This window comes from Staphylococcus sp. URHA0057, from assembly GCF_000620265.1.
GTDB classification, from domain to species: domain Bacteria; phylum Bacillota; class Bacilli; order Staphylococcales; family Staphylococcaceae; genus Staphylococcus; species Staphylococcus pasteuri.
In genome coordinates, this window is record NZ_JHVS01000006.1 from 173,014 (window position 1) to 272,370 (window position 99,357).

General features: G+C 31.1%; 98 protein-coding genes, 1 other RNA gene, 1 pseudogene and 1 riboswitch (1 of these 101 only partly in view). Of the genes and pseudogenes, 96 read left to right on the plus strand and 4 right to left on the minus strand.

All coding sequences use genetic code 11. The annotated features are described in order from the left end of the window. The 13 genes from queA to N524_RS0103895 form a co-directional block, all read left to right on the plus strand. On the plus strand, window positions 1-854 hold the 3' portion of the coding sequence (gene queA, locus N524_RS0103840; RefSeq protein ID WP_029055698.1) for a tRNA preQ1(34) S-adenosylmethionine ribosyltransferase-isomerase QueA. It extends 172 nt beyond the left edge of the window; only the last 854 of its 1,026 coding nucleotides appear in the window; the start codon falls outside the window, past its left edge; the stop codon is at window positions 852-854. Window positions 855-875: 21 nt separating this feature from the next. Next, the gene (tgt, locus tag N524_RS0103845; protein WP_029055699.1) at window positions 876-2,015 is read left to right on the plus strand and encodes a tRNA guanosine(34) transglycosylase Tgt; all 1,140 of its coding nucleotides are present in this window, start codon (window positions 876-878) and stop codon (window positions 2,013-2,015) included. A gap of 15 nt (window positions 2,016-2,030) precedes the next feature. After that, the gene (gene yajC / locus N524_RS0103850; RefSeq protein ID WP_017637062.1) at window positions 2,031-2,291 is read left to right on the plus strand and encodes a preprotein translocase subunit YajC; all 261 of its coding nucleotides are present in this window, start codon (window positions 2,031-2,033) and stop codon (window positions 2,289-2,291) included. A gap of 318 nt (window positions 2,292-2,609) precedes the next feature. Continuing rightward, on the plus strand, window positions 2,610-4,889 hold the full coding sequence (gene secDF / locus N524_RS0103855; RefSeq protein ID WP_029055700.1) for a protein translocase subunit SecDF: 2,280 nt from the start codon (window positions 2,610-2,612) through the stop codon (window positions 4,887-4,889). A gap of 123 nt (window positions 4,890-5,012) precedes the next feature. Further along, window positions 5,013-7,295 carry a single-stranded-DNA-specific exonuclease RecJ gene (gene recJ, locus N524_RS0103860; RefSeq protein WP_029055701.1) on the plus strand — a complete coding sequence of 761 codons (2,283 nt, stop codon included), beginning with the start codon at window positions 5,013-5,015 and terminating at the stop codon, window positions 7,293-7,295. A gap of 14 nt (window positions 7,296-7,309) precedes the next feature. Then, window positions 7,310-7,828: an adenine phosphoribosyltransferase gene (locus tag N524_RS0103865; protein ID WP_029055702.1), complete on the plus strand. Its 519-nt coding sequence runs from the start codon at window positions 7,310-7,312 to the stop codon at window positions 7,826-7,828. Window positions 7,829-8,366: 538 nt separating this feature from the next. Then, window positions 8,367-10,556, plus strand: a complete 2,190-nt coding sequence (locus N524_RS0103870) for a RelA/SpoT family protein (protein ID WP_037555535.1) — start codon at window positions 8,367-8,369, stop codon at window positions 10,554-10,556. Window positions 10,557-10,578: 22 nt separating this feature from the next. Further along, complete coding sequence (dtd, locus tag N524_RS0103875; RefSeq protein WP_029055704.1) at window positions 10,579-11,031, plus strand: D-aminoacyl-tRNA deacylase; 453 nt, start codon at window positions 10,579-10,581, stop codon at window positions 11,029-11,031. Continuing rightward, the gene (locus N524_RS0103880) at window positions 11,028-11,903 is read left to right on the plus strand and encodes an N-acetylmuramoyl-L-alanine amidase (protein ID WP_017637068.1); all 876 of its coding nucleotides are present in this window, start codon (window positions 11,028-11,030) and stop codon (window positions 11,901-11,903) included. The genes dtd and N524_RS0103880 overlap by 4 nt, the downstream gene beginning before the upstream one ends. 377 nt (window positions 11,904-12,280) lie before the next feature. Next, on the plus strand, window positions 12,281-13,543 hold the full coding sequence (hisS, locus tag N524_RS0103885; RefSeq protein ID WP_029055705.1) for a histidine--tRNA ligase: 1,263 nt from the start codon (window positions 12,281-12,283) through the stop codon (window positions 13,541-13,543). A 15-nt stretch (window positions 13,544-13,558) separates the two neighbouring features. Further along, window positions 13,559-15,325, plus strand: a complete 1,767-nt coding sequence (gene aspS / locus N524_RS0103890; RefSeq protein WP_017637070.1) for an aspartate--tRNA ligase — start codon at window positions 13,559-13,561, stop codon at window positions 15,323-15,325. A gap of 122 nt (window positions 15,326-15,447) precedes the next feature. Continuing rightward, a non-coding RNA gene (gene ssrS, locus N524_RS13155) (6S RNA) lies at window positions 15,448-15,638 on the plus strand. Between the two features lie 96 nt (window positions 15,639-15,734). After that, the gene (locus N524_RS0103895) at window positions 15,735-16,511 is read left to right on the plus strand and encodes a tRNA threonylcarbamoyladenosine dehydratase (RefSeq protein WP_017637071.1); all 777 of its coding nucleotides are present in this window, start codon (window positions 15,735-15,737) and stop codon (window positions 16,509-16,511) included. A 78-nt stretch (window positions 16,512-16,589) separates the two neighbouring features. Here N524_RS0103895 and N524_RS0103900 read toward each other — a convergent pair whose 3' ends face one another. After that, window positions 16,590-17,861 carry a replication-associated recombination protein A gene (locus N524_RS0103900; RefSeq protein WP_017637072.1) on the minus strand — a complete coding sequence of 424 codons (1,272 nt, stop codon included), beginning with the start codon at window positions 17,859-17,861 and terminating at the stop codon, window positions 16,590-16,592. An 83-nt stretch (window positions 17,862-17,944) separates the two neighbouring features. On the opposite strand from N524_RS0103900, the gene cymR reads away from it, so the two are divergent. Both cymR and N524_RS13365 read left to right on the plus strand, forming a co-directional pair. Further along, complete coding sequence (cymR, locus tag N524_RS0103905) at window positions 17,945-18,367, plus strand: cysteine metabolism transcriptional regulator CymR (RefSeq protein ID WP_017637073.1); 423 nt, start codon at window positions 17,945-17,947, stop codon at window positions 18,365-18,367. 435 nt (window positions 18,368-18,802) lie between these two features. After that, entirely contained in the window at window positions 18,803-18,952 is a 150-nt protein-coding gene (locus N524_RS13365) for an SAS049 family protein (protein ID WP_002451815.1), read from the plus strand. A gap of 103 nt (window positions 18,953-19,055) precedes the next feature. On the opposite strand, the gene N524_RS0103915 is transcribed toward N524_RS13365, so the two are convergent. Then, complete coding sequence (locus N524_RS0103915) at window positions 19,056-20,063, minus strand: LLM class flavin-dependent oxidoreductase (RefSeq protein WP_183998745.1); 1,008 nt, start codon at window positions 20,061-20,063, stop codon at window positions 19,056-19,058. A gap of 271 nt (window positions 20,064-20,334) precedes the next feature. Between N524_RS0103915 and N524_RS0103920 the strand changes: the two genes are divergently transcribed. From N524_RS0103920 to holA, 32 genes are all read left to right on the plus strand, one after another. After that, entirely contained in the window at window positions 20,335-21,474 is a 1,140-nt protein-coding gene (locus tag N524_RS0103920; RefSeq protein ID WP_017637075.1) for a cysteine desulfurase family protein, read from the plus strand. A 2-nt stretch (window positions 21,475-21,476) separates the two neighbouring features. Next, entirely contained in the window at window positions 21,477-22,595 is a 1,119-nt protein-coding gene (gene mnmA / locus N524_RS0103925; protein WP_029055707.1) for a tRNA 2-thiouridine(34) synthase MnmA, read from the plus strand. 218 nt (window positions 22,596-22,813) lie between these two features. Beyond that, complete coding sequence (locus N524_RS0103930) at window positions 22,814-23,485, plus strand: tetratricopeptide repeat protein (RefSeq protein WP_029055708.1); 672 nt, start codon at window positions 22,814-22,816, stop codon at window positions 23,483-23,485. Window position 23,486: 1 nt separating this feature from the next. Beyond that, on the plus strand, window positions 23,487-25,958 hold the full coding sequence (recD2, locus tag N524_RS0103935) for an SF1B family DNA helicase RecD2 (protein WP_029055709.1): 2,472 nt from the start codon (window positions 23,487-23,489) through the stop codon (window positions 25,956-25,958). Window positions 25,959-26,318: 360 nt separating this feature from the next. Next, window positions 26,319-28,949: an alanine--tRNA ligase gene (alaS, locus tag N524_RS0103940; RefSeq protein WP_029055710.1), complete on the plus strand. Its 2,631-nt coding sequence runs from the start codon at window positions 26,319-26,321 to the stop codon at window positions 28,947-28,949. A 61-nt stretch (window positions 28,950-29,010) separates the two neighbouring features. Further along, window positions 29,011-29,271 carry an IreB family regulatory phosphoprotein gene (locus tag N524_RS0103945; RefSeq protein WP_017637080.1) on the plus strand — a complete coding sequence of 87 codons (261 nt, stop codon included), beginning with the start codon at window positions 29,011-29,013 and terminating at the stop codon, window positions 29,269-29,271. Window positions 29,272-29,276: 5 nt separating this feature from the next. Then, the gene (ruvX, locus tag N524_RS0103950) at window positions 29,277-29,702 is read left to right on the plus strand and encodes a Holliday junction resolvase RuvX (protein WP_029055711.1); all 426 of its coding nucleotides are present in this window, start codon (window positions 29,277-29,279) and stop codon (window positions 29,700-29,702) included. 16 nt (window positions 29,703-29,718) lie between these two features. Further along, window positions 29,719-30,027: a DUF1292 domain-containing protein gene (locus N524_RS0103955; protein WP_017637082.1), complete on the plus strand. Its 309-nt coding sequence runs from the start codon at window positions 29,719-29,721 to the stop codon at window positions 30,025-30,027. Window positions 30,028-30,355: 328 nt separating this feature from the next. Beyond that, complete coding sequence (locus tag N524_RS0103960) at window positions 30,356-30,991, plus strand: O-methyltransferase (protein WP_029055712.1); 636 nt, start codon at window positions 30,356-30,358, stop codon at window positions 30,989-30,991. A gap of 2 nt (window positions 30,992-30,993) precedes the next feature. Next, window positions 30,994-31,917 (plus strand): peptidase U32 family protein, encoded by a 924-nt coding sequence (locus N524_RS0103965; protein WP_029055713.1) that lies wholly within the window; start codon window positions 30,994-30,996, stop codon window positions 31,915-31,917. A gap of 11 nt (window positions 31,918-31,928) precedes the next feature. Further along, window positions 31,929-33,197, plus strand: a complete 1,269-nt coding sequence (locus N524_RS0103970) for a peptidase U32 family protein (protein ID WP_017637085.1) — start codon at window positions 31,929-31,931, stop codon at window positions 33,195-33,197. Then, window positions 33,197-33,820: a uridine kinase gene (gene udk, locus N524_RS0103975; RefSeq protein ID WP_017637086.1), complete on the plus strand. Its 624-nt coding sequence runs from the start codon at window positions 33,197-33,199 to the stop codon at window positions 33,818-33,820. Before N524_RS0103970 ends, udk begins: the two co-directional genes overlap by 1 nt. Before the next feature lie 27 nt (window positions 33,821-33,847). Further along, entirely contained in the window at window positions 33,848-34,324 is a 477-nt protein-coding gene (gene greA / locus N524_RS0103980; protein WP_017637087.1) for a transcription elongation factor GreA, read from the plus strand. Between the two features lie 725 nt (window positions 34,325-35,049). Continuing rightward, window positions 35,050-35,781, plus strand: coding sequence for a 5-oxoprolinase subunit PxpB (gene pxpB, locus N524_RS0103985; protein WP_029055714.1), 732 nt, complete (start codon window positions 35,050-35,052; stop codon window positions 35,779-35,781). Continuing rightward, window positions 35,771-36,775, plus strand: coding sequence for a biotin-dependent carboxyltransferase family protein (locus N524_RS0103990; RefSeq protein WP_029055715.1), 1,005 nt, complete (start codon window positions 35,771-35,773; stop codon window positions 36,773-36,775). The genes pxpB and N524_RS0103990 overlap by 11 nt, the downstream gene beginning before the upstream one ends. 3 nt (window positions 36,776-36,778) lie before the next feature. Further along, window positions 36,779-37,228: an acetyl-CoA carboxylase biotin carboxyl carrier protein gene (locus N524_RS0103995; RefSeq protein ID WP_029055716.1), complete on the plus strand. Its 450-nt coding sequence runs from the start codon at window positions 36,779-36,781 to the stop codon at window positions 37,226-37,228. A gap of 14 nt (window positions 37,229-37,242) precedes the next feature. Continuing rightward, complete coding sequence (locus tag N524_RS0104000) at window positions 37,243-38,604, plus strand: acetyl-CoA carboxylase biotin carboxylase subunit (protein ID WP_017637091.1); 1,362 nt, start codon at window positions 37,243-37,245, stop codon at window positions 38,602-38,604. Next, window positions 38,604-39,356: a 5-oxoprolinase subunit PxpA gene (gene pxpA / locus N524_RS0104005; RefSeq protein ID WP_029055717.1), complete on the plus strand. Its 753-nt coding sequence runs from the start codon at window positions 38,604-38,606 to the stop codon at window positions 39,354-39,356. The genes N524_RS0104000 and pxpA overlap by 1 nt, the downstream gene beginning before the upstream one ends. A gap of 11 nt (window positions 39,357-39,367) precedes the next feature. Beyond that, window positions 39,368-40,603 (plus strand): NRAMP family divalent metal transporter, encoded by a 1,236-nt coding sequence (locus tag N524_RS0104010; RefSeq protein WP_029055718.1) that lies wholly within the window; start codon window positions 39,368-39,370, stop codon window positions 40,601-40,603. Between the two features lie 196 nt (window positions 40,604-40,799). After that, complete coding sequence (locus N524_RS0104015) at window positions 40,800-41,486, plus strand: 5'-methylthioadenosine/adenosylhomocysteine nucleosidase (RefSeq protein ID WP_017637094.1); 687 nt, start codon at window positions 40,800-40,802, stop codon at window positions 41,484-41,486. Between the two features lie 24 nt (window positions 41,487-41,510). Next, window positions 41,511-42,038 (plus strand): YqeG family HAD IIIA-type phosphatase, encoded by a 528-nt coding sequence (locus tag N524_RS0104020; RefSeq protein ID WP_029055719.1) that lies wholly within the window; start codon window positions 41,511-41,513, stop codon window positions 42,036-42,038. Beyond that, window positions 42,039-43,139 carry a ribosome biogenesis GTPase YqeH gene (gene yqeH, locus N524_RS0104025; protein WP_029055720.1) on the plus strand — a complete coding sequence of 367 codons (1,101 nt, stop codon included), beginning with the start codon at window positions 42,039-42,041 and terminating at the stop codon, window positions 43,137-43,139. A 12-nt stretch (window positions 43,140-43,151) separates the two neighbouring features. Continuing rightward, window positions 43,152-43,958 (plus strand): shikimate dehydrogenase, encoded by an 807-nt coding sequence (aroE, locus tag N524_RS0104030; protein WP_029055721.1) that lies wholly within the window; start codon window positions 43,152-43,154, stop codon window positions 43,956-43,958. Between the two features lie 2 nt (window positions 43,959-43,960). Next, on the plus strand, window positions 43,961-44,251 hold the full coding sequence (yhbY, locus tag N524_RS0104035) for a ribosome assembly RNA-binding protein YhbY (RefSeq protein WP_017637098.1): 291 nt from the start codon (window positions 43,961-43,963) through the stop codon (window positions 44,249-44,251). After that, entirely contained in the window at window positions 44,251-44,823 is a 573-nt protein-coding gene (locus tag N524_RS0104040; protein ID WP_029055722.1) for a nicotinate-nucleotide adenylyltransferase, read from the plus strand. Before yhbY ends, N524_RS0104040 begins: the two co-directional genes overlap by 1 nt. Next, window positions 44,813-45,397 (plus strand): bis(5'-nucleosyl)-tetraphosphatase (symmetrical) YqeK, encoded by a 585-nt coding sequence (gene yqeK, locus N524_RS0104045; protein WP_017637100.1) that lies wholly within the window; start codon window positions 44,813-44,815, stop codon window positions 45,395-45,397. The genes N524_RS0104040 and yqeK overlap by 11 nt, the downstream gene beginning before the upstream one ends. After that, on the plus strand, window positions 45,398-45,751 hold the full coding sequence (gene rsfS, locus N524_RS0104050) for a ribosome silencing factor (RefSeq protein WP_029055723.1): 354 nt from the start codon (window positions 45,398-45,400) through the stop codon (window positions 45,749-45,751). Window positions 45,752-45,753: 2 nt separating this feature from the next. Then, a complete protein-coding gene (locus N524_RS0104055) occupies window positions 45,754-46,473 on the plus strand; it encodes a class I SAM-dependent DNA methyltransferase (protein ID WP_017637102.1) in 720 nt (239 codons plus the stop codon). A 53-nt stretch (window positions 46,474-46,526) separates the two neighbouring features. Next, the gene (locus N524_RS0104060) at window positions 46,527-47,204 is read left to right on the plus strand and encodes a helix-hairpin-helix domain-containing protein (protein ID WP_029055724.1); all 678 of its coding nucleotides are present in this window, start codon (window positions 46,527-46,529) and stop codon (window positions 47,202-47,204) included. An 84-nt stretch (window positions 47,205-47,288) separates the two neighbouring features. Beyond that, window positions 47,289-47,750 carry a ComE operon protein 2 gene (locus N524_RS0104065; protein WP_029055725.1) on the plus strand — a complete coding sequence of 154 codons (462 nt, stop codon included), beginning with the start codon at window positions 47,289-47,291 and terminating at the stop codon, window positions 47,748-47,750. 350 nt (window positions 47,751-48,100) lie between these two features. Next, entirely contained in the window at window positions 48,101-49,942 is a 1,842-nt protein-coding gene (locus N524_RS0104070; RefSeq protein WP_231460184.1) for a DNA internalization-related competence protein ComEC/Rec2, read from the plus strand. Between the two features lie 70 nt (window positions 49,943-50,012). Beyond that, the gene (gene holA, locus N524_RS0104075) at window positions 50,013-50,987 is read left to right on the plus strand and encodes a DNA polymerase III subunit delta (RefSeq protein ID WP_029055727.1); all 975 of its coding nucleotides are present in this window, start codon (window positions 50,013-50,015) and stop codon (window positions 50,985-50,987) included. A 71-nt stretch (window positions 50,988-51,058) separates the two neighbouring features. Here holA and rpsT read toward each other — a convergent pair whose 3' ends face one another. Continuing rightward, a complete protein-coding gene (rpsT, locus tag N524_RS0104080; RefSeq protein WP_002451849.1) occupies window positions 51,059-51,310 on the minus strand; it encodes a 30S ribosomal protein S20 in 252 nt (83 codons plus the stop codon). A gap of 331 nt (window positions 51,311-51,641) precedes the next feature. Here rpsT and lepA point away from each other — a divergent pair, with 331 nt between their 5' ends. The 19 genes from lepA to recO all read left to right on the plus strand — a co-directional run bounded on the left by lepA (window position 51,642) and on the right by recO (window position 69,890). Continuing rightward, a complete protein-coding gene (gene lepA / locus N524_RS0104085; protein ID WP_029055728.1) occupies window positions 51,642-53,465 on the plus strand; it encodes a translation elongation factor 4 in 1,824 nt (607 codons plus the stop codon). Window positions 53,466-53,629: 164 nt separating this feature from the next. Next, the gene (gene hemW / locus N524_RS0104090) at window positions 53,630-54,763 is read left to right on the plus strand and encodes a radical SAM family heme chaperone HemW (protein WP_029055729.1); all 1,134 of its coding nucleotides are present in this window, start codon (window positions 53,630-53,632) and stop codon (window positions 54,761-54,763) included. A 101-nt stretch (window positions 54,764-54,864) separates the two neighbouring features. After that, window positions 54,865-55,842, plus strand: coding sequence for a heat-inducible transcriptional repressor HrcA (gene hrcA / locus N524_RS0104095; protein WP_029055730.1), 978 nt, complete (start codon window positions 54,865-54,867; stop codon window positions 55,840-55,842). A 30-nt stretch (window positions 55,843-55,872) separates the two neighbouring features. After that, window positions 55,873-56,523: a nucleotide exchange factor GrpE gene (gene grpE / locus N524_RS0104100; RefSeq protein WP_017636288.1), complete on the plus strand. Its 651-nt coding sequence runs from the start codon at window positions 55,873-55,875 to the stop codon at window positions 56,521-56,523. A gap of 53 nt (window positions 56,524-56,576) precedes the next feature. Further along, on the plus strand, window positions 56,577-58,412 hold the full coding sequence (gene dnaK, locus N524_RS0104105; protein WP_017636287.1) for a molecular chaperone DnaK: 1,836 nt from the start codon (window positions 56,577-56,579) through the stop codon (window positions 58,410-58,412). 141 nt (window positions 58,413-58,553) lie between these two features. Next, window positions 58,554-59,690 (plus strand): molecular chaperone DnaJ, encoded by a 1,137-nt coding sequence (gene dnaJ / locus N524_RS0104110; protein ID WP_029055731.1) that lies wholly within the window; start codon window positions 58,554-58,556, stop codon window positions 59,688-59,690. Window positions 59,691-59,695: 5 nt separating this feature from the next. Continuing rightward, the gene (prmA, locus tag N524_RS0104115) at window positions 59,696-60,634 is read left to right on the plus strand and encodes a 50S ribosomal protein L11 methyltransferase (RefSeq protein ID WP_017636285.1); all 939 of its coding nucleotides are present in this window, start codon (window positions 59,696-59,698) and stop codon (window positions 60,632-60,634) included. A gap of 1 nt (window position 60,635) precedes the next feature. Beyond that, complete coding sequence (locus N524_RS0104120) at window positions 60,636-61,388, plus strand: 16S rRNA (uracil(1498)-N(3))-methyltransferase (protein ID WP_029055732.1); 753 nt, start codon at window positions 60,636-60,638, stop codon at window positions 61,386-61,388. Window positions 61,389-61,393: 5 nt separating this feature from the next. After that, a complete protein-coding gene (gene mtaB, locus N524_RS0104125; RefSeq protein ID WP_017636283.1) occupies window positions 61,394-62,740 on the plus strand; it encodes a tRNA (N(6)-L-threonylcarbamoyladenosine(37)-C(2))-methylthiotransferase MtaB in 1,347 nt (448 codons plus the stop codon). A gap of 126 nt (window positions 62,741-62,866) precedes the next feature. Next, window positions 62,867-63,043, plus strand: a complete 177-nt coding sequence (rpsU, locus tag N524_RS0104130; RefSeq protein WP_000048060.1) for a 30S ribosomal protein S21 — start codon at window positions 62,867-62,869, stop codon at window positions 63,041-63,043. A 242-nt stretch (window positions 63,044-63,285) separates the two neighbouring features. After that, window positions 63,286-63,963 carry an NfeD family protein gene (locus N524_RS0104135; RefSeq protein ID WP_249663683.1) on the plus strand — a complete coding sequence of 226 codons (678 nt, stop codon included), beginning with the start codon at window positions 63,286-63,288 and terminating at the stop codon, window positions 63,961-63,963. Window positions 63,964-63,981: 18 nt separating this feature from the next. Beyond that, on the plus strand, window positions 63,982-64,971 hold the full coding sequence (gene floA, locus N524_RS0104140) for a flotillin-like protein FloA (protein WP_017636281.1): 990 nt from the start codon (window positions 63,982-63,984) through the stop codon (window positions 64,969-64,971). A 15-nt stretch (window positions 64,972-64,986) separates the two neighbouring features. Then, window positions 64,987-65,682 (plus strand): hypothetical protein, encoded by a 696-nt coding sequence (locus tag N524_RS0104145; protein ID WP_017636280.1) that lies wholly within the window; start codon window positions 64,987-64,989, stop codon window positions 65,680-65,682. A 343-nt stretch (window positions 65,683-66,025) separates the two neighbouring features. After that, window positions 66,026-66,973, plus strand: coding sequence for a PhoH family protein (locus N524_RS0104150; RefSeq protein ID WP_017636279.1), 948 nt, complete (start codon window positions 66,026-66,028; stop codon window positions 66,971-66,973). Next, the gene (ybeY, locus tag N524_RS0104155) at window positions 66,974-67,441 is read left to right on the plus strand and encodes an rRNA maturation RNase YbeY (protein WP_017636278.1); all 468 of its coding nucleotides are present in this window, start codon (window positions 66,974-66,976) and stop codon (window positions 67,439-67,441) included. A 2-nt stretch (window positions 67,442-67,443) separates the two neighbouring features. Further along, window positions 67,444-67,788 (plus strand): diacylglycerol kinase family protein, encoded by a 345-nt coding sequence (locus tag N524_RS0104160; RefSeq protein WP_017636277.1) that lies wholly within the window; start codon window positions 67,444-67,446, stop codon window positions 67,786-67,788. 9 nt (window positions 67,789-67,797) lie between these two features. Further along, complete coding sequence (gene cdd, locus N524_RS0104165; protein WP_029055734.1) at window positions 67,798-68,205, plus strand: cytidine deaminase; 408 nt, start codon at window positions 67,798-67,800, stop codon at window positions 68,203-68,205. Beyond that, complete coding sequence (era, locus tag N524_RS0104170; protein ID WP_029055735.1) at window positions 68,202-69,101, plus strand: GTPase Era; 900 nt, start codon at window positions 68,202-68,204, stop codon at window positions 69,099-69,101. Before cdd ends, era begins: the two co-directional genes overlap by 4 nt. A 27-nt stretch (window positions 69,102-69,128) precedes the next feature. Continuing rightward, window positions 69,129-69,890 (plus strand): DNA repair protein RecO, encoded by a 762-nt coding sequence (gene recO, locus N524_RS0104175; protein ID WP_029055736.1) that lies wholly within the window; start codon window positions 69,129-69,131, stop codon window positions 69,888-69,890. 91 nt (window positions 69,891-69,981) lie between these two features. On the opposite strand, the gene N524_RS0104180 is transcribed toward recO, so the two are convergent. After that, a complete protein-coding gene (locus N524_RS0104180) occupies window positions 69,982-71,373 on the minus strand; it encodes a glycine--tRNA ligase (RefSeq protein ID WP_029055737.1) in 1,392 nt (463 codons plus the stop codon). A 334-nt stretch (window positions 71,374-71,707) separates the two neighbouring features. On the opposite strand from N524_RS0104180, the gene N524_RS0104185 reads away from it, so the two are divergent. The 30 genes and pseudogenes from N524_RS0104185 to N524_RS13545 form a co-directional block, all read left to right on the plus strand. Further along, on the plus strand, window positions 71,708-72,331 hold the full coding sequence (locus N524_RS0104185; RefSeq protein WP_081581202.1) for a helix-turn-helix transcriptional regulator: 624 nt from the start codon (window positions 71,708-71,710) through the stop codon (window positions 72,329-72,331). Between the two features lie 11 nt (window positions 72,332-72,342). After that, window positions 72,343-73,161 carry a pyruvate, water dikinase regulatory protein gene (locus N524_RS0104190; protein WP_017636271.1) on the plus strand — a complete coding sequence of 273 codons (819 nt, stop codon included), beginning with the start codon at window positions 72,343-72,345 and terminating at the stop codon, window positions 73,159-73,161. A 60-nt stretch (window positions 73,162-73,221) separates the two neighbouring features. Continuing rightward, a complete protein-coding gene (gene dnaG, locus N524_RS0104195) occupies window positions 73,222-75,030 on the plus strand; it encodes a DNA primase (RefSeq protein ID WP_029055738.1) in 1,809 nt (602 codons plus the stop codon). Window positions 75,031-75,372: 342 nt separating this feature from the next. Continuing rightward, window positions 75,373-76,476 carry an RNA polymerase sigma factor RpoD gene (rpoD, locus tag N524_RS0104200; RefSeq protein WP_029055739.1) on the plus strand — a complete coding sequence of 368 codons (1,104 nt, stop codon included), beginning with the start codon at window positions 75,373-75,375 and terminating at the stop codon, window positions 76,474-76,476. A gap of 120 nt (window positions 76,477-76,596) precedes the next feature. After that, window positions 76,597-77,286 carry a tRNA (adenine(22)-N(1))-methyltransferase gene (locus N524_RS0104205; RefSeq protein WP_029055740.1) on the plus strand — a complete coding sequence of 230 codons (690 nt, stop codon included), beginning with the start codon at window positions 76,597-76,599 and terminating at the stop codon, window positions 77,284-77,286. After that, a complete protein-coding gene (locus N524_RS0104210; RefSeq protein WP_029055741.1) occupies window positions 77,276-78,379 on the plus strand; it encodes a Nif3-like dinuclear metal center hexameric protein in 1,104 nt (367 codons plus the stop codon). Before N524_RS0104205 ends, N524_RS0104210 begins: the two co-directional genes overlap by 11 nt. 55 nt (window positions 78,380-78,434) lie before the next feature. Continuing rightward, complete coding sequence (locus tag N524_RS0104215) at window positions 78,435-79,778, plus strand: DEAD/DEAH box helicase (protein WP_029055742.1); 1,344 nt, start codon at window positions 78,435-78,437, stop codon at window positions 79,776-79,778. 9 nt (window positions 79,779-79,787) lie between these two features. Continuing rightward, the gene (locus tag N524_RS0104220) at window positions 79,788-80,675 is read left to right on the plus strand and encodes a deoxyribonuclease IV (RefSeq protein ID WP_029055743.1); all 888 of its coding nucleotides are present in this window, start codon (window positions 79,788-79,790) and stop codon (window positions 80,673-80,675) included. A gap of 111 nt (window positions 80,676-80,786) precedes the next feature. Continuing rightward, window positions 80,787-81,557: a metal ABC transporter ATP-binding protein gene (locus N524_RS0104225; RefSeq protein WP_017636264.1), complete on the plus strand. Its 771-nt coding sequence runs from the start codon at window positions 80,787-80,789 to the stop codon at window positions 81,555-81,557. Window positions 81,558-81,599: 42 nt separating this feature from the next. Then, window positions 81,600-82,460 (plus strand): metal ABC transporter permease, encoded by an 861-nt coding sequence (locus N524_RS0104230; RefSeq protein ID WP_017636263.1) that lies wholly within the window; start codon window positions 81,600-81,602, stop codon window positions 82,458-82,460. Continuing rightward, a complete protein-coding gene (locus tag N524_RS0104235) occupies window positions 82,450-82,869 on the plus strand; it encodes a Fur family transcriptional regulator (protein ID WP_017636262.1) in 420 nt (139 codons plus the stop codon). Before N524_RS0104230 ends, N524_RS0104235 begins: the two co-directional genes overlap by 11 nt. A 260-nt stretch (window positions 82,870-83,129) precedes the next feature. After that, the gene (locus N524_RS0104240; protein ID WP_017636261.1) at window positions 83,130-83,729 is read left to right on the plus strand and encodes a superoxide dismutase; all 600 of its coding nucleotides are present in this window, start codon (window positions 83,130-83,132) and stop codon (window positions 83,727-83,729) included. 261 nt (window positions 83,730-83,990) lie between these two features. Beyond that, on the plus strand, window positions 83,991-86,072 hold the full coding sequence (locus N524_RS0104245; protein WP_029055744.1) for a peptidoglycan D,D-transpeptidase FtsI family protein: 2,082 nt from the start codon (window positions 83,991-83,993) through the stop codon (window positions 86,070-86,072). Window positions 86,073-86,189: 117 nt separating this feature from the next. Continuing rightward, entirely contained in the window at window positions 86,190-86,339 is a 150-nt protein-coding gene (gene rpmG / locus N524_RS0104250; protein WP_017636259.1) for a 50S ribosomal protein L33, read from the plus strand. A 238-nt stretch (window positions 86,340-86,577) separates the two neighbouring features. After that, complete coding sequence (locus N524_RS0104255; RefSeq protein ID WP_029055745.1) at window positions 86,578-87,132, plus strand: 5-formyltetrahydrofolate cyclo-ligase; 555 nt, start codon at window positions 86,578-86,580, stop codon at window positions 87,130-87,132. Further along, entirely contained in the window at window positions 87,129-88,583 is a 1,455-nt protein-coding gene (locus tag N524_RS0104260) for a rhomboid family protein (RefSeq protein WP_029055746.1), read from the plus strand. The genes N524_RS0104255 and N524_RS0104260 overlap by 4 nt, the downstream gene beginning before the upstream one ends. Continuing rightward, window positions 88,573-88,776: a YqgQ family protein gene (locus N524_RS0104265; RefSeq protein ID WP_017636256.1), complete on the plus strand. Its 204-nt coding sequence runs from the start codon at window positions 88,573-88,575 to the stop codon at window positions 88,774-88,776. Before N524_RS0104260 ends, N524_RS0104265 begins: the two co-directional genes overlap by 11 nt. Further along, window positions 88,773-89,759: an ROK family glucokinase gene (locus N524_RS0104270; RefSeq protein ID WP_017636255.1), complete on the plus strand. Its 987-nt coding sequence runs from the start codon at window positions 88,773-88,775 to the stop codon at window positions 89,757-89,759. The genes N524_RS0104265 and N524_RS0104270 overlap by 4 nt, the downstream gene beginning before the upstream one ends. Beyond that, window positions 89,759-90,082: an MTH1187 family thiamine-binding protein gene (locus N524_RS0104275; RefSeq protein ID WP_017636254.1), complete on the plus strand. Its 324-nt coding sequence runs from the start codon at window positions 89,759-89,761 to the stop codon at window positions 90,080-90,082. The genes N524_RS0104270 and N524_RS0104275 overlap by 1 nt, the downstream gene beginning before the upstream one ends. Before the next feature lie 3 nt (window positions 90,083-90,085). Then, window positions 90,086-90,709 (plus strand): MBL fold metallo-hydrolase, encoded by a 624-nt coding sequence (locus N524_RS0104280; RefSeq protein WP_029055747.1) that lies wholly within the window; start codon window positions 90,086-90,088, stop codon window positions 90,707-90,709. A gap of 46 nt (window positions 90,710-90,755) precedes the next feature. Next, window positions 90,756-91,722: pseudogene (gene comGA, locus N524_RS12735) on the plus strand (competence type IV pilus ATPase ComGA). Next, window positions 91,694-92,761: a competence type IV pilus assembly protein ComGB gene (comGB, locus tag N524_RS0104290; RefSeq protein WP_029055748.1), complete on the plus strand. Its 1,068-nt coding sequence runs from the start codon at window positions 91,694-91,696 to the stop codon at window positions 92,759-92,761. The pseudogene comGA and the gene comGB overlap by 29 nt, the downstream one beginning before the upstream one ends. A gap of 23 nt (window positions 92,762-92,784) precedes the next feature. Next, window positions 92,785-93,096 (plus strand): competence type IV pilus major pilin ComGC, encoded by a 312-nt coding sequence (gene comGC / locus N524_RS0104295; protein ID WP_029055749.1) that lies wholly within the window; start codon window positions 92,785-92,787, stop codon window positions 93,094-93,096. Then, the gene (comGD, locus tag N524_RS13540; RefSeq protein ID WP_183998746.1) at window positions 93,074-93,523 is read left to right on the plus strand and encodes a competence type IV pilus minor pilin ComGD; all 450 of its coding nucleotides are present in this window, start codon (window positions 93,074-93,076) and stop codon (window positions 93,521-93,523) included. The genes comGC and comGD overlap by 23 nt, the downstream gene beginning before the upstream one ends. Window positions 93,524-93,569: 46 nt before the next feature. Next, window positions 93,570-93,803, plus strand: a complete 234-nt coding sequence (locus N524_RS13370; RefSeq protein ID WP_155979880.1) for a hypothetical protein — start codon at window positions 93,570-93,572, stop codon at window positions 93,801-93,803. 573 nt (window positions 93,804-94,376) lie between these two features. Then, window positions 94,377-94,895 carry a shikimate kinase gene (locus N524_RS0104320; RefSeq protein WP_183998747.1) on the plus strand — a complete coding sequence of 173 codons (519 nt, stop codon included), beginning with the start codon at window positions 94,377-94,379 and terminating at the stop codon, window positions 94,893-94,895. Beyond that, a riboswitch (glycine riboswitch) is annotated at window positions 94,892-94,988 on the plus strand. (Overlaps the previous gene by 4 nt.) 78 nt (window positions 94,989-95,066) lie before the next feature. Beyond that, window positions 95,067-96,158, plus strand: a complete 1,092-nt coding sequence (gcvT, locus tag N524_RS0104325; RefSeq protein WP_017636954.1) for a glycine cleavage system aminomethyltransferase GcvT — start codon at window positions 95,067-95,069, stop codon at window positions 96,156-96,158. A gap of 18 nt (window positions 96,159-96,176) precedes the next feature. Then, window positions 96,177-97,526, plus strand: a complete 1,350-nt coding sequence (gene gcvPA / locus N524_RS0104330) for an aminomethyl-transferring glycine dehydrogenase subunit GcvPA (protein WP_029055753.1) — start codon at window positions 96,177-96,179, stop codon at window positions 97,524-97,526. Next, the gene (gene gcvPB / locus N524_RS0104335; RefSeq protein WP_017636956.1) at window positions 97,516-98,988 is read left to right on the plus strand and encodes an aminomethyl-transferring glycine dehydrogenase subunit GcvPB; all 1,473 of its coding nucleotides are present in this window, start codon (window positions 97,516-97,518) and stop codon (window positions 98,986-98,988) included. Before gcvPA ends, gcvPB begins: the two co-directional genes overlap by 11 nt. Before the next feature lie 87 nt (window positions 98,989-99,075). Then, on the plus strand, window positions 99,076-99,357 hold a 282-nt coding region (locus N524_RS13545; RefSeq protein ID WP_029055754.1), incomplete at its 3' end, for a helix-turn-helix domain-containing protein.

Below are 99,357 nucleotides of genomic sequence, written 5' to 3' on the forward strand. Positions count from 1 at the left end.
TAAACGATACTAGAGTAATGCCAGCTAGACTTTTTGGTTTGAAAGAAGAAACAGGTGCCAAAGTTGAAATGCTTATGTTAACGCAAATTGAAGGCAATGATTGGGAAGTTCTATTAAAACCAGCTAAGCGTATCAAAGTTGGTAATAAACTTAACTTTGGAGAAGGCAAAATTATAGCTGAGTGTATTGAAGAGTTAGAACAAGGTGGCAGAATTATGCGCTTGCATTATGATGGCATTTTACAAGAACGATTGGATGAACTAGGTGAGATGCCTTTACCACCTTATATTAAGGAACGCTTAGATGATCCAAACAGATATCAAACTGTTTATGCTAAAGAAAGCGGTTCTGCTGCAGCGCCAACTGCCGGGTTACACTTTACTGATAGTTTATTAGAAGCTATCAAAGAAAAAGGTGTGAATATAGCATTTATCACTTTGCATGTTGGACTTGGAACATTTAGACCAGTTAGTGTAGATAATATCGATGATCACGAAATGCATAGTGAATATTATCAAATGACACAGCAAACTGCAGATTTATTAAATGAGACAAAAGCAAAAGGTCATCGAATCATTTCTGTTGGAACGACTTCAACCAGAACACTAGAAACAATACGTAGAGATCACTCTGAATTTGTAGAAAAAAGTGGTTGGACAGATATCTTTATCTATCCTGGATTTGAATACAAAGCTATAGATGGTCTGATCACTAACTTCCATTTACCAAAATCAACGCTAGTCATGTTAGTGTCAGCGTTTAGTAGTAGACAGTACATTTTGAATGCATACAAAAAAGCAGTAGAAATGGAATATAGATTCTTTAGTTTTGGAGATGCAATGTTAATTATATAAAAGAATGTGAGGATATATTTTATGCCTGCAGTAACATATGAACATATTAAAACTTGTAAACAATCAGGTGCAAGATTAGGTATTGTACATACGCCACATGGCTCATTTGAAACACCTATGTTTATGCCAGTTGGTACTAAAGCTACCGTTAAAACTATGAGTCCAGAAGAATTGCGTCAAATAGAGGCTCAGATTATTTTAGGAAATACGTATCATTTGTGGTTGCAACCTGGAAATGATATCATCAAACACGCTGGGGGGCTCCATAAATTCATGAATTGGAATGGTCCTATTTTAACTGATTCTGGAGGATTCCAAGTTTTTAGTTTAAGTAATTTACGTAAAATTTCAGAAGAAGGCGTTGAATTTAGACATCATACAAATGGTTCTAAATTATTTTTAAGTCCTGAAAAATCAATGCAAATTCAAAATGATTTAGGTTCAGACATCATGATGGCGTTTGATGAATGTCCACCTATGCCTTCTGAATATGAATATGTAAAAAATTCTATTGAAAGAACTACACGTTGGGCAGAAAGATGTTTAAAAGCACATGCTCGTCCTGAAGAACAATCACTTTTTGGAATTATCCAAGGTGGTGAATATAAGAATTTACGTGAACAAAGCGCTAAAGAGCTTGTCGAATTAGATTTTCCTGGATATGCAATTGGTGGCCTTTCAGTAGGAGAACCTAAGCCAGTTATGTACGAGATGGTTGAACATACAGAACAATTCATGCCTAAAGATAAACCTAGATATTTAATGGGTGTGGGATCACCAGACGCATTGATTGAATGTAGTATTCGTGGAATGGATATGTTTGACAGCGTACTACCAACTCGTATAGCTAGAAATGGTACATGTATGACTTCAAATGGACGTTTAGTTATTAAGAATGCTAAATTTGCAGATGATTTAAGACCATTAGATGAAAATTGTGATTGTTATACATGTAAAAATTATTCTAGAGCATATATAAGACACTTAATCAAAGCAGAAGAAACCTTTGGTATACGTCTTACTACTATTCATAATTTACATTTTCTGCTAAAATTAATGGAAGATATTAGACAAGCCATTCGAGAAGATAGACTTTTAGATTTTAAAGCAGAATTCTTCGAACAGTATGGATTAAATGTAGATAACCCTAAAAACTTTTAAAGAGGAGAATGTAACATGCAATTTACATCATTGATATTACCGATCTTATTATTGGCTCTAATGTATTTCTTCTTAATTAGACCACAACAAAAACGTGCTAAAGAGCATCGTGAAATGATCAGTCGTGTTGAAGCTGGCCAAAGAATTACTACAATCGGTGGAATTAAAGGTACAGTTAAAGCAGTTGACGAAACAACAGTAGTCGTAACAGTAAATGGACACGGTACTGAAATGACTTTTGAAAAACCAGCTATTAAACAAGTTGATCCTTCATAAAGTAAAATAAAAAATGTTAGTTTAATTGTTATTAATTATAAATACTGATGCTATCAATTTAGGTAGTATCGGTATTTTTATTTTTATCCAAAATTATATATATTTTAATTCATTAAGCGAATTTTATAGTGAACTAAATAGCTTACTTTCTTTAAGTTTACAAATCAATTCCTAATAAGAAAGTATCCAATAATTTCGCTCTAAAGTGTAGTATGTTAATATGAATAGGTCGTAAAAAGTTAATCTTTTGATTCCGACTTGCAAATATTAGGATTTTTCGAGTATTCTAGTATCATAAGTAAATAATGAGGTGTTCATGTGAAGAAAAGTAGTAGACTGATTGCATTCTTACTACTGGTAGTCCTTCTGTTCGCAGGTATGGGTCTTACATACAAGAATGTAATTAAGAATGTTAACTTAGGCCTTGATTTACAAGGTGGCTTCGAGGTACTTTATCAAGTTGATCCATTACATAAGGGTGATAAAATTGATAAAAATGCGTTGCAATCAACAGCGCAAACCCTAGAAAACCGTGTTAACGTATTAGGTGTTTCTGAACCTAAAATCCAAGTTGAAGATCCTAATAGGATAAGAGTACAACTTGCAGGGGTTAAAGATCAGAAAGAAGCAAGAAAGATTTTATCATCTCAAGCTAATTTAACGATTCGTGATGCAGATGATAAAGTTAAATTAAGCGGTGCATATATTAAACAAGGGTCTGCTAAGCAAGAATTTAAACAAAATACAAATGACCCAACAGTTACTTTTAAAGTCAAAGATAAAAATAAATTTAAAAAAGTAACTGAAGAAATATCTAAAAAGCAAAATAATGTGATGGTTGTTTGGTTAGACTTCAAAAAAGGCGATAGCTATAAAAAAGAAGCTAACAAAAAAGATCCTAAATTCGTATCAGCTGCAAATGTTGATCAACCAATTAATTCCGACAGTGTAGAAATTTCTGGTGGATTCCATGGTCAAGAAGGCGTTAAAAAGGCTAAGCAAATTTCAGAGCTATTAAATGCCGGATCTTTACCAGTTGATCTTAAAGAAATTTATTCTAACTCAGTAGGAGCAGAATTTGGTCAAGACGCTTTAGATAAAACAATCTTTGCTTCAGTAGTTGGGGTAGCACTAATTTACCTATTTATGTTAGGTTTCTATAGATTACCAGGTTTAGTGGCAATTATTGCATTAACAACATATATTTATCTAACTCTAGTAGCATTTAACTTTATATCAGGTGTCCTTACATTACCTGGTCTAGCAGCGTTAGTATTAGGTGTCGGAATGGCAGTAGATGCTAATATCATCATGTACGAGCGGATTAAAGATGAGTTGAGAATAGGTAGGACGCTTAAACAAGCATATTCCAAAGCAAATAAAAGTTCATTCTTAACTATCTTCGATTCAAACTTAACAACTGTAATTGCCGCAGCAGTATTATTCTTCTTCGGTGAAAGCTCAGTTAAAGGTTTCGCGACAATGCTGTTACTTGGTATATTGATGATCTTCGTAACTGCAGTATTCTTATCTAGATTACTATTATCATTACTTGTTTATTCAAATCTATTTAAGAAAAAATTCTGGTTATTCGGTGTTAAGAAACAAGATAGACATGATATTAGTGAAGGTAAAGATGTGCATGATTTAAAAACTTCATTTGAAAAATGGAATTTTGTTAAATTAGCTAAACCACTCATTAGTTTAAGTATTTTAATCGTTGTTGTAGGTTTGGTTATTCTGTACATTTTCAAATTGAACTTAGGAATTGATTTCTCTGCAGGTACGCGTGTTGATTTACAATCAAAAGAACCGCTAACACAATCGAAAGTTGAAAAAGTAGTGAAAGAAGTTGGATTAGAAGCAGACCAAATTCAAATTAATGGATCTGGTAGTAAAAATGCGACAATTCAGTTCAAACAAGATTTATCTCAAGCAAAAGATAATCAGTTAAGTGACAAGATGAAATCTGAATTTGGTGATACACCACAAATCAATACAGTTTCACCACTGATTGGACAAGAATTAGCCAAAAATGCAATGCTTGCATTAGTTTATGCTGCATTAGGTATTATTATCTATGTGTCACTGCGATTTGAATGGAGAATGGGATTATCTTCTGTTTTAGCATTATTACATGACGTATTTATCATAGTTGCTGTATTTAGTTTATTACGTTTAGAAGTTGACTTAACGTTTATCGCAGCAATTTTAACGATAGTTGGTTATTCAATTAACGATACAATTGTTACGTTTGACCGTGTACGTGAAAACCTTCATAAAATTAAGGTCATCACTACATCAGAACAAATCGATGATATTGTTAATAGATCAATTAGACAAACAATGACACGTTCAATTAATACCGTATTAACAGTAGTCGTTGTTGTTGTGGCAATCCTTTTATTAGGAGCACCAACAATATTTAATTTCTCATTAGCATTATTAATTGGATTAATTTCAGGTGTATTCTCATCTGTATTCATTGCTGTTCCTCTATGGGGAATTATGAAAAAACGTCAATTGAAAAAATCATCTAATCATAAACTAGTTGTTTATAAAGAGAAAAAATCAAATGATGAAAAAATAGTAGTATAATTAACTAAAGGTTGAGCATAAATGTTGGATATAATCTGCAATAGATTTTCCCAACAAAGGCTCAACCTTTTTATTTTCTTCAATTTTAGATATAATGACATTTGGAAATGAGGAAGGTTACTTATGATTAAATCTAAATATAATTGGAATTTAAATAACCCAACTGAATATATAACTGATGATATTGTTAAACGATTAAAACTATCACCTATTATTAAGAAAATTTTAGAAAGTAAACATATTGTTGACGAAGAAGGCATTCAACAAACACTAAATGGTGTGGAAATAGATCATGAAACCTCTCTTTTAAGTGATATCGACAAAACAGTTGAACGAATTAATCAAGCCATCGATAAAAATGAACGCATTCTTGTGTATGGAGATTATGATGCTGATGGCGTTACTTCTACAACAATATTAGTACATACACTTCAAAAGTTAGGAGCTCAAGTAGGATGGTATATTCCAAACCGTTTTACAGAAGGATATGGACCTAATGAAATGGCCTTCCAAAATGCCTATGATGAAGGCGTATCACTAATTATTACAGTGGATAATGGTATACAAGGTCATAATGAAATTAAAATGGTACAAGATTTAGGTGTAGATGTGATTGTGACCGATCATCATGAAATAGGTCGTACCTTACCTGAAGCATATGCTATCGTACACCCAATGCATCCAGAATTTGATTATCCATTTAAATATTTATGTGGTGCAGGAGTAGCATACAAACTAGCACAAACATTGTTAGATAATGTACCAAATTATTTTAAAGTGTACGCTGCGATTGGAACAATTGCGGATTTAGTATCTTTAACAGATGAGAATCGTTCGATTGTTCAAAATGGATTGCGAGTGATGAATGAAAGTTGTCCTATAGCAATAAAAGCGTTATTGAATCAAGCAAGTTTCAATGATGAAATTTCAGAAGAAACAATAGGGTTTATTATTGGTCCAAGATTAAACGCAGTAGGAAGATTGGAGGATGCATCTTTAGCTGCTGAGCTATTGATGTCAGATAGTCCAGAAGAAGCGGAATTCTTGGCAGAACAAGTAGAGCATTTTAATCAAGAACGTAAAGATATTGTCGTTTCTATAACAGAAGAAGCACTTGCAATGGCAGAAGACTATGTTAAGCAAGGTCACCAATTTCTATTGTTAGCTAAAGAAGATTGGCACGAAGGTGTATTAGGTATCGTTGCTTCTAAAATTGTAGAGACATATAGTTTGCCAACGTTAATATTAAATATTGATTATGAACAAAATCATGCTAAAGGGTCAGCAAGATCAATTGAACAAGTATCAATGTTCGAAATATTAAGTGCGCACCAAGATTTAATTAGCAAGTTTGGTGGCCATCATATGGCTGCAGGAATGACGATGGACATTGATAATATAGATGAGTTACGCACTGGCTTAAATGATTGGATGGCGCGTTTAAGTGAAACAACATCGCTAGAGCCAAGTAAGAATGTTGATGTATTACTAGATGAATCTGATATTACAATTAAAAATATTAGAGATATTCAAAAATTAAGACCTTTTGGTACGGATTTCACTTCTCCGTTATTTGAAATAAGAGATATTGCTATTAAATCTCTTAAAGCAATAGGAAAAGAACAGAATCACTTAAAAATGACATTAGGTGAATCAAATTTAGTTTCATTGTTTTGGCAAAATGGCGCATATGCATCTCAATTAGAAATAGGTCAACCTGTAAATTTAATTGGTAATCTTCAAATTAATGAGTGGAACGGTAATCAAACACCTCAATTTATGGTTCAAGATATTGCTATGGATACATTGCAAATATTAGACTACCGAAGTAAAAGTAAAAATACAGATTTCTTAAATAATGATGAAACTACTGCTTTTATGATTCAATCAAAAGCCCAAAAATTAAATGAAAATGAATTTTATTATGGTGAAACTGTACCTGATCATTTTGATAAAATGGTATTAAGAGATTTACCCATGACGCTTGATGAGCTAAAACTTACTTTACAACAAACACAAATCTCTCAGGTTTATATCGTATTCCAACATAAAGCTTCAATTTATTTTGAAGGTATGCCTAGCAAAGAATTATTTAAAAAATGTTATAAAGCTTTAATTAATAAAAAAGAAATGAATTTAGCAACTGAAGGTATGATGTTATGCGAATTTCTCAATATTAAAGCAAATATACTAAAATTTATGTTAAAAGTATTTTTAGAATTAGGATTTATTAACGAAGATGATGGTATAATAACGATTGCGACTCAACCTAGTAAACAGGACATAGAATCAAGTCAGATGTATCAAAGTAGGTTGTCTAGAATAGAAGTTGAAAAATTATTATTATACGATGATTTTACGCATTTAAATCAATGGATAAAATCACATTTGGGAGATAATTATTAGGAGGAAATTTTAAAATGGATTTAAAACAATATGTATCTGAAGTTCCAGATTGGCCGAAACCGGGAGTTAGTTTTAAAGATATTACAACAATTATGGATAATGGTAAAGCTTATGGTTATGCCACAGACCAAATTGTAGAGTATGCAAGAGAAAAAGACGTGGACGTAGTAGTTGGACCAGAGGCTCGCGGATTTATTATTGGTTGTCCTGTAGCATATTCTATGGGTATTGGATTTGCACCAGTTCGTAAAGAAGGAAAGTTACCTCGCGAAGTTATCAAATATGAGTATAACTTAGAATATGGAACAAATGTCTTAACAATGCATAAAGATGCTATTAGACCAGGACAAAGAGTATTAATCACTGACGATTTATTAGCCACTGGTGGTACTATCGAAGCTGCTATTAAACTTGTTGAAAAATTAGGCGGCATCGTAGTTGGCATTGCATTCATTATAGAATTAAAATATTTAAACGGTATTGAAAAAATTAAAGATTATGATGTAATGAGTTTAATTTCTTACGATGAATAGTATTAATTTAAAACTTGTAAACTAAAGAATATAAGCTAGTTCTCACACTTATTAACATATTATCGTTAATAATATGATATATGAGAACTAGTTTTTTGCATTTAAGGAATTAACGGACCAGTCAAATGTATTTATATAAACAGTGAAGATAAAATTAAGGTAGGGTTGCTTTACAATATAATTGAGATTCATTTATTTATTCAAAAAATTGTAGTATCATATAGCTAATATTATATTTTAATTCATGATAGATAGCTTATCAGTGCCTCTAAATTTTGATAAAATGAAAACAATTCAAAGTTGTTGAGTCACATGGCTATTTTGTTTTCTTTTTAAATTTAAGCCATTAGTTACATTTAATGATTATTTATTATATAAAGTCATTTTAATGTTTTTTAGATAAGCCTTTACTAAATGAGTTAGTTAAAAATTAATTTGCATAAATTCTTATCATCATTTTTAATTTTAGGGCATAATACATAACAATCGATAATAAAGTTCAGAGATAGAAATATAATCAATAAGTGGGGTGTCTATATTGAATAACGAGTATCCTTATAGTGCTGACGAAGTGCTTTACAAGGCAAAGTCCTATTTAAGTGAAAGTGAATATCAATATGTTTTAAAAAGTTATCATATTGCTTATGAAGCACATCAAGGGCAATTCAGAAAAAATGGCCTGCCATATATCATGCATCCTATACAAGTAGCGGGAATTCTTACTGAAATGAGATTAGACGGACCCACGATAGTTGCAGGTTTCTTACATGATGTCATTGAAGATACGCCGTATACATTTGATGACGTCAAAAATATGTTTAATGAAGAAGTTGCAAGAATTGTAGACGGTGTTACAAAATTAAAAAAAGTAAAATATCGTTCTAAGGAAGAACAACAAGCAGAAAATCACCGTAAATTGTTTATAGCCATTGCCAAAGATGTGCGTGTTATTCTAGTTAAATTAGCAGATAGATTACATAATATGAGAACGCTTAAAGCAATGCCTAGAGAAAAACAAATTAGAATTTCTAAAGAAACCCTAGAAATTTATGCCCCATTAGCTCATAGACTAGGTATTAATACAATTAAATGGGAATTAGAAGATACTGCCTTAAGATACATTGATAGCGTGCAATATTTCCGCATCGTTAATTTAATGAAGAAAAAACGTAGTGAACGTGAAGCATATATTGAAAATGCTATTGGTCAAATTCAAGGTGAAATGGATAAAATGAGTATTTTTGGTGAAATCAACGGTCGACCAAAGCATATATATAGCATTTATAGAAAAATGATGAAACAGAAAAAGCAATTCGATCAAATATTTGATCTACTTGCTGTACGAATCATTGTTAATACTATTAATGATTGTTATGCAATTTTAGGTCTTGTACATACGTTATGGAAACCTATGCCAGGACGTTTTAAAGATTATATAGCAATGCCTAAACAAAATATGTACCAATCATTACATACAACTGTAGTTGGTCCTAATGGCGATCCGCTAGAAATACAAATTCGTACTTACGAAATGCATGAAATTGCTGAACATGGTGTAGCAGCACATTGGGCATACAAAGAAGGTAAAACTGTAAATGAGAAAACACAGGATTTCCAAAATAAATTAAATTGGTTAAAAGACTTAGCTGAAACAGACCATACGTCATCTGACGCACAAGAATTTATGGAATCTTTAAAATACGATTTACAAAGTGATAAAGTCTATGCATTTACACCTGCAAGTGATGTTATAGAATTGCCATATGGTGCGGTACCAATTGATTTTGCATATGCGATTCATAGTGAAGTAGGAAATAAAATGATTGGTGCTAAAGTAAATGGAAAAATCGTACCAATTGATTATATTCTTCAAACTGGTGATATCATTGAAATTAGAACCAGTAAACATTCTTATGGACCAAGTAGAGACTGGCTAAAAATTGTTAAATCATCAAGCGCTAAGAGTAAAATTAAAAGTTTCTTTAAAAAGCAAGACCGTTCTTCAAATATTGAAAAGGGCAAATTCATGGTTGAAGCGGAAATTAAAGAACAAGGATTTAGAGTTGATGATATTCTTACTGAAAAAAATATAGAAGTAGTAAATGAAAAATATCATTTTGCAAATGAAGATGACTTGTATGCTGCAGTTGGTTTTGGTGGTGTAACTGCAGTTCAAATTGTTAATAAATTGACTGAACGTCAAAGAATATTAGATAAACAAAAAGCACTAAACGAAGCACAAGAGGTAACTAAATCTGTACCAATAAAAGAAGATATTATCACTGATAGTGGTGTTTATGTTGAAGGACTAGAAAATGTTCTAATTAAACTATCAAAATGTTGTAATCCTATACCAGGTGATGATATTGTAGGTTATATCACCAAAGGTCACGGTATTAAAGTGCATAGAACAGATTGTCCTAATATAAAAAATGAAACAGAAAGATTAATTTCGGTTGAATGGGTTAAATCAAAAGATTCGACCCAACGTTATCAAGTTGATCTTGAAGTTACTGCATATGATCGTAATGGTCTATTAAATGAAGTGTTACAAGCAGTCAATTCAACTGCAGGTAGTTTAATAAAGGTTTCTGGCCGTTCCGATATTGATAAAAATGCAGTTATTAATATTAGTGTCATGGTTAAAAATGTAAATGATGTTTACCGTGTAGTTGAAAAGATTAAACAGTTAGGTGATGTATATACTGTTACAAGAGTATGGAACTAGAACTTAAGAGGTGCAAAGAAAAATGAGAGTAGTTGTACAAAGAGTTTCAGAAGCTTCTGTATCAAATGACAACATTCACAATTCTATTAAAAAGGGTTATTGCTTATTAGTAGGTGTTGGTAAATCATCAACAGAAGCTGATGTGCAAGCAGTTGCCAAGAAGATTGCGAATGCTAGATTATTTGAAGATGAAAATGACAAACTGAATTTTAATATTCAACAAATTGAAGGAGAAATATTATCTATTTCACAATTCACTTTATATGCTGATGTGAAAAAAGGTAATCGACCTGGCTTTTCAAATTCTAAATCACCTGATGAAGCAAATGAATTATATGAATCGTTCAATGAGGCATTAAGATCATATGGATTAAATGTGAAAACAGGTGAATTTGGAACACATATGAATGTAGAAATATATAATGATGGTCCTGTTACAATCATTTATGAGAGTCAGGATGGCAAAGTAATATGAACAACTTGAGTAAATGGTTAACTAAAAGTTGGCAAAATAATCGCCTTACATTTATTGTTGTCATTTGTTTTGTGTTGTTTCTAATATTATTATTTATGTTCTTAAATTATAATGATGAAGATAATGGCACAATATCTATTACTGAAAGCGCAGAGTTGAGAACAGGACCAAATGCTGCTTATCCTGTTATCTATAAAATTGAAAAAGGCGATACCTTTGAAAAGATAGGTAAATCTGGGAAATGGATTGAAGTGAAGAATAAAGCTGGAGACAAAAAAGGTTGGGTTGCTGGTTGGCATACTAACTTAAATATCCATGCCGATAATTCTAAAAAATCTAATCCATTAAAAGGGAAAACGATTGTACTTGACCCTGGTCACGGTGGACGTGATCAGGGAGCTTCAAGTAATACTTCCTCAAAAAGTTTAGAAAAAGTATATACATTAAAAACTGCAAAAGAGTTAAAAGCATTACTTGAAAAAGAAGGTGCTCATGTAAAAATGACACGTTCTGATGATACATATGTGTCTTTGGATGATAGGAATATCAAAGGAGACGCTTTTATAAGCATACATAATGACTCGCTAGATTCCCCAAACGCTAACGGTGTAACTGTATATTGGTTACAAGATAACCAAGAATCACTAGCCCAAACACTTAGTAGTAGCATCCAAAAGAAATCCCTCCTTACAAATAAAGAAGCAAGGCAACAAAACTATCAAGTATTAAGACAAACGAATATTCCTGCAGTATTGTTAGAATTAGGTTATATTAGCAATCCAACAGATGAAGTTATGGTTAGAGATAAGTTACATAGACAAATTGTTGAAGAAGCAGTTGTTGACGGTCTAAAACAATATTTCTCATCATAGAACTTGCAAATCATTAGAAAACTCGTTATCATAATAATTGAATTATAAATAATAAACCGATTGTATTCTTGAAAGAATAAACAAAAGAGGTAGTATATAAATATATACGTAGAAATGTAACCCATAAGGCTGAAAGGTTACACTGAGTAGTTTATGACTTTGAACACAAGAAGAGGTGCTTTATTCCAAAGTAAAGCCGGGTAACGTACGTTAAACGTTTTGAGTGGATTTGAGACAATTATGTCTAAATCAATTAGGGTGGCAACACGGATATTCGTCCCTTGTGTAGTATTAAATACTATGCAAGGGCTTTTTTATTTAATTTTTTAAATTTATAACGAAATAAACGTGCTCAGTATTAGTAAAGGAGATAAAATATGATTAAAATTCCAAGAGGAACACAAGATATATTACCTGAAGATTCAATCAAATGGCGTTATATTGAGAACAAACTTGATCAATTAATGGAACTATACAACTATCAAGAAATTAGAACGCCTATTTTTGAAAGCACTGAACTTTTTGCTAGAGGTGTGGGAGATTCTACTGACGTCGTTCAAAAAGAAATGTACACATTTAAAGATAAAGGTGACCGTAGCATTACATTAAGACCTGAAGGGACAGCTGGTGTAGTTCGTTCTTATATTGAACATAAAATGCAAGGTAACCCAAATCAACCTGTGAAGTTATATTATAATGGTCCAATGTTCCGATATGAACGTAAACAAAAAGGTCGTTATCGTCAATTTAACCAATTTGGTGTTGAGGCAATTGGTTCAGAAAATCCAAGTATTGATGCTGAAGTATTAGCGATGGTTATGCATATATATGAATCTTTTGGTTTAAAACATTTGAAGTTAGCGATTAATAGTATTGGTGATAGTGATTCTCGTAAAGAATATAACGAAGCGTTAGTAAAACATTTCGAACCAGTTATCGGTGACTTTTGTCAAGATTGTCAATCACGATTACACTCTAATCCAATGAGAATATTGGATTGTAAAGTTGATAGAGACAAAGAGGCAGTTAAAAATGCTCCACGTATTACTGATTTTTTAAACGAGGATTCTAAAGCATATTATGAGCAAGTAAAAAAACATTTAGATGATTTAGGTATTCCTTACGTAGAAGATCCTAATTTAGTACGTGGATTAGATTATTATACTCATACAGCATTTGAATTGATGATGGATAACCCTAATTATGACGGTGCAATTACAACGCTTTGTGGTGGCGGACGTTATAATGGTCTTCTTGAATTATTAGGTGGACCAAGTCAAACAGGTATTGGCTTTGCATTAAGTATTGAAAGATTACTTCTAGCATTGGAAGAAGAAGGCATTGAACTAGATGTTGAAAATGAATTTGATTTATTTGTAGTAACTATGGGAGAAGCTGCAGATCGATATGCAGTTAAGTTACTTAATCAGCTACGTAAAAATGGTGTTAAAGCAGATAAAGATTATATGAACAGAAAAATTAAAGGACAAATGAAACAAGCTGACCGATTAAATGCGAAATATACTATTGTAATTGGTGATCAAGAATTAGAAAACAATCAAATTGATATTAAAAATATGGAAACCGGTGAATCTGAATCAATACAATTAGATCAAATTGTTGATTATTTTCATAAATAGAAAGGGAGTTTTAAAATGAGTAAGCGAACAACATATTGTGGATTAGTTACAGAGAACTTATTAAACGAAAAAGTAACTTTAAAGGGATGGGTTCATAACAGACGTGACTTAGGTGGATTAATTTTTATTGATTTAAGAGATAGAGAAGGTATAGTACAAATTGTGTTTAATCCAGACTTTTCTCAAGAAGCATTAAATATTGCAGAAACTGTTAGATCAGAATATATCGTAGAAGTACAAGGTGTAGTTACTAAACGTGATGCTGAAACAGTAAACCCTAAAATAAAAACAGGTCAAGTGGAAGTGCAGGTTGAAAATATTGAAATTATCAATAAATCTGAAACACCACCATTTTCAATTAATGAAGAAAATACAAATGTAGATGAAAATATAAGATTAAAATATAGATATTTAGATTTACGTCGACAAGAACTAGCACAAACTTTTAAAATGAGACATCAAACAACACGTTCAATTCGTCAATACCTAGATGAAAGTGGATTCTATGATATTGAAACACCAGTTTTAACAAAATCAACGCCAGAAGGTGCAAGAGACTATTTAGTACCTTCTCGTGTACATGATGGTGAATTTTATGCATTACCACAATCACCACAGCTATTTAAACAATTATTAATGATTAGTGGTTTTGACAAATATTATCAAATCGTAAAATGTTTCCGTGATGAAGATTTACGTGCTGACCGTCAACCTGAGTTCACTCAAGTCGATATAGAAATGAGTTTTGTTGATCAAGAAGATGTTATGGCTATGGGTGAAGAAATGTTACGTAAAGTCGTAAAAGATGTTAAAGGTATTGATGTTGAAGGCCCATTCCCACGCATGACTTATGAAGAAGCGATGAATCGTTATGGATCAGATAAACCTGATACACGTTTTGATATGGAATTAATTAATGTTTCACAATTAGGTCATGAAATGGACTTTAAAGTATTTAAAGATACAGTTGAAAACAATGGAGAAATAAAATCTATTGTAGCTAAAGGTGCTGCAGAACAATATACTCGTAAAGATATGGATGCATTAACAGAGTTTGTTAACATATACGGTGCTAAAGGATTAGCTTGGGTTAAAGTAACGGAAGAAGGTTTAACAGGACCTATTGCACGTTTCTTTGAAGACAAAGATGCTGAATTATTAAAATCACTTACTGATGCAGAAGCTGGAGACCTAGTTATGTTTGTAGCTGACAAACCTGAAGTGGTAGCACAAAGTTTAGGTGCATTACGTATTAAACTTGCAAAAGAATTAGGCTTGATTGATGAAACGAAATTAAACTTCTTATGGGTAACTGATTGGCCATTATTAGAATATGATGATGAAAGCAAACGTTATGTAGCAGCGCATCATCCATTCACATCACCTAAGAAAGAAGATATTGATAAATTAGATTCTGAACCTGAAAATGCCCAAGCTAATGCATATGATATTGTATTAAATGGATATGAATTAGGCGGAGGTTCTATTAGAATTCACAACGGTGAATTACAAGAAAAAATGTTTGAAGTATTAGGATTTACCAAAGAACAAGCGCAAGAACAATTTGGTTTCTTACTTGATGCATTCAAATATGGTGCACCACCACATGGCGGTATTGCGTTAGGTTTAGATAGATTAGTTATGCTATTAACTAATAGAACTAATCTTAGAGATACAATTGCTTTCCCTAAAACAGCGTCAGCTACTTGTTTATTAACAGATGCTCCGGGAGAAGTGTCAGATAAACAATTAGAAGAATTATCACTACGTATTAGACATTAATTGATAAACTATTAAGATTTATCGTTTATGTCTAATTATTGACTTAACAAAAATGATTAAAAAAATACGAAGTTGATTAATTCCTTTATCATGAGATTTGTGGTAATATAATGACATAAGATAGTCATCTGTGATGTTCGTAAGTTTGCTTTTTATTTGGGCCTAACACTCTTTGATCAGGGAGCCCAATAGGTTTTCATGCAGCGCACATGCCTCATTTGGAGGACTTGCAAAACATGAAACAGGGCACCCACCTGTATAAAACAGGCCGAATGATCAAGCTATTTATAACTACGGCATCTACGGACTCTATCGGTACGCAAGACTTAGGTCTTGCGTATTTTTATTTTTAAATTAAAATAATATATACATAACATAAAAGTAGATTGTTTAGTTAAAGGAGATTAAAATGAAACATCAATTTTCTAGAAATGAATTAGCTGTAGGACAAGAAGGACTTGAATTATTAAAAAGTAAAACAGTAGCCGTATTAGGCGTTGGTGGAGTAGGGTCTTTCGCTGCTGAAGCATTAGCCAGAACAAATATTGGTCATATCATTTTAATTGATAAAGATGATGTTGATATTACAAATGTCAATCGTCAAATTCATGCACTTACATCTACAATTGGACAAAGTAAAGTAACACTTATGGAAGAACGAATTAAGCAAATTAATCCAGACTGTAAGGTAACTTCACTACATATGTTCTACACTGAAGAAACTTATGAAGAGATTTTTAATAATTATGATATAGATTACTTTATTGATGCGAGTGATACAATTATTTATAAAGTACATTTAATGAAAGAGTGCCTTGAAAGAGGTATCGACATGATTTCCAGCATGGGTGCGGCTAATAAAATTGATCCAACTCGTTTCCAAATAGCAGATATTTCTAAGACACATACTGATCCAATGGCAAAGGTAATTAGAAATAGATTAAAACGACTTGGGATTCGTAGTGGAATTAAAGTCGTCTTTTCAGATGAAAGTCCGATAGTTATACGTGAAGATGTAAAAGAAACAGTTGGCGATAAAAATGCAATTAATAGAAAAGGGCAAATGCCACCATCATCAAATGCATATGTACCTAGTGTCGTTGGGTTAATATGTTCAAGCTACGTTATTAACGATATTTTAAAAGATATTCCATTGAGACGTATTAAAGATAAAGGACAATACTAATAATCGTATTAGGTATAAAATAAAAAGATAGCTCATTCATACGTAATTAATACGTTGAAGAAGAGCTATCTTTTTTGTTTATTTTGACTGATTCAATAAATTTTCATAAATGGCTTTAAATTGTTGTTCGCTTTTAGAGGTAGTTTTAGGTTCATAATAAATTCGATTTTTAAGTATATCAGGTAAATACTGTTGTACAACATGACCGTTTTCATAATTGTGCGGATATTTGTATCCAGTTGCACGTCCTAATTCTTTTGCACCAGCATAATGACCATCTTTTAAGTAATCGGGGATTTGACCTACTTTACCTTGTCTAATATCACTTAATGCTTTATCAATTGCAGATATACCTGAGTTAGATTTAGGTGATAAACATAATTCAATCACAGCTTGGCTTAATGGTATTCTTGCTTCAGGAAAACCTAAACGTTCAGCTGATTGAATTGCAGCTAATGTTCGGTGACCCGCATTAGGTGAAGCAAGTCCTACATCTTCATAACTTATAACTAAAAGTCGTCTTACAATTGTTGGTAAATCACCAGCTTCAATAAGACGTGCTAGATAATGTAATGCCGCATTGACATCACTACCCCGAATAGATTTTTGAAATGCACTCATAACATCATAGTGCATATCGCCATCTTTATCACTTACAAATGCACCTTTTTGTAAACAATCTTTAGCATCTTGCAAAGTTATATGACGTGATCCGTCTTTTTCAGAAGCACTTAAAACCGCTAATTCTAATGCATTTAATGCACTTCTAACATCGCCTTGACTCTGAGTTGAAAAGTATGTCATTGCATCCTCATCTACAATAGGAGAATAAGACTTAAGGCCTCTCTCTTTATCTTCTAACGCTCTATTCAAAGCGATATGAACATCATCATCGTTCAATGGATAAAGTTCAAAAATTTGAGCTCTAGAACGTATTGCTGGATTGATGGCATGATATGGATTTGAAGTTGTAGCACCAATCAAGACAATTTTCCCATTTTCTAAATGAGGTAATAGAAAATCTTGTTTTGCTTTATCTAAACGATGGATTTCATCTAATAACAAAATCACTTGTCCAGACATTTTTGCTTCATCAACAACCATTTGCATATCTTTTTTAGTGTTTGTTACAGCATTTAATTGTCTAAATTTATATTGAGTACTACCGGCAATAGCTTTAGCAATACTTGTTTTTCCTATTCCAGGAGGACCATAAAAAATCATTGAAGAAAGTCGTTTAGTATCAACCATCCTTCTTATGATACCTGTTGGTCCAACTAAATGTTGTTGTGATATAATTTCATCTATATTAGTAGGTCTCATCCTAGACGCTAAAGGTTCAGTATTCACATTTGTCACACCTTTCTAATATAATCTTAACGTAAAAAATGGTAAAATGGGAATAAATAATTCGAATTAAGTGAGGTTATACAATGAAAATATCAACAAAAGGGAGATATGGTTTAACTTTAATGATTTCTCTTGCTAAAAGAGAAGGACAAGGGTGTGTATCATTAAAAACCATTGCGGAAGAAAATAATTTAAGTGATTTATATTTAGAACAACTTGTGGGACCCTTAAGAAATGCTGGATTAATTCGAAGCGTTCGTGGTGCTAAAGGTGGTTATCAATTAAGACTACCATCAGAAGAAATTACAGCTGGTGATATAATCAGATTGCTAGAAGGGCCTATTACTTTTGTGGAAAGTATTGAATCAGAACCACCAGCACAAAAACAATTATGGATCAGAATGAGAGATGCAGTTCGTGACGTATTAGATAATACAACACTTCAATACCTAGCGGAATACAAAGAAACCGACCAAAACCTCGACGGTTATATGTTTTATATATAGGGACCCAGCAGAGAGAAACTGACGTGTCAGTTTCAACAAGCAAAGCCAGCTGGGCAAGGGACCCTTCACAAAGAAATTGGTAAAACCAATTTCAACGAGCAAAGCAAGAAGGGCAAGGGACCCACCAAAGAATTTTTCAAAAACATACATGAAACAGTGATTACCTATACTCTATAATCCGAATGTTACTTATAAGAAACAAAATGTATAATCTGAGTTTCTTATATAATAAGTCTTATCTTTCGAACCAAAATCTAAAAAAATATAAATTTTTTGGTTTTATATGTTTAGTTCTATAAACAAGTGGTATTTATGGAATATACATCACATAAGTTGTTGAATTAATTAAATTAACAACATATAAGATGTATTTAAGTTAAAATTAAACTTTTAACAAAATACAAATTTGTTCAAAATCGAAAGGAGCTTTTATTTATGGGATTCATGGATAAAGCAAAAGACGCAGCAGAAAAATTCAAAAACAGTGATAATGAGCAAGTAAACAAAGCGAAAGACACTATTAACGAGTATACTGATACTGGTAAAGGTGACAAAGATAAAAAAGAAGACAAAGACGATAAATAATCGTTTAAAATATTTTTTAGAGATAGCATTCAATGCTATCTCTTTTTTTATAGAAAAAAGGAGTAAGGCAAATCTAAAATGCCTTACTCCTTATGAATTTATATTACATTGCATCAATAATATGTTTGAATTTTTGATATGAATCATATTGTTTTTGTTGATCGTAAATATAACTTACACCCATAATTTCATCAATATCTTCATAGTAATCAATGAAATCTTTAAGTTTTTGTTTAACTGTGCTTTCAGACCCAATTAAAGAGGATTTAATTCTTTGTTTGGCCATTTCTAATTCTCTTGGTGTTAAAATTTGATCTAATTCATTTGTTGGTGGTTGAACAGGTTGCATTTTACCTCTCGTAATACTAACCATAACCTGAGCCATTGAAGTAGCTAGATACTCAGCTTCTTCATCAGTATCACCTATAATTACGTTTAATCCTATAATGACATAAGGTTCACTTAATACATCAGATGGTTCAAACAATTCTTTATAAATTTCAATAGCTTCTTTCATCTGTTGTGGTGCAAAATGACCTGCAAATACATAAGGTAATCCTCTTCTAGCTGCAACATGTGCAGAATCAGTAGATGATCCAAGTATATAAAGAGGGACATTTTTATTAACTGCTGGATAAGCACGTACATATGCTTGTTGATTTGCTGGACCAAAATATGTTTGTAATTGATCGACTTCTTCTGGAAATTGATATACGCCATTATGTTGGTCTCGACGTAGCGCACTTGCTGTCATCATATCAGTACCCGGCGCTCTACCTAAACCTAAATCAACTCGATTTGGAAATAAAGTAGCCATCGTACCAAATTGTTCTGCGACTATGAGTGGTGCATGGTTAGGTAACATAATGCCACCAGAACCAACTTTTATAGATTGAGTATGCTCTAAAGTATGTTGGATTAATAATGCTGTGGCAGAACTTACTAAATTTGGTGCGTTATGATGTTCTGCTATCCAATAGCGTTCATAACCAAAATCTTCCAATTGTTGTGCCAATGAAATCATATCATTTAAAGCTTCTCTATCTTCTTGTCCTTCTCTGATAGGGACAAGGTTTAATGCGGAAACCTTTAAGTTATTCAAATTGATCATGCCTCCATAGTAAAAATAGTATATGAAGTATAACAATGTTTATTTGATTAAAATAATAAACTGCTCATATGTATTTTAGTCTCTTGATTTTGATTGAAAAATAGAATATTAATGATTCATAAATATCATGGGTAGTATACGTAATAATAATTTCAACTAATTATGGATAATGTTAAAATTAAAGTAACTATTAATCAAACAGATAGGTAGAAAAATAGTTTTCTAGGTGCTATTATAGGAACATTGATAATTTTGTGAGGAGTGTCAAAACATGGAAGTATATGCAGATTATGCTGCAACAACCCCAGTTAAACCTGAAGTAGTAGATTCTATGATGAACATATATCAAACTCATTATGGGAATCCATCTTCTATTCATTCAATTGGTAGAGATGCCCGTAAATATTTAGATGAGTCTCGCCGAACAGTAGCACAATGTTTAGGTGCAAAAGCTAACGAAGTGATTTTTACTAGTGGTGCAACGGAATCTAATAATACTGCAATAAAAGGGCTAGTAAAAGCTAATGAGCACATTGGTAATCATTTAATTACAACAAAAATTGAGCATCACTCCGTACTAAATGTATTTGAACAATTAGAACGAGAAGGATATGACGTAACATATTTAGACGTTGATGATACTGGTGCAATAGATTTAGATCAATTAGAAGAAGTGATTACAGATAAGACAATTCTAGTGTCTATCATGTTTGTTAACAACGAAGTAGGTACTGTTCAACAAATGTATGATATAGAAGATATTGTTACAGCTACAAATGCATTATTCCATGTAGATGCAGTTCAAGCAATCGGTCATTTAGATATTAATTTTGACGATTTTAAATTTGATACAATGAGTGTCACTGGTCATAAATTTGGTGGACCTAAAGGTGTTGGTGCGCTATTAGTTAGAGAGAATACTCCGATACAGTATAGTCAACTTGGAGGAGAACAAGAAACTAAACGTCGTGCTGGTACAGAAAACTTAGCGCAAATTGTCGGCTTTGCAAAAGCAATTGAACTTGCTGAACAACATAGAGATGAAAATAATATTCATTTAATGAATTTAAAAGAATTATTTTTAGTTAGCTTACAAGAACGTGCTATTCCATTTGAACTTAATGGTTCAATGGTAGATACAACGGGTCATATTATAAATTTATATTTTCCATTTATTGATGTTGAAACAATGTTAACTTTATTAGACTTAAGTCAGATTTATGTATCATCTGGCTCAGCTTGTACAGCAGGTTCAACTACTCCGTCACATGTATTAGCTGCAATGTACGAAGATGAAGAACGTGCTAAACATTCTGTAAGATTTAGCTTTAACGAAATGACTACCGAACAAGAAGTCAAATATATAGTTGCAGAAATTCATAAAATATACCATAAATTTAAGGAGGAATAGTAGTGACAAATAAAGATACTCGCGTAGTCGTTGGTATGTCTGGTGGCGTAGATAGTTCAGTAACAGCATCTCTGTTAAAAGAACAAGGCTATGATGTTATAGGTATTTTCATGAAAAATTGGGACGATACCGATGAAAATGGTGTATGTACTGCAACAGAAGATTATAATGATGTCATTGAAGTTTGTAACCAAATTGGCATTCCATATTATGCAGTTAACTTTGAACAAGAGTATTGGGATAAAGTGTTCACCTACTTTTTAGATGAATATAAAAAAGGGCGTACACCAAATCCTGACGTTATGTGTAATAAAGAAATTAAATTCAAAGCCTTTCTAGAACATGCACTGAAATTAGGTGCAGATTATGTAGCAACAGGTCATTATGCAAGAATAAGAAGACATGACGATGGACATGTTGAAATGTTAAGAGGCGTTGATAATAATAAAGATCAAACTTATTTCTTAAATCAACTTTCACAGCAACAGCTTTCAAAAGTAATGTTCCCAATAGGTGATATTGAGAAAAAACGTGTGCGTGAAATTGCTGAAGAACAAAACTTAGCAACAGCTAAAAAGAAAGATTCTACAGGAATTTGTTTTATAGGTGAAAGAAACTTCAAAACATTCTTATCACAATATTTGCCAGCTCAATCAGGTGATATGGTGACATTAGATGGTAAAAAAATGGGTACACATAGTGGATTAATGTACTACACTATCGGTCAACGACATGGTTTGGGTATCGGTGGAGACGGTGATCCTTGGTTTGTAGTCGGTAAAAATTTAGAAGATAATGTCCTTTATGTAGAGCAAGGATTCCATCATGAGGCATTATACAGTGACTATTTAATTGCTTCAGATGTTTCATTTGTTAATGAAAATGAAATTGATTTAGAACAAGGATTTTACTGTACTGCTAAATTTAGATACCGTCAAAAAGATACAAAAGTATTTGTACAACGTGAAAATGACGAAGCTATTAGAGTAACTTTCAATGAACCAGTTAGAGCTATCACACCTGGTCAAGCGGTTGTATTTTATAATGAAGAGGTTTGTCTTGGTGGTGCAACAATTGATGATGTGTATAAAACATCAGGTCAATTAAGTTATGTTGTGTAAAAAATCAGCCATTAATTCATAGAAATGTTTCTTTGAATTAATGGCTTTTTAATATGAATGATTGTGGTAGTATCCAACCATTGGAGAACATGACAAATTCATTTTAAATAAAAATACATAAAGTGGTAAAATATGATTAAAATAAAAGTTTGAACTTGAAATGAAATCATATAATACCTATATCATTATTTAAGAATTAAGGAGATGTAATTTTAAATATGATAGATCAAAAAACGATATATCAATTTATCAAAGAAGGCCAATTAGAAGAAGCTTTAAAAGCTTTGTTTGATAATATAGAAGAAGATCCATCAATTACTGAAAATTATATTAATGCTGGTATTGTATTGGCAGATGTTGGTGAAATTGAGAAATCTGAGCGATTTTTTCAAAAAGCAATAACGATTGATTCAGAAAATGGAGCAATATATTATAATTTAGGAAACTTATATTACAATCAAGGTAGATATAATGAAGCGATAAAGTTATACCAACAAGCTATGAAATATGATGTGGAACCTGTAGATTGTAACTATATGATTGGAATGGCTTTTAATCAATTAAATGCGCATAAAGAAGCATTACCATTTTTAATGACAGCAGCTGAAAAAGATCAACAACATGATATAGAAGTACAGTTTCAATATGGTTTAGTATTGTGTCAGCTAGAAATGTTTGATGCTGCAATAACACAATTAAACTATGTGTTGTCATTGGATTCATCACATGTAGATGCGATTTACAATCTTGGACTGGCTGCTTACATGAAGAATGAAGATATAAATGAAGCGATAGCATATTTTAAGCAAGCAGTTGAGATTGATCCAGAACATTTACTAAGTCAACATGCTTTAAAAACATTTTCAACTATGCAAGAAGAGGAGGAGTAATATGACTGACCCTACACTATTTGATTATTCAATGATAAAAGGCACTGTAGAAGCGATTTTGTTTCAAAATAGTGATAATTACTATACAGTTTTAAAAGTGGATACCATTGAGACAAACGAATCATTTGATACAATGCCAACAGTGGTAGGGTTTCTTCCTAATGTTGTTGAAGGTGATGTATATACATTTAAAGGACAAACTGTTGAGCATCCAAGATATGGTAAACAATTAAAAGCCGAAACATTTGAAAAAGAATTACCACAAACTAAAGATGCAATCATCAGTTATTTATCAAGTGATTTATTTAAAGGAATAGGTAAAAAAACAGCACAAAACATCGTAAATACTTTAGGAGAAAATGCGATTAATGATATTTTAAACGACGCTAGTGTTCTCGAAAAAGTACCTAGCTTGCCTAAGAAAAAACAAAAGCAAATTGCAGAACAAATTGCTTCTAATCAAGAATCTGAAAAAGTCATGATTAGATTACATGATTTAGGTTTTGGTCCAAAATTAGCTAGTTCTATTTATCAATATTACGGTGCAGAAACGTTAAGTGTATTAGATAAAAATCCATATCAACTTGTCTATGATATTAAAGGTATTGGCTTTAGTAAAGCTGATCAATTAGCACAAAAAATAGGAATTAAATTTGATGACCCTGAACGTTTAAAAGCAGGTTTATTATTTACGTTAGAGGAAGAATGTATTAAACAAGGACATACTTATATACCTAATGATCAAATTATTGCAGCAACTTTTAATGTTTTAACACAAAATAATAATAATGATGATAACCAAATTAATCATGAGCATTTACAAACAATGTTATTACAACTGAATGAAGAAAAAAGATTAATTGTAGATAAAGAAAAAATATCGATTCCAAGTCTTTACTATTCAGAATTAAAAAGTGTTCAAAACTTATATAGAATTAAAACTCATACTACAAAATTAAAAGAAATAGAACAATCTGATTTACAATTACATATAGGTGATATCGAAACAAATAATGAAGTGAGCTATGCTGCTTCACAAAAAGATGCATTACAAACGGCTATAAATTCTAAAATTATGTTACTAACTGGTGGACCGGGAACAGGGAAGACAACAGTTATAAAAGGAATAGTGGAATTATATGCAGAGGTGCACGGAATATCTTTAGACTACGATGACTATCAAGAAGATGATTATCCAGTTGTACTAGCAGCACCAACAGGTAGAGCTTCAAAAAGATTACAAGAATCTACTGGATTAGAAGCCATGACGATTCATAGATTGATTGGATGGAATCAAGATACCCAACCTGAAGATATTTTGGAAAATGAAATTAATGCGCGTTTGATTATAATTGATGAAATGTCAATGGTTGATACTTGGCTATTCCATCAATTTTTAAGTGCAGTGCCATTAGATGCTCAAATTATTCTTGTAGGAGATGAAGACCAACTTCCTTCTGTTGGACCTGGACAAGTCTTTAAAGATTTAATAGACTCAAATACGATTCCAAGGGTTAATTTAACTGAGGTATATAGACAACAAGATGGATCTAGTATTATAGAATTGGCACATCGCATGAAGTTAGGACAACCAATTGATATTACACAACGATTCCATGACAGAAGTTTTATTAATTGTGGTACAGAACAAATACCTAATGTAGTTGAGAAAGTCGTAAACAGTGCGGTAAATAAAGGATATGACATGAGTGATATTCAAGTACTAGCACCAATGTATAAAGGTAATGCAGGTATTAAAAGGTTAAATCAAATATTACAATCTATTCTAAATCCAAAAGAAAAAGATACTAGAGAAATCGAATTTGGCGATGTTGTCTTTAGAAAAGGAGATAAAGTTCTACAATTAGTTAATCGTCCCAATGATAATATCTTTAACGGGGACATTGGCGTAATTGTTGGTATTTTCTGGGCAAAAGAAAATGCTTTAAACAAGGATGTACTAGTCGTAGACTTTGAAGGAAATGAAATTACTTTTACAAGACAGGATATGCTCGAATTAACCCATGCATACTGTACATCTATCCATAAATCTCAAGGTTCAGAATTTCCAATCGTGATTATGCCTATAGTTAAACAATATTTTAGAATGCTACAAAGACCTATTTTATATACTGGTTTAACAAGAGCGAAACAATCATTAGTATTACTAGGGGATCCCCAAGCGTTTGATATCGGTCTTAACACAAACGGTCAGAAAAGATTAACGCAATTATTTACTTTATTAAAACAATACTTTACTGAAGAAAAATCCTATGATTTATCTTTAACTGAAGAGAATAATGAGTCAAATGATTCACAAGGTATACATTATGAAGATGATGTTTCAGATGAAAATGATGAAAATGATTCAGACAAGGCTATGACTATAGAATTAACTGAAGAAACAATATATCAAATTGATCCTATGATTAATATGGGAGAAACTTCACCGTATGATTTCGCTAATCGTTGACATTTGAAAACAATAAAATTAAAATAAACTTAAGTTCGCATAAAGACGAGTAAACAATTTTGAATTTTAAGAGATGTGCTGGTTGGTGGAAAGCACAATTAAAATTGTTGAACGCTACTTTGTGTCAATTTAAATATGTGACTAAAGTGATAAGTAAAGGTTAGCATGGAATAATTGATTAAAATTCATATTCTAATAAATGCAGTATTAATCCTAACCGTAATAACTTATAACTAGGGTGGTACCGCGACAACGTTCGTCCCTTTTGTGGATGAACGTTTTTTGTTTACCTTATAACACTAGTGTCCAATATAAACTTAATAAAAATGTGTATGAACTAAATATAGGGAGTGTACGTGGATGAAAAATTTAAAAGCAAGCGAAATTAGACAAAAATATTTAGACTTCTTTGTTGAAAAAGGTCATATGGTTGAACCATCTGCACCATTAGTACCTATCGATGATGATAGTTTACTTTGGATTAACTCTGGAGTTGCAACTTTAAAAAAATATTTCGATGGTCGAGAAACACCTAAGAAACCAAGAATTGTTAACTCACAAAAGGCTATTCGTACGAATGATATTGAAAATGTAGGTTTCACAGCAAGACACCATACTTTCTTTGAAATGCTAGGTAATTTCTCAATTGGTGACTATTTTAAGAAAGAAGCTATAGAATTTGCATGGGAATTTTTAACAAGCGATAAATGGATGGGTATGGAGCCAGAAAAATTATACGTCACAATACATCCAGAAGATACAGAAGCTTATAAAATTTGGAACGAACAAATTGGCTTAGAAGAAAGTCGAATTATTCGTATAGAAGGTAACTTTTGGGATATTGGTGAAGGACCTTCTGGACCTAATACTGAAATTTTCTATGATCGCGGTAATGATTTTGGCCAAGATGATCCAGAAGAGGAAATGTATCCAGGTGGAGAAAACGAACGCTATTTAGAAGTGTGGAATTTAGTGTTTAGTGAATTTAATCATAATAAAGATCATACTTATACACCACTTCCAAATAAAAATATTGATACCGGCATGGGATTAGAACGTATGACTTCTATCTCACAAAATGTACGTACAAATTATGAAACAGATTTATTTATGCCAATAATTAATGAAGTCGAAGAAGTGTCAGGTAAAAAATACCTTCAAAAAGATGAGCAAGATGTAGCGTTTAAAGTTATAGCTGACCATATTAGAACTATTTCATTTGCAATTGCTGATGGTGCTTTACCAGCAAATGAAGGACGTGGCTATGTATTACGTAGATTATTGCGTAGAGCAGTAAGATTTAGCCAAACATTAGATATCAATGAGCCATTTATGTATAAATTAGTTGATATTGTTGCGGATATCATGGAACCTTATTATCCAAATGTCAAAGATAAAAGTGATTTTATTAAACGCGTTATCAAATCAGAAGAAGAAAGATTCCATGAAACACTTGAAGAAGGTCTTTCAATTTTAAATGGATTTATTAGTAAAGCCAAAGAAACTAATAATGAAATTAATGGTAAAGATGCTTTTAAATTATATGATACGTATGGCTTCCCAATTGAACTTACTGAAGAGTTAGCAATTCAAGAAGGTTTAACTGTTGATATGGCTACATTTGAAGCAGAAATGCAACAACAACGCGATAGAGCACGTCAAGCTCGCCAAAATTCACAATCTATGCAAGTTCAAAGTGAAGTATTAAAAAATATTACTACTGAAAGTCACTTTGTTGGTTATGATACTACAGATTATCAAACAGAATTGATTCACCTTATTGAAAATGGAGAAGAAGTTGAAAAAGCAGATGCTGGTGAAACAATTTACTTCATGTTAAAAGACACACCATTTTATGCAGTGAGTGGTGGACAAGTAGCTGATAATGGTACTGTTAGTAATGAGCATTTTGAAATTTTAGTGACTGAAGTTACTAAGGCACCTAATGGTCAAAATTTACACAAAGGTGAAATTCAATTTGGTCAAGTAACAAAAGGTGCACAAGTTGATGCTAGTGTGAACAAAGATGAACGTCGTTCTATCCAAAAAAACCATAGTGCCACACACTTATTGCACGCTGCTTTAAAAGAAGTTTTAGGTGACCATGTTAACCAAGCAGGTTCATTAGTAGCACCAGACCGTTTAAGATTCGACTTCTCTCATTTTGGACAAATGACTCAAGATGAAATTGATCAGGTTGAAAGACGTGTCAATGAAGAAATCTGGAGAGGTATTTCTGTTCATATTCAAGAAATGGGAATTAATGAAGCTAAAGAAATGGGTGCAATGGCACTGTTTGGTGAAAAATATGGTGATATTGTAAGAGTCGTTAATATGGCACCATTTTCAATAGAATTATGTGGTGGTATTCACGTAGACAATACTGCTGAAATTGGTTTATTCAAAATTGTTAGTGAATCTGGTACTGGTGCAGGTGTTAGACGTATCGAAGCATTAACAGGAAAATCAGCGTTCTTATATTTAGAACATATCCAAACTCAATTCAATATTATTAAAGATCAAGTTAAAGTGAAAACAGATGATCAAGTTGTAGACAAAATTACTCAATTACAAGAAGAAGAAAAGAACTTATTAAAACGTTTAGAACAACGTGATAAAGAAATTACAAATCTTAAAATGGGTAATATCGAAGATCAAGTAGAAACAATAAATGCTTTTAAAGTATTGGCAACAGAAGTTGAAGTACCTAATGCTAAAGCAATTCGCTCAACTATGGACGACTTTAAATCAAAATTACAAGACACTATTATCGTCTTAGCAAGTAATGTAGATGGTAAAGTTTCTATTATAGCTACAGTTCCTAAAACTCATACAGATCAAATTAAAGCAGGTGACATCATTAAAAATATGGCACCAATCGTTGGTGGTAAAGGTGGTGGCCGTCCAGATATGGCTCAAGGTGGCGGTACTCAACCTGAAAATATCACAGAATCATTACGCTTTATTAAAGATTACATTAAAAATATGTAATTTTAGTTACAGTTCGTGTAGAATAAAATGGAATCAATTTATGAATTGAAGGAGTGACGAAATGGAAAACTTTGATAAAACAATGAAATTTAAATATGAAGATATTCCAGAAGAAGATGTCAAATCAGTATTAGAGAATGTCCACCGAACACTAGAAGAACGCGGATACAATGCAGTAAATCAAATCGTAGGATATTTATTATCAGGTGATCCTGCTTATATTCCACGTCAAAATGAAGCTAGAAATCAAATTCGTCACATTGATAGAGATGTGATTATGGAAGAACTCGTATCTAATTATTTAGCTGAGTCTAAAGAATAGTATCAATGTTAAAGCATAAAATACTTGGTTTAGACGTAGGTAGTAAAACAGTAGGAATAGCGATTAGTGATTTAATGGGTTGGACTGCTCAAGGTTTAGACACAATCCATATCGATGAACAAAATAATGAATTAGGCATCGAACAATTAGTTGAAATCATCAAGAAAAATGATGTCGGTACAGTTGTAATCGGTTTGCCCAAAAACATGAACAATTCTATTGGATTTCGTGGAGAGGCTTCGTTACAATACAAAGAGAAACTTCAAGAAGCATTACCATCTATTGAGATTGTCACGTGGGATGAAAGACTTAGCACGATGGCAGCTGAAAAGTCATTACTAGAAGCAGATGTTTCAAGACAAAAAAGAAAAAAAGTAATAGATAAAATGGCAGCCGTATTTATATTACAAGGCTACCTAGACTCTATTTAATAAAAGGAGAAATAAAATGACTGAACATAATCACGATGCAGAATTAAAAATTAACAATGAAGAAGAATTATTGACATTATATGATGAAGATGGAAATGAAGTTCTTTATCGTAAAATGCTTGAATTCTATCATCCTGAATTCAAAAAAGAATATGTAGTACTTGCTGAAGAAGGCGCACAATCTGATGAAGACGACATGATTGAATTAGTACCAATGATAAATGAACCTGATGAATCAGGTGACGGTGGTAAATTAGTCCCAATCGAAACAGATGAAGAATGGGATATGATTGAAGAAGTAGTTAATACTGAAATTGATGAATAATCTTAGAATAAATATTTAAATTTTACTCCTTATGTAACGATATCTATTGAATATCTGACATAAGGAGTTTTTCTATATATGATTTGTTCAAAGTTTGTTTACATACATGCTTATCATTTAGATTTATACTTATATTCACAAAGAATTTATGGTAAAATATTTGGAGTTAAATATTTTATATATCGTTATGTAACATAACGTTTAAAATACTTGTACGTAGTTACAATCAGTCAAAGCCATTGGTTATTTTACTAATCAATATTGTGACTGATTTATTTTATTGCCTTTTTAAATTGTAGTTATTTTACACAAAGGAAGTCGTTGTATAATGGATAATAATGAAAGTTATATTCTCAATTTACATAAAACTAATGATAATGACATTGAACTTTTAAGAGAATATGAAAATACAAATCAAGTGCCGATCGTGGATCGTAATACACTAGAAATAATCAAACAAATTATACGTATTCATCAAACTAAACGGATTTTAGAAATTGGTACGGCTATAGGATACAGTTCAATGCAATTTGCTTCAGTGTCTAATGATATACATGTAACTACAATGGAAAGAGACCCAGAAATGATAGACCAAGCGAAACATAATATCACTTCTAATCAATTTACTAATCAAATTGAGTTAATTGAAGGTGATGCATTAGAACAATTTGATAAAGTTAAATCTCAAACGTTTGACATGTTATTTATTGATGCTGCGAAAGCACAATCGAAGAAATTTTTTGAACTATATACGCCTTTACTTAAAAAGGGTGGCATTGTTGTGACAGATAACGTTTTATATCATGGTTTTGTCTCAAATATCGATATAGTTCGTTCACGTAACGTACGTCAAATGGTTAAAAAAGTACAACAATTTAATGAATGGTTAATGCAAAATGAACAATATACAACTAACTTTTTAAATATGGACGATGGTTTAGCAATATCTATTAAAGGAGAATGACTATGACAGAATTACTAGTTACTCCTAAGTCAATAACACATATGGAAACACTAATAGAAATAGGTGCAGATGCATTTGTTATTGGTGAGCAAAAATTTGGTTTACGACTTCCAGGAGAATTTAATCGAGAAGACATGGAAAAAGCAGTAACATTAGCCCATGAGAATGATAAGAAAGTGTATGCTGCAGTTAATGGTTTGTTTCATAATTATCATTTAGCAGCAGTAGAAGATTATATTCAATTTTTACATCAAATTGGTGTGGATAGAATTATTTTTGGTGACCCAGCTGTTGTGATGTATGTTAAACAACAAAATAATCCTATTCCATTACATTGGGATGCAGAAACACTTGTTACTAACTATTTTCAGTGTAACTATTGGGGACAAAAAGGTGCTACAAGAGCAGTATTAGCGAGAGAATTAAGTCTGGAAGAAATTATAAATATAAAAGAACATGCTGACGTGGAAATAGAAGTTCAAGTTCATGGCATGACATGTATGTTTCAATCTAAAAGAATGTTATTAGGCAACTATTATACATTCCAAGATAGACAAATGAAAATTCAACGTAATGAAAATCAAAATGATTTATTATTATATGATGAAGAACGCGAAAATAAATATCCTGTTTTTGAAGATTATAATGGTACACATATTATGTCACCAAATGATATGTGCCTTATAGAAGAATTAGAACCGTTTTTTGAAGCAGGTATCGATTCATTTAAAATTGACGGCATATTACAGACAGAAGAATATATCAATGTTGTTACACAACAATACAGAGAAGCAATAGATTTATATAATGAAGATCCTGAAACTTATGAAGATGAAAAATTTATGCTTGTAGATCCTATCGAAGACATTCAACCAGAACATCGACCATTTGATGAAGGTTTCTTATTTAAGCATACGGTATATTAGGAGGCTGAATCATGAAGACATTAGAAGAAGTTAAACAAACTTCAAATACTAAAATGAAGAAGCCAGAATTACTTGCTCCAGCTGGTAACTTAGAAAAGTTAAAAATTGCTGTACATTATGGCGCAGATGCAGTTTTTTTAGGCGGACAAGAATATGGTTTAAGATCAAATGCTGATAACTTCACAATGGAAGAAATTGCTGAAGGTGTTGAGTTTGCAAACCGTTATGGTGCAAAAATTTATGTTACGACTAATATTATTGCGCATGACGATAATATGGAAGGGTTAGACGATTATCTTATTAATCTTGAAGCGACAGGTGCAACAGGTATTATTGTTGCTGACCCCCTTATTATTGAAACTTGCAAAAAGGTAGCACCAAAATTAGAAATTCATTTATCCACACAACAATCTTTATCTAATTATAAAGCAGTTGAATTTTGGAAAGAAGAAGGATTAGATCGTGTAGTTCTAGCTCGAGAAACAGGAGCTATGGAAATGAAAGAAATGAAAGAAAAAGTTGATATTGAAATAGAAGCCTTCATTCATGGTGCTATGTGTATTGCTTATTCTGGTAGATGTACATTAAGTAACCACATGACAGCACGTGATTCCAATAGAGGTGGCTGTTGTCAAAGTTGTCGTTGGGATTATGATTTACTACAAGTAGATGAAGATGGTGAACTTGATTTATTTTATGAAGATGGACAAATCGTCCCATTTGCAATGAGTCCGAAAGACTTAAAATTAATCGAATCAATCCCACAAATGATGGATTTAGGTATTGATTCGTTAAAAATAGAAGGCAGAATGAAATCAATTCATTATATAGCTACTGTTGTGTCAGTATATCGTAAAGTAATTGATGCATATGCTGAAGACCCAGACAATTTTAAAATTCAACCTGAATGGTTAATGGAATTAGATAAATGTGCTAATAGAGATACAGCACCAGCATTCTTTGAAGGTACTCCAGGATATGAGGAACAAATGTTTGGAGAACAACAATCGAAGAAGTCTCCTTATGATTTTTGTGGCTTAGTTTTAGATTATGATCAGGATACAAAAATTGCTACAATTCAACAAAGAAATCACTTTAAACCTGGACAAGAAATTGAATTTTTTGGTCCGGAAATTGAAAGTTTTAAACAAGTTGTTGATACCATTTATGATGAAGAAGGTAATGAGCTTGATGCTGCGCGCCATCCATTACAAATTGTACAAATTAAAGTTGATCGTCCAATCTATGCAAACAACTTGATGAGAAAGGAAATCGGTTAATGACACAAACGACGATTATAGGAATTGCTGGAGGCTCTGGCTCTGGTAAAACGACAGTCACAAATGAAATTATGAAAAATCTTGAAGGTCATAGTATTGCATTATTAGCGCAAGACTATTATTATAAAGACCAATCACATTTAACTTTTGAAGAGCGTTTGGAGACAAACTATGATCATCCATTTGCATTTGATAACGATTTGTTAATTCAAAATCTAAGAGATTTACGAAATGGCAAAGCAGTTAAAGTACCAACATACGATTATGCTAATCATACAAGAAGCGATCAAACGATTGCATTTGAACCGAAAGATGTTATCATCGTAGAAGGTATCTTCGCTTTAGAGAATAAAACGTTACGTGATATGATGGATGTTAAAATATATGTCGACACTGATGCAGACTTAAGAATTTTACGTCGTCTTAAAAGAGACACTCATGAGCGAGGACGTTCTATGGATTCGGTTATCAATCAATACTTAAATGTGGTGCGTCCAATGCACGTGCAATTTATTGAACCAACTAAGAAACATGCTGACATCATCATCCCAGAAGGTGGTAGTAACAAAGTAGCCATAGACATTATGACTACTAAGATTCAATCTTTAGTTAGTAAACAATAGTATTTAAAAGTAAAGGAAGATGACATAATGGAAAATCAAAAACAATATCCAATGACTCAAGAAGGGTATGAAAAATTAGAACAAGAATTAGAAGAATTAAAAACAGTTAAAAGACCTGAAGTAGTTGAAAAAATTAAAGTTGCACGTTCTTTCGGCGATTTATCTGAGAACTCAGAGTATGATGCGGCTAAAGATGAACAAGGTTTTATTGAACAAGATATCCAACGTATTGAACATATGATTAGAAACGCTTTAATCATTGAAGATACAGGCGATAATAATACAGTACAAATTGGTAAAACTGTTACGTTTATCGAATTACCAGGAGACGAAGAAGAAAGTTACCAAATCGTAGGTTCAGCTGAAGCGGATGCATTTAAAGGTAAAATCTCAAACGAATCACCAATGGCGTCAGCATTAATTGGTAAAGAATTAGACGATGAAGTTCGTGTACCACTACCAAACGGTGGAGAAATCAACGTTAAAATTGTAGATATAAAATAATTAACTATTCTAAAAATAGTCGCAACAGCCTGGGACAAAAATCAGTGTCTCAGGCTACAATTATATATAGGCAGTAGTTGACTGATAAAGTAATTCTTTTTTCTTTAGAAATTAGAATTACTTATGCATGAGTGTTAACTCATGTAATCCTTAGTGGAACACATTAGCTAAAGCTAATGTGTAAGTATCACTAAACTATTAAAATAGTAGTGACACTTTATTTTTCAAATCTAGTCAACCTTGCCGGGGTGGGACAACGATAAAGAAATACTTTTTCTTTAGAAATTAGTATTTCTTAAGCATGAGTTCAACTCATGTGTTCCATTAATGTACACCTTAGCTAAAGCTAATGTGTAAGTACTACTAACCTAATAAAATTAGGAGTAGTGCTTTATATTTCTGTCCCACTCCCTTGCGCTTTTTTGGAATGTTTAATATTTAAGTGAGACATTTGAAAAATCTTTTAATTTAATGCAATCATTTTAATAAGGAAAACTTATTTGGTGATAACGATTACAGTGACAAATTAAACTTATTATGATTAAATATAATAAAGAATTTTTTGAATAGTTAGTAATTATTATTAGTAAACGTAAATCTTAGAATGAATTGAGAAATTGGTTATTACTAATAATTAGAATAATTTATTAAACAATCACGCAAATAAAATGATACAATAATATAGCACAACAAACTAGTCCTATAAAAGGGGAGGAATTGGTAAGTTGGAAACTAGATTGATAAATGAACAATCTTTAATGATTTATTTTGATAATGAAATTACTAAAGATACATATAATAAAGTAAATAAATTAGTTCAATATATTAAGGAACAAAATCATAAAGAAATCATAGATATAGTACCTTCATATAGAGCTATTTTGATTTCGTTTGATAACACAAGTATTGATGGCACTAAATTAATTGAAAATTTAGAACTTAATCAATTTAATGACTCAGAATCAAATCAATTACAACAACGAAAAGTAGTAACAATACCCGTAGTTTATGGTGAAGAATTTGGACCTGATTTGGAAGAAGTTGCCTCTAGTAATCAATTAACAACTGAGGAAGTAATCCAGATACATACACAACAACCCTACTTAATATATATGTTAGGTTTTATGCCAGGATTTCCATACTTAGGTGGTCTAGACGAACGTATACATACACCTCGTCGTTCAGAGCCAAGAGTAAAAATTGAAGCAGGATCAGTTGGTATTGCGAATAACCAAACTGGTTTATATCCTTTAGATTCACCAGGTGGTTGGCAAATTATTGGACGTACGCCGCTAAAAGTATTTGATTTAGATAGAGAGCCAATGACAATCTATGAAGCTGGTGACTATATTCAATTTAAAGCGATTACACAAGATGAATTTGAACAAATTCAAGCAGATATTAATGCTGGAAATTTTGAATTAGATAAGTGGGTGACTTACGACAATGAGTATTAAAATTATAAAGCCAGGCTTGTTCACAACCGTTCAAGATGAAGGAAGAAAAGGCTATATGAATTTAGGTTTTTCGGAAGCTGGCGCACTTGATAAATTTAGCTATTTGATTGCTAAGCATCTAATCGGTAATGAAGGCCCTTCACTTGAATATACAATTGTAGGCCCATCTATACAATTTTTAAGTGATAATTCATTTACCATTACTGGTGGACAGTTTAATGCAAAATTAAACGGGAACCCTATACAGACACAAGTCATCTATGAAGTTCATCAAGGTGATATTTTGGAAATCGGTAATGCTATTAAAGGCGCTCGAGGTTACATTACATTTGGTCAACCATTGGATATACTAAAAGTTGCAAATAGTTATGCAACGCATACTAGAAGTAAAATGGGTGGCTTTAAAGGTCGTGCATTAAAGAAAGATGATGTTATAGATACAGTATCATTACCTAAATATAAGAAATATGTAGGTCAAGCTGCAGAAATAAATTTAAACTATGAAGACAATGTGATTCATATTGTCGAAGGGCCACAAATTGAAGCTTTTTCAGAAGAGGCTAAAGCAAAATTAGTTGAAAATGAATTTATTATCTCAGATATGTCAGATAGAATGGGATTTCGCTTAAAAGGTGAAAGTATCCCACCCGAAGAATCTGCAGATATTATTTCTGAACCAGTAGCCTTAGGCAGTATCCAAGTTCCAAATGATGGAAACCCTATTGTATTATTAAATGATAAACAAACTGTTGGGGGCTATACAAAAATTGCAACAGTAACACAACTAGGATTAAATAAATTAGTTCAATTACAACCAGGAGAAGCTGTGCAATTTAAATGGATATCAATTGAAGATGCTATAAATGAATCTGCAACATTTAACGAGCAATTTGAAGACGAATTATCAAATATACAAAAACAACCGCTATACGAACTATCTATGTTAAGACAAACATCAAAAAAATTAGCGAATCTACTTAAAGGAGATATTTAATCAATGAATACTAAAAAAATAGAAGAAATCATTAAACTAGTCAAAGCTAATGATGTGAAAAAATTTAAATATAAAGATTTTGAAAGTGAAATTGAATTAGATTTTACAGAAGGACAAGTATTAGCACAGCCTACCAATGTACCTCAAGCTCAAAATGGTGCGACATCAAATGGTGTAAATCAACAAGATTCTCAAAAAACTGATGTTCAATCTGAAGAAAATGCGATCAAATCACCAATGGTCGGAACATTCTTTTTACAAGATAGTAAAGAATTAACAGAACCTCAAATTAAAGTCGGCGATAAAGTAGAAAAAGGCGATGTTATTGGTTACATTGAAGCTATGAAAGTAATGAATGAAGTTACTAGTGATATTGCTGGTGAAGTAGCTGAAATTGTTGTCGATCATGGAACTAATGTTGAATATGACCAAGTTTTAGTAACGTTGAAGTAAGGGGGTACAAGTAAATGTATCGATGTTTAATTGCAAACAGAGGGGAAATTGCTGTTAGAATTATTCGTGCCTGTAGAGAGATGGGCATTGAAACTGTAGCAGTATATGCTAAAGGAGATGAAGATAGCTTACATGTAGGATTAGCTGATCAAGCAGTTTGTATTGGTGAAGCAAATCCACTAGATAGTTATTTAAATATTCCTAGAATCATAGGTGCTGCAGAGGTAACTGGTGCGAATGCTATTCATCCGGGATATGGATTTTTATCTGAGTCAACAACATTCGCTAAAGCTGTAGAAGATAATAATATCAATTTTATCGGACCTAATAAAACAACTATGGAAATGATGGGAGATAAAATTACAGCTAGACAAACTGTTGATGGTGCTGGAGTTCCTGTTATACCTGGTTCAACAGATGAAGTTAAAACTGTAGAAGAAATAAAAACACTGGCAGAAGACATTGGTTATCCTGTTGTTTTAAAAGCTGCAAGTGGTGGCGGTGGTAAAGGAATACGTATTGTTAAAGAACCTGACCATCTTGAAAAAGCGTTAAAAGAAGCTAAAAGTGAAGGACAAAAATACTTTAATGATGACCGAGTATATGTAGAAGCCTTTATTCCTGTTGCTAAACATGTTGAGGTTCAAATTATTGGAGATGGAAAAGATAATTTTGTTCATTTAGGAGAACGTGATTGTTCAGTACAAAGAAAAAATCAAAAATTAATTGAAGAATCTCCATGTGCTGCACTAACTGAGGAAAGACGCCAACGTATTTGTGATGATGCAGTTAAAGTTGCTCAAGCTTCAAATTACAGAAGTGCAGGTACGATTGAGTTTTTAGTTACTGAAGATGCACATTATTTCATTGAAATGAATGCAAGAATTCAAGTAGAACATACTGTTACAGAAATGCGTGCTGACAGAGATTTATTACTTGCACAACTTTATCTACTACAACATGATGAGCTTCCTTTTAAACAAGAAGACATTAAGTTTAATGGTCATGTAATTGAGGCAAGAATCAATGCTGAAAATCCTGAAAAGCATTTCCAACCAACACCAGGTAAAGTAAATGCATTACACTTACCACAAGGTTTTAACGTTAGAGTAGATTCACTTCTATATCCAGGATATAAAGTATCTCCTTATTATGATTCTTTAGTAGCAAAAGTAATTGTAAAAGGTGCAGATAGAGCTAGCGCAATTCAAAAGTTAAAAGTAACTTTAGATGAAATGGTTATCGATGGTTTTACAACAACAGCAGATTTCCTTTATGCAGTATTAAACTATCCTGCATATTCAGATGGAGACGCAAAAGATGTTGATATTAAATTCCTTGAAAAACATCAAATAAGTAAAGGAGTGGAATTATAATGCAAATTGATTTAAATTGCGATTTAGGCGAAGCATTTGGTAATTATTCTTTTGGTGGAGATAAAGATATTCTTCCTCTAATTACATCAGCAAACATTGCTTGTGGTTTTCATGCTGGTGATGCGAATGTAATGAATGAAACAATTCAATTAGCTAAAAAAAATAACATTGGTATAGGTGCACATCCTGGTTTACCTGATTTACAAGGTTTTGGTAGACGTAAATTAGATATGACACCTGATGAAATATATAACATTGTAGTATACCAATTAGGCGCATTAAATGGCTTTTGTCAAATACACGACGTTAAAATGAATCATGTTAAGCCTCATGGAGCATTGTACCAAATGGGTGCTAAAGATGAAGCTATAGCAAATGCTATTGCTAAAGCAGTTTATGATTTTGACTCAAGTCTTGTATTTGTTGGTTTAGCTAATACATTACTTATTTCAGAAGCAGAAAAAGTTGGATTAAAGACAGCTTCAGAAGTATTTGCAGATCGTCGATACGAAGATGATGGTCAACTTGTAAGTCGTAAAGAAACGGATGCAGTGATTACTGATTCTGAAGAAGCATTGGAACAAGTTGTAAAAATGGTAACTGAGAATAAAGTCATTTCAAAAAATAATAAGGAAATCACTCTTCAAGCAGACACAATATGTGTTCATGGAGATGGCGCACATGCGCTTGAATTCGTAACAAAAATAAGAGAAAAATTAACGAAAGAAGGCATTGATATCCAAACTTTATAGGGGGTTTTTAGATGGGAGAAAAACTATCATCAAATCACAATGGGAAAGCTAAATTTACTAGAAATCATAAAAGGTTGTTATTAGGATCTGTATTTTTGATGGCTACATCAGCTATCGGTCCAGCATTTTTAACACAAACAGCAGTATTTACTGCACAATTTTATGCTAGTTTTGCATTTGCTATTCTCATTTCTATAATTATTGATATTGGAGCTCAAATAAATATTTGGCGTGTACTTGTTGTAACTGGTTTAAGAGGCCAAGAAGTATCTAATAGGATACTGCCTGGTCTTGGAACAGTAGTCTCGATTTTAATTGCATTTGGGGGCTTAGCATTTAATATAGGTAATATAGCCGGAGCAGGTCTTGGACTAAATGCGATGTTTGGTATAGATGTAAAATGGGGTGCTGCGATAACTGCTATTTTTGCTATCTTAATATTTGTTAGTAAAAGTGGTCAAAAAATTATGGATGTTGTGTCTATGATTTTAGGAGTTGTTATGATTCTTGTTGTAGCCTATGTCATGGTAGTGTCCAATCCACCTTATGGTGATGCACTAGTACATACATTTGCTCCTGAACATCCAATTAAGTTGATTTTACCAATTATCACACTTGTAGGTGGTACTGTTGGTGGTTACATAACTTTTGCTGGTGCCCATAGAATTTTAGATTCTGGCATAAAAGGTAAAGACTTTTTGCCGTTTGTGAATCATTCAGCTATTGCAGGTATTTTAACTACTGGTGTGATGCGTACTTTACTATTCTTGGCAGTTTTAGGTGTTGTTGTAACTGGTGTTACATTAAGTTCTGAGAATCCACCAGCTTCAGTGTTCGAACATGCGATTGGACCAATTGGTAAGAACATTTTTGGACTCGTTATTTTTGCAGCAGCAATGTCCTCTGTTATTGGATCAGCTTATACAAGCGCAACGTTCTTAAAGACAATGCATAAATCTTTGTTCAATAAAAATAATTTAATCGTTATTTCATTTATCGTTATTTCAACTTTAATCTTCTTGTTTATTGGTAAACCAGTTAGCTTATTAATCATAGCAGGCGTAATAAACGGTTGGATTTTACCGATTACATTAAGTGTAATTTTAATAGCGAGTAGAAAGAAATCGATTGTTGGTGATTATAAACACCCTACTTGGATGTTAGTGTTCGGAATTATTGCAGTATTAGTAACTATCTTAACTGGCATCTTCTCATTGCAAGATTTAGCTAGTTTGTGGAAAGGCTAAGATTGTAATATTAAATTAAGATAATAAATATGCGTTAATATTATTCATTTAGTTAATAAATGTGTAGTATTAACGCTTTTTTTATAACTTAAAACATACGATTATATATTAGTTAAATACTAACCTATTGTCGTTGAAAGCTATAAAATGTGATAGAATAACAAATGCTAGTATAATAAGATAAGGTGGGACAATAATGATAGGTATTATTGGTGCAATGGAAGAAGAAGTTGCCATTTTAAAAGATAAATTAGTGAATTTAAGCGAAATTAATGTAGCTCATGTTAAATTCTATAAAGGTGAACTTAATCAAAAAGAAGTAGTCATTACTCAAAGTGGTATTGGTAAAGTTAATGCAGCTATTTCTACAACATTACTAATCGAAAAATTCAATCCAAAATACATCCTAAATACAGGTTCAGCCGGAGCACTAGATGAAAACTTATCTATAGGAGACGTATTAATCAGTGATAATGTAGCTTACCATGATGCAGATGCTACAGCATTTGGCTATGCATTGGGTCAAATCCCACAAATGCCAGAAAAATATGAAGCAAATCAAAATTTAATAAATGAAACAAGTGAAGTTGTAAAACAACAAAATTTAAATGCTAAAGTTGGGCTTATTGTAAGTGGTGATAGTTTCATAGGAAGTGCAGAACAAAGAAAAACGATAAAAACTCAATTTAGCGACGCAATGGCTGTAGAAATGGAAGCAACTGCTATCGCTCAAACATGTTATCAATTTAAAGTTCCATTCATCATTACGAGAGCTGTCTCTGATTTAGCTAATGGCGAAGCAGATATGACATTCGAGGAATTTTTAGGAAAAGCAGCTGTTTCATCTAGTGAAATGGTAGAATTATTAGTCGGAAAATTATAATTAAAGAGTAAAGGTGACAATTCAATGGGTATTATTAAACATTATTTTATGCCTAATGCATATGTAAAGTCAGTATTCGAAATCAATGTTGATAAATTGGCTGAAACTGGTGTAAAAGGTATTATCACAGATTTAGATAACACACTTGTAGGTTGGGATGTTGTCGCGCCTACTGAACAAATTAAACAATGGTTTAAAGAAGCAAGAGAAAAAGGCATACAAATCACAATTGTTTCAAACAATAATGAACAACGTGTAGGTGAATTTTCAAAAGATTTAAATGTAGATTTCATTTGTAAAGCTAGAAAACCGATGGGTAAAGCATTTAAAAAAGCAATTAAACAAATGAGCATCAAACCTAGTGAAACAGTGGTAGTTGGTGACCAAATGTTAACAGATGTTTTTGGTGGTAATCGCAATGGTTTATATACGATTATGGTTGTACCTGTTAAACGTACTGACGGGTTTATTACCAAGTTTAATCGCTTAATTGAAAGAAGATTATTAAATCACTTCAGGAAAAAAGGTTATATTAAATGGGAGGAAAATTGATTGAGTGATGAATTGAAATGTATAGGTTGCGGCGCACCATTGCAATCAGAAGATAAAAACGCACCAGGTTATGTACCGGAACATAATATGTTTAGAGAAGATGTTATTTGTAGAAGATGTTTTCGATTAAAAAATTATAATGAAGTACAAGATGTAGGACTTGATAGCGAAGATTTTTTAAATTTACTTTCTGGATTATCAGATAAAAGCGGTATCGTTGTTAATGTCGTAGATGTATTTGATTTTGAAGGTTCATTTATTAATGCAGTTAAACGCATTGTTGGTAATAAAAAAGTTATTTTAGTAGCTAACAAGATGGACTTACTTCCAAAACAAATTAACAAACGTCGTGTAAAAGAATGGTTGAAACGTTCTGCTAAGAAATACGGTCTTGATTCTGAAGACGTTGTACTCATTTCAGCTGAAAAAGGACAGGGTATTGAAGATCTATTATATTCAATCAATAAACATCGTCAACAGGAAGATGTCTATATTGTAGGTACAACTAACGTAGGTAAATCAACATTAATTAATAAATTGATAGAGCTTAGTGTAGGTGAAAAAGATGTTGTCACAACGTCTAGATTCCCAGGAACTACATTAGATATGATAGATATTCCATTAGATGAAAAATCATTTATGTTTGATACACCTGGTATTATTCAATCACATCAAATGACTCACTTTGTCACAGAAAAAGAATTAAAATTAATTATGCCTAAAAAGGAAATCAAACAAAGAGTATATCAACTAAATGAAGGACAAACATTATTCTTTGGTGGTTTAGCTCGAATTGATTATGTTTCAGGTGGAAAAAGACCATTGATATGTTTCTTTTCAAATGAATTAAATATTCATAGAACTAAAACAGAAAAAGCCAATGATTTATGGAAAAATCATATTGGAGATTTGTTAACACCACCTCATGATCCTAATCAATTTAATATGAGTGAAATGAAAGCTGTTCGATTAGAAACAGGCAAAGAAAAACGAGACGTAATGATTTCTGGACTAGGATTTATTACAATTGATGCTGGTGCAAAAGTTATTGTTAGAGTACCTAAAAATGTAGATGTCATTTTAAGAAATTCGATATTATAAGGAGGGATAAACGTGAAATTTGCAGTAATTGGACATCCAATTTCACACTCTTTATCACCACTTATGCATACTGATAATTTTGCATCTTTGGGTTTGAATTATACTTATGAAGCAATTGATATACCTGAAGATCAATTTCATAACATTAAAGAAATAATTAAAGAAAGAAAATTAGATGGATTTAATGTTACGATCCCACATAAAGAACGTATTATTCCATTTTTAGATGAAATAGATTCACAATCTACAACTGTTGGTGCTGTTAATACAGTAATGGTACGTGACGGTAAATGGATTGGATACAATACAGATGGGATAGGTTATGTTACTGGCTTGCGTCAAGTTTATAATGATTTAGAAAATGCATATATATTAATTTTAGGCGCTGGTGGAGCTAGTAAGGGTATAGCAAATGAATTAACTAAATTTGTTCAACCGAAATTAACGATTGCTAACCGTTCGATGAAACGATTTGAGTCATGGCATTTAAATGTTAATCAGATAACTCTAGAACAGGCTGAATCCCACTTAGATGAGTTCGATATTATTATTAATACAACACCTGCTGGTATGGATAATAATCAAGAATTACCCATCAGTCTCAAGAATTTAAACACAGACACCTTAGTAAGTGATATCGTATATATTCCGTATAAAACACCAATTTTACTAGAAGCGGAAAATAAAGGTAATCCGATTTATAATGGATTAGACATGTTTGTATATCAAGGCGCTGAAAGTTTCAAAATATGGACTGGATACCAAGCCGATATTAAAATGATGAAACAATCAGTAATAGATAAATTAAAAGGAGTTTAATTATGTTAACTGGAAAACAAAAAAGATATTTACGTAGTTTAGCACATAATACTGATCCAACCTTCCAAATTGGTAAGGGTGGTATAAATGAAAATATGATTAACCAAATTGACGATACTTTAGAGAATCGCGAATTAATTAAGATACACGTATTACAAAATAATTTTGATGATAAATCAGAACTTGCTACTGCATTAAGTGATGCTACGAATAGTGAAGTTGTTCAAATCATAGGGTCTATGATTGTTTTATACAGAGAATCAAAGGATAATAAAGAAATTACGTTACCATAATGAAAAAGAAAATTATTTTATATGGTGGACAATTTAACCCGATTCATATCGCTCATATGATGGTAGCTAGTGAAGTGTATCATGTCATCAAGCCAGATGAATTTTATTTTTTACCAAGTTATATGTCTCCTTTAAAAGAACATTCTGATTTCCTAGAAGCACCACAACGCATTAAAATGATAGAGTTAGCAATTGCTACTTTAGGTTTTGGTAAAATTAGTGAAGAAGAAATAGAAAGAAAAGGGCAAAGCTATACTTATGATACGTTATCATCATTAATAAAGTCACATCCTAATAGTGAATTCTACTTCATTATAGGCACTGATCAATACGATCAATTAGATAAATGGTACAATGTTGATGAATTAAAGAAATTGATTACATTTATAGTGGTTAATAGAGAGAAAGATGTACAGTCTGTTGAAGAAGGTATGATATCTATCACTATTCCTAGAATGGATATTAGTTCTTCAATGATACGTGAACGTGTTAAAGCGAAACAGTCTATTCAAATATTAGTTCCTCAAAGCGTTGAACATTATATTCGAGAGGAAGGATTATATGAAAATTGAAAATGCTATAGAGTTAGTCAAAGAGAAATTGCCAGAAAAGCGATTTAAACATTCACTTAGAGTAGCAGAGACAGCTGTAAAATTAGCAGAAATCTATGATGGCGATAAAGATAAAGCTGAACTAGCTGGTGTACTTCATGATTATTGTAAATATGATGATTTAAGTACTATGTATCAAACAGTGAGACAGTATGATTTAGAATCTGATTTATTGAGTTATGGTGGAGAAATTTTGCATGGACCGGTTTGTTCAGCAATAATGGAAAATGACTTTGATGTCAAAGATGAAGAAGTTTTGTTAGCTATTAAATATCATACAACTGGTCGTCAACAAATGACAAAAACAGAAAAACTAGTATTTATAGCTGACTATATAGAGCCTGGTCGTAAGACTCCAGGAGTTGAAGAAATCAGAGATATGGCATACAATCAAGGTAGCTTAGATAAAACAATTTATGAAATTTCTAAGCGTACAGTACTATTTTTAATTCAAAAAGATATTACAGTTTACGGTGCTACGATTGCTTGTCTAAATTATTATAACTATAGTGATGAAAGAATAAAGGATGATTAAATGAATTCAGACAAATTGTTAAACATTGCTGTTGATGCAGCAGAGAACAAAAAAGCAGAAGATATTATTTCTCTTAATATGCAAGGTATCAGTGATATGACAGATTATTTTGTTGTATGTCATGGTAATAATGAACGTCAAGTTCAGTCAATTGCTAGAGCTGTAAAAGAAGCAGTTCATGAACATGATATCGATGTTAAACGAATGGAAGGTTATCAAGATGCAAGATGGGTTCTAATTGACCTTGCCAATGTAGTTGTTCATATCTTCCATAAAGATGAACGATCTTATTATAATATTGAGAAATTATATCAAGATGCTCCAATCGAATCATACGGACAGGTTGTTTACTAATTATGTCTCAATATGAAGAAATGAGTTTGGTTTATGATCAACTCACACAAGATCAACCTTATGAATCATGGTTTGATATAGTTCAATTTTATGCTAATCATCATGCCGATATCCTTGATATTGGATGTGGTACAGGTACATTAACATGTATGTTAAATGATTTAGGAAATGTTAGTGGCATGGATATTAGTCCGGATATGCTTTCCATTGCCTCTCAAAAATCTAATCAAATCAATTGGTTAGAAGGAGACATGACGAATTTTCAATTAGATCATCAATTTGATATTGTTACTATTTTTTGTGATTCATTAAACTATTTACCTACATTAGACAATGTTGAAGATACTTTTAAATGTGTTTATAACCATTTGAAAGATAACGGTTTGTTAATATTTGATGTACATACCGTTGCTAAAATGACTACATTATTTAGTGACCAAAGTTATATAGATGAAGCAGAACATTTATTTTTAGGATGGGATGCTCTAAAAGGCGCGGAACCATTAAGCGTTATTCATCAAATGTCATTTTTTATTGAAAGAGAAAATGGTTTATATCAAAGATTTGACGAAGAACATTATCAACGTACATTTGAAAAAGATGTATATACTCAATTATTGGAAAAATGTGGATTAACTTTAGTCAAAACGTTTACAGATTTCAATATGAATCAAGATGATGAACAGGCAGATCGATTATTTTTTGTAGCTCAAAAACATTAAATATAAAGTAAAATCACGCTGACATACGTTAATTAGTATGAAGGGGTGATTTTTTGCTTTCTAAATTAACACAATTAATAAAGATTTTGACACCGTATCAACTATATATTGGAATTGGAATAGCAATTATTTTTATAGCAGTTTTATCTTATTCTATGAATCATAATGAAGACAAAAGTCAACAAACATATGTTGAATCAAATACAGATAGTTATAGTAATAAAACAGATAAAAAAGAAACTTTATCTAAACGTCATCAAGGCGAAACTAAAGATTCTGATGCAAAAAAGGAAAATAAAGTTATATACGTTGACATAAAGGGGGCAGTAAAGCATCCCAATGTATATAAAATGAACAGTTCTGATAGAATCATTGACTTGTTAAAGAAAGTCCAATTAAGTAATAATGCTGATACTAAACAAATTAATTTATCAGAAAAATTAATAGACCAAAAGTTAATTTACATACCTGAAAAGGGAGAAAAGACTTCTCAAAATATACAAGAACAAATTACAAGTAATACGGTTGATAGTACACAATCAACTATTAATTTGAATGTAGCGACAGAAGAGCAATTATTGAAAGTTCCTGGTATAGGTCCTTCTAAAGCCAAAGAAATTATAGATTATAAAAATAAAAATGGTGCTTTTAATAGTATAGAAGATTTAAAAAACATAAAAGGATTTGGACCAAAAACATTTGAAAAATTAAAGGCTTATTTTACTGTGTAATAAGAGTTGCATTTGCATTATGATTTTAAAATGAGTAAGCTATAATTATTATTTTAATTAAGTACGATGGAGGCATAGATCATCATGGAAAGAATAAAATGGGAAGAATATTTTATGGCACAAAGCCACTTATTAGCATTAAGATCAACTTGTCAAAGATTATCAGTTGGCGCGACGATAGTTAAAGACAACCGTATTATTGCAGGCGGTTATAATGGATCCGTAGCTGGTGAAGTACATTGTATCGATGAGGGTTGTTTGATTGAAGATGGCCATTGTATAAGAACTATTCATGCTGAGATGAATGCGTTATTACAATGTGCAAAGCAAGGTGTATCGACTGAAGGTGCAACAATTTATGTCACACATTTCCCATGTCTTAATTGTACAAAATCAATCATTCAAGCAGGAATAAAGACGATTTATTACGCTGAAGATTACCATAATCACGAGTATGCCATGAAGTTACTGGATAAATCTGGAATAGAATACAAAAAAATTCCATTTTCACCAGATTATGTTGCAAAGTATTTAACTCAAGGTTAAGTTTATTGTTTTATATTGCAATATCATTTCTAGTAGGGATACTTTGGTTATTTAACAAAGTGCTCTCTACTTTTATACTTTGTATGCTAATGTTTCTATTAATAAGAAAAAATGTAATTAAGCAATATCTATTCTTGGTATGTATCTCAGTATTACTTAGTGTTTTAATGTTAAATTTAGCACTTACTAAACATAAACAAGAAATGCAAAATATTAAGAATAGTAAACATATTAATGAAGCAGTAACTTTTATTAAATTAAACAAAGAAAGTAATATCTATAAAGGACTCCTTGAATGGCATGACCACAATGTAAAGTTTTATTACAGACATCAAGGTGATTATAATCGATTGAATATTGATAATTATAGATGTGCTATAAATGGAGATTTACAGTTATTAAATTCGAATCAGCCTATAATATTTATTAAACAGATAGATTTAAATAGTTGTACACAAAATAAGAAAATTAATCCTATAGCCAAACATCAAAGTTATATTCAGAATCAAATGAGTAAAACAAAAAATGTTTATCACGATAGGTTACTAGCTTTGATTACTGGTGACACATCAACATTAAATCAATCATTTATTGACGATGTTAAAGAAATAGGAATTTATCATTTACTTGCAGTAAGTGGTTCACATGTTGCTGCAATTATTTATTTAGTACATTCCGCTTTTGTGAGATTGAACACACCATATTTATTAATTAAGCTTTTACTTCTACTTATATTACCTCTATATGCTTTTTATACTGATTTTGCTCCTAGCGCAGTTAGATCTATATTAGTCGGCATAATTTTACTCATTCTTCCTAGACAGTTTAAAAGTAAACCGTTAGATATACTCTCTTTTATTTTTATATTAATGTATTTTATCAATCCACTGATAGTTTTTGATATTGGTTTTCAGTTTAGCTTTTTTATTTCATTCTTCCTTATAATTTCTACACCATTATTAAAGGAACTTACTGGACTAAAATTATTAATGTCAGTGACAATTATAGCTCAATTAGGAGCGTCAGTAATTACTGTCTACTATTTTAATCAAATTCAATGGATAGGATTAGTTTCAAATTTAATTTTCGTTCCTTTATATAGCCTTATTATCTTTCCGCTAGCGATTATATTTTTCTTTCTTAGCCACTTCACAACCCACTTATTAATTTTAAATACAGTAATAAATTATAGTTACCGTATACATGATCTATTTCTTTCTTTATTTCTTTCATTAAAGTACATTAGAATTTTTGTTCCTGAGTTAAACACTTTCGCAATAGTGTTTTTAATAATTTCTGTGTTCATTTCATTATTTTTATTCGTTAAAAGAAATATTTTAACGTCTGTTTCGATAATTTTTCTTAGCATTATAATAATTATATATACATCGAGGCCTTCAGAAACAGAGTTAACAATGTTAGATGTTGGTCAGGGAGACAGCATTTTATTTCATACTGAGTACAATCTAAATATTATGATTGACACTGGTGGAAAACTAACTGACAGTCACACTAAATCTAATAATAATATAACCAAATATAAGATTTTACCAAGTTTAAAAGCCAAGGGGATATCTACAATTGATTATTTAATTATTACACATCCTCATTTAGACCACATGGGTGAATTATCATATTTAAGTAATCATATAAACATCAAAAATATTATTATAGAGCCATCAAGTTATCCTAAAAATGTCCTAAAAAATATTAAAAGTATTTGTCAGTTAAATGGTATCAATTTCATGGATATTACCTTACTCATTTCTTTATCTATTAAAGATGGGAAACTTGAATTTTTAGATACTTATATTCAAGAAAGCGACGATAAAAATGAACACTCAATTGTTACATTATTAAAATATAAAAATAAAACTATTTTACTTACTGGTGATATGACTATTAATAATGAGGAACTACTGTTAAATCGATATCAATTACCTAAAATAGATATTTTGAAAGTTGCGCATCATGGCAGTAAAACAAGTAATTCTGCAAATTTAATACAACACATAACTCCAAAAATCAGTCTTATATCAAGTGGTAAAGGTAATAAATATCATTTGCCAAATCAAGAAGTAATTATACGGTTACGTCAATCTGGAAGTAAAGTTTTAGATACCCAAATAAACGGGGAGATAACTGTTAAACTAGATTCAAATTTATCAATATCAACTAAGCAACAAAAATAAATTGGTAGAGGTTAGAGTTTATTACGTGATATAATTTCTTAATGTGAACTATATGGAAAGGGTGTAATGCATGTCTGACAATATCATTATGGTATATGGAGAGGTACCAGACTTAGTTGAGAAAAAGAGTTCAGAAATGATAAATAAATATTTACAATCAGAAAAAGATGACTTCAACTATGTGAAATATAATTTATATGAAACTGAAATTACACCAATCATTGAAGAAGCATTAACAATGCCATTTTTTTCAGATAAAAAGGCAATTTTAGTTCAGAATGCATATGTCTTTACGGGTGAAAAGGTTACCAAAGAATTGAATCAAAATACCGACCAATTACTTGAATTTATTGAAAAATATGATGGTGAAAACCTTATAGTTTTTGAAGTATTTCAAAATAAATTAGATGAACGAAAAAAATTAACCAAAACACTTAAGAAAAATGGACAATTAAAAAAAGTTGAACAAATGTCTGAAGAAGAAATAAAAAAATGGATTCAATCAAAATTAAATGATAATTTTAAGGACATCAAACAAGACGCACTAAATAATATGATTGAGTTAACCGGTATTAATTTCAATATTATCTCACAAGAATTAGATAAATTAATGCTATTTTTAGGTGATAGACCGACTATAAATAAAGACGATGTGAATCAAATCATTAATCGTAGTTTAGAACAAAATGTATTTCTGTTAACAGAATATATTCAAAAACGCCAAAAAAATAAAGCAATACAACTGGTCAAAGATTTAATTAATATGAAGGAAGAACCAATTAAATTATTAGCATTGATAACTAGTAATTATAGGTTATATTACCAATGTAAGATTTTAAGTCAAAAAGGATATAGTGGGCAACAAATAGCTAAAACAGTCAATGTCCATCCATATAGAGTGAAATTAGCATTGGGGCAGGTAAGACATTATCAGTTAGAAGATCTTTTAAATATTATAAATTCTTGTGCAGAAACTGATTATAAATTGAAATCTTCATATATGGATAAACAACTGATTTTAGAATTGTTTATTTTATCATTATAAGATTGATTTGTTGTTACATAAAAAAATAAAAGCTAGTTCGACCTATTAGGCGAACTAGCTTTTATTTATAATTATTTGTTAGCGCTCATCAATTGTGATTTTACGCGATCAGCTTTGTTAGAGTGGATTAAGTTGCTTTGAGCAGCTTTATCTAATTGCTTAATAGCAAAGCTTACTAATTCATTTTTGTTATCGGCATTTGTCTCAATAGCTGATTTCGCACGTTTAACTGCTGTACGCATAGTATTTTTCTTAGAAATATTACGTTCTTCAGCAGTTTGAGTTGTTTTAACACGTTTAACTGCAGATTTAATGTTTGGCATTACTGTCACCTCCTAAAAGTGAACTAACTTATCAAATTAAATTATATTTGATTACAACAAGAAATATTTTATCAAATGTACTATCTTTGTGCAATCATTTATTTAATGGCTATGCTAATAAATGAATATCACATTATAGTATTGGAATTAAGTTCATTACACTTTATAATAAAGTATGCAATATTAAACTTAAACCAATATAAGTATTAGTTTATCAAAGTAAATGGTTTATTTAAACGATTAATTAGATGTTTGCATTTACAATTTAAAAACGTTATCATATCAAAGATGTACAAATACGGGTTATAAATATGAAAGTGAGAAGGATATAATGGATAAGCAAGAACGATACAATAGAAGAGATAAGATTAGAAATTTCTCTATTATAGCTCATATAGACCACGGTAAATCTACCTTAGCTGATAGAATTCTTGAAAATACGAAATCAGTAGAAACTAGAGATATGCAAGATCAATTGTTAGATTCAATGGATTTAGAAAGAGAACGTGGTATCACAATTAAATTAAATGCTGTTAGATTAAAATACGAAGCAAAAGATGGAGAAACATATACATTCCATTTAATCGATACACCTGGACATGTCGATTTTACATATGAAGTTTCAAGATCATTGGCTGCATGTGAAGGTGCTATTTTAGTAGTCGACGCTGCACAAGGTATAGAAGCACAAACACTAGCTAATGTATACCTAGCTTTAGATAATAACTTAGAACTATTACCAGTAGTTAATAAAATTGATCTTCCAGCAGCTGAACCTGAAAGAGTTAAGCAAGAACTTGAAGATGTTATTGGTCTTGACCAAGATGATGTAGTTCTTGCAAGTGCAAAATCTAATATTGGTATTGAAGAAATTCTTGAAAAAATTGTAGAAGTTGTCCCACCACCTGAAGGAGACCCAGAAGCTCCATTAAAAGCATTAATTTTTGATTCAGAATATGATCCGTACCGCGGTGTTATTTCATCAATTAGAATTATTGATGGCGTAGTAAAAGCTGGAGATAAGATTAAAATGATGGCAACAGGTAAAGAATTTGAAGTGACTGAAGTAGGTATTAATACTCCAAAACAACTATCTGTGGACGAATTAACTGTCGGTGATGTTGGTTATATCATTGCAAGTATTAAAAATGTTGATGATTCACGTGTCGGTGATACTATTACTTTAGCGAATAGACCTGCTGAGAAACCATTACAAGGTTATAAAAAAATGAATCCAATGGTTTATTGTGGTTTATTCCCAATTGATAATAAAAATTATAATGATTTACGTGAAGCGCTTGAAAAACTACAATTAAACGATGCTTCATTAGAATTTGAACCAGAATCATCACAAGCCTTAGGTTTTGGTTATAGAACTGGATTCTTAGGTATGTTACACATGGAAATCATTCAAGAAAGAATCGAACGTGAATTTGGAATTGAATTGATTGCAACTGCTCCATCAGTAATTTATCAATGTATATTAAAAGATGGATCTGAAGTCACAGTTGATAACCCAGCACAAATGCCTGAACGTGATCGTATAGAAAAAATTTATGAACCATATGTTAGAGCAACAATGATGGTACCTAATGATTATGTGGGTGCAGTCATGGAACTATGTCAACGTAAGCGTGGCCAATTTGTTAATATGGATTACTTAGATGACATTCGAGTTAACATCGTTTATGAAATTCCTTTATCAGAAGTTGTATTTGATTTCTTTGATCAACTTAAATCTAATACTAAAGGTTATGCATCATTTGATTACGAATTTATTGAAAATAAAGAAAGTGATTTAGTTAAAATGGACATCCTACTTAATGGTGAAAAAGTAGATGCGCTTAGCTTTATAGTCCACAAAGAATTTGCATATGAACGTGGTAAATCACTAGTTGAAAAATTAAAAACATTAATCCCTAGACAACAATTCGAAGTACCTGTACAAGCTGCAATTGGTCAAAAAATAGTAGCACGTACAAACATTAAATCTATGGGTAAAAACGTATTATCTAAATGTTATGGTGGGGACATTAGTCGTAAACGTAAACTTTTAGAAAAACAAAAAGCTGGTAAAGCTAAAATGAAAGCTGTTGGTAATGTAGAGATTCCTCAAGATGCATTCTTAGCAGTACTTAAAATGGATGAAGAATAATAATGACGTTATTAAGTGTGACTTTGTATTTAAAAACACTTTTTAATTAAGATTTAAATATTTACATTTGATACGAGGTGGGACCAGAATTGATTTTTAACTTAATTCTATCCCGCCTCTAATTTTTTAATAAAAATAAAGTCATATCTTGTGGAGGAATTAAATTGACCATACAAAGTGCTTATATTCATATACCGTTTTGTGTCAGAATATGTACTTATTGTGATTTCAATAAATATTTTATTGATAAGCAACCAGTTGATGACTATTTGGATTCATTACTATTAGAAATGGAAAGACGTACTAAACATTCAAATACCAATTTAAAAACGATGTATGTTGGTGGAGGTACGCCAACTGCATTGAATATAGATCAACTTACAAAATTATTATCAGGAATCAATAATCTATTTAATATTGAAGGCGAATACAGCTTTGAGGCAAATCCAGATGAACTTACATTTGAGAAAGTGAAATTACTAAAATCTTATGGTGTAAATCGCATATCAATGGGTGTACAAACGTTCAAACCAGAACTACTAAATATTTTAGGAAGAACACATAAAACCGAAGATATTTATAATGCAGTTAAAAATGCTAGAGATGCTGGTATAGAATCTATTAGTTTAGATTTAATGTATCATTTACCACAACAAACTCTTCAAGATTTTGAAAATAGTTTAGATTTAGCAATGCAAATGGATATTGATCATATATCTAGTTATGGACTCATACTAGAACCCAAAACCCAATTTTATAATATGTATAGGAAAGGTCATCTCAAACTACCTAACGAAGATTTAGGTGCAGAAATGTATCAATTATTAATGCATAAAATTGAAAATTCAAGATTCCATCAATATGAGATTTCAAATTTTGCTATTGAAGGACACGAATCTGAACATAATAAAGTTTATTGGTTAAATGAGGAATATTATGGTTTCGGTGCGGGTGCAAGTGGATATACAAATGGAGTACGTTATACAAATGTTAACCCTGTCAATCATTATATTAAAGCTATTAAAAATGAAGAAGTACCTCTTCTTACTCAAACTGAACCAACTATAAATGAGCAAATGGAAGAAGAGATGTTTTTAGGACTAAGATTAAATCAAGGCGTTAGTATGACTAAATTCAATGAGAAGTTTAATACATCAATTGAAAATGTATTTGGTCAAACTATTAATGATTTAAAAAATAGAAAATTGATTGAGAAAAAATCAGATTATATTTATCTTACGGAGAGAGGTAAAGTCATTGGTAACGAGGTTTTTGAAGCATTTTTATTAAATATCTAAAATAAATTTAAATTTCTAACGCTTTAACGTTGACTTACTTTGACCAATTTGATAAATTATAATTAGCACTTAACAGAAAAGAGTGCTAATGAGGTGAAAACATGATAACAGATAGACAATTAAGCATTCTTAATGCAATTGTTGAAGATTATGTTGATTATGGACAACCCATTGGTTCTAAAACTTTAATTGATCGTCACGACTTAAATGTAAGTCCAGCGACAATTCGGAATGAAATGAAACAACTGGAAGATATGGATTTCATTGAAAAGGTTCATACATCTTCAGGAAGGTCACCATCCGAATTAGGTTTTAGATACTATGTAAATCAATTATTAGAACAAACATCTCATCAAAACTCAAACAAAATTCAACGTTTAAATCAGTTAATGATTGAGAATCATTATGATACTTCTTCTGCATTAACGTATTTTGCAAATGAACTATCTATGATGTCTCAATATGCAACGTTGGTTGTTCGTCCCAACCATAGTCAAGACATTATTAATAATATTCATTTGATTCGAGCAAATAATCATTTAATAATAATGATTTTAGTATTTTCATCAGGCTATGTTGAAAATGTGCATCTTACATCTGAATTACCTTTAACTAATGATGAATTGAATAAGATATCCAATTTCCTATCAAATCAATATAATAAGTTAATTAAAGGTCAAATTGATGAAATAGAAAGATTCGCACAAACTCAAAATGAAGCACAATTCATTAAAGAATTAGTTAAAATGATGAATTTACACATTTCCAATCAAAGTAATAGCATTTACATGGGTGGAAAGGTTAAACTGATTGATGCATTGAATGAATCTAATGTATCTTCTATTCAACCAATTTTGCAGTATATCGAATCAAATAGAATTATTGAATTATTAGATGATATATCCAATTCTCAAATCAATGTAAAAATTGGTAAAGAAATAGATGAAAATTTAAGTGATATATCAATAGTATCAACACAGTATCACTTTGATGAGAAACTCAAAGGTCAAATTGCGGTTATTGGACCAACTGCGATGCATTATCAAAATGTAATTCAATTACTTAACCGAATTTGGTAACGTAATTAGAATTGTATTGGAGGGCACAAAATGACAGAAAAAGATGAATCAGTGAAACAAAATACTGAAACAGAAACAGACAACCAAACAACAGATACACAATCTGAAGAAACAGCGACTTCAGTTGATAACACTGAATCTAATAATACGCAAGATGTAGAAACGCAAGAAGAATCAAACAATGAAACAGTTTCTTCTGAAGAAACTGATAATGAAAGCATTGATCCAAAAGATCAAGAAATTAATGACTTACAAAAATTAGCAAATGACAACGAAGAGAAATATTTAAGATTATATGCTGAATTTGAAAACTATAAACGTAGAATTCAGAACGAAAATAAAATCAATAAAATGTATCAATCTCAAGGTGTACTAACAGATATTTTACCAACTATTGACAATATAGAACGTGCACTACAAATTGAAGGTGAAGATGAATCATTTAAATCACTTCAAAAAGGCGTTCAAATGGTTCATGAAAGTCTGTTAAGAGCCTTAAAAGACAATGGTCTTGAAGAAATTGAATCTGAAGGGCAAGAATTTGACCCTAATGTACACCAGGCAGTAGTTCAAGACGACAATCCTGAATATGGTTCAGGTATTATCACCCAAGAACTACAAAAAGGGTACAAATTAAAAGATAGAGTGTTAAGACCATCAATGGTTAAAGTAAACCAATAATATTGGCGAAAAAACATTGAAAATATAAATATAACAATTGGAGGAATTTTATTATGAGTAAAGTAATCGGTATTGACTTAGGAACAACAAACTCTTGTGTAGCAGTATTAGAAGGTGACGAACCAAAAGTTATTCAAAACCCTGAAGGTGCTCGTACAACACCATCTGTTGTGGCTTTTAAAAATGGTGAAACACAAGTCGGCGAAGTAGCTAAACGACAAGCTATTACTAATCCAAATACTGTACAATCTATCAAACGTCATATGGGTACAGATTACAAAGTAGATATAGAAGGTAAATCATACACACCACAAGAAATTTCAGCAATGGTATTACAAAACTTAAAAAACACTGCTGAAAGCTATTTAGGTGATAAAGTAGATAAAGCTGTTATCACAGTACCTGCATACTTCAATGACGCTGAACGTCAAGCAACTAAAGATGCTGGTAAAATTGCTGGTTTAGAAGTAGAACGTATTATCAATGAACCAACAGCTGCTGCATTAGCTTATGGTTTAGATAAAACTGAACAAGATCAAAAAGTATTAGTATTCGACTTAGGTGGCGGTACTTTCGACGTTTCAATCTTAGAATTAGGTGACGGCGTATTTGAAGTACTTTCAACTGCAGGTGACAACAAATTAGGTGGGGATGACTTTGACCAAGTAATCATTGACCACTTAGTATCAGAATTCAAAAAAGAAAACGGTGTAGATTTATCACAAGATAAAATGGCTTTACAACGTCTTAAAGACGCTGCTGAAAAAGCTAAAAAAGACTTATCTGGTGTATCTCAAACTCAAATCTCATTACCATTCATCTCTGCTGGTGAAAGTGGTCCATTACACTTAGAAATCAACTTAACTCGTTCTAAATTTGAAGAGTTAGCAGATTCATTAATCAAACGTACAATGGAACCAACTCGTCAAGCAATGAAAGATGCTGGATTATCAAACTCAGATATTGATGAAGTCATCTTAGTTGGTGGTTCAACACGTATTCCAGCAGTTCAAGATGCTGTTAAAAAAGAAATCGGTAAAGATCCACATAAAGGTGTAAACCCAGACGAAGTAGTAGCAATGGGTGCAGCAATTCAAGGTGGCGTAATCACTGGTGATGTTAAAGACGTTGTACTATTAGACGTAACACCATTATCATTAGGTATTGAAATCATGGGTGGACGTATGAATACGTTAATCGAACGTAATACTACTATCCCAACTTCAAAATCACAAGTATACTCTACAGCAGCTGATAATCAACCAGCAGTAGATATTCATGTATTACAAGGTGAACGTCCTATGGCTTCAGATAACAAAACATTAGGTCGTTTCCAATTAACAGACATTCCACCAGCTCCACGTGGTGTACCTCAAATTGAAGTAACATTCGATATTGATAAAAATGGTATTGTAAATGTTACTGCAAAAGACCTTGGTACTAATAAAGAACAAAATATTACTATCCAATCAAGCTCTTCATTATCAGACGATGAAATCGATCGTATGGTAAAAGACGCTGAAGAAAATGCTGAAGCTGATAAAAAACGTCGTGAAGAAGTAGACTTAAGAAACGAAGCAGATAGCCTAGTATTCCAAGTTGAAAAAACTATTAACGACTTAGGTGAAAATATCGGTGAAGAAGATAAGAAAAATGCTGAAGACAAAAAAGAAGCATTAAAATCTGCTCTTGAAGGCGAAGATGTTGAAGACATTAAAGCTAAAAAAGAAGAACTTGAAAAAGTTGTTCAAGACTTATCAGCAAAAGTTTACCAACAAGCTCAACAAGCACAACAACAAGCTCAAGGTGAATCTGGTGAACAAAATCAAGATAGCACTGTAGAAGATGCTGAATTTAAAGAAGTTAAAGACGACGAAGATAAAAAATAATATTTAAGTCGAACTAATCAACTTCAATTAAAGCTATTTTAAAAAAGTCAAAGTCAATTGTACATTGGCTTTGGCTTTTTATTTGGATAGTTGTTATGAATTAGTTAAACTTATCTTGTTAGTAAAAAAGGAGAGGTTACTGTGGCCAAAAGAGATTATTATGAAGTCTTAGGGGTAAGTAAAAGTGCTTCTAAAGACGAAATTAAAAAAGCTTACAGAAAATTATCAAAAAAATATCACCCTGATATAAATAAAGAAGAAGGCGCAGATGAAAAATTCAAAGAAATATCTGAAGCCTACGAAGTTTTAAGTGATGATAACAAACGAGCAAATTACGATCAATTTGGACATGATGGTCCACAAGGTGGTTTCGGCAGCCAAGGATTTGGCGGCGGTGACTTTGGTGGATTCAGTGGCGGCGGTTTCGAAGATATATTTAGTTCATTCTTCGGAGGTGCCTCTAGACAAAGAGATCCAAATGCACCACGCAAAGGTGACGACTTGCAATATACTATGACGATCACATTTGATGAAGCAGTTTTCGGTGGTAAGAAAGAGATTTCAATTCGTAAAGATGTAACTTGTCATACATGTGATGGTGAGGGTGCTAAACCTGGTACTAAGAAAAAAACATGTAGCTATTGTAACGGAGCAGGTTCTGTTTCAGTTGAACAAAATACGATCTTAGGAAGAGTTAGAACTGAACAAGTTTGCCCTAAATGTGAAGGTAGTGGACAAGAATTTGAAGAGCCATGTCCAACTTGTCACGGTAAAGGTACTGAAAATAAAACAGTTAAATTAGAAGTTACTATTCCAGAAGGTGTCGATAATGAACAACAAATTCGTTTAGCTGGCGAAGGTTCACCAGGTGTAAACGGAGGACCAAGTGGAGACTTATATGTTGTATTCAGAGTTAAACCTTCTGAAGTGTTTAAACGTGATGGAGACGACATTTACTATGATTTAAATATTAGTTTCCCTCAAGCAGCACTAGGTGACGAAGTGAAAATACCAACTTTAAATAGTAACGTTGTATTAACTATTCCTTCTGGAACTCAAACAGGTAAACAATTCCGCCTTAAAGATAAAGGTATTAAAAATGTTCATGGTTATGGACACGGTGATTTATTTGTAAACATTAAAGTGCTTACACCAACTAAAATGACTGAACGACAAAAAGAAATTATGAAAGAATTTGCTGATATTAATGGTGAAGAACTAAATGAACAGCCTTCAAATTTTAAAGATAAAGCTAGAAGATTCTTCAAAGGAGAATAACAAAAATGAATTGGACGGAACTTTCGATCGTAGTTAATCATGAGGTTGAATTCTTGGTTACTGATATACTTGAGAACTACGGGTCTAACGGAGTAGTAGTAGAAGACTCAAATGATTTAATCAATCCCCCAGAAGATAAGTTCGGTGAAATTTATGAACTTAAACCTGAGGACTATCCAGAAAAGGGAGTACGTTTAAAAGCTTATTTCAATGAAGTGAATTTTAATGAGAATTTACGTACTAGTATTGAAGAAGAAATTCTAGCATTAAAAGATATAGATAAATCTATTTTTAATATAAGTGAAACTACAATTGCAGAAGAAGATTGGGAAAATGAATGGAAAAATTATTTTCATCCTTTCCGAGCATCTAATAAATTTACTATCGTTCCTAGTTGGGAAACTTACAATAAAGAATCAGATGAAGAGTTACTTATAGAATTAGATCCAGGTATGGCTTTCGGAACGGGAGACCATCCAACGACGAGTATGTGTTTAAAAGCTATTGAAACATATGTGACTCCACAACACAGTGTCATCGATGTTGGTACAGGTTCTGGAATATTAAGTATAGCTAGTCATTTGATAGGTGTTAAAAGGATAAAGGCATTAGATATTGATCAAATGGCTGTTAATGTAGCCAAAGAAAACTTTGAAAAAAACCATTGTCTAAATGAGATTGAAGCTGTTCCTGGTAATTTATTAAAAGATGAAAATGAAAAATTTGATATTGTCATTGCAAATATTTTAGCTCATATTATTGATGAAATGATTGAAGACGCTTATAATACAGTCAATGAAGAAGGTTACTTTATAACTTCAGGTATAATTGAAGAAAAATATGAAGAAATTGAAGAACATATGAAGCGTGTAGGTTTTAAAATTATTTCAGTTCAACATGACAACGGTTGGGTATGTATCGTTGGTCAGAAAGTGAGTGACTAATTTGCAAAGATATTTTATTAATCAAAACGCTGATGAAAGTCAGCGTTTTTTTATTACAGATAAAGAAGATATGCATCATATTAAAAATGTAATGCGCCATTCTGAAGGACATAAAATAGTAATCACATTTAATGATAAAAATGTTTATACGTGTAAAATAACTAATATATCTGATCAAAATATAGAGTTAGAATTAATCGAAAAGCAAGAAATTAATACTGAGTTACCGCAACATATTACTATTTGCAGTGGTTTGATTAAGGCTGATAAATATGAATGGATGATTCAAAAAGCAACTGAACTAGGTGCCAGTGAATTTTTGGCAGTAGAAATGGACCGATCTATTGTTAAATTAAACAATGCAAAAATCTCTAAAAAACTAGAACGATGGCAAAAAATAATCAAGGAAGCTGCAGAACAAAGCTATAGATTAACAATTCCTCAAATTAATTATCTATCGAATTCAAAGGCAATTTGTGATATCATAATTCAGTATGATTATGTTCTTGTTGCTTATGAAGAACAAGCCAAACATAACGAAAATAGTCATTTCAAACACATGTTAAAACAATTTAAGCCACAAGATCGTGTATTACTTATATTTGGTCCAGAAGGCGGACTTTCTGATGAAGAAGTGTCAATGTTAAAATCAAATTCACAGTTAGTTGGTGTAGGACCAAGAATTTTACGGGCAGAAACAGCGCCACTATATGCATTGAGCGCGTTAAGTTATGAAAAAGAATTAATGGGGTGAACAATATGTCAACAGTTGCGTTTCACACTTTAGGTTGTAAAGTTAACCACTATGAAACTGAAGCAATTTGGCAATTATTTAAAGAAGCAGATTACGAAAGAGTAGATTTTGAAACAAATGCAGATGTATTTGTTATTAATACTTGTACTGTAACGAATACCGGAGATAAAAAAAGTAGACAAATTATAAGAAGAGCAATCAGAAAAAATCCTGATGCTGTAGTATGTGTAACTGGTTGTTATGCACAAACATCTTCTGCTGAAATTATGGAAATTCCAGGTGTAGATGTAGTCGTAGGTACACAAGACCGTCATAAATTACTTGATTACATTGATGAATTCCAAAAAGAACGTCAACCAATTAATGGTGTTGGTAATATTATGAAAAATCGTAAATATGAAGAGTTAGATGTGCCATACTTTACAGATAGAACAAGAGCATCATTAAAAATTCAAGAGGGATGTAATAATTTCTGTACATTCTGTATTATTCCATGGGCTCGTGGATTAATGAGATCTAGAGATCCTGAAAAAGTAGTGGAACAAGCGACTACTTTAGTTAACTCTGGTTATAAAGAAATCGTATTAACTGGTATTCACACAGGCGGATATGGACAAGATTTAAAAAATTATAATTTAGCTCAATTATTAAGAGATTTAGATCAAGTTGATGGTTTAGAGCGTATTCGTATTTCATCAATTGAAGCAAGTCAATTAACTGATGAAGTAATCAGTGTTCTTGAAAGCTCAAATAAGATTGTAAGACATTTACATGTACCTTTACAATCTGGATCAGATACAGTGTTAAAACGTATGAGACGTAAATATACAATGGAACACTTCTCAGAAAGAATTACTAAATTACATCAAGCTTTACCAGATGTAGCTATTACTAGTGACGTTATCGTTGGTTTCCCTGGCGAAACAGAAGAAGAATTCCAAGAAACATACGACTTTATTGTGAAGCATAAATTCTCAGAATTACATGTTTTCCCATATTCATCTCGTATTGGTACTCCAGCTGCAAGAATGGACGACCAAATCGATGAAGAAATCAAAAATGAACGTGTGCATAAATTAATTGAATTAAGTAATCAATTAGCTAAAGAATATGCATCTAAATTTGAAGATGAAGTACTTGAAGTCATTCCTGAGGAAAGTGGAGAAACACCAAACACTTTAGTTGGATATGCTGATAATTACATGAAAGTTGAATTTGAAGGCAATGAAGATTTAATAGGTCAAATTGTGAAAGTTAAAATTCAAAAAGCCAATTATCCTATAAATAAAGGTAAAGCTATTCGTATTGTTGATCATGCTACAAATAAATCTGAACAAGAAGTACTTGTTTAATTATTTTAAAAATATAAATATTAGTAATTGACCGGATATTACAGATATATTATACTAATAAAAGCATAGTTTTACTATGCGATTGAATATAAAGTTCCGTTGATATTTGGAGGGAGGGAAATACAGATGTCTAAAACAGTAGTACGTAAAAATGAATCACTTGAAGATGCTTTACGTCGATTTAAGCGTTCAGTTTCAAAAAGTGGTACTATCCAAGAAGTACGTAAACGTGAATTTTACGAAAAACCTAGTGTTAAACGTAAAAAGAAATCAGAAGCTGCACGTAAACGTAAATTCAAATAATTAATAACACTGTTGACTCCCTCAACAAGAATGTTAATTATAAATATGAAACACCTTAGTTGTAATAACTGAGGTGTTTTTTGTTATCTATAGAAAACTAACTTTTATAAATTGAGTTTAAATTTAATTTAATAAATATTTTTATATATTACTAAATCACTATAATATGTCTGCGTTTTCATGTATAATTATGGTGAGAGTGAGGTGAAATAGTGACATATTCAAATGTAATACATACTTTACTGTTAACTCAATTTTCAACTGAAAATAGTTGGGTTAAAGATATAACTAACGTTATTGTCCATCCGTTGGTATCACTTGTTCTAACATGTATTATTTTTCTAGGGTTTTTATATCAATTATATTCTAAAAAAATAAATATGATTGGTATCTTAGCATCATTATCGTTATTAATTTTGTTTCTAGGTTTTCTTATTAAAGGTGATGTCAACATATTATCTGTAATACTTTTTGCTATTGGCGTTTTATTCGTTATTATCGAATTATTTATTGTTGGTGCAGTCATAGGTATTATTGGCATAATACTCATATCAATTAGTATTGTGATGTTAGGCAATAACCTGCTACTTATGTTAGGTAATGTGATTGTAGCTCTAATATTATCAATAATTGAATGGGTGGTATTAGTGAAAATATTTAAGAAAAATATTCCATTTTTAGATAAAGTTATTTTGAAAGATTCAACTAATGCTGAATCAGGGTTCACTTCTCACGATGATCGCTCTCATTTAGTCGGTAAAACGGCTCAAACCGTCACGGACCTTAGACCTGCTGGTATCATTAAGTTAGATGATGAACGTATTGATGCAGTTTCTGATGGCACATTCATATTAAGAAACAGACAAGTAAAGATACTTGAAGTTGAAGGCACACGTGTCGTAGTAAGAGAAATAGAATAGTTATAAAGGAGAGTTAAAATGATTAGTATTGGATTTATAATAATTGCAGTCATTATTGTTGTAGCTTTATTAATACTATTTTCATTTGTACCTGTAGGCCTATGGATTTCAGCTTTAGCAGCTGGTGTTCATGTTGGTATCGGTACTTTAGTAGGTATGCGTTTAAGAAGAGTATCACCAAGAAAAGTAATTGGTCCTTTAATTAAAGCACATAAAGCTGGTTTAAATTTAAAAACAAATCAACTTGAATCTCATTATTTAGCAGGCGGTAATGTAGATAGAGTCGTTGATGCAAACATTGCTGCTCAACGTGCAGACATAGATTTACCATTTGAACGTGGTGCAGCGATTGACTTAGCAGGTAGAGATGTTTTAGAAGCAGTTCAAATGTCTGTAAATCCTAAAGTAATTGAAACACCTTTTATCGCTGGTGTAGCTATGAATGGTATTGAAGTTAAAGCTAAAGCACGTATCACTGTACGCGCGAATATTGCCCGTTTAGTCGGTGGTGCTGGTGAAGAAACAATTATAGCACGTGTAGGTGAAGGTATTGTTTCTACTATTGGTTCAAGTCAACACCACACTGAGGTTCTTGAAAATCCGGATAATATTTCAAAAACAGTGCTAAGTAAAGGTTTAGATTCAGGAACTGCATTTGAAATTTTATCAATTGATATTGCCGATGTAGATATTAGTAAAAACATCGGTGCCGATCTACAAACTGAGCAAGCACTTGCAGATAAAAATATTGCACAAGCGAAAGCTGAAGAACGTCGTGCAATGGCAGTAGCATCAGAACAAGAAATGAAAGCAAGAGTTCAAGAAATGCGTGCTAAAGTTGTAGAAGCAGAATCAGAAGTTCCATTAGCAATGGCTGAGGCTTTACGTTCTGGAAACATTGGTGTAAAAGATTATTATAATCTAAAAAATATTGAAGCTGACACAGGAATGAGAAATGCCATTAATAAACGTACTGATCAAAATGATGACGAATCACCAGAACAATAATTGTGGGGTGATTAAATGAATATTGGAATAATTATTTTTGTCATATCGATCATAGCAACAATAATTAGTACCATACGTGATAAGAGTCATGAAGAAAGACAAAATCAAAAACCACCGTCCACACCTAAAGAAAACCAACAACCAAAAAAAGGTGGTTTTTTCGAAGAATTTGAAAAGACATTTAAAGAACTTAGTGATGAAATTAATGGAGAAACATCAAGTGAAAAGAAAAGAACATTTGACGATAATCTTCCTCCATTGAATCAAGAAATAGAGAACAGTAAACCTACATCTGAAGAATTACATCGTAGACCTACTGACTATGATGATTCCATTCCTAAACCAGACCCAACACCTTATCATAATGAAAAAGAAGTGCGTGAACCTGTAAAACAATCAACATCTAGAGATGAAAGCGCTGAAAATTTACGTAAAGATCTTGAATCAAATTTACATCAAGATTTAAAGAATGTAAGAAGTGAGATAGATAGGGAAAAAGAAAAACAGCTCGCTTTAATTGAGAAAAAGGCGCAAGATATTATTAATGATAAATATCTTTCAGAACGTACGAAAAGAGTCAGATTAAAACAATTACTCAATTCACAAAATGTAGAACGTAATATGAGTAAGTCAGCTTTTCAATTTGATAATGATGAAATAGTGAATGGTATTATTTGGAATGAAATTTTAAATAAACCTAAACAACTTTAATTTGTAATAGCTCGGGACAGAAATGTCTCGGGCTTTTTTTGACATTAAATACTACGTTTAAATATACTATTTAGAAGTATCTTTTTTATTACTTATATTAATAAAATTTGAGTAGATATTTAGAATTTAGTAAAATTTAGTTGTATTACCACTTCTTGTTTTAAAAGGTTAAGTCTATGATAGCTCACTTCGTTATTGAAAAAGCTAGTTTTATAGTAAATTGTTATTTAAATTGAAACGAATCTTAATTAATATATGTTCAAGAATGGTATAATATAAGTATGTTAGCCCTTAAAATGGGTGTATTGAATTATAAAACTGTAATTTGAAAAGGAGCGCGTTTATGCCTGGAATAATTCAAATCGACGACATTAATCAATCCCAAGCTTTAATTGGAAATAATGATGAACATTTAAAAGCTATTGAAGATAGTTTTGATGTCGTAATTCATGCTCGTGGACAAGAAATCGCTGTTAAAGGTGAAAAAATTGAGCATGTAGAAAAAGCCGAATTAGTTCTAACCAATTTATTAAAAGTGATTGAATTGGGAAATAATATTACGCTTAAAGATGTTGAAGCTGCTATTAAGATGGCAGAAAATGGAACCATTCAACAACTTTTAGATTTATATGAAGAAGAAATAACAAAAGATGCGTTCGGCAAAACTATCCGCGCTAAAACAATGGGACAACGTATGTATGTCAATGCTATGAATAGAAATGACTTAGTATTTGGTATTGGACCTGCTGGTACAGGTAAAACATTTTTAGCTGTTGTATATGCTGCTAAACAATTGCGTAAAGGGAATGTTAAACGTATTGTGTTAACACGTCCAGCTGTTGAAGCAGGTGAATCACTAGGTTTCTTACCAGGTGATTTAAAAGAAAAAGTTGATCCATATTTAAGACCACTTTATGATGGATTGAATACTGTATTAGGTAGAGAACAAACAGCTCGATTCATTGAAAGAGGTATTATTGAAATCGCGCCTTTAGCATATATGCGTGGTCGAACATTAGATGATGCATTCGTAATATTAGACGAAGCACAGAATACAACACATGCACAAATGAAAATGTTCTTAACGCGCTTAGGTTTTGGTTCAAAAATGGTAGTAACTGGTGACCAAACACAAATAGATTTACCAAAAGGTGTTAATAGTGGTTTGAAAGAAGCAGTAAAAAAACTACATGGCGTTAAAGGAATTAGTATCATGAAACTAGAGCAAGACGATGTAGTAAGACATCCACTTGTAAGTAAAATCATAGATAGATACGAAGGAGAGGACTAAATGTTTACAATAGATTTTAGTGATCACACAGAATTAGTGAATGATGATTGGTATGAACAAATAGAAAATTTATTGAACTTCGCTAAACAAGAAGAGCAAATTAATGAAAATGCTGAATTATCCATAACCTTCGTTGATAAAACTGAAATTCAAGAAATTAATAAAATGTACAGAGATAAAGATAAAGTGACAGATGTAATATCATTTGCTTTAGAAGAAGATGAGCCAGAAATTGATACAAGCGAATTTGATATTCCAAGAGTATTGGGAGACATTATAATATGTACGGATGTTGCACAAGAACAAGCAGAGTCTTATGGTCACTCTTTTGAACGTGAATTAGGGTTTTTAGCGTTACATGGTTTTCTTCACTTATTAGGATATGATCATATGAATGAAGAAGATGAAAAAGAAATGTTTGGTCGTCAAGATGCTATATTAAATGCTTATGGATTGACGAGAGATTAATCGTGAAAAGATTTAGCTATGCACTCAATGGCTTGAAAACACTATTAATTAAAGACCAAAAATTTTCTCTTCACATTTATGCTAGTATTATTGCAATTGTTTTTGGCTTCATTTTTCATATCAATCGCTTAGAGTGGTTATTTATTCTATTAGCAATAAGTTTAGTCCTAGCTTTTGAAGCGATTAATACTGCAGTAGAATACGTCGTAGACCTTGTTACATCTGAATATCATGATTATGCCAAATATGCAAAGGACATTGCTGCATTTAGTGTAATGATTGTGTCAATTTTAGCTTTATTAATTGGTTTAATCGTTTTTATTCCATATTTTATTAATTTATTATAGGAGGGCAACATGAGCTATCAATCTCATTATTTTAAAGAAGTCAGAGAAGCACAACAAAGATCTTATTCACCATATAGTCATTTTAAAGTAGGCGCCTATTTAAAAGCTAAGGATGGACGTACATTTTACGGAACGAATGTTGAAAATGCAGCATATTCAATGTCAATTTGTGCTGAAAGAGCTAGTTTATTTTCTGCGATATCTGCTGGTTATCAGCCCGGTGATTTTGAATCAATTACTGTCACTGTAGACGCTGATCAACCATCTTCACCTTGTGGGGAATGTCGTCAAGTATTGAAAGAATTATGCGACGATGATATGCCAGTATATATGACTAATCACAAAGGTGATATGATTGAATCATCAGTTAAAGAATTATTACCATACGGATTTTCTGGAAAGGATTTAAATAAATGACAGAACATAAATCAGGATTTGTTTCAATTATAGGAAGACCTAATGTAGGTAAATCTACATTTGTAAATAGAGTTATAGGTCATAAAATTTCAATTATGTCTGACAAAGCTCAAACTACACGTAATAAAATTCAGGGTGTAATGACTAGAGATGATGCTCAAATTATTTTTATTGATACACCTGGGATTCATAAACCTAAACATAAATTAGGTGATTATATGATGAAAGTGGCAACAAATACGCTTTCTGAAATAGACGCAATTATGTTTATGGTCAACGTTAATGAAGATATCGGTCGTGGCGATGAATATATCATGAATATGCTAAAAGATTTAAAGACACCTGTATTTTTAGTATTAAACAAAATTGATTTAGTTCATCCAGATGCGCTAATGCCACAAATTGAAAAGTATCAAAAATATATGGACTTTACTGAAATTATTCCAATTTCTGCGTTAGAAGGTTTAAATGTTGATCATTTTATTGATGTTTTAAAATCTTATTTACCAGAGGGACCAAAATATTATCCTGATGATCAAATTTCCGATCACCCAGAACAATTTGTAGTAGGTGAAATCATTCGTGAGAAAATTTTACATTTAACAAGCGAAGAAATTCCGCATGCTATTGGTGTAAATGTTGACCGTATGATTAAAGAAGATGAAGATCGTGTACGTATTGAAGCTACTATCTATGTAGAACGTGATTCTCAAAAAGGGATTGTTATCGGTAAAGGTGGCAAAAAACTTAAAGAAGTAGGTAAACGTGCAAGACATGATATAGAAATGCTTTTAGGTTCTAAAGTTTATTTAGAACTATGGGTTAAGGTTCAGAAAGATTGGAGAAATAAAGTTAATTTTATTCGCCAAATTGGATATATAGAAGATCAAGATTAACTCAAAAGATGGTGAGTTAGTATGTTAATGAAACAAAAAGGGATTATTTTAAAATCTGTAGAATATGGCGAATCAGATAAAATCATTACGATTTTAAACGAACATGGCGCTAAAGTACCGCTGATGGCTAGAAGAGCTAAAAAAGTTAAAACAGGTTTACAAGCACATACACAAATGTTTGTGTATGGCTTATTTATTTATAATAAGTGGCGAGGTATGGGGACACTTAATTCTGTAGATGTCATTGATCAACATTATGAATTACAACTTGATTTGTATGAAAGTAGCTTTGCGACATTGTGTGCTGAAACAATTGACCGTTCAATGGAAGAAGAAGAAATATCAAAATTTAATTTTGACTTATTACAGTTTGTTTTAAATAAAATTTCTTCAGGACAATCTGCACAATTAATGTCTATCATAGTCTTACTCAAATGTATGAATAAATATGGTTTTTCTGCCTCGTTTAATATATGTGCTGTTAGCGGCAATACAGACCAATCTCAATTAATAGGGTATAGTTTTAAATTTGATGGTGCCATTTCAAAAAGTGAAGCATATCAAGACCCTCATGCATTACAATTATCAAATAGAACATTGTATCTATTAGATATATTATTAAAATTACCAATTGATAAGATGAATGAACTAAAATTACATCAAGACATTTTAGATGAAATGTCAGAATTAATGATAATGCTTTATAGAGAATATGCAGGCATGTTTTTTAAAAGTCAAAAGTTAATCAATCAATTGAAAAGATTAGAATTAAATGATTTAGATAAATAATTAGTTTAAAATCTAGATAAAAGACCGCAATCACAAAGCTCTTGTGATTGCGGTCTTTAGTATTAATCAATGAGAAATTATCTCAACATAATTAAAATTTAATTTTTTCTGCTAAGAATGTCTCTAGTTCTGAAATAGGCATACGAACTTGTTCCATAGAATCTCTGTCACGTACTGTAACTTGATTATCTTCTAATGAATCAAAGTCAAATGTAATACAATATGGTGTACCAATCTCATCTTGACGACGGTAACGTTTACCAATAGATTGTGATTCATCAAAATCTATTGAGAATGTTTGACTTAATTGTTCAAAGATTTTAATTGCTTCACTTGATAATTTTTTACTCAATGGTAAGATTGCAGCTTTATAAGGTGCTAAAGCAGGGTGGAATTTTAAGACTGTACGTTCATCTTTACTTCCTTCTACTCCTTCTTGAGCGTAAGCATCACATAAGAATGCTAATGTTACACGATCAGCACCTAAAGAAGGTTCAATACAATATGGGATATATTTTTCATTTGTTTCTGGATCATGATATTTGAAATCTTCACCTGAATGTTCACTATGCTTTTTCAAGTCAAAGTCAGTACGACTTGCGATACCCCATAGTTCTCCCCAACCAAATGGGAATTTGTATTCGATATCAGTTGTAGCATTTGAATAGTGAGATAATTCATCAGCATCATGATCACGTAATTTTATATTGTCTTCATTAATATTTAGATCTTTTAACCATTGACTAGCAAATGTTTTCCAATAATTTTGCCATTCAATTTCTTCACCAGGTTTACAGAAGAATTCAAGTTCCATTTGTTCAAATTCACGTGTTCTGAAAATGAAGTTACCTGGAGTAATTTCATTACGGAAAGATTTACCAATTTGTCCAATACCAAATGGTAATTTTTTACGCATAGAACGTTGAACGTTTTTATAATTTACGAAAATACCTTGTGCTGTTTCTGGGCGTAAGAATAATTCGTTAGTTGAATCTTCAGTTACACCTTGGAATGTTTTAAACATTAAATTGAATTGACGGATATCAGTCCAATTAGCAGTACCACTTACTGGACACACAATACCTTCATCATCAATGATTTTTTTCATTTCATCAAAGCTTAAGCCATCAGCAATAAAGTTTTCATCGCCTTTTTCTTGTTGCATGTAATCTTCAATTAGTTTGTCTGCACGATAACGAATTTTACTATCTTTGTTATCAATCATAGGGTCATTAAAGTTACCTAAATGTCCTGATGCTTCCCATGTTTTAGGGTTCATTAAAATAGCTGCATCTAAACCAACATTATATGGTGATTGTGTAATGAATTTTTGCCACCATGCTTTTTTAACATTATTTTTTAATTCAACACCTAGTGGACCGTAATCCCAAGTATTAGATAAGCCACCATAGATGTCACTACCAGGGAATACGAATCCTCTGTGCTTTGCAAGTTGTACGATTTGTTCCATATCATTTGCCATTAATAATTCTCTCCTTACACATAAAAACGCCCCAAGACAATAAAACACAATTAAATATGCTTAATCATCTTGGGACGAGTTAATTTTTATTTAGTATAATTCATATACATTAAAATATCATTTAACCCGCGGTTCCACCCAAATTAGTGTAGCCACTCGCTTTAAAATAAATTTAATTTTATGCCAATATTTATATGCTAAGCTTACACCATCCTTAGCTCGCTTTATAATTATTCTAATTGATTAAATATTTAATAGCAAGCGTTTATATGTATTTGTGGCAAATAAAAATAACGGTTATAATATATAATGTATATAAGAGGGGTGAAGACCTATAGAACTGAATCAAAGACAAGAACAAATAGTTGAAATCGTCAAGCAACATGGACCAATAACAGGTGAGCATATCGCCGATCAATTAAATTTAACACGCGCAACATTAAGACCAGATTTAGCTATTCTTACGATGTCAGGATTTTTAGAAGCAAGACCTAGAGTAGGTTATTATTATTCAGGCAAATCTAAAAATAAAATCATCCATGAACAACTACGCCAGTATGTTGTAAAGGATTATATGTCACAACCGGTAGTGGTAAAAGAAGATATGTCGGTTTACGATGCCATTTGTACTATATTTTTAGAAGATGCTGGTACTTTGTTTATCACAAATAAGGATAATGATTTTATTGGAGTTTGTTCACGAAAAGATTTATTGAGAGCTTCAATGATTGGAAATGATATTCATACAATGCCGATTAGCGTTAATATGACTCGTATGCCTAATCTTACTTATTTAGAAGAAAGTGAACTAATTATCTATGCTGCTAATCAAATGATAGATAAAGAAATAGATGCTATTCCCATTGTAAGATTAAAAGATAATCAAAAATATGAAGTCGTTGGAAGAGTATCTAAAACGACAATTACAAAATTATTTGTATCATTATTTAAAGAATAGGTGGTTAATAGATGGATAATATAAACATAATTGTTGCTTCAGATTCAATTGGAGAAACTGCAGAGTTAGTTGCTCGTGCAGGTGTTTCACAATTTAATCCTAAGCAATGTAAACATGAATTTTTACGTTACCCATACATAGAATCATTTGAAAACGTAGATGAAGTGGTTCAAGTAGCCGAAGATACAGATGCTATCATCGTATATACTTTGGTTAAACCAGAAATCAAAAAATATATGGTAGCTAAAGTAAAAGAACATAATTTAAAATCAGTTGATATTATGGGACCTTTAATGGATTTATTATCTGGTTCAATTGAAGAAACACCTTACTATGAACCAGGTATTGTCCATAGATTAGACGATGCCTATTTTAAAAAGATTGATGCAATTGAGTTTGCTGTTAAATATGATGACGGGAAAGATCCTAAAGGTTTACCAAAAGCAGATATCGTCCTTTTAGGTATCTCTCGAACATCAAAGACACCACTATCACAATATTTAGCTCATAAAAGTTATAAAGTCATGAACATACCAATTGTGCCAGAAGTTACACCTCCTGATGCACTATTTAATATTGATTCATCAAAATGTATTGCTTTAAAAATTAGTGAAGAAAAATTAAATAGAATACGAAAAGAAAGATTAAAACAACTTGGTCTTGGTGACACAGCAAGATATGCTACTGAAGCACGAATAAAAGAAGAATTAAATTATTTTGAAGAACTAGTGGAGAAAGTTGGTTGTCCAGTTATAGATGTAACAGATAAAGCAATTGAAGAGACAGCTAATGACATCATCTATTATATTGAAAATAATAAAACAAAATAATTTCATTTAATGCATAAAAAAGGTATAATATTAAGACTAATATTTAATAGGTGATTTATTTTGCGTATAGAACAATCGGTCATTAATGAAATCAAAGATAAGACAGATATACTTGATTTAGTAAGTGAATATGTAAAACTTGAAAAAAGAGGACGCAATTATATCGGTTTGTGTCCTTTTCATGATGAAAAGACCCCTTCTTTTACTGTGTCAGAAGATAAACAAATCTGTCATTGTTTCGGTTGTAAAAAGGGTGGCAATGTTTTTCAATTCACACAAGAAATAAAAGATATTTCCTTTACAGAAGCTGTAAAAGAGTTAGGCGAACGTGTCAATATATCAGTTGATGTGGGTAATAGCCAATATCAAAATACAAACACACAAATCGCAACTGATGATTTACAAATGATAGAAATGCATGAACTCATGCAAGAATATTACCATTATGCACTTATGAAAACTGTTGAAGGTGAACAAGCGCTTAATTATTTGAAAGAACGTGATTTTCCAGAACAATTAATTAAAGAAAGAGGAATTGGTTATGCGCCTAATTCGTCTCATTTTTGTCATGATTTTTTAGAGAAAAAAGGTTATGATATCGAATTAGCGTATGAAGCGGGACTTTTATCTCGAAATGAGGAAAACTTTAGCTATTATGATCGATTTAGAGATAGAATTATGTTTCCTCTTAAAAATGCTCAAGGAAGAATTGTTGGATATTCAGCAAGAACCTATACTAATCAAGAGCCTAAATATTTAAACAGTCCAGAAACACCTATTTTCCAGAAAAGAAAGTTATTATATAATCTCGATAAAGCTAGAAAAAATATAAGAAAAAATGATGAAATTATATTACTTGAAGGCTTTATGGATGTTATTAAGTCAGACCATGCTGGTTTGAAATCTGTTGTAGCAAGTATGGGGACTCAACTTTCAAATGAACATATCACATTCATAAAAAAATTAACATCCAATATTACTTTAATGTTTGATGGAGATTTTGCAGGTAAAGAAGCAACATTAAAAACTGGACAAGCGCTTTTAGAGCAAGGTTTAAATGTATTTGTCGTTCAATTGCCTTCTGATATGGACCCAGATGAATATATTAGAAAGTATGGAAATGAAGCATTTCTAGAATTTGTTCAAAAAGATAAAAAATCTTTCGTCTTGTTTAAAGTTCAAACACATAAAGATGAAATTCAAAATAATGATTTGGCTTATGAAAGATATTTAAAAGAAGTAACTCAGGATATAGCTTTAATGCGTTCATCCATACTTCAGAAAAAGGTATTGCAAGACGTTTCAGAATTGTTTAAAGTTAGTTTTGAGACTTTGGACTATGAAGTGGCTCATCAACAGCAAAAACAAAATGTTCAGTCTTCTTACCCAGATCAATCTTATTTTTATAACGAGCCACCGCAACAAACGATACAATTCAATCAATTGAATCGTCATGAAAAGGCAGAACGTTCCTTGTTAAAACACTTTATGCAAGATAAAGATACATTTTTAAATTACTATCAAAAAGTCAATTCTGACGACTTTACAAATGAGTATTTCAAGCGTATATTTAATACTTTGCATGATTATTTTTCTAATAATGATGTTTACCAATTAAGTACAATGATTCAATATATAGAAAATAATGACTTAAGAGAAGCGTTGATATCACTTGATTCATATAACTTAAATGAAGAACCATTTGAACAAGAATTAGAAGATTATATTAATATCATAAACGAGAATAAAGATGGCGAATCTTTAGAAGTTTTAAATCATAAATTGCGAGAAGCAACTCGTATAGGAGATACAGAACTACAAAAATATTATCTTCAATTAATTGTTAATAAAAACAAAAGTAGAATGTAATCTTACAAAAATTTATGATATCGTTGTATTTTAGAGATTTATGAATGGTTACCATGTATTTACATTGGGTAAACAAATAATATCTAAAAATGACTATTCAGAATGATTATATGTATTTTAAAGGGAGTTATTTTGACTGATATTTCATAAGAAAGTAATATTTTTCAGAAGATGATTAATCTACTGGCTTATTTAACGCAACATTGAAAATACATTGCTTTTAACTAAACGAAAATATGAAATTTAGTCTATATTTTATTAGCATTACCATCATTATAATCAAATTACTAATAATAAAAATGAATAAATTGAAAGTTTATATTAATACCGGGAGGCCGTTTCATGTCTGATAAAGTTAAAATTAAAAAACAAACAATTGATCCGACTTTAACAATGGAAGATGTTAAAAAACAATTAATTGAAAAAGGTAAAAAAGAAGGTCATTTAAGTCACGAAGAAATTGCTGAAAAATTACAGAATTTCGAAATGGATTCTGATATGATGGATGATTTCTTTGATCAATTAAATGACAATGATATCACATTAGTAAATGAAAAAGACAATTCAGATACAGATGCTAAATTAAATCCTAATGATTTAAGTGCACCTCCAGGCGTTAAGATTAACGATCCAGTACGTATGTATTTAAAAGAAATCGGACGTGTTAACTTATTAAGTGCACAAGAGGAAATTGAGCTTGCTAAAAGAATTGAACAAGGTGACGAAATAGCTAAATCTAGATTAGCTGAAGCAAACTTACGTTTAGTAGTAAGTATTGCTAAAAGATATGTAGGTAGAGGTATGTTATTCCTTGATTTAATTCAAGAAGGTAATATGGGTCTAATTAAAGCAGTTGAAAAATTCGACTTCAATAAAGGATTTAAATTCTCTACTTATGCAACTTGGTGGATTCGTCAAGCAATTACTCGTGCTATTGCTGACCAAGCTCGTACTATTCGTATACCCGTGCATATGGTTGAAACAATTAACAAATTAATTCGTGTTCAACGTCAATTATTACAAGATTTGGGACGTGACCCTGCACCTGAAGAAATTGGTGAAGAAATGGATTTACCACCTGAAAAAGTTAGAGAAATCCTTAAGATTGCTCAAGAACCTGTATCATTAGAAACACCTATTGGTGAAGAAGATGATAGTCATTTAGGTGATTTCATTGAAGACCAAGAAGCACAAAGTCCTTCAGACCATGCTGCATACGAGTTACTTAAAGAACAGCTTGAAGATGTTTTAGATACTTTAACAGACCGAGAAGAAAATGTCTTACGTTTAAGATTTGGTCTTGATGATGGAAGAACTAGAACACTTGAAGAAGTTGGTAAAGTGTTTGGCGTAACTAGAGAACGTATCCGTCAAATTGAAGCTAAAGCATTAAGAAAGTTAAGACATCCAAGTAGAAGTAAACGTCTTAAAGACTTTATGGATTAAATAGTTTTGGACTGGGGCATAAAGCTTGTCCCAGTCTTTATTTTTTATAAACAGATGATTTATTATTTTAATACATATAGAGGCATTTATGATTTTAATAAAATAAAGGAGAATACCTTAGTGATCACATTAAACCAAAGATTGTTAAAAGTGTCAGAATTTATTAAACAAGGTACACTTGCCGATATTGGGTCCGATCATGCATATCTACCTATTTTTGCTATTCAGTCTAATTTATGTACTAAAGCAATTGCTGGTGAAGTTATCAAAGGACCTTTTGAAGCTGCTCAAAAGAATGTTAACGCAAATGAACTGGATAATGAAATTGAAGTGCGACTAGGTGATGGTCTTAGCGTAATTCGTGACAATGAACAAATAGATAATATAACATTATGTGGCATGGGAGGGCCTTTAATAGCTAAAATATTAAAAGAAGGCCAACATAAATTACATTCTCATCCTAGATTAATACTACAAAGTAATATTCAAACTCAGAATGTAAGAACATTATTACAAAGTATTCAATACAAAATTTTAGATGAAATCATTTTAGAAGAAAAAGGCCATATCTATGAAATAGTTATAGCCGAATACCAAACTTCACCTTTTGAATATAATGAATATGAACTCAAATTCGGTCCTATTTTGCTAGAAAATAAAAATAAACATTTTTATAATAAATGGGAAAGAGAATTGAAGGCATTAGAAAAGATTAAGCAACAACTCAATCCAGAATTACACTTACATCGATATAATGAAATAGAATCAGAAATAAAATTGATTAAAGAGGTGTTAAATAGTGAAAGTTAATGAATTAATGGCTATGTTAGATGAGCATGTTCCGTTTAATACTGCTGAATCATGGGATAATGTAGGTTTATTAATAGGCGATGAATCTCAAGAAGTGAATGGAATATTAACAGCATTAGATTGTACTATTGATGTTGTTCAACAAGCAATTAATGAAAATGTTAATACCATTATTAGTCATCATCCACTTATTTTTAAAGGCATTCAATCAATTACTAATCAAGGATATGGCGAAATAATCAGATTACTTATTCAAAATAATATTAATTTAATAGCTATGCATACGAATTTAGATGTTAATCCTAATGGTGTAAATGCAATGTTAGCTTCCAAAATTGGTTTACAACATACACAGTTAATTAATAAAGAACCAATTCAATACTATAAAGTTCAAACAATTATACCTGAAGATCATCTAGAAACATTTAAACAACAGCTCAATGATATTGGTCTTGCTAAAGAAGGCGATTATGAATATTGTTTCTTCGAAAGTAAAGGGAGAGGTCAATTTAAACCTGTTGGTGATGCAGATCCGTATATTGGTTCAATTGATGAAATAGAATACGTTGATGAAGTGAAATTAGAATTTATGATATCTTATCAACAACGTCAGTTAACTGAGCGAGCTATCTATCACTATCACCCTTATGAAACACCAGTTTATGACTTTATTGAATTGAATAAAGAAGGTGATTACGGTTTAGGAATAATGGGAGAATTAAAAGAACCAATGAAAATTGAGGACTTTGTAGAACAAGTGAAAAGACAACTTCAAATTCCAAGTGTTCGATACGTAGGTAATTCAAATGCTATGATTAGTAAAGTTGCTATGATTGGTGGTTCTGGAATAGGTTTTGAATATAAAGCTGCTCAATTAGGTGCCGATATATTTATTACCGGTGACATCAAACACCATGATGCATTAGATGCGAAAATAGAAGGAATAAATTTATTAGATATCAACCACTATAGTGAATATGTGATGAAAGAAGGATTAAAACTTTTACTACAGGAATGGTTATTAGAAGAAAATTCAAATGATATCAAAGTTGTTGCTTCTAATATTAATACAGATCCTTTCACATATATTTAAAATCTTCATCAATTACATTATAATAGTAAAGATGAACTTATAAGGAGGCCATAACATGGCAAAACATCCATTCGAATACTTCGGTCTTGAAGATAGTATGATTGAAGCAGTTAAAGATTTAAATTTTGAAAAACCGACAGAAATTCAAAATCGAATTATTCCAAGAATTTTAAAGAAAACTAATATTATTGGACAGTCACAAACAGGTACAGGAAAATCACATGCCTTTTTATTACCTTTAATTAGTTTAATAGATATAAATATTCAAGAACCACAAGCTATTGTTGTAGCACCAACTAGAGAACTTGCACAACAACTATATCAAGCCGCTAATCATTTAAGTAGTTTTAAAGAAGGCGTAAGCGTAAAACTATTTATTGGTGGTACTGATATTGAAAAGGACAAGCAAAGATGTAATCAACAACCACAATTAGTTATTGGTACACCAACTAGAATTAATGACTTAGCTAAAAGTGGTCATTTACACACACATTTAGCTTCTTATTTAATTATTGATGAAGCTGATTTAATGATTGATTTAGGTTTAATTGAAGATGTAGACCTTATAGCATCTCGCCTAGAAGATAGTTCAAATATTGCAGTATTTAGTGCAACAATTCCTAAATCTCTACAACCATTTTTAAATAAATATTTAGAACAACCAGATTTTGTAGAAGTTGATAGTCAGTCTCAAAATAAGAAAAATATAGAATTTTATTTAATTCCTACAAAAGGTGCAGCCAAAGTTGAAAAAACACTTAAATTAATAGATATTCTAAATCCATACCTATGTATTATATTCTGTAATAGTAGAGACAATGCCGATGAATTAGCACGTTCATTAAATGAAGCAGGTATCAAAGTTGGTATGATTCATGGTGGATTAACACCTCGTGAACGTAAACAACAAATGAAACGCATACGTAATCTTGATTTCCAATTTGTAATTGCGAGTGATTTAGCTTCAAGAGGTATTGATATTGAAGGTGTTAGTCATGTTATTAATTTCGATGTACCAAATGATATAGATTTCTTTACTCATCGTGTTGGACGTACTGGTCGTGGTAATTATCACGGTGTTGCTATTACGTTATATAGTCCTGATGAAGAAGAAAATATTTCAGCAATCGAAGATAGAGGATACGTTTTCGAAAATGTTGATATCAAAAATGATGAACTTACACCTATCAAGGCGCATAACACTCGACGTACTAGACAACGTAAAGATGATCATTTAACAAATGAAGTTAAAAATAAAGTACGTAGTAAAACCAAACGTAAAGTTAAACCTGGTTATAAAAAGAAATTTAAGCAGGAAGTTGAGAAAATGAAACGACAAGAGCGTAAACAATACAGTAAACGTCAAAATCGTCAAGATAGAAAGAATAGAAAAGGATAGGTGAAAAAGATGTTATTAGGTTCACATGTATCTATGAGTGGTAAAAAAATGTTAGAAGGGTCTGCAGAAGAAGCACATAAATTTGGCGAATCAACATTTATGATATACACAGGAGCGCCACAAAATACACGTCGTAAAAGTATTGAAGATTTAAATATTACAAAAGGTCATGAAGTGATGGAACAATATGGTCTATCTAATATTGTAGTACATGCTCCATATATCATTAATATTGCTAACACAACTAAACCAGAAGTATTTGAATTAGGTGTCAATTTCTTACAGAACGAAATTGAGCGTACACAAGCAATTGGGGCTAAAGATATTGTATTACATCCCGGTTCTCATGTTGGCGCTGGTGCAGATGTAGGTATACAAAAGATCATCGATGGTCTGAATGAAGTATTAACAAATGATAACAATGTTCGTATCGCTTTAGAAACAATGGCAGGTAAAGGTTCTGAAATAGGTCGTAACTTTGAAGAAATTGCTCGTATCATTGATGGCGTGAAACATAATGAACGCTTATCCATTTGTTTTGATACATGTCATACGCATGATGCTGGATACAATATCAAAGAAGATTTTGATGGTGTTTTAAATGAATTTGATAAAATTATAGGTGTAGACAGAATTAAAGTCGTACACGTAAATGACAGTAAAAATGAACAAGGTGCACATAAAGATAGACACGAAAATATTGGATTTGGTCATATAGGCTTTGATGCATTAAATTACGTTGTTCATCACGATACTTTCAAAGACATTCCAAAAATTTTGGAAACACCTTATGTTGGTGAAGATAAAAAGAATAAGAAACCACCTTATAAACATGAAATTGAAATGTTAAAATCTCAGACATTTGATCCAGATTTAAAAGATAAAATTTTAAACTAATAATATTAAAAGTAGGCGTTACAGATATTTCTGAAACGTCTTTTATTAGTCGTAAGCATTACTATTTACATTAAGTTCATCAACATGTATAGTATACAATGAGGTGAAAAAATGACTACACCAGTATTTGAACTTAAAAATATAGATTACTATTTTGATCATAAACAAGTCTTAGAAAATATAAATATTAAAATTAACAAAGGTGAATTTTTAGCAATTGTTGGTCCTAATGGAGCCGGCAAATCAACACTTTTAAAAATCATACTTGGTTTGCTGCCATTACAATCCGGCGACATTTTTATAGATGGTCATCCTATTAAAAATAATAAATCAGCTCTAAAAATAAGTTATGTTTCACAAAAGGCCTCTTCGTTTACAGCTGGTTTTCCAGCAAGTGTTAAAGAAGTAGTTTTAAGTGGTTTAACTAAAACAAAAAAACTTTTTCAACGTTTTAATAATAAAGACATCAAGAAAGTAGAACATGTTTTAGAAAGATTAAATATAGAACATTTAATTGATAAAAACATTGCAGAATTATCAGGTGGCCAACAACAACGTGTGCTTATTGCACGTGCTTTGATTTCTAATCCTAGCGTGCTTGTATTAGATGAACCTACTAATGGTATTGATGCTAAACATGTAAATGAATTTTATGAAACGCTTGATCGATTAAAAAAGGAAGGCATAACCATTATATTAGTTACACATGATATTGGTGTAGTAGCAGATACAGCAACAGAAGTTGCATGCTTAAATAAACATCTTCATTTTCATGGTACGACTGAAGATTTTAAATCTCTTGATGAGGTTGAAATTTCCAAAATATATGGACACCCAGTTCAATTCGTTGATCATCAACATGATAGAGAATGTTGTACCTAAATTAGAATCGATTCATAGAAATAAATTTGAGGAGTGTAACTCGTGATAGATGCATTATTAAACTTTGATTTTATGAGATACTCCTTGATCAGTGGTATCTTAATAGGATTTATAGCACCATTAATTGGAGCTTTTATAGTAGTACGAAGGTTGTCACTTATTGCTGATGCACTAAGCCATGTAACATTGGGCGGTATATCATTTGGCATGTTTATTATAACAGTATTGCCAGCACTAACTTTCATTAATCCTATGTGGTTTGGAATATTATTCGCCATTATTGGTGCATTATTAATTGAAAAATTGCGTACCTCATATACTAATTATCAAGAAATTGCCATTCCAATTATTATGAGTGCAGGTATTGCCTTAAGTGCTATATTTATTTCATTAGCAGATGGTTTTAATCAAGAGATAGTTGGTTTATTATTTGGTTCAATTAGTGCAGTTAATTTCAGTGATTTAACTACAATTATCTTCATTACAATACTAGTTTTATTATTCATAACTTTATTTTATAAAGAGTTATTTATTTTATCTTTTGACGAAGAGTATAGTAAAGTTATAGGAATACCAAAATGGATTCAGTTTTTATTTATTGTAGTTGTTGCAATGGTTATTTCTGCTTCTATGAGAGTAGTAGGTATATTGTTAGTTAGTGCGTTAATCACTTTACCTGTAGCAATAGCGATGCGTTGGACAAAAGGATTCAAACAATTAATTATCCTTAGTATCATCATAGGTGAATTATCAGTGATACTTGGATTAGTTCTCGCATTTTACATTAATATTTCACCTGGTGGCGTGATTGTAGTACTATTAGTCATTATGCTAATGATTACAATGACTTATCAAAAGTTAAAATTAAAGTCACAAAAAGGGGATCGTAAATATGAACACTAGTGATGCTATTAAAATATTAAAAGATAATGGTTTAAAATATACAGATAAACGTAACGATATGCTTAATATATTTGTTAAAGAAGATAAATACATTAATGCTAAACATATTCAACAAGTTATGGATAAAGATTATCCAGGTATATCTTTTGATACCATCTATAGAAACCTTCATTTATTTAAAGACTTAGCAATTATTGAAAGTACTGAACTAGATGGAGAAATGAAATTTAGAATCGCTTGTACTAATCATCATCACCATCATTTTATATGTGAAAATTGTGGTGATACTAAAGTTATTGATTTTTGTCCAATTGACCAAGTTAAACAATATTTACCAAATGTTGATATTCATACTCACAAACTCGAAGTTTACGGTACTTGTGAAAAATGTCAAAAAGTAAATCATTAATCTTACTAGCCATAGTCTATCGACAAGAAGACTATGGCTAGTTTTTATATTAGAAAGCGAAAATACACATAAATACTAAAAAAACATACTCCATTAGTACGAATTCACTAATTATAGTAAATAAATGTTTAAATATCATCGTTTTGAGATATATAATACATGTAACAATAATTAGCAGTTATATATTAAGCACATTTATTGTCGAAATTGTGACTGCTTGTTATGATTAAGATACAGACATTTTAGGAGGATGATTATTTATGGCATTTGAATTACCAAAATTACCATATGCATTTGACGCATTAGAACCACACATCGATAAAGAAACTATGGAGATTCACCATGATAAACACCATAACACTTATGTAACAAAATTAAACGCTGCAGTTGAAGGTACTGATTTAGAAGCTAAATCAATCGAAGAAATTGTAGCTAATTTAGACAGTGTACCTTCTGATATCCAAACTGCTGTTAGAAATAATGGTGGCGGACACTTAAACCACTCATTATTCTGGGAATTACTAACACCTAACTCAGAAGAAAAAGGTGAAGTAGTAGATAAAATTAAAGAACAATGGGGTTCTTTAGATGAATTCAAAAAAGAATTTGCTGACAAAGCAGCAGCTCGTTTTGGTTCAGGTTGGGCTTGGTTAGTAGTAAATAACGGGCAATTAGAAATCGTTACAACTCCAAACCAAGATAATCCATTAACTGAAGGTAAAACACCTATCTTAGGTTTAGATGTTTGGGAACACGCTTATTACCTTAAATATCAAAACAAACGTCCAGATTATATCAGCGCTTTCTGGAATGTAGTTAACTGGAATAAAGTTGACGAATTATATAACGCTGCAAAATAATTTATATTTTGATGTTAGAGTCTAGAACATTGTTATAATGTTCTAGGCTCTTTTTTCTATGATTAATATGATATTATGTCTATTAATGAAAATGATTTGAATGTAAAATTAATTATAAATAAGGATTACAAAAAGGTCGTCATAAATAAAAAACGATAGTGTTTTAATTAATGTCTGTTCACTTTTTTATCAAAATGATAGAAAAATTTTTGTTTTTCATATATCATTTTAAAGAGATACTTTGAATAGAGGTAGGTTGTTTTGCTTAAAAGATTAAAGGAAAAATCAAATGATGAAAAAGTAAGAAACACGATGAACCGGAGAATTAATTTCATTTTTGGTTTGGTTGTGTTTATATTTGCAATTATAGTACTCAGACTCGGTTACCTACAGATTGCCCAGGGTTCTCATTATAAGCAATTAATCAAAAGCGATGAGAATATCACTGTGAACGAATCTGTGCCTAGAGGTCGTATTGTAGACCGTAATGGTAAAGTATTAGTTGATAATGCCTCTAAAATGGCGATTACATATACTAGAGGTCGTAAAACCTCACAAAAAGAAATGTTAGATACAGCTAAAAAATTATCATCATTAATCAAAATGGATACTGACAAAATTACTGATAGAGACGAAAAAGACTTCTGGGTCACTTTACACCCTGAAAAAGCTAAAGCTTTAATGAAAAAAGAACAATCTCTATTAGAAAATGGTAGCATTACACAAGAACAATATGATGAACAGCAAAGAAAGAAAATTGGTAAAAAACAATTAGATGACTTATCTGACAAAGATTTACAAATTTTAGCTATATACCGTGAGATGAATGCAGGTAGTACACTAGATCCGCAAACTATTAAAAATGAGGATGTAACAGAAAAAGAATACGCTGCAGCATCTCAACAATTATCTAAGTTACCTGGTGTAAATACATCTATGGATTGGGATAGAAAGTATCCATATAAAGATACGCTTAGAGGTATATTTGGCGAAGTTTCAACATCTACAGAAGGTTTGCCTAAAGAACTAACTGAACAATATTTATCTAAAGGTTATTCACGCAATGATCGTGTCGGTAAATCATATTTAGAATATCAATATGAAGATGTACTTCGTGGTAAGAAGAAACAAATGAAATATACGACTGATAAATCTGGTAAAGTAATAAAATCTGAAGTTATTAATCCAGGTTCTAGAGGACATGATTTACAATTAACAATAGACATTGATTTACAGAAAAAAGTGGAATCATTATTAGATAAACAAATTGAAAAATTACGTAGTCAAGGTGCTAAAGATATGGACAATGCCATGATAGTTGTTCAAGATCCGAAAAATGGTGACATTTTAGCTATGGCTGGTAAACAAATAAGTAAAAGCGGTAAATTAACAGATTATGATATTGGTAACTTTACTGCTCAATTTGCAGTAGGTTCATCGGTAAAAGGCGGAACTTTACTTGCCGGTTATCAAAATCATGCCATTAAAGTAGGAGAAAAAATGGTCGATGAACCATTAAAATTCCAGGGCGGTTTAACTAAACGTTCATACTTTAATAAAGATGGTCGAGTGACAATAAATGATAAAGAAGCACTTATGCATTCATCAAACGTTTATATGTTTAAAACAGCCTTAAAATTAGCTGGAGATCCATATTATTCTGGTATGCCATTACCAAACGATATTACATTAGCTGGTCAAAAGCTTCGAAAAGGTTTAAATCAAGTTGGTCTTGGTGTTAAAACAGGTATAGATTTACCAAATGAAACAAATGGTCAAATTGAACCATTAACTAATAATCCAGGTAATTACTTAGACTTATCTATTGGTCAATACGATACTTATACACCATTGCAACTTTCTCAATATGTATCAACAATCGCAAATGATGGTTATAGAATTCAACCGCATATTGGACTGTCTATACACGATTCAACTAATAAAGATGAACTAGGACCGGTAAAACGAAAAATTAAAGGTAATGTATTGAATAAAGTAAATAATTCTCAAAGAGAAATAAATGAAGTTCAAGACGGATTCAAAATGGCATTTAATGAAAAAGATGGTACCGGTTATGCTAGCTTTAAAAACACAATTGTACCTTCAGCAGGTAAAACAGGAACAGCAGAAGTATTCCAAGATGGGGAATCTAGAGTAAACTCAACTTATATTGGTTATGCACCAATTAAAGATCCAAAACTAGCATTTTCTATTGTCTATACCAATCAACCAGTTCCACCACCTTGGTTAAACGGTGGAGACTTAGGAAGAGATGTTATCAATTATTATTTCAAAGATAAAGATAAAAATGGAGATAGCACTGAAAATAGTAGTGATAAATAATTAAAATTTAAATAAATTACAAACTATTGATACAGATTCTTAAAATTTACTTTGCAATTAATAAAGTAATTGGTATAATGTAAAGGTCGTATTTAGAAAAGGTAAGGAGGAATAATCATGCGCGTTAACGTTACATTAGCTTGTACTGAATGTGGTGAAAGAAACTACATCACTACAAAAAACAAAAGAACTAACCCTGAACGTATTGAAATGAAAAAATACTGTGCACGTGATAATAAACAAACTTTACACCGTGAAACTAAATAATTAATTTATTTAACAAATATTCAATACCAAAAGACGAAATTCCTCAGACGGAATTTCGTCTTTTTAAATTTTATAGTCAAATATTTTATGTTTACAAAACCTCATTTTATTCAAAGCTTTTAACAAAATTTGTACAATCACTTATTTTAATATCATTAAAAAGTTAATATCTTAGTCAACATAATGACATAAAATTAGATAAACGTTATAATATGGGGTAGTAAAAGTAGGTGAAAATTTGAGCAAAAAAAATATAAGAGCTAATATTTTAACTAAAATGAAACAGCATAATAGCATGCAGAAAAATGAGGCAGACAATTGGTTAGCCACAGAACTTATTAATTCTCAAGCATATCAAAATGCATCTTCTATAGGATTTGTGTTGTCATTGTCACATGAAGTAAATACATATCAAATGATTCAACAAGCTTTAAACGATAATAAAGAAGTATATGTACCTGAAGTTAATTATCAGACTAAAGTTATGACTTTTAAACAATTATTAAATATTAATGACATAGAAAAAGATGAAAAAGGTATTAATCATTCAGTTTCTGAATCAAATACTTCCAATCATTTAGATTTAATCGTCGTACCTGGTGTTGGCTTTAGAAAAGATGGCTATCGAATAGGATATGGAGGGGGTTACTATGATCGCTTTCTATCAAATTTCAAGACCAATACAATAAGTTTGCTATATGATTTTCAATTAACTGATTTTCAACCCGATACACACGATCAACCGGTCGATCAATTAATTATTTATAATAGCCACCAATGGAGGCATACATGAACATTAAAAAGCAATTTTGGAAAACCATTTATTACTGGATTAGGTATTTAAACTACGATGTAATTAATAGAGAAAAAGATGACCAAGAAATTTGGTTAAGTAACAAAAGAAAGAAAACAATTGTAATTTTTTCGAATCATATCACTACGACTCAGGAAATTCGGTTTGATAAAAGCAGAGTTATTGAAAATAAGGAAAATATAGAACAACTAGCTGGCTTTCAACCTCAAACAATTCTATTTTATTATTTTACTGATAAATCATTATCGACTGAATCATTAGATGAAACCTATCCGCAAAAAATAAAATTTAGAAGGATTAGTGATGAGAGGGAATTAGAACTTGCAATGCCAAATGTTATTTTATCTAAAATGATAAATCGAGAGGATTCTAAAAAGACATCTATCTTTTATAGAAACAAAGTTCTTTCATCTAATCTCTTAGATAAACATATGCAACGCTTTTCACCAGTTACATATTCCTTAATAATAATTAATATAGTCTTATGGCTATGCATGATACTTTATTTTAATCGTTTTTCTGATGTAAAATTACTTGATGTAGGTGGATTAGTACACTTCAACGTCGTACATGGTGAATGGTATCGTTTAGTTACCTCAATGTTTTTACATTTTAATTTTGAACATATACTCATGAATATGCTTTCACTTTTTATTTTTGGTAAAATAGTTGAATCGGTATTAGGTTCATGGCGTATGTTAGCCATCTATTTATTTGCAGGCATATTTGGAAATTTTGTTTCTTTATCATTTAATACCACAACGATTTCTGTTGGTGCCAGTGGTGCTATTTTTGGGCTTATTGGTTCAATTTTTGCAATTTTATATTTAAGTAAAAGCTTTGATAAAAAAGTAATTGGCCAATTATTAATAGCTTTAGTTATTTTAATCGGATTATCAATATTCATGTCTAATATTAATGTAATGGCACATTTAGGCGGGTTTATTGGTGGTCTCTTAATTACCTTAATTGGTTATTATTTTACTGTTAACCGTAATATTTTCTGGATACTACTGATTATTTTATTAGTATTGTTTGTGGCAATGCAGATAAGAATTTTTAGTATTAAAGAAGATAATATTTATGATAAATTAATTCGGGATCAAATGTTATCCGGTAATTATGATGAAGCTAGAAAAATTGTAAATAAATCTATTAAAAAGGATTACGCTGATGATCAAACATATTACCTAAGCGGTTTAATTACAGCTGCTAAAAGTTCTAAAGCTGAAGCAATGGCGGAATGGGAACGTGGATTAAGGCTGTTTCCTAATTCAGGTGCATTGAATTATGAAATGGCAATTGCTAATCGTTCACTAAAAGATAAAAGTAAAGCCTTAAAATATATTAAAAAAGCTAGAAAAGCTAATCCTCAAAATGCTCAATATAAAAATTTAGAAAAAGAGTTGAGTGAGAAAAGTGACTCGTAAAATTAATAATTTCTATGATGTTTTGCAATTATTAAAAAAATATGGATATATCATCTATTTCAAAGATCCAGAAGATATGTATGAAATGATGTTACAAGAAATCAAATCTTTATACAGTTATGAATTATTAACTAAAGATGAATATCTTAAATGTATATTGATAATAAACCAAAGAAGGAATGAACATAAATGACAAAAATTATTTTAGCTGCTGATATTGGTGGGACTACTTGTAAATTAGGTATTTTTAATACTAATCTAGATAGAATTGAAAAATGGTCAATTCATACAGACACTACTGATCATACAGGAAAACTACTTTTAAAAAATATACATGAATCATTTGAAGCAAAAATTGCAGAATTAAATTACAACATGTCTGATGTAATCGGTGTTGGTATTGGAGTTCCTGGACCTGTAGATTTTGAAACAGGCATCGTTAACGGAGCTGTTAACTTACATTGGGACAACAATGTTAATGTCACTGAAATCTATCAAAATTTCATCGATTGTCCAGTGTATGTTGATAATGATGCCAATGTTGCTGCATTAGGCGAGAAACATAAAGGTGCTGGTAATGGTGCTGACGATGTTGTAACTATCACATTAGGTACAGGCCTTGGTGGAGGTATTATCTCAAATGGTGAGTTAGTACATGGTCATAATGGTTCAGGTGCTGAAATTGGCCATTTTAGAGCTGATTTCGACCAACGTTTCAAATGTAACTGTGGCAAATCAGGCTGTATTGAAACGGTTGCCTCTGCTACAGGTGTTGTCAATTTAGTTAACTTTTATTATCCAAAATTAACGTTTAAATCTTCAATTTTACAACTTATAAAAGATAATGAAGTTACAGCTAAAGCTGTGTTTGATGCAGCTAAAGAAGGTGACCAATTCTGTATCTTTATCACTGAAAAAGTAGCAAATTATATCGCTTATTTATGTAGTATTATTAGTGTTACTAGTAATCCTAAATACATTGTACTAGGTGGTGGAATGTCTACAGCTGGTTTAATTTTAGTTGAAAATATTAAAACTGAATATCGTAATTTAACGTTTAATCCAGCTCAACATGAAACAGAAATTGTACAAGCAGAATTAGGTAATGATGCAGGTATTACAGGTGCAGCAGGACTTATCAAAACATATATTTTAGATAAGGAAGGTGTAAAATAATGGCAATTGTTGACGTAGTAGTTATTCCAGTAGGTACTGAAGGGCCAAGCGTTAGTAAATACATCGCTGAAATTCAAACAAAGTTAAAAGAATTTAAAGATCAAGGTAAAATCGATTATCAATTAACACCTATGAATACACTTATTGAAGGTGATTTAAAGGATTTATTCGAAGTTGTACAAGCAATACATGAATTACCATTTGATAAAGGATTAGATAGAGTTTGTACAAATATAAGAATTGATGATCGCAGAGATAAATCTAGAAAGATGAATGATAAATTAAAATCTGTACAAAAACATTTAGATAATAGTGGGGAATAAATCATGAGAATTTCTAGTTTAACTTTAGGTTTAGTAGATACTAATACCTATTTTATTGAAAATGAAAACAAAGTATTACTCGTAGATCCATCTAGTGAATCTGATAAAATTATAAAAAAATTAAATCAAATTAATAAACCTTTAGAAGCTATTATACTGACACATGCCCATTACGATCATATTGGGGCATTAGACGATATTATAGAAAAATATAATGTACCAGTTTATATGCATAAAGAAGAATTCGACTTCTTAAATGATCCAGAAAAAAATGGTGCATCAAAATTCAAACAATATGGTATGCCTCAAGTTATAAGTCAGGCCAAACCAAAATCACTTGATGAGGGACCAGCTCAAATTGGTGATTTTACATTTGATGTATTGCATACACCTGGACACTCACCAGGAAGTTTATCTTTTGTTTTCAAAAAATTCGCAGTAGTCGGTGACACATTATTTAATAATGGTATTGGTAGAACAGATTTATACAAAGGCGATTATGAAACTTTAGTAGATTCTATTAAAGATAAATTATTCGAATTAGATGGAGATTTACCATTATTCCCAGGCCACGGTACTTATACAACTGTTGATGATGAACAATTAAATCCATTTTTAAATGGTTAAAGTAAAACTAACACCTCCTACGTTAATATATGTAGGAGGTGTTTTTATGAAGATTCTATTTCAAGAAATAATTAATAAAGGAATTGCATATAAAGCGAGTGATATACACTTTATTCCTATGGAGCATTATGTTCATATTAAATTTAGAGTAAATGATACATTAACACCTTATGAAACACTTGATATTAATATATATCGTAAGTTATTGGTGTTTATGAAATTCCAAGCTGGTTTAGATGTTTCTACACAACAAATCGCTCAAAGTGGCCGCTATACATATAAATTAAGGTCAGTTTCGTATTTCAACCCTTCCTTTATCAATTGGATGTGAAAGTTGTGTTATAAGAATTGTGCCTCAATATTTTCAAAGTAAAAAGGAAACATACGAGTTTAAAGATTTTAAACATTTTATGAATAAGAAGCAAGGTTTATTGCTTTTTACTGGTCCTACAGGTTCAGGAAAAAGTACATTAATGTATCAAATGGTTATGTATGCACAAAAAGAGTTAAACCTAAATGTTATTTCTATTGAAGATCCAGTTGAACAAATTTTAAAAGGTATTACTCAAATTTCTGTTAATAACAAAGCAGGTATTACTTACGCTAGTTCATTTAAAGCAATTTTAAGATGTGATCCAGACGTTATTTTAATCGGAGAAATTCGTGATGCTGAAATCGCTAAATATGTCTTTCAAGCTAGTCTAAGTGGTCATTTGGTATTAAGTACATTACACGCCAATGATTGTAGAGGGGCTTTACTTAGATTATTAGAAATGGGAGTAACAGTTCAAGAATTATCTCAAGCTATAAATTTAATTTCCAATCAACGATTAATTACAACATCATATAATCATAGACAATTAGTGTGTGAACTAATGTTTAAAAATCAAATTAATTACTTTTTTGAACATAACCAAACGATGCCAAAATCTTTTAAACGATTAGCATCAAAATTAGATGATATGACAAAAGAAGGTATTATATGTGAAACTATTGCTGATAAATATATTTAAATTCAGACAAGCCAAATGCCTAACTAAATCTGAACAATTAGATTTAGTGTATAGATTACATCAATTACTTAAACATGGATTTACTCTTTACGAATCATTTAAATTTTTAAATCTACATTTTAAATATAGAGGAGATAAATCACATGATGAAGTGTTAAATAAAATAGAACAAGGTGCAACTTGCTGGGAAGTATTTAAATACTTAGATTATTCAAGTGACATTGTTACACAAACATATTTAGCTGAAAGATTTGGAAATTTAGAACTTTCTCTATTAGAAGCTACAAGATATTTAAAAAAGCAAATACAAGTTACTCAAAATGTTTTAAAGACGATACAGTATCCTATTGTATTAATAATTACTTTTATATTAATATTAACGTTACTCAATTTTACAGTTATACCTCAATTTAAAGAATTATACCAATCTATGAATATAGAACTTTCTCCATTACAATCTATTCTTTCTTATTTTATTACAACTTTCCCTTTATTCATCATAATTTTATCCAGTGTAATATGTATATTATCTATCATATTTAAATATCGTTTTAATAAGATGACTATAGAAAATCAAATTCAATTAATGTGTCACATTCCAATTATTAAACATTATTATAAAATTTTAAAAACGTATCAATTATCAAATGAGTTTGCCCATTTTTATAGAAATGGAGTTAATTTACAGATAATCGTTAGAATTTATAAACAATCAGAGAATAATCAATTTCATCAATTTTTAGGAGACAGGTTACTCAACCAATCTTATCAAGGAGAAAATCTACCTGATATATTAAAAAAATTAAATTGCTATGAAAATGACTTGATTAAATTTATAGAACAAGGAGAAAAAAGTGGAAAACTTGATATCGAATTAACGCTATATAGTCAGATACTTATACAACAATTCGAAGCTATGGCTAAAAGACACATTAAATTCATTCAACCAGTTATCTTTTTAATATTAGGATTATTTATCGTTGCACTTTATTTAACTATTATGCTACCTATATTTGACATGTTGCAGTCAATTAAATAGTAAGGAGGACTTATAAATTGAAGATATTCAAAACACTGTTTAACAAAAAGGCATTTACATTAATTGAAATGTTACTAGTTTTATTAATAATTAGCTTATTGCTTATTCTAATTATTCCCAATATAGCTAAACAAACTGCTCATATACAAACTACTGGTTGTGACGCTCAAGTGAAAATGGTTAATAGTCAAATTGAAGCATATACTTTAAAACACAATAGAAATCCTAATACCATCCAAGATTTAATTTCTGAAGGATTTATTAAAGAAAACCAAAAAAATTGCAAATCAGGAGAAACTATTAGTATTAATAATGGCGAAGCGGTTGCAAATTAAATATTTACCATCATTTACTTATCTAGAGATGTTAATGGTTATGTTTATTCTAGCTATACTAACTGCATGTACACTTATTGGTAAAACACTATTATCAGTATCAGCTTCTAACGAAGAATTAAACATTAATCATCTGATAACTCAAATGAATTATTTAAAATCTAAAGCTATCAATGAGAAACAATCAATTTCATTAATATTTACTAACGAAACAAATTGTATAAAAGTAAAAGAAGAACATGGTTCAAAATATCAGTTGAAAATTAAAGGCGGAAAAATAGTCAATATAGCTAAGATACAATTATTAACATTTAATAAAGATGGACATATTAATAATTTTGGTTCAATAAACTTAAAAATGAAACATGGGAATTATAAATTAATATTTCACATAGAAAAGGGGCGCATAAGGTATATTAAAATATAAAATTAAGGGGAGTGTTCTATTAGATAGTTTATTGGCCTTTTTAATCATGAGTACGATTACACTTGTGTTCATGAGTTCAATTCATCATCTTATTAAAACATATCAAAATCAATTAGATTTATTAGAAATGCAAAAAGTCATTATAGTAGCCTTAAATAAAATCGATATAAAACAAATAAAGCAAGGAGTATTTATTGATCAATTTCAAGTTAGAATGTCTAAACAAACAATTTGTGTTTCAAATTGGCCAAAAAAGAAAAACTATTGTGTTAAGAAATAGGATACAAGGGTTTACTTTTATTGAAATGATTTTTGCTCTACTTATTACCATAGTAATCCTTACTTCACTACCCTTAACTATAAAACTAGTGAGTCATTATAAAGCGTTAGCTAACGAAAACAGCTCGATAGAATTTGAATTCTTTCATAGAGATTTAATAAGAGACATAAATCAAAATAATCTTAAATTATTTGTGAAAAACAAACATACATTCATTTTAAGGAATAATGAAAGTGGCGTAGAATATACATTTAAAAACAATAAAGTATACAAACAAATTAACGGCAAGGGGAATGTTACTTTATTAAATCAAGTTAATGTAGAAAAAATAATAAAGTCGAATGATAACATAATCAAAATTATACTGAAGGTAGGAAATCCGAATTATAAACAAATCAAAACCCTCTATTTATAAACAAAAAGCATTTATAAGTCCTTTTTTAATGATTATTTTTTTCATTTATTTAACTATTATATCTTTTTATGTAAGCCAATATAGTTTAAAATTAAAGACAACACATAACTTAGAAAAAACATATAAAGAAGTTATAGTTAATAAGCTCAAAGAGGTAGATGTTGTTGCAATTAAATAAAACACCAATTATATTAATAGGCTTCATGGGTACTGGTAAAACTACAGTAGGAAGTTACATGAGAAATCAATTAAAACTTAGTTATGTGGATTTAGATCAATATATTGAACTAAAAGAACATATGACAATACCTCAAATTTTTGATGAACAAGGTGAAACACATTTTAGAGATTTAGAGTATAAATATTTAAAAGACACTTTAAATAAGTTTGATATTATTTCTACAGGTGGTGGAATAATTGAAAATCAAGCTTCTCTTGATTTATTAAAATTACAAAAAAATGTAATTTGGTTAGATTGTGACATTGAAATTGTATTTGAAAGGATTGTTAATGATCCTCATAGACCAAATGCTAATAATAAGTCACTAAATCAACTAAAAAACTTGTATTCATCAAGGATTTCAAGATATAATGAAATCGCATTCATGAAAGTGAATAGTAATCAAAATGTATCAGATATTTATCAAGAAATTACAACTTCATTAAATAGCGATTGATCAGTATTAGAGAGAATAAAAGATAGCTTTTATCGCCGAAGGTGCAAGTAGCAATACTACGAAACTCTCAGGCAAAAGGATAATACTGTTACGCGTTCCTGGAGAATAACTTTAAACAGGGTAGCAATTGTTTTGCTACTCTGTTTTTAAATAAATATAGGGGGTTTTGACATGACAAGCGAGTTAAAAAAGACGCCATTATATCAAAATTATGTAGACAGTGGTGCTAAGATAGTAGAATTTGGTGGATGGGCAATGCCTGTTCAATTTTCAAGTATTAAAGAAGAGCACAATGCAGTTCGTTATGAAACTGGTTTATTCGATGTAAGTCATATGGGAGAAGTTCAAATCCAAGGTGCAGAGGCAAAAGCATTTGTACAATATATTTTATCGAATGATACTAACAATCTAACTGATTCAAAAGCACTATACACTGCTTTATGTAATGAAGAAGGCGGCATTATTGACGACTTGGTTACATATAAATTAGCAGATAATGACTATTTATTAGTTGTTAATGCCGGAAATACCGATAAAGACTTCCAATGGATTGAAAAACAATCTAAAAAATTTGATGTTGAAGTAAAAAATGTTTCTAAAGATTATGGTCAATTAGCATTGCAAGGACCAAAAGCTAGAGACTTAATTCAAAAATTAGTAGACATAGATATTTCTGAAATGGGTATGTTTGAATTTAAAAAAGATGTTCAACTTTTAAATAAAAACGTTATTCTTTCTCAATCAGGTTATACAGGTGAAGACGGTTTTGAAATTTATTGTGATGCTAAAGATACTGTAGATATCTGGAATGGTTTATTAGAATACGACGTAGTTCCTTGTGGTTTAGGAGCTAGAGATACTTTAAGATTAGAAGCTGGTTTACCATTACATGGTCAAGATTTAACTGAATCAATTACTCCATATGAAGGTGGAATTGCATTTGCTGCTAAACCTTTAATTGAAGAAGATTTTATCGGTAAATCTGTATTAAAAGACCAAAAAGAAAATGGTTCAACAAGACGTACTGTTGGATTAGAAATTTTAGATAAAGGTATTGCTAGAACTGGATACGAAGTATTAGATTTAGATGGTAATCAAATTGGAGAAGTAACTTCAGGAACAAAATCTCCTTCTTCTGATAAATCAATCGCATTAGCTATTATCAATAGAGATGAGTTTGAAATGGGTAAAGAAGTACTTGTTCAAATTAGAAAAAGACAAGTAAAAGCAAAAATTGTTAAGAAGAACCAAATTGAAAAATAGAACAAAGGGGTGGACGAATTGAGTCATCGTTATATACCATTAACTGATCAAGATAAGCAAGAAATGTTAGACACTATAGATGCAAAATCAATTGATGAATTATTTGGAGACGTTCCTTCAGATATTTTATTAAATAGAGATTTAGGCATTGGAGAGAGTGAATCTGAAACAACTTTATTAAAACGTTTAAATAAAGTTGCTAGTAAAAACGTTACAAAAGAAACTCACGCATCTTATCTTGGTGCTGGCGTGTACGACCACTATGCACCTTCTGTTGTAGATGCAATGATTTCTAGATCAGAATTCTATACTGCTTACACACCATATCAACCAGAAATTTCACAAGGCGAACTACAAGCTATTTTCGAATTCCAAACATTAATTTGTGAATTAACTAATATGGATGTAGCAAACTCTTCTATGTATGATGGTATGACTAGTTTTGCTGAAGCATGTATTTTAGCTTATAGTCACACTAAAAAGAATAAAATTGTTGTATCAAAAGGATTACATTATCAAGCATTACAAGTATTAAATACGTATGCTAAAACACGTCAAGAATTTGAAGTCGTAGAAGTAGATTTAGATGGTACTATAACTGATTTAGAAAAACTAGAACAAGCAGTTGACGATGATACTGCAGCAGTAGCTGTACAATATCCAAATTTCTTTGGTTCAATAGAAGACTTAGAGAAAATTCAAAGCTTTATAGAAGATAAAAAAGCATTATTCATTGTTTATGCTAATCCTTTAGCATTAGGTTTATTAACACCTCCTGGATCATTCGGTGCTGATATAGTAGTTGGAGATACACAACCATTTGGTATTCCATCTCAATTCGGTGGACCACATTGTGGTTACTTCGCTACTACTAAAAAGCTAATGCGTAAAGTACCAGGTAGATTAGTTGGTCAAACCCAAGATGATGAAGGAAACAGAGGTTTTGTATTAACTTTACAAGCACGTGAACAACATATTCGTCGTGATAAAGCAACTTCAAATATTTGTTCTAACCAAGCGTTAAATGCTCTAGCTTCATCTATTGCAATGTCAGCTTTAGGTAAACAAGGTATATATGATATAGCTGTACAAAACTTTGAACATGCTAACTATGCTAAACAATCATTTAAAGACGCTGGATTTAATGTTTTAGAAGGTACTTCGTTCAATGAATTCGTAGTAGAATTTAATAAACCAATTATTGAAGTTAATAAAGCTTTAGCTGAGGAAGATATTATTGGTGGCTTTGACTTGAGTGTAGTTTCAAGTGAATTCAATAACCATATGCTTATTGCAGTTACTGAATTAAGAACTAAAGAAGAAATCGATACATTTGTTAAGAAAGCTGGTGAAATTAATGGTAAGTAAATCAAGTCCACTTATTTTTGAAAGATCTAAAGAGGGTAGATATGCCTATTCTTTACCGCAAAGCGAAATTAACAACAATTCATTTGAATCGATTTTAGATGATAAATTTATTAGAAAAGATAAAGCTGAATTCCCTGAAGTAGCTGAATTAGATTTAGTACGTCACTATACAGAGTTATCTAACAAAAACTTCGGTGTCGACACTGGTTTTTATCCGTTAGGCTCATGTACAATGAAATACAATCCTAAAATTAATGAAAAGGTAGCAAGAATTCCTGGTTTCAGTGAAGCACACCCACTTCAAGATGAAAACCAAATCCAAGGATCTCTTGAAATTATTTATAGTTTACAAGAAGAACTTAAAGAAATTACAGGTATGGATGAAGTTACGCTTCAACCAGCTGCAGGGGCACATGGTGAGTGGACTGCATTAATGATTTTCAAAGCTTACCACCAAAATAATGGTGAAGGTCATCGTGATGAAGTTATCGTTCCTGACTCAGCTCACGGAACAAACCCTGCGTCAGCATCATTTGCTGGGTTCAAATCAGTTACCGTAAAATCAAACGAACGTGGAGAAGTCGATATTGAAGACTTAAAACGTGTTGTAAATGAAAATACAGCAGCGATCATGTTAACGAATCCTAATACATTAGGTATTTTTGAAAAAAATATTATGGAAATTAGAGAAATTGTCCATGAAGCTGGTGGTTTATTATACTATGATGGCGCTAACTTAAATGCTATTATGGATAAAGTTCGCCCAGGAGACATGGGATTTGATGCAGTTCATTTAAATCTTCATAAAACATTTACTGGTCCACATGGTGGCGGTGGCCCTGGTTCTGGACCTGTTGGAGTTGTAAAAGAATTAGCAAGCTATTTACCAAAACCAATGGTAATTAAAGAAAATGACTATTATAAATATGATAATGATATCAAAAACTCTATTGGACGAGTTAAACCATTCTACGGTAACTTTGGTATTTATCTAAGAGCATATACTTATATTAGAACAATGGGTGCAAAAGGCCTTAAAGAAGTTTCAGAAGCTGCGGTATTAAATGCTAACTACTTAAAAGCACGCTTAAATGATCATTTTGAGATTCCATATCAACAATATTGTAAACACGAATTTGTGTTAAGTGGTATTAAACAAAAACAATATGGCGTTAGAACATTAGATATGGCTAAAAGATTATTAGACTTTGGTGTACATCCACCAACAATTTACTTCCCATTAAATGTGGAAGAAGGTATGATGATTGAACCTACAGAAACTGAATCAAAAGAGACATTAGATCATTTTGCAGATACTTTAATCCAAATTGCTAATGAAGCTAAAGACGATCCAGATAAAGTTCTTGAAGCCCCTCATACTACAATAATAGACAGATTAGATGAAACAACAGCTGCAAGAAAACCAATTCTTAAATTTGAAAATCTACATGCTGAAAAATAATAATTTTTATAGAGCCCGTTAGTGTATCATTCTGATGTGCACCCCAAAAGTTGGACTAAAAATCTAACTTTATGGGGTGCATTTTTTATGGGTAAACATTATAAATTTGAAATCAAATTAAAAATAGTTCACGAATATTTAAATAGTAGTTTAGGATATAAGAGATTAACTAAAAAATATAATCTTTCTCATCATTCTTTACTTCAAAGATGGGTTAACCAGTATTTGGAATCGGGCCCAGAAGGATTAGATAAAAAAATGAAAAATAGCTCATATACTAGAGATTTTAAAGTATCTGTTTTAAGATTTAGACAAGAAAATCAATTGTCTTATCGAGAAACAGCGAATCATTTTAAAATTACCAATCCT

Bases quoted from the DNA above. Each gene is read 5' to 3' on its own strand.
- era (WP_029055735.1), top strand. From the start codon at position 68,202: ATGACAGAACATAAATCAGGATTTGTTTCAATTATAGGAAGACCTAAT.
- prmA (WP_017636285.1), top strand. From the start codon at position 59,696: ATGAATTGGACGGAACTTTCGATCGTAGTTAATCATGAGGTTGAATTC.
- N524_RS0104020 (WP_029055719.1), top strand. From the start codon at position 41,511: ATGGGTATTATTAAACATTATTTTATGCCTAATGCATATGTAAAGTCA.
- N524_RS0104240 (WP_017636261.1), top strand. From the start codon at position 83,130: ATGGCATTTGAATTACCAAAATTACCATATGCATTTGACGCATTAGAA.
- tgt (WP_029055699.1), top strand. From the start codon at position 876: ATGCCTGCAGTAACATATGAACATATTAAAACTTGTAAACAATCAGGT.
- N524_RS0104270 (WP_017636255.1), top strand. From the start codon at position 88,773: ATGACAAAAATTATTTTAGCTGCTGATATTGGTGGGACTACTTGTAAA.
- N524_RS0103965 (WP_029055713.1), top strand. From the start codon at position 30,994: ATGACAGAATTACTAGTTACTCCTAAGTCAATAACACATATGGAAACA.
- N524_RS0104040 (WP_029055722.1), top strand. From the start codon at position 44,251: ATGAAAAAGAAAATTATTTTATATGGTGGACAATTTAACCCGATTCAT.
- N524_RS13370 (WP_155979880.1), top strand. From the start codon at position 93,570: ATGAGTACGATTACACTTGTGTTCATGAGTTCAATTCATCATCTTATT.
- N524_RS0104010 (WP_029055718.1), top strand. From the start codon at position 39,368: ATGGGAGAAAAACTATCATCAAATCACAATGGGAAAGCTAAATTTACT.
- N524_RS0104280 (WP_029055747.1), top strand. From the start codon at position 90,086: ATGAGAATTTCTAGTTTAACTTTAGGTTTAGTAGATACTAATACCTAT.
- N524_RS0104275 (WP_017636254.1), top strand. From the start codon at position 89,759: ATGGCAATTGTTGACGTAGTAGTTATTCCAGTAGGTACTGAAGGGCCA.
- rpsU (WP_000048060.1), top strand. From the start codon at position 62,867: ATGTCTAAAACAGTAGTACGTAAAAATGAATCACTTGAAGATGCTTTA.
- recO (WP_029055736.1), top strand. From the start codon at position 69,129: ATGAAACAAAAAGGGATTATTTTAAAATCTGTAGAATATGGCGAATCA.
- floA (WP_017636281.1), top strand. From the start codon at position 63,982: ATGATTAGTATTGGATTTATAATAATTGCAGTCATTATTGTTGTAGCT.
- recD2 (WP_029055709.1), top strand. From the start codon at position 23,487: ATGACTGACCCTACACTATTTGATTATTCAATGATAAAAGGCACTGTA.
- gcvT (WP_017636954.1), top strand. From the start codon at position 95,067: ATGACAAGCGAGTTAAAAAAGACGCCATTATATCAAAATTATGTAGAC.
- N524_RS0104215 (WP_029055742.1), top strand. From the start codon at position 78,435: ATGGCAAAACATCCATTCGAATACTTCGGTCTTGAAGATAGTATGATT.
- N524_RS0103930 (WP_029055708.1), top strand. From the start codon at position 22,814: ATGATAGATCAAAAAACGATATATCAATTTATCAAAGAAGGCCAATTA.
- ybeY (WP_017636278.1), top strand. From the start codon at position 66,974: ATGTTTACAATAGATTTTAGTGATCACACAGAATTAGTGAATGATGAT.
- greA (WP_017637087.1), top strand. From the start codon at position 33,848: ATGGAAAATCAAAAACAATATCCAATGACTCAAGAAGGGTATGAAAAA.
- hrcA (WP_029055730.1), top strand. From the start codon at position 54,865: ATGATAACAGATAGACAATTAAGCATTCTTAATGCAATTGTTGAAGAT.
- rpmG (WP_017636259.1), top strand. From the start codon at position 86,190: ATGCGCGTTAACGTTACATTAGCTTGTACTGAATGTGGTGAAAGAAAC.
- N524_RS0103880 (WP_017637068.1), top strand. From the start codon at position 11,028: ATGAACAACTTGAGTAAATGGTTAACTAAAAGTTGGCAAAATAATCGC.
- N524_RS0103955 (WP_017637082.1), top strand. From the start codon at position 29,719: ATGACTGAACATAATCACGATGCAGAATTAAAAATTAACAATGAAGAA.
- cdd (WP_029055734.1), top strand. From the start codon at position 67,798: ATGAGCTATCAATCTCATTATTTTAAAGAAGTCAGAGAAGCACAACAA.
- lepA (WP_029055728.1), top strand. From the start codon at position 51,642: ATGGATAAGCAAGAACGATACAATAGAAGAGATAAGATTAGAAATTTC.
- rpoD (WP_029055739.1), top strand. From the start codon at position 75,373: ATGTCTGATAAAGTTAAAATTAAAAAACAAACAATTGATCCGACTTTA.
- recJ (WP_029055701.1), top strand. From the start codon at position 5,013: ATGATTAAATCTAAATATAATTGGAATTTAAATAACCCAACTGAATAT.
- N524_RS0104260 (WP_029055746.1), top strand. From the start codon at position 87,129: ATGAACATTAAAAAGCAATTTTGGAAAACCATTTATTACTGGATTAGG.
- N524_RS0104320 (WP_183998747.1), top strand. From the start codon at position 94,377: ATGTTGTTGCAATTAAATAAAACACCAATTATATTAATAGGCTTCATG.
- N524_RS0104145 (WP_017636280.1), top strand. From the start codon at position 64,987: ATGAATATTGGAATAATTATTTTTGTCATATCGATCATAGCAACAATA.
- N524_RS0104220 (WP_029055743.1), top strand. From the start codon at position 79,788: ATGTTATTAGGTTCACATGTATCTATGAGTGGTAAAAAAATGTTAGAA.
- yqeK (WP_017637100.1), top strand. From the start codon at position 44,813: ATGAAAATTGAAAATGCTATAGAGTTAGTCAAAGAGAAATTGCCAGAA.
- N524_RS0103865 (WP_029055702.1), top strand. From the start codon at position 7,310: ATGGATTTAAAACAATATGTATCTGAAGTTCCAGATTGGCCGAAACCG.
- rpsT (WP_002451849.1), bottom strand. From the start codon at position 51,310: ATGCCAAACATTAAATCTGCAGTTAAACGTGTTAAAACAACTCAAACT.
- rsfS (WP_029055723.1), top strand. From the start codon at position 45,398: ATGAATTCAGACAAATTGTTAAACATTGCTGTTGATGCAGCAGAGAAC.
- N524_RS0104150 (WP_017636279.1), top strand. From the start codon at position 66,026: ATGCCTGGAATAATTCAAATCGACGACATTAATCAATCCCAAGCTTTA.
- udk (WP_017637086.1), top strand. From the start codon at position 33,197: ATGACACAAACGACGATTATAGGAATTGCTGGAGGCTCTGGCTCTGGT.
- N524_RS0103995 (WP_029055716.1), top strand. From the start codon at position 36,779: ATGAATACTAAAAAAATAGAAGAAATCATTAAACTAGTCAAAGCTAAT.
- aspS (WP_017637070.1), top strand. From the start codon at position 13,559: ATGAGTAAGCGAACAACATATTGTGGATTAGTTACAGAGAACTTATTA.
- N524_RS13365 (WP_002451815.1), top strand. From the start codon at position 18,803: ATGGGATTCATGGATAAAGCAAAAGACGCAGCAGAAAAATTCAAAAAC.
- holA (WP_029055727.1), top strand. From the start codon at position 50,013: ATGTCTGACAATATCATTATGGTATATGGAGAGGTACCAGACTTAGTT.
- N524_RS0104055 (WP_017637102.1), top strand. From the start codon at position 45,754: ATGTCTCAATATGAAGAAATGAGTTTGGTTTATGATCAACTCACACAA.
- N524_RS0103915 (WP_183998745.1), bottom strand. From the start codon at position 20,063: ATGATCAATTTGAATAACTTAAAGGTTTCCGCATTAAACCTTGTCCCT.
- comGD (WP_183998746.1), top strand. From the start codon at position 93,074: ATGGCGAAGCGGTTGCAAATTAAATATTTACCATCATTTACTTATCTA.
- pxpA (WP_029055717.1), top strand. From the start codon at position 38,604: ATGCAAATTGATTTAAATTGCGATTTAGGCGAAGCATTTGGTAATTAT.
- N524_RS0103990 (WP_029055715.1), top strand. From the start codon at position 35,771: ATGAGTATTAAAATTATAAAGCCAGGCTTGTTCACAACCGTTCAAGAT.
- N524_RS0104190 (WP_017636271.1), top strand. From the start codon at position 72,343: ATGGATAATATAAACATAATTGTTGCTTCAGATTCAATTGGAGAAACT.
- ruvX (WP_029055711.1), top strand. From the start codon at position 29,277: ATGTTAAAGCATAAAATACTTGGTTTAGACGTAGGTAGTAAAACAGTA.
- N524_RS0103945 (WP_017637080.1), top strand. From the start codon at position 29,011: ATGGAAAACTTTGATAAAACAATGAAATTTAAATATGAAGATATTCCA.
- alaS (WP_029055710.1), top strand. From the start codon at position 26,319: ATGAAAAATTTAAAAGCAAGCGAAATTAGACAAAAATATTTAGACTTC.
- N524_RS0104180 (WP_029055737.1), bottom strand. From the start codon at position 71,373: ATGGCAAATGATATGGAACAAATCGTACAACTTGCAAAGCACAGAGGA.
- yhbY (WP_017637098.1), top strand. From the start codon at position 43,961: ATGTTAACTGGAAAACAAAAAAGATATTTACGTAGTTTAGCACATAAT.
- dnaK (WP_017636287.1), top strand. From the start codon at position 56,577: ATGAGTAAAGTAATCGGTATTGACTTAGGAACAACAAACTCTTGTGTA.
- N524_RS0103920 (WP_017637075.1), top strand. From the start codon at position 20,335: ATGGAAGTATATGCAGATTATGCTGCAACAACCCCAGTTAAACCTGAA.
- N524_RS0104235 (WP_017636262.1), top strand. From the start codon at position 82,450: ATGAACACTAGTGATGCTATTAAAATATTAAAAGATAATGGTTTAAAA.
- dtd (WP_029055704.1), top strand. From the start codon at position 10,579: ATGAGAGTAGTTGTACAAAGAGTTTCAGAAGCTTCTGTATCAAATGAC.
- yajC (WP_017637062.1), top strand. From the start codon at position 2,031: ATGCAATTTACATCATTGATATTACCGATCTTATTATTGGCTCTAATG.
- N524_RS0104000 (WP_017637091.1), top strand. From the start codon at position 37,243: ATGTATCGATGTTTAATTGCAAACAGAGGGGAAATTGCTGTTAGAATT.
- gcvPB (WP_017636956.1), top strand. From the start codon at position 97,516: ATGGTAAGTAAATCAAGTCCACTTATTTTTGAAAGATCTAAAGAGGGT.
- N524_RS0104065 (WP_029055725.1), top strand. From the start codon at position 47,289: ATGGAAAGAATAAAATGGGAAGAATATTTTATGGCACAAAGCCACTTA.
- hisS (WP_029055705.1), top strand. From the start codon at position 12,281: ATGATTAAAATTCCAAGAGGAACACAAGATATATTACCTGAAGATTCA.
- grpE (WP_017636288.1), top strand. From the start codon at position 55,873: ATGACAGAAAAAGATGAATCAGTGAAACAAAATACTGAAACAGAAACA.
- mtaB (WP_017636283.1), top strand. From the start codon at position 61,394: ATGTCAACAGTTGCGTTTCACACTTTAGGTTGTAAAGTTAACCACTAT.
- N524_RS0104015 (WP_017637094.1), top strand. From the start codon at position 40,800: ATGATAGGTATTATTGGTGCAATGGAAGAAGAAGTTGCCATTTTAAAA.
- N524_RS0103895 (WP_017637071.1), top strand. From the start codon at position 15,735: ATGAAACATCAATTTTCTAGAAATGAATTAGCTGTAGGACAAGAAGGA.
- N524_RS0103970 (WP_017637085.1), top strand. From the start codon at position 31,929: ATGAAGACATTAGAAGAAGTTAAACAAACTTCAAATACTAAAATGAAG.
- N524_RS0104225 (WP_017636264.1), top strand. From the start codon at position 80,787: ATGACTACACCAGTATTTGAACTTAAAAATATAGATTACTATTTTGAT.
- N524_RS0103960 (WP_029055712.1), top strand. From the start codon at position 30,356: ATGGATAATAATGAAAGTTATATTCTCAATTTACATAAAACTAATGAT.
- cymR (WP_017637073.1), top strand. From the start codon at position 17,945: ATGAAAATATCAACAAAAGGGAGATATGGTTTAACTTTAATGATTTCT.